We start from the raw sequence: 115,343 nt of genomic DNA, 5'->3' as shown, positions 1-115,343 counted from the left end.
TCCGTGCGCAGCACGCGCGGGCCGAGGCGTGCGGCGTGGAAGCCGGCGTCTTGCGCCTGATCGACTTCCGCATCGTTCAGACCGCCTTCCGGACCAATCAGAAAGGCCAGGCTGGCGGGCTTGTCATGACTGGTCAGAGGTTCAGCCACCGGATGCAGGACCAGTTTCAGGTCGGCCTCGGTGTGCTTGATCCACTCGGCCAGCGGCATCGGCGCATGAATCACCGGCACCACGGAGCGGCCACATTGCTCGCAGGCGCTGATTGCGATCTGCTGCCAATGCGCCTGACGCTTCTCGGCACGTTCGTCCTTCAGGCGCACTTCGCAGCGTTCGCTGACAATCGGCGTAATTTCGCTGACGCCCAGTTCGGTGGCCTTTTGAATGGCCCAGTCCATCCGCTCGCCGCGCGACAGGCCCTGACCGAGGTGAATGCGCAGGCCTGACTCTTGCTGCCCGGCAAAGCTCTCGGTGAGCTGTACATGCACGCGCTTCTTGCCGACTTCCAGCAAGGTGCCGCGAAACTCCTGGCCCGAACCGTCGAACAGTTGCAGCGCGTCACCTTCGGTCATGCGCAGCACGCGGCTGATGTAATGCGCCTGGGCCTCAGGCAGTTCATGCTCGCCCAGACTCAGCGGCGTTTCAGTAAAAAAGCGGGACAGTCTCATGGTGTGTCTCGGTTCTGGTGTTCGTTTTGTGATGACGCATTCGCGAGCAAATGAAGGTCGCCCGGACAGGCCCCCGCCAGTGGGAGCGAGCTTGCTCGCGAAGGCGCCAGTCCGGCTGCATTTAATTCCAGCCTTTAACCCGGATCCCTGAAGTCCGGATGAAAGTTCTCGCGCACGGCAACGCTGACGCAGCTACGTGTCGCGATATCAATGCCTTCGCTGGCCACTTCGGCGAGGAAGTCGATTTGCTCCGGCGTAATCACATACGGCGGCAGGAAATACACCACGCTGCCCAGTGGCCGCAGCAGTGCGCCACGCTCCAGCGCATGCTGGAAGACTTTCATGCCGCGGCGTTCCTGCCACGGGTAGGCGGTTTTGCTCGCCTTGTCCTGGACCATTTCGATGGCGATGGCCATGCCGGTCTGACGCACTTCCGCGACATGCGGATGATCGGCCAGGTGCGCGGTGGCCGTCGCCATGCGTTGCGCCAGGGCCTTGTTGTTTTCGATGACGTTGTCCTCCTCGAAGATATCCAGGGTCGCCAGCGCCGCCGCACAGGCCAGCGGGTTGCCGGTGTAGCTGTGCGAGTGCAGGAACGCACGCAGGGTCGGATAGTCGTCGTAGAACGCGTCGTACACATCATCGGTGGTCAGGCAGGCCGCCAGCGGCAGGTAGCCACCGGTCAGTGCCTTGGACAGGCACAGGAAATCTGGACGGATGCCGGCCTGTTCGCAGGCGAACATGGTCCCGGTACGGCCGAAACCGACAGCGATTTCATCGTGGATCAGGTGCACGCCATAGCGGTCGCAGGCGTCGCGCAGCAGCTTGAGGTAGATCGGGTGATACATGCGCATACCGCCCGCGCCTTGGATCAGCGGTTCGACGATCACCGCCGCAACGCTGGCGTGGTGTTCGGCAAGGGTCTGCTCCATGGCGACGAACATGTTGCGCGAATGCTCTTCCCAGCTCATGCCGTCCGGGCGGTGGTAGCAATCGGGGCTCGGCACTTTGATGGTATCGAGCAGCAACGCCTTGTAGGTTTCGGTGAACAGCGGTACGTCACCGACCGACATCGCCGCCATGGTCTCGCCGTGGTAGCTGTTGGTCAGGGTGACGAAGCGTTTCTTGTCCGGCTGGCCGCGATTGAGCCAGTAATGAAAGCTCATTTTCAGCGCGACTTCGATGCAAGACGAGCCGTTATCGGCGTAGAAGCAGCGGGTCAGGCCCTCGGGCGTGAGTTTGACCAGCCGTTCGGACAGTTCGATCACTGGCTGATGGCTGAAACCGGCGAGGATCACATGCTCCAGCTGGTCGACCTGATCCTTGATGCGCTGATTGATGCGCGGGTTGGCGTGTCCGAAAACGTTGACCCACCAAGAGCTGACAGCGTCCAGATAACGCTTGCCCTCGAAGTCTTCAAGCCATACGCCTTCACCACGCTTGATCGGTATCAACGGCAGATTTTCGTGGTCTTTCATCTGGGTGCAGGGGTGCCACAGGACCTTCAGGTCACGCTGCATCCACTGGTCATTGAGGCCCATTTTCAATCTCCGGGTAGCGACTCGCCTGATGCGAGGACGAACAATCGCGCAAGCCTATGCAATGCCCGGCTGCGGAACAACCTTTGATGCAGTTTTAACGGGCGATGGACATTGCTGGCGGCTATTTGATGGCTCGCGTATCCTGCGCAGCGAGTCGATGTGTCGGGCTGACTTGCCCTATCTTCCCTATGTTTTCTGGAGTTCGCCGAATGCTTTCTGGTTGGCTGCGCGCCTGTGCGCTGATAGTGGCAGGGTTGGTCAGCGTTTCGACGCTCGCCGATGAAAAACAACGAACCGCCATTGTCGTCGGTGGTGGTCTGGCAGGTTTGACTGCCGCCTATGAACTGCAGGCCAAAGGCTGGCAGGTGACGGTGCTGGAAGCCAAGCCGAGTCTGGGTGGACGCTCCGGTCTGGCGACCAGCGAGTGGATCGGCAACACCAAGGCTCAGCCTGTGCTGAACCGCTACCTGGACAGCTTCAAGCTGACGACCGTGCCCGCGCCTGAATTCGTGCGCACGCCCAGCTACCTGATCGACGGCGTGTACTTCACCCAGGCTGACCTGGCCGTCAAACAGCCGGCGACCGCCGAAGCCATCAAGCGCTACAACGACACGCTGGACAACCTCGCGCGTTCGGTTGACGACCCGGAAAACCCGGCGTCCAACAGCACGCTGTTTGCGCTGGACCAGATCAACGTCGCCAACTGGCTGGACCGTCTGAACCTGCCTGCTACGGCGCGTCAGTTGATCAATCAGCAGATCCGTACCCGCTACGACGAGCCTTCGCGCCTGTCGTTGCTGTACCTCGCCCAGCAATCGCGGGTTTATCGCTCGGTCGACGAGCGTGACTTGCGTGCTGCGCGCCTGCCCGGAGGCAGTGCGGTGCTGACCCAGGCGTTCGTCAAGCAACTCAAGACCGTCAAGACCAACTCGCCGGTGACGGCAGTCGTCCAGGAGAAGGACAAGGTCACCGTCAAGGCTGGCGCGACCAGCTACACGGCGGATTACGTGGTCATGGCCGTGCCGTTGCGTTCGCTGGGCAAGATCCAGATGACGCCTGCGCTGGACGCTCAGCACATGGGCGCGATCAAGAGCACCAACTACGGCTGGCGCGACCAGATCATGCTCAAGTTCAAGACCCCGGTCTGGGACAGCAAGGCGCGCATGTCCGGTGAAGTGTTCAGTAACACCGGTCTGGGCATGTTGTGGGTAGAGCCGGCGCTTAAAGGTGGCGCCAACGTGGTGATCAACCTGTCGGGCGACAACGCGCGCATCATGCAGGCCTTCGGCGACAAGCAGATGGTCGATCAGGTGCTGATCCGTCTGCATGCGTTCTACCCTGAAGCACGCGGTGCGTACACCGGCTATGAAATCCGCCGCTACAGCGTCGATCCGTCCACTGGCGGTTCTTACCTGGCGTTCGGCCCCGGTCAGATCAGCAAATACTGGCGTCTGTGGGAACGGCCGATTCTGCGTGTAGCTTTTGCTGGCGAGCACACCGACACCTTGTACCCCGGCACTCTGGAAGGCGCCCTGCGCAGTGGTCAGCGTGCCGCCGGTCAGGTGCAGGATCTGGCCGCTGGCAAGTCGTTCGAACCGGTCAAGGTTGCACCGCCGAAAGCACCGGCCCCGGCTTCGCAGAAGTCCGAAGGCAATTTCTTCAGCAATCTGTTCGGTGGTTCCTCTGACAAGCCGGCCGAACCTGCCAAGCCGCAGGCTGACAAGCCAGGCTTCTTCTCGCGCCTGTTCGGTGGTGATGAAGCACCGGCCCCGGCCCCTGCTCCGGTAGAGAAGGCTGTAGAGCCTGCTCCAGCGCCTGCACCGGCTGCTGCTCCGGCACCCGTGGTTGCGCCGGTTGTCCAGCCTGCCAAGCCACCGGTAAAAGCCGAGCCAGCGAAGAAGCCGGCGACCAAGGCCGAGCCTGCGAAGAAAGTGCAGAGCAAGGAAGCGGCCAGGAAAGAAGCGGCTAAAAAAGAGGCTGCGAAGAAGGAAGCGGCCAAAAAAGAGGCCGCGAAAAAGGCTCAGAGCAAACCGGCTCCCGCCAAGACCCCTGCTGAAGCAGCGCCTGCAGACGCCAATAACTGACCGTCCGATGGCTGACTGAAAGGGATGCGGTTCATACCGCATCCCTTTTTTTATGCGTGCTCGATTCGTTATATCCCTGTGCTCAAGCCTGATCGTGCCGTTCATCGGCATCGAAAGGCCGATGGTCATTGCAAAGTGTTACTGACGGCAAATTATCGGGATGCTGCTGCAGCGCGGACAGCCTGACACTGCTGAACAGTGGTTCAGGTGTTGAGGGAAGCAACAGAATCGAGGTACGAACTGCCCACCAGACCTATCGTATTGTTCGATACGTCCGAGCGAAATTTTGCGCTTTCATTCGATAGATAAAAAGCTAGTCTGGTAACACTTCTGACAAGGTACTGGTAATGCAGCTACGTAATTCATCCTCTCGCTACGGTCTGGTCAGCATGGTGCTGCACTGGGGTGTGGCTGCTGTCGTGTTTGGAATGTTTGCGCTGGGGCTGTGGATGGTCGGGCTGGATTACTACGATACGTGGCGCAAGGCGGGCCCTGATCTGCACAAGAGCATCGGCATCACGCTGTTTGCGATCATGCTGATCCGCGTGGTCTGGCGTCTGCTCAGTCCGCCACCGCCGCCGTTGACCAGCTACAGTAAGTTGACGCGCATCGGTGCTGCATTCGGCCATCTATTTTTGTACGTCGCACTGTTTGCCGTGATGTTCGCCGGGTATCTCATTTCCACCGCCGACGGCGTGGGAATTCCGGTATTCGGCCTGTTCGATGTGCCCGCGCTGGTGTCGGGCCTTCCTGATCAGGCAGAAACGGCGGGCTGGATTCACCTGTATCTGGCCTGGGTCATCGTGATATTCGCGGGGCTCCATGGTCTTGCTGCATTGAAACACCACTTCATCGATCGCGATGTGACCCTCAAGCGCATGCTGGGTCGTAATTGATTGTTCAACCAAAACGGGAATAAAAGCATGTTGAAGAAGTCTCTCGCCGCTCTGGCTCTGGGTACCGCACTGTTGTCTGCTGGCCAGGCCATGGCCGCCGACTACGTTATCGACAAGGAAGGTCAACACGCATTCGTTGACTTCAAGATCAGCCACCTGGGCTACAGCTTCATTCACGGTACCTTCAAGGACTGGGACGGCACGTTCAGCTTCGACGCTGCCAAGCCTGAAGCCAGCAAAATCAATGTCGAGCTGAAAACCGCCAGCCTGTTCACCAACCACGCCGAGCGCGACAAGCACATCTCCAGCAAGGATTTCCTGGACGTTGCCAAATACCCGGAAGCCAAATTCGTTTCCACCGCAGTCAAATCGACTGGCGAGAAAACGGCTGACGTCACTGGCGACCTGACCCTGCACGGCGTGACCAAGCCAATCGTCATCAAGGCAACCTTCAACGGCGAAGGCAAGGATCCGTGGGGCGGCTACCGTGCCGGCTTCAACGGTACTTCGACGCTGAACCTGAACGACTTCGGCATCAAGGGCCCAGGCCCGACGTCGCAGACGCTGGATCTGGACATCAGCTTCGAAGGCGTACAGAAGAAGTAATTGCACGCTTGATCGACAGAACGCCGACCCTTGGGTCGGCGTTTTTGTGGGTGCGATGAAACTTCCTGAGATGACTATCGTGCCAATGCTCCGCGTTGGCATGCATTTCGTGACGCTCTGCGTCACAGATCGGCGCTGCGCCACCCGCTTAAGATGGGACGCGGAGCGTCCAGGGCTGCGCTACCACGCGGAGCGTGGGAGCGATGATCAACATCCTCCGGGCCCACAAACAAAAACGCCCCGAACAGGTCGGGGCGTTTTTAGTATTGCGTGGCTGTCAGCTGTCGCGGTTGCGGGTCAGCAGGGCCGGTTTTTCACCGCGTGGGCGGCTAGGCAACTGGTCCAGTTGCTCGGCAGACGGGAAACGGTCGATCTTGGATTCCTTGTGCACGATCTTCGGCTGAGGCTGGCCGTCGCGTGGTGCGCGTGCGGCTGGCTCCTGACCTTCACGTGGCAAAGGCTGGTCTTCACGTGCCGGACGACGGCCACGTGGCTGACCATCACGCGAGCGTGGTGCCGATGAACCCGAGCCGTTGCGCTTTGGTGCGCCGCTGCCGGAGCCGTTACGAGCGCCTCCGGCAGGACGACCCTGGTTGGCCGGGCGAGCTGCGCCGCCAGCGGCCGGTGCGGCTGCACCAGGCGCGGCAGCAGGGCGACGACCACGGTTCTGACCTTTGCCCTGATAAGGACTGACGTAGTCAGCGCGATTGCCGAAGTTGTCTACTTCGTCGTCGCGAAACTCGTCTGGCGCACGATCGGCTGCCGGACGCGGTATGGCGGGTTGCGATGCACGCTGTTCGCTGCGAGGCGTGCCCTCACGAGGTTTTTTTTCGCGTGGCTGCCTTGCAGGGCGTTCGCCAGTAGCGGATGCAGCGGCAGGTTTTTCCTTGCCTTTATCCTTGCCCTTGTCGCGACGACCACCGTTGTTCTTGTCACCATCGCCACGTGCAGGGCGTGCGCCACGCGAGTTTCGAACATCCGGACGCTCACGCACTTCCGGCTTCTCAGCCTCGACTGCTGTGATGTCGAAGCCCATCAGGTCGCCGTCGGCGATCTTCTGCTTGGTCATGCGCTCGATGCTTTTGAGCAGCTTCTCTTCGTCCGGCGCAACCAGCGAAATGGCTTCACCGGAGCGACCGGCACGGCCGGTACGACCGATACGGTGAACGTAGTCTTCGTCGACGTTGGGCAGCTCGAAGTTGACGACATGCGGCAACTGATCGATATCCAGGCCGCGTGCGGCGATATCGGTCGCGACCATGATGCGTACATCACCCGCCTTGAAGTCGGCCAGTGCCTTGGTACGGGCGTTCTGGCTCTTGTTGCCGTGGATCGCGACAGCCGCGAGGCCGTGCTTGTCCAGGTACTCGGCCAGACGGTTGGCACCGTGCTTGGTGCGGGTGAAGACCAGCACCTGTTCCCAGGCGCCGACAGTGATCAAATGCGCGAGCAGCGAACGCTTGTGGTTGGCTGCCAGGCGGAAAACCCGTTGCTCGATACGCTCGACCGTGGTGTTCGGCGGCGTGACTTCGATGCGCTCTGGGTTGTGCAGCAGCTTGCCGGCCAACGACGTGATGTCATTGGAGAAGGTAGCCGAGAACAGCAGGTTCTGGCGCTTGGCCGGCAGCCGCGCGAGGACCTTCTTGACGTCATGCACGAAGCCCATGTCGAGCATCCGGTCTGCTTCATCGAGCACCAGGATTTCGACGTGGGACAGGTCGACACTGCCTTGACCGGCCAGGTCGAGCAGGCGGCCAGGACAGGCCACCAGGACGTCCACACCACGGGACATGGCCTGAACCTGAGGGTTCATGCCGACGCCGCCGAAGATGCAGGCGCTGACGAATTTCAGGTCGCGGGCATAGAGCTTGAAGCTCTCGTGCACCTGTGCGGCCAGTTCGCGGGTCGGGGTCAGGACCAGAACTCGTGGTTGACGCGGGCCGTGACGCTGGGATTTGTCCGGAACACCATTGGGAAACAGCCGCTCCAGAATAGGGAGGGCGAAACCACCGGTTTTACCAGTACCGGTCTGTGCCGCAACCATCAGGTCGCGACCTTGCAACACGGCGGGAATGGCCCGCTGTTGCACGGGGGTAGGCTGGGTATAGCCCGCTGCCTCGATGGCGCGGACTAAAGCCTCGGAGAGACCGAGGGAAGCAAAGGACATGAGTAATCCTGTTCTGTTGGAGCTTAAGCTCAAGGGATGTCTTGCCTGGCGCGAATGGCGTGTAAAGACAACGCGATCCCGTCCGGTCCTGCCGGGTCTTCAGTGCATTCCGTGACGTCTGCGCTTGATGAAAATTGCGCTGTTGGCGTGAACGGATGACGATTGCAAGACCGGGCGTCCGGGCGTAAGCCTGGCGGGAAGGCTGGAGTATAACAGAGCGAGCGCAATACGCCGCTTTCCTGCTGCCCAACGGTGTATGAGGCCGCGATCCCCCGGAAATCACCGGTCGGACCGCGGTGCCGCAGCCGTTTTCAGCGTGGCAGTTGCAGGTTGTTCCACACCGCCAGGCTCGGCTCTGCCTGGTTCAGCGTGTAGAAATGCAGGCCGGGGGCGCCGCCTTGCAGCAGTCGTTCGCACATCTGCGTGATGACTTCTTCGCCAAACGCCTGGATGCTTTGCACGTCATCGCCGTAGGCTTCCAGCTGTTTGCGGATCCAGCGCGGGATTTCCGCACCGCAGGCATCCGAGAAACGCGCCAGCTTGCTGTAGTTGGTGATCGGCATGATGCCCGGCACGATCGGAATGCTGACGCCCATCTTCTCGACCCGCTCGACGAAGTTGAAATAGCTGTCGGCGTTGAAGAAGTACTGCGTGATCGCACTGTCGGCGCCGGCGTTGGCCTTGTTGATGAAGTGCTTGAGGTCGTCTTCGAAATTGCGCGCCTGTGGATGCATTTCCGGGTAGGCGGCGACTTCGATGTGGAAATGGCTGCCGCTTTCCTGGCGAATGAAGCTCACCAGGTCATTGGCGTGACGCAGCTCACCGCTGGCCATGCCCATGCCGGAAGGCAGGTCGCCGCGCAGTGCCACGATGCGTTTGATGCCCGCATCCTTGTACTGCGCCAACAGGTTGCGCAGGTCGTCCTTGCTGTCGCCCACGCAGGACAAATGCGGTGCAGCAGGGACTTTGATCTCGTTTTCCAGCTGCAGCACGGTATTGAGCGTGCGGTCGCGGGTCGAGCCACCGGCACCATAGGTGCAGGAGAAAAAATCGGGGTTGTACGTAGCGAGCTGACGAGCAACGGTCAGCAGCTTTTCATGTCCAGCGTCGGTCTTGGTAGGAAAGAACTCGAAGCTGAAGCGGCGTTCTTGAGACATGGAGCCGATCTCGTCGTAGGAGCGAACTTGTTCGCGAAAAGGCCGGAACGGCCTTCAGATACTGAGCGTCACCGGGGTAGCGAGTGCTGCCGGTGATGGCTGATCACGCTCGATCCGCTTCTGCGTAAGAAGCGGACCGAGCCTGCTCAATCAGTAGCGATACGCGTGCGGCTTGAACGGACCTTCGACGGTCACGCCGATGTAATCGGCCTGTGTCTTGGTCAGCTTGGTCACAACGCCGCCGAAGCCGCGGACCATTTCCAGGGCCACTTCTTCGTCGAGTTTCTTCGGCAGCACTTCAACGGTCAGGCGCTCGGCTTTCTTGGCCGGTGCCAGGTCGGCGTACTTCTGCTCGAAGAGGAAGATCTGCGCCAGAACCTGGTTGGCGAACGAGCCATCCATGATGCGGCTTGGGTGGCCAGTGGCGTTACCCAGGTTTACCAGACGGCCTTCGGCCAGCAGGATCAGGTAGTCGTCGTTCTGTGCGTCGAACGAGCCTGGGCCGGTACGATGGATCTTGTGAACCTGTGGCTTCACTTCTTCCCATGCCCAGTTCTTGCGCATGAAAGCGGTGTCGATTTCGTTGTCGAAGTGACCGATGTTGCACACCACAGCGCGCTTTTTCAGCGCCTTGAGCATGTTGGAGTCGCAAACGTTGACGTTACCGGTGGTGGTCACGATCAGGTCGATCTTGCCCAACAGTGCCTTGTCGATGCTCGCTTCGGTGCCGTCGTTCTCACCGTCGATGAACGGCGAAACCAGCTCGAAACCGTCCATGCAGGCCTGCATGGCGCAGATCGGGTCGACTTCGGTCACTTTGACGATCATGCCTTCCTGACGCAGGGACTGGGCCGAGCCCTTGCCCACGTCACCGTAGCCGATCACCAGCGCCTGCTTGCCGGACAGCAAGTGGTCGGTGCCGCGCTTGATGGCGTCGTTCAGGCTGTGACGGCAGCCGTACTTGTTGTCGTTCTTGCTCTTGGTCACCGAGTCATTGACGTTGATGGCCGGGATTTTCAACTCGCCCTTGGCCAGCATGTCCAGCAGGCGGTGAACGCCAGTGGTGGTTTCTTCGGTGACGCCGTGGATCTTGTCCAGCATCGCCGGGTATTTCTTGTGGATGATCTCGGTCAGGTCGCCGCCGTCGTCGAGGATCATGTTGGCGTCCCATGGCTGGCCATCCTTGAGGATGGTCTGCTCGATGCACCACTCGTATTCTTCTTCGGTTTCGCCTTTCCAGGCGAACACAGGAATGCCGGCAGCAGCGATGGCCGCAGCAGCCTGGTCCTGAGTGGAGAAAATGTTGCACGACGACCAGCGAACTTCGGCACCCAGGGCAACCAGGGTTTCGATCAGTACGGCGGTCTGAATGGTCATGTGGATGCAGCCGAGAATCTTCGCGCCTTTGAGCGGCTGATCACCAGCGTATTTGCGACGCAGACCCATCAGGGCAGGCATTTCGGATTCGGCGATGATGGTTTCGCGGCGACCCCAGGCGGCCAGTGAAATATCGGCAACCTTGTAGTCATTGAATTCTGCGGGCGTCATTACAGCACTCATTGAGAGTCTCCATTCCATAAAAATGCGAATGGGCGCCGTTGTGCGTTTAAGGTTTGCCGGTCGAGGATCGTCCTGGCAAACAACGCCCCATCCGAGCCTGACAGGGAAAACCTGCTGCAGCGCCCCTCGGACAGGTGGCGGGAACGGTATCAAGCGTAGATGACCGTTTTGAAACGTTTGGCAGTATAGCGGTGCTCGCGATTCTACCCAAGGCTTTCTGTCGGTTTAAAGGCCATCCAATTGCCATCTGTCTGTAATAGGGTCGATGCACAGTCGCTATCACGCAGGCATGGGCGCGGGTCGCCGGCTCTGCCATCATGCAGCTATCCATCGGCCAGACGCTCAGGAGTGACCATGAATTTCCACACCCGCAAGTGGGTAAAGCCCGAAGACCTCAACCCCAACGGCACGTTGTTCGGCGGCAGCCTGCTGCGCTGGATCGATGAAGAGGCGGCGATCTACGCGATCGTTCAACTGGGTAATCAGCGGGTGGTCACCAAGTACATCTCTGAAATCAACTTCGTCAGTGCCTCGCGTCAGGGCGACATCATCGAACTGGGCATCACCGCCACGGATTTCGGTCGCACCTCGATCACCCTCAAATGCCAGGTGCGCAACAAGATCACCCGCAAGAGCATTCTGACCGTCGACAAGATTGTCTTCGTCAACCTCGACGAAGACGGTCAGCCTGCGCCGCATGGGCGGACTGAAATCCGCTACATCAAGGACCAGTTCGACGTAGAGGACTGAGGCTAAGGTCGCTGAACACGCGGAGCATCGGCACGATAGTTACAGAATGATCGCTCCTCACGCTCTGCGTGGGAATGCCGTTCATGACGCTCCGCGTCGTCCATCCCGCTGGTTTCAGCCCTTGGCCTGCAACTCGCGCAACCACGCCAGACCCACGCTGGTGTCGCCTTTCGGACGGTATTCGCAGCCGATCCAGCCGCTGTAGCCCAGTTCGTCGATGACGTTGAACAGGTGCTCGTAGTTCAGTTCGCCCAGGTCCGGCTCATGGCGATCCGGTACCCCGGCGATCTGAATATGACCAATGCCTGCAAAGTCGCGACGCAGCTTGCTGGTCAGGTCACCTTCGACGATCTGGCAGTGGTAGCAGTCGAACTGCACCTTCAGGTTGTCGGCACCCACCAGCTTGCAGATGTCCTGTGCCTGATCCTGACGGTTGAGGAAGAAGCCCGGCATGTCGCGGGTGTTGATCGGCTCGATCAGAATCGTGACCCCTGCGCCCTTGGCTTGCTCAGCCGCGAACGCGAGGTTTTCCAGATAGACCGCCTGATGACGCTCACGCAAGCTTTCATCGGCCAGCAAGCCAGCCATGACATGCACTCGGTCATTGCCCAGCACCTGCGCATATTCCAAGGCCTGCTCGATACCGCTGCGAAATTCCGCTTCACGGCCCGGCAGCGTTGCAATGCCTCGCTCGCCTGCCTCCCAGTCGCCCGGCGGAGCGTTGAACAGCGCCTGCACCAGACCGTTGTCGCTCAGGCGCTGCTTGAGTTCCTGAGTGCCGTAGGCGTAAGGGAACAGGTACTCGACCGCGCCGAAACCATCGGCAGCGGCTGCGGCGAAGCGCTCAAGAAAATCATGCTGCGGGTACAGCATGCTGAGGTTGGCGGCAAAACGAGGCATGTTAACTCCAGTCTTCAAAGGGTCAGACGAATGGCCAAAGCAGCAGGGTGATCACGAAGCCCAGTGTGCCGAGCAGCGTGACCAGTACGGTCCAGGTGCGCAAGCCGTCGGCGACGTTGAGGCCCGCCAGCTTGGTGAACATCCAGTAACCGGCATCGTTGATGTGCGACATGGCCAGACCGCCACCGCCCATGGCCAGACACAGCAGGGCCAGGTGGTTGGCGCTCAAGTCCAGCGTGGCGATCAGCGGGCTGAGAATGCCTGCAGTAGTGACCAGTGCAACGGTGGTCGAGCCCTGGACGGCGCGCAGCAGGAGGGTCAGCAGGAAGCCCAGCGCGAGTACCGGCAGACCGGTGTTGCGCAGCGCCTCGGAGACCACGGCACCAATGCCGGTGTCGACCAGCACCTTGCCGAACACGCCACCGGCGCCGGCAATCAGGATCACCATCGCCACACCCGGCAAGGCCGAGCCGATCACATCGGACACCTGAGTACGGCTCCAGCCGCGACGCGAGCCCAGCAGCCAGGCGCACAGCAGGGTATCGATCAGCAGCGCAACCAAGGGGGCACCCAGTACGGTCAGCACTGCGCGCAGCGTGGACGTGGCTGGCAGCATGGTGGTGGCCAGTGTGCCCATCAGAATCAGCACGATCGGCAGCAGGATCAGCGCGATGATCAGTCCGAAACCCGGTGCGGGCGCAGGCGGCAGCTTGCTTGCCAGGCTGCTGGCGCTTTCTTCGATGCCCATTGTTCGGGTTTCGGTCGCTTCGCGCGCAGCGGAATAATCGTTACGGGCCCAGGCTTCCAGGTCTTCGTTGGTGACGTGCGGGCCATAGACTTCGGCGCGGATGTCATCGGTCATCGGGTAGGTCTTGCGGGTCATGCGGCCCGCGACGAAGTAGCCGATCATGCACAGCACGGCAACGATCGGAATACCCAGCATCAGCACCCGGCCCAGGTCAGCGCCCAACTGGCTGGCGGCGGCAACAGCGCCAGGGTGCGGCGGCAGAAACGCATGCACGGCGAGCAGTGCGGCGCACATCGGCAGCGCGAAAATCAGCAGCGGCTTGCGTGCCGCACGCGCCACACCGTAAGCCAGCGGCATGAGGATGATCACGCCGACCTCGAAGAACACCGGAATACCGACCATGAAACCCGCAACGGTCAGCGCCAGAGGCGTGCGCTTGTTGCCGAAGCGGTTGATCAGGGTCTTGGCCAGTGCTTCGGCCCCGCCGGACAGCTCGATGATGCGCCCGATCATCGCGCCCAGCGCGATGATGATCGCGATATGGCCGAGCGTCTTGCCCATGCCGCCTTCGATGGTGGCAACCAGATCGGCCGGTTTAACACCGGCGACCAGCGCCACGATAATGCTGACCAGCATCAGGGCGACGAAGGGCTGGAATTTGTACTTGAGCACCAGAAACAACAGCAGTGCGATGCCCGCACCGGCCACGACCATCAACATGAGCGGCGTCATGCCCGTGCACTCCGGTCAATGGTGGTAAAGACTGACAACGAAACAGCGGGGTAGGGGTGAGTCATGCTCTCGATTCCTGTTGTTATTGTTTTTCGACCGGGAGGCGCAATGCGCTCCCCGATCACCGTGTGCTCGTTACCACCTGGCGCCGAACACCTGACGCAGCTCTTCAAGCGCCGCCGGGTCCAGCGGCGCAGGTTTGGGGTTGCTCATCAGCCACAGACGGGCAGTCTCTTCCAGCTCCTCCAGGGCATAGCAGGCCTTGGCCACCGAGCTTTCCCAGACCACTGGACCGAGGCGCTCCAGCATCACGCCGCGCACGCTGTTGGCCAGTTCCGCCACGCGCTCGGCGACTTTCGGTGAGCCGGGACGTTCGTAAGGGATCAAGGGGATATGCCCGACCTTCATGACCTGATACGGCGTCAGCGGCGGCAGAATGTCGTCCTCCTGCCACACTCCGGCCAGGGTCAGGGCGACCAGATGCGTCGAGTGCGTATGCACCACGCCGCCGACCTGCGGGTTGCGGTCGTAGACTTCGCGGTGCAGGGCCAGGGTCTTGGACGGCTTACTGCCGGACACCCATTCACCGGCCAGATTGACCTTGGCGATATCGGCCGGGTCCATGCGGCCCAGGCAGGCGTCGGTCGGGGTAATCAGCCAGCCGTCGTCGAGTCGTGCGCTGATGTTGCCGGCGCTGCCCACCGTATAGCCACGGCCATACAGCAGACGGCCGACGTCGCAGATTTCCTGACGCAGTGCGTTTTCGTCGATCATCAGGCCGCCCCCGCCAGTTGCTTGAGCGCCTTGGCGAAGAAGTCGCGCGCACCGAAATTGCCGGATTTGAGGGCCAGAGCCAGCGGTTGTGCGCCGCTGCTCACCGTGGCCGGAACGCCCGGATCGATCTGTGCGCCGATCTGCAGCAACTGCACGCCCAGTGCCTGAACCACGGCACCGGAAGTTTCGCCACCGGCAACCACGAAACGCCGTACGCCTGCGTCCAGCAGCCCTTTGGCGATTTCGCCGAGTGCGGCTTCGACCATGGCTCCGGAGCGTTCGACGCCCAGTTCTTTCTGCACGGCTTTGACTTCATCCGGTGTGCTGGTGGCGTAGATCAATACGGTCTGCCCGGCATCTCTGGCAAAGGCCAGCGCCTGCTCGACCACTGGCTTGCCAGCGGCCAGATCCAGCGGATTGATGCGCAGCGCAGGGCGATCGGCTTCCAGCCAGGCCGCAACCTGACCGTTGGTAGCGACCGATGCGCTACCCGCCAGTACCACTTCGCCGCCACTGATGGCGACCTGCTTGGCGGCATCGATATCGCGCAGCTTGCCTGCCTTGCGGAAGTTACCCGGCAGGCCCAGCGCCAGACCCGAGCCACCGGTCAGCAGCGGCAAGTCGGCGCAGGCTTCGCCCAAGGTGTACAAATCGGCATCCGACACGGCATCGGCGATCGCCATGCTCACACCTTCGGCGCGCAGCTCGGCAATTCTGTTGCGCACGCCTTCGACGCCCTGGGCAATGCTGTCATAGCGCAACAGGCCGACCTTGTGGCGGGTCTGCGCTTGCAGCACACGCACCAGATTGGCGTCGGTCATGGGCGTCAGCGGGTGGTTCTGCATGCCCGATTCACTGAGTAACAGGTCCTGTACGAACAGATGACCACGGAAAATCGTGCGGCCGTTTTCCGGGAAGGCCGGGCAGGCGAGGGTGAAATCGCTGCCCAGTTGCTCCAGCAGTGCTTCGCTGACCTGGCCGATGTTACCCGCGGCGGTGGAATCGAAGGTCGAGCAGTATTTGAAGAAGATCTGCTCGCAGCCGCGCTCGCGCAGCCACTCCAGAGCCGCCAGGGATTCAGCCACCGCGTCGGCGCTGGGCGTGGTACGCGATTTCAGCGCGATGACAATCGCGTCGGCGTCGAGACCGGCAGCCATCTCGGCGCTGGGGATGCCAATGCTCTGCACGGTGCGCATGCCGCCCCGCACCAGCATGTTGGCCAGGTCGGTGGCGCCGGTGAAGTCATCGGCAATGCAGCCCAGCAGCGGGCGAGCGTTATTCAGGCTCATCAGTCGCTCCTCAGGCTTTTTCTGGCTTGGCTTTCGGCAACTCGATGCCCGGGAAAATCTTGATCACGGCCGAGTCATCCTCGCGACCGAAGCCGGCGCTGGATGCCTGCATGAACATCTGGTGCGCGGTGGCCGAGAGCGGCAGCGGGAATTTGCTGCTGCGTGCGGTATCCAGCACCAGACCCAGGTCCTTGACGAAGATGTCCACGGCCGACAGCGGCGTGTAATCGGCATTGAGGATGTGCGGCACGCGGTTTTCGAACATCCACGAGTTACCGGCACTGTTGGTGATCACTTCATACAGCGCATCAGCATCGACACCTTCGCGCAGGCCGAGGGCCATGGCTTCGGCACTGGCGGCGATGTGTACACCCGCGAGCAACTGATTGATGATTTTGACTTTCGAACCCAGACCGTGGACGTCGCCCAGGCGATAGACCTTGCCGGCCATGCCGTTGAGGATGGCTTCTGCCTTGGCGTAGGACTCGGCAGGGCCGGAGGTCATCATGGTCATCTGACCTGCGGCAGCCTTGGCGGCACCGCCGGAGATAGGCGCATCGAGGTACAGCAGGTTCTGTGCGGCCAGACGCTCGCCCAGTTCGAAGGCGAAGGTGGGCGCGACGGTGGCGCAACCGATGACCAGGCAGCCTGGGCGCAGGGCGGCAATGGCGCCGTTTTCGCCAAACAACACGGTTTCGGTCTGCTCGGCGTTGACTACGACTGTGATGATCACATCGCAGGCAGCGGCCATGCTGGCCGGAGAATCACAGGCAACCCCGCCTTCCTGGGCGAATGCTTCGGTCACGCTGGTGCGCACATCACAGGCATGCACAGTGAAGCCGCTACGCAGTAACGAGCGGGCAATGCCCAGACCCATCGCACCCAGGCCGATAACGCCAACGTTTTTGCCAGTCATGCAGTAATCCTCGAAGTCAGTGCCGATGCCTGTGAAGCCGACATTCGGACGTTATTGTTCTGATCTGTGAATCTGATAGTGAATCAATGAGTAAATAATGTGAAGTATTTTTATTTTTCACAAAAATTAACATCGATAGGCTTTTTCCATCGCGCACAAAAAAGCCCCTGTGCGGGGCTTGATTGATAACGATGATGTCCGGCGTGCTGCGCCGCCTTTCACGAATCAGAATTTTGGCACTGGCGCGCTGGTGGCGTTTCTCAGTGAGCCGCTTTCCTGACGCACGACTTCTTTGGGCTTGTACGCGCAATAACCGGGACGCGGCCCGACTTTCGGGTGGTTGCGGCAGGTGTCCGGGCGCTTGTCATAGATGGTGCACAGGCGGCTTTTGCGGTCCAGGTACAGGCAGTCGTTGTTGCTCATGCGCTGCAAGGTGAAGATCTCGGACTTCTGGTTGTAGCGCTCGACGATGCCTTCTTTCTGCAGACGCTTGGCGATGTTCTTGGCCGGGTCGCCGCGTTCGAACTCATCGACGATGCCGATGCGGATCAGGTCCTTGATCTTCACTTCTACCGGCAACGTGCAGCAACTGGACACGCAGCCCCCGCACATGTGGCTGGAGTATTTGGCCCAGGTGTTGATGCGATCGAGTTCTGCGGCGGCGATCAAGGTGGGTTTCATTTCAGGTCAGGCTTCCGGGTGTATCGGGGCGCGCGATCATACCGGTCTGCGGCGATTTGCAGAAATCAAAAATTGCCGAGGCGACTGTCGGTCAGGTGTGGAGAGACGGTTGGTTGCAGCGTCCACGCCTGCCGAGCGCAGTCGGTCAGCAGGCGCGGTGTCTCAGAAGGAACTCAGGACTTGAGCTTGTCGTCGGCCCTGAACATGCTGCGGATGCCACGAACGGCCTGGCGGATGCGGTCCTGGTTCTCGATCAGGGCGAAGCGCACATGATCGTCGCCGTACTCACCGAAACCGATGCCCGGCGAGACACACACCTTGGCCTCGGCCAGCAGCTTCTTGGCGAACTCCAGCGAACCCAGGTGCGCATAAGCCTGTGGAATCTTCGCCCAGACGTACATAGAGGCCTTGGGGTTCTCGACCATCCAGCCCAGCTCGTGCAAGCCCTTGACCAGCACGTTGCGGCGCTGGCGATATTGCTCGGCAATGTCGAGCACGCACTGCTGATCGCCTTCCAGCGCGGCAATCGCCGCCACCTGCAGTGGCGTGAAGGTACCGTAGTCGTGGTAACTCTTGATCCGCGCCAGTGCATTCACCAGTTCGGGGTTGCCGACCATGAAGCCAATCCGCCAGCCTGCCATGTTGTAGCTCTTGGACAAGGTGAAGAACTCCACGGCAATGTCCTTGGCGCCCGGCACCTGCATGATCGACGGGGCTTTCCAGCCATCGTAGACGATGTCGGCGTACGCCAGGTCATGCACCACCAGAACGTCGTACTGTTTGGCCAGGGCCACCACGCGCTCGAAGAAATCCAGCTCCACACATTGCGCAGTCGGGTTGGACGGAAAGCCCAGAATCATCATCTTCGGCTTGGGAATCGAGCCGCGAATGGCTTTTTCCAGCTCGTCGAAGAAGTCCACGCCTGGCACCAGCGGCACCGATCGCACCTGGGCGCCGGCAATCACGGCACCGTAGATGTGGATCGGGTAACTGGGGTTGGGCACCAGCACCGTGTCGCCCTGATCCAGCGTGGCGAGCATCAGGTGGGCCAGGCCTTCCTTGGAACCAATGGTCACGATCGCTTCGCTTTCAGGGTCGATGTCGACCTCGTAGCGCTTCTTGTACCAGTTGGAAATCGCCCGACGCAGGCGTGGAATGCCGCGCGAGGTGGAGTAGCCGTGGGTGTCTTCGCGCTGGGCGACGGTGATCAGTTTTTCGACAATGTGCGGTGGTGTGGCCCCGTCGGGGTTGCCCATGCTCAGGTCGATAATGTCCTCACCGCGACGACGAGCAGCCATTTTCAGCTCGGCGGTGATGTTGAACACGTAAGGGGGGAGTCGATCGATGCGCGCAAAGCGGCGCGGCGAACCTTGGTCTGCCATGAGTATCTCGCGTACGTAAGCGCCCGGAACCGTCCGAGCGACGTGGCCACATGAGGCGGCCTGCGGAGGAAGATAGATGGGCTGACAGCCTTTTGTCCATCGGGATTTGCAACGCCGTGCCAAGACCGATATTCGGACCCCACCAAACCACCCGGCGGTGTAGAATCGGCGCTATTCATCGCCAGTCATCCCCGGCGGGTTTATGAGCTCAGGCCGAATACACGGTGATCCCGTGGTGTTCGGTTTCTTCGCTGCCTGCGGTCACTGCCGCTCGTTCGCGACGTCAATAGAAGCTCACTCCCTTCCTGATCAGCCTTATTTTTGCCGGAGTGTTTCAATGCCTGATTACCGCTCGAAAACGTCCACCCACGGCCGTAACATGGCCGGCGCCCGTGCCCTGTGGCGCGCCACGGGCATGAAGGACGAAGACTTCAAGAAACCGATCATTGCCATCGCCAACTCCTTCACCCAGTTCGTACCCGGCCACGTCCACCTCAAGGACATGGGCCAGCTGGTCGCGCGTGAAGTCGAGCGCGCCGGTGGCGTGGCCAAGGAATTCAACACCATTGCGGTCGACGATGGCATCGCCATGGGCCACGACGGCATGCTCTATTCGCTGCCGAGCCGCGAGATCATTGCCGATTCGGTCGAGTACATGGTCAATGCGCATTGCGCCGACGCCATCGTGTGCATTTCCAACTGCGACAAGATCACCCCGGGCATGCTGATGGCGTCGTTGCGCCTGAACATTCCGGTGATCTTCGTCTCCGGCGGGCCAATGGAAGCGGGCAAGACCAAACTGGCCAGCCATGGCCTGGATCTGGTCGATGCGATGGTCATCGCCGCCGACTCGACAGCCAGTGACGAAAAAGTCGCCGAGTACGAGCGCAGCGCCTGTCCGACCTGCGGGTCGTGTTCCGGCATGTTCACCGCCAACTCGATGAACTGCCTGACCGAAGCACTGGGTCTGGCCCTGCCGGGCAACGGTTCCGCACTCGCCACCCACAGCGACCGCGAGCAGCTCTTCCTGCAGGCCGGCCGCACCATCGTTGACCTGTGCCGTCAGTACTACAAGGAAAACGATGACTCGGTGTTGCCGCGCAACATCGCCAACTTCAAGGCGTTCGAGAACGCCATGACGCTGGACATCGCCATGGGCGGTTCGACCAACACCATCCTGCACTTGCTGGCCGCTGCTCAGGAAGCCGAGATCGACTTCGACCTGCGCCACATCGACCGCCTGTCGCGCAAGGTTCCGCAGCTGTGCAAGGTCGCGCCGAACATCCAGAAGTACCACATGGAAGACGTGCACCGCGCGGGCGGGATCTTCAGCATCCTCGGCGAGCTGGCTCGTGGCGGCCTGCTGCACACCGACCTACCGACCGTACACAGCAAGACCCTGGCTGAAGGCATCGCCAAATGGGACATCACCCAGACTGACGACGAGGCCGTGCACACCTTCTTCAAGGCAGGCCCGGCGGGCATCCCGACGCAGACCGCGTTCAGCCAGTCGACCCGCTGGGACAGCCTGGATGCTGACCGTGAAAACGGCTGCATCCGTAGCGTCCAGCACGCCTATTCGCAAGAAGGTGGCCTGGCCGTGCTGTACGGCAACATCGCACTGGACGGCTGCGTGGTGAAAACCGCTGGCGTCGACGAGTCGATCCACGTCTTCGAAGGCAACGCGAAGATCTTCGAAAGCCAGGACAGCGCGGTGCGCGGGATTCTCGCTGACGAAGTCAAAGCGGGCGACATTGTCATCATCCGCTACGAAGGCCCGAAAGGCGGCCCGGGCATGCAGGAAATGCTCTACCCGACGTCCTACCTGAAGTCCAAGGGGCTGGGCAAGGATTGCGCACTGCTGACTGATGGTCGCTTCTCGGGCGGTACGTCCGGCCTGTCCATCGGCCACGCCTCACCGGAAGCTGCGGCAGGCGGAGCGATCGGTCTGGTGCGCGACGGTGACAAGGTGCTGATCGACATCCCCAATCGCTCGATCAACCTGCTGATCGACGATGCTGAGATGGCCGAGCGTCGCACCGAACAGGACAAGAAAGGCTGGAAACCTGTCGAGTCGCGTCCACGCAAAGTGACCACCGCCCTCAAGGCCTACGCCCTGCTGGCGACCAGCGCTGACAAGGGCGCGGTGCGTGACAAGGCGTTGCTGGACAAACTGGTGCCTTGATCTGCATCGGCAACACTAAAAAGCCCGGCAGAGATGCCGGGCTTTTTGCTGCGTTTGAAAAAGCAGCGCTTACTTCCTGTCCGCAATTACCCCGATCAGCACCAGCACCACCAACAGCACCGGCGCCAGGCTGTAGTTGTTGAACTGGCTGAGGCCGCGCACTACCCAAGGCGTGGCATAGATCAGCGCCGCGCCGCTGCCCACGGCGCACAGCAGGGCGATGAGCGGGATGCGCAGAGCACCTGTGATGCCGCTGATTCGCTGTTCCAGCCAGCCTTTGATGTCCGAGCCAAACAGCACCAGCAGACAGCCCACCAGCGCGAGCGCGATTTCCGAGAGATTGCTGCGGCTCCAGCGCGAGACGGTGGCGAGCAAATCGAGTACGAAATCCATGCAGGGTCCTTAGATCAGAAAGTATTGCAGCAGGTCGTTGAGGAACAGCTGGCCTTGTGGCGTGGCGATCAGGCGTGTCGGGTCCTGGTGCAGCAACCCCTTTTGTTCAGCCTGTCGACGCGCCTCGGCCAGCGAATCGAGGCTTAGACCGGTTCTTTCGCGAAATAACGCAGCGTCCACACCATTTGTCAGTCGCAGTGCGTTCATCAGGAATTCGAATGGCAATTCATCCAGCGGCAACAGCTTGGAACCGGCCTGAAACGGCTTGTCCGGGTTCAGGTAATCCTTGGGCAGCCGGGTTTTCCAGGTGCGCATGATGCGCCCGTCCGGGTGGCTCAGCTTGCCGTGTGCGCCTGCGCCGATGCCGATGAAATCACCGAACGCCCAATAGTTGAGGTTATGCCGCGCCGGTTTTCCGGGCTGTGCATAAGCCGACACTTCGTATTGCGCGTAGCCATGAGTGGCCAGCAACTGCTGTCCGGTTTCCTGAATGTCCCAAAGAATGTCGTCTTCGGGCAGCACCGGTGGCTGATTCCAGAACACCGTGTTGGGCTCCAGGGTCAGTTGATACCAGGACAGGTGGGTCGGCGCGAGGGCAATGGCCTGGCGCAGATCGGCCAGCGCCTCGTCCTGGGACTGATCCGGCAGGCCGTGCATCAGGTCCAGGTTGAAGTTGTCGAAACCGGCCTGACGCGCCATATCGGCGGCACGAATTGCTTCGTCGCCGTTGTGAATGCGGCCCAGCGCCTTGAGTTTGGATTCCTGAAAGCTCTGAATGCCGATCGACAGTCGATTGATGCCCAGGCCGCGATAGGCGCTGAACTTGACCTGCTCGAAGGTGCCCGGGTTGGCTTCCAGCGTGATCTCGATATCGCTGGCAAAGCGGATGCGCTGTTCGACGCCTTGCAGCAGGCGCCCCAGCGCATCGGCGCTGAACAGGCTCGGCGTACCGCCACCAAAGAAGATCGATTGCAGCTCGCGGCCGTAGACGTACGGCAGGTCCAGGTCCAGGTCGGCGAGCAGGGCGTCGACGTATTCCTGTTCCGGCAGCACCGGGCTGGCAGTGTGCGAGTTGAAGTCGCAGTACGGGCATTTGCGCACGCACCACGGAATATGGATGTACAGCGACAACGGCGGCAGGTGCGGCAGTGCAGGGCGCGGGCTCTCTGACGAGAAGCCGCTCTCGCCGAGAAACAGCGGCTGCGCAGGCGAATCGTGGGTCATTGCAGACCCAGGCGTTGCCGCAACAGGACCATCGCGCGGGCGCGGTGGCTGAGTTGGTTCTTCTCGGTCGGGCCCAGTTCGGCACTCGAGCAGTTGCGCTCCGGCACCCAGAACAGCGGGTCATAGCCGAAGCCGTGTTCACCGCTGGCGGCGTGCAGGATGCGCCCGTGCCACAGCCCTTCACAGAGGATCGGCAATGGATCGTCGGCGTGGCGTACCAGCGCCAATACGCAGACGAACTGTGCACCACGCTGGTCGTCCGGCACGTCTTTGAGCGCTTCCAGCAGCTTGGCGTTGTTGGCGGCATCGCCCTGGCCATCGGCGTAGCGTGCGGAATAGATACCCGGCGCACCGCCGAGAAAGTCCACCGCCAGCCCCGAGTCGTCGGCCAGCGCAGGCAGGCCGGACAGACGCGCGGCGTTGCGTGCCTTGAGGATTGCATTCTCGACGAATGACAGGCCGGTTTCTTCCGGCTCCACCAGACTGAACTCGCTGACCGAGCGCAGCGTTACACTGCCGCCGAGCATGGCTTGGAGTTCCTTGAGTTTGCCGCCATTGTGGCTGGCCAGTACGAGTTGTGTGAGGTTCATGGTTGGCCTGTCGTGGTGCTTGGAAACGGTCGGTTAAACGGCAATCCTGTGGTCCGTCAGCCCAGGGCTGGTGACGCGGTAGATGCCGATCTCGCCGAGCAGATTGGGCCAGAGTTTGCTGGCCCAGCCATGACGATGCTGCTGATCGACCGCCAGCCTGTCGAGCACCTGCGCATCGCGCTCGCGGCACAGCTCTTCGAAGTCGCCGAAGGTGCAGAAGTGAATGTTCGGCGTGTTGTACCAGGTATACGGCAGGAATTCGGACACCGGCATGCGGCCCTTGCTCGCCAGGTACCAGCGGCAGCGCCAGTGACCGAAGTTCGGGAAGGTGATGATGCACTGGCGACCGACGCGCAGCATCTCGTCGAGGATTCGGTCCGGGTAATGTACCGCTTGCAGGGCCTGGGTCATGACCACGACGTCAAAGCTGTTGCTGGCAAAGTTGCCCAGCCCCTTGTCGAGGTCCTGCTCGATGACGTTGATGCCCTTGGCGACACACTCGGCAATGTTGGCGGCGTCGTTTTCCAGCCCGTAGCCGGTGACCTGCTTGTGGTCACGCAGCCAGGTCAGCAATTCGCCGTCGCCACAACCCAGGTCGAGCACGCGGCTGCCCGCGGGAATCCATTCCTGAATGATTTCCAGATCGGCTCTCATGGCGTCCTCACAACGAAATTCGGTTCATGTAATTACCGAAAGCCTGCAAGTAGCGCGGAATCGGGATCAGAAAGGCGTCGTGGCCTTGAGGTGCGTCGATTTCCAGGTAGCAGACGTCCTTGCGCGCGGCCATCAGCGCGTCCACCAGTTCCCGCGAGCGGGCTGGCGAGAAGCGCCAGTCGGTGGTGAACGACATCACGCAGAATTTGGCGGTGGCGTTGGCGAAGGTCTTGGCCAGGTCGTCGTTGAAGTTCGCCGCAGGATCGAAGTAATCCAGTGCCTTGGTCATCAACAGGTAGGTATTGGCGTCGAAACGCCCGGAAAATTCTTCACCCTGATAACGCAGGTAGCTCTCGACCTGAAACTCGACGCTGTGGAAGTCGTAGTTGAGTTTTTCGCTCTTCAGACCACGGCCGAATTTCTCGCCCATCGAGTCATCCGACAGATAAGTGATGTGCCCGACCATCCGCGCCAGCATCAGGCCGCGTTTGGGAATCACTCCGCGTTCCTGGAACGAACCACCGTGGAATTCGGGGTCGGTGAGAATAGCCTGACGCGCCACCTCGTTGAACGCGATGTTCTGTGCCGACAGCTTGGGGGCAGAGGCGATCGCCAGGCAATGGCGCACGCGATCCGGGTAGCTGATGGTCCATTGCAGCGCCTGCATGCCGCCCAGGCTGCCGCCAATCACCGCAGCCCAGGTGTCGATACCGAGCAGATCGGCCAGTCGGGCCTGGCTGTTGACCCAGTCTTCCACGGTCACCACCGGGAAATTGGCACCGAACGGCTTGCCGGTGTCCGGGTCAATGCTGCTCGGCCCGGTGGAGCCATTGCAGCCGCCCAGATTGTTAAGGCTGACGACGAAGAACTTGTTGGTGTCGATAGGCTTGCCGGGACCGATACAGCTGTCCCACCAACCGGGTTTGCGGTCATCGGCACTGTGGAAGCCTGCGGCATGGTGGTGCCCGGACAGCGCATGACAGATCAGCACGGCATTGCTGCGTGCGGCGTTGAGTTGACCGTAGGTTTCGTAAATCAGGTCATAGGCTGGCAACGAACGACCACAGGCCAGCGCCAGAGGCTCGCTGAAATGCGCCGTTTGCGGTGTGACCAGTCCGACAGAATCGTGAGGGAATACCGTGGGCATCGACCCTGCTCTCGCATAAATGAGGCGTAAGTCTAAAGACCGCGGGGTGCAGCGGCAATAAGGGATATTGTGAGACGTAAATCAACGGCACGATAGTTACGAGGTGATCGTTCCTCACGCTCCAGCGCGGGAATGCCTAGGGTGACGCTCCGCGTCACAGATCTGCGCCGCGCCGCATGCTCCGGATAGGACGCGGAGCGTCCAGAACGGCATGCCCACGCGGAGCATGGGCACGATAGGCGTTCTTTCGAACGTCACGCTCCAGCGCGGGAACCTCCAGCGCGGGAACAAGGTGGCTTACATCAACAGCCGCAGCACATCCGGCATGTCGCTCATGGCGGCGAGGTTGTTGATGACCAGCATGTCCAGCAGCTTGAGCACCAGGAATGCGAGGATCGGCGAGATGTCCAGGCCGCCCAGGTTCGGGACGATCCTGCGAAACGGTGCCAGTGCCGGTTCGCAGATCTGGTTGACCAGTTCCGCGCCAGGGTTGTGGCTGCCCGGTGCGACCCACGACAGAATCACGCTGATGATCAGAGCAAAGAAGAAGATCTTCAGGAACAGCGCGGTCACGCCGATGATCGACCACAGCAGCAGGTGCAGCGGGTCGCCCGTGGTGCCGAACATCAGCAGCAGGGTCAGGGCCATCAGGATCATCTGCACGATGATCGCCAGCACCAGCGACGACATGTCCAGCCCGAACAGGCTGGGGATGATGCGTCGCAGCGGCTTGAGCAGCGGCTGGGTGGCGCGCACGATGAACTGGCACAGCGGGTTGTAGAAGTTGGCCCGTACCAGTTGCAGGACGAAGCGCAACAGCACGATCAGCAGGTAAAGACTGCCAAGCGTCTGCAGGACGTAAATTGCAGCGGTGTTCAATCCGATCATCGATCTGCTCCAGAAAACCCGAAAATTATTTGCCCAGTTGTTCAGCCAGCTCGGCTGCACGATGGTCTGCGGCGGTCAGTGCCGTTGCCACCAGTGCCTCAAAGCCGCCCGCCTGAAATGCCTTGATGGCCGCCTCGGTGGTCCCGCCCGGCGATGTAACGCGACGACGCAGCTCGCCAGCGCCTGCATCACTGCCAGTCGCGATCAAGGCCGAGCCCAGCGCTGTCTGCAGGGTCAGCTTTTTAGCGATGTCCTCTGGCAGACCCAGTTTCACGCCTGCTGCGGTCATCGCTTCCATCATCAGAAAGAAATACGCCGGGCCACTGCCGGACACTGCCGTGACAGCGTCCATGTGTTTTTCCTGCTCGACCCAGACCGCGATGCCGACCGCGGCCAGCAACGCCTCGGCCTGCTCACGCTGCTCTGGCGTGACGTTGTCGGTCGCGTACAACCCGCTGGCACCCTGACGCAGCAGTGAGGGCGTATTGGGCATGCAGCGCACCACCGGCTGCTCGCCCAGCCATTGCGTCAGGCTGGCGCAGGTGATGCCGGCCGCGACCGAAACAATCAGCTGGTGAGGCTGGAGACTGGGCTTCAAGGCCTGGCAGACGTTTTTCATCATCTGCGGCTTGACCGCCAGTACCACCACGTCGGCGCCATTGATCGCGTCGGCGTTGTCGGCGAACACCTGGATGCCGTGATCGTTGGCGATGCGCTCGCGGGTTTCGGCACCCGGCGCACTGGCACTGATCAGTGCCGCCTCCACGCCCTGGGCGCGCAGGCCGCCGATCAGGCTGGCGGCCATGTTTCCGGCACCAACGAAGGCAATACGGGTCTTGCTCATGAAGGGGTCCTTGTGAAGAGGTTATGGCTGGCCATAGTCGCGGGCGCCAAAAAGAGCGGTGCCGATGCGCACCCAGGTCGCGCCTTGTGCAACGGCGGCTTCCAGGTCGTGGCTCATGCCCATGGAAAGTGTGTCGAGCGGCAGGTGCAATTGCTCCTGCAGCGTGCGCACTGCGGCGAAGGATGCGTTCTGCGCCGCAGGATCGTCCGTGGGCTCGGGGATGGCCATCAGGCCGCGCAACCTGAGTCGCGGCAGGGCGCTGATGGCAGCGGCCAGCGCAGGCAGGTCCTGAGGCGTACAGCCCGATTTGCTGGCTTCGCCACTGACGTTCACCTGAATGCAGATGTTCAGCGGTTCAAGCGCTTCGGGGCGTTGCTCGGACAGGCGTTGAGCGATTTTCAGGCGGTCCACGGAATGTACCCAGTCGAAGTTCTCGGCGATAGCTCGCGTCTTGTTCGATTGAATGGGGCCAATGAAGTGCCAGCACAAGGGCAGGTCGCTCAGTTCGAGCTGTTTGCCCAGTGCTTCCTGTAAATAATTTTCGCCAAAATCGCGCAAACCTGCGGTGTAAGCTTCACGCAGGTCACTGGCGGGCTTGGTTTTACTCACCGCCAGCAGGCCGACGGACGCTGGATCGCGCTCAGCAGCAAGCGCTGCGTCGCGAATTCGCTGTTCGAGCGTTGAAATGTTCGCTGCTATCATGGACATTGATTTGCGCCAGCAGGACTAAAGTCTGCGGCATTCTATGTGATTGAGGAGCTGTATGGATATTACCGAGCTGCTGGCCTTCAGTGCCAAACAGGGCGCGTCGGACTTGCACCTCTCTGCAGGTCTGCCGCCGATGATCCGCGTCGACGGCGATGTACGGCGTATCAACCTGCCTCCGCTGGACGCGAAGGAGGTCAAGGCGCTGATCTACGACATCATGAACGACAAGCAACGGCAGGACTTCGAAGAACGGCTGGAAACCGACTTTTCCTTCGAAGTGCCGGGCGTGGCGCGGTTTCGGGTCAACGCTTTCAACCAGAACCGCGGTGCTGGCGCGGTCTTCCGGACCATCCCTTCGAAAATCCTGAGCATGGAAGACTTGGGCATGGGCAGTGTGTTTCGGAAGATTACCGACGTGGCGCGTGGCCTGATTCTGGTCACCGGTCCGACCGGCTCAGGCAAGTCGACCACCCTGGCGGCGATGATCGACTACCTGAATAACAACAAGCATCACCACATTCTGACCATCGAGGACCCGATCGAATTCGTCCACGAGTCGAAGAAGTGCCTGGTCAACCAGCGCGAGGTGCACCGCGACACACTGGGCTTCTCGGAGGCGCTGCGCTCGGCGTTGCGTGAAGACCCGGACGTGATTCTGGTCGGTGAGATGCGTGACCTGGAGACCATCCGCCTGGCGCTGACCGCGGCTGAAACCGGCCACCTGGTATTCGGTACGCTGCACACCACGTCAGCAGCCAAGACCATCGACCGGATCGTCGATGTGTTTCCGGCTCAGGAAAAATCGATGATTCGCTCGATGCTCTCCGAATCGCTGCACGCCGTGGTTTCGCAGGCGTTGCTCAAGAAGGTCGGCGGCGGACGCGTGGCGGCGCACGAAATCATGATGGGCACCCCGGCGATCCGTAACCTGATCCGCGAGGACAAGGTGGCGCAGATGTATTCGTCGATCCAGACGGGCGGCTCGATGGGCATGCAGACGCTGGACATGTGCCTGGCCGATCTGGTGAAGAAGGGGCTGATCACCCGCGAAAGCGCGCGCGAACGTGCCAAGGTGCCGGATAACTTCTGATCGCAGGGAGGCTGCAGGAACGAAAAAGGGGTCTTGAACGCGTTCAAGACCCCTTTTTTCAGATGCGGCTTGCGGACCGCGGATTCACACCAGGATCAGCGCTGAACCACACGCATCTGTCCGGGTTGCTTGGGCAGCACGCGCTTGGCGATCTTGTAGTGACTGTTCCAATACGGTTTGTTCAGCGTATCGACAGTTACGGCCTTGCCACGGCGCGGCGCATGAACGAACTTGTTGTCGCCCAGGTAGATGGCGACGTGGTTGATGTTGCGGCTCTTGATATTGAAGAACAGCAGGTCACCGGGTTTCAGATCCTTGCGATCCACCGTCTGACCATGACCCTGGGCCATGGCATTGGAGGTGCGTGGCAGGTCGACCTCACGGACATCCGTGTAGGCGTATTTGACCAGTCCGCTGCAGTCCAGGCCTTTGCCGGGCGTGGTGCCGCCCCAGCGATAAGGCGTGCCCACAGCCTGCAAGGCGCGTTTTACAACGGCGCTGCCTTGCTTGGCAGGGGCAGAAGCCTGCAAGGCCGCGATTTTTTTGGCGTTCTTGCGTGAAAGCGGCTTCTGGACGGCGCTGGTAGCGCCGTACTGAGTTCGGGTGGTGGTGGCTTCCTTGGGTGCATTGCGAGTCGCGAGTGCCGGTGAAGAGTGGCTTTTGGCGGTGTAGCCCGTGAAGCTCGCAGGAAGTTGTTGCTCACGATTGGTGGCGTGGGCGGCCAGTGGCATAAATAGGCAAATGGTTAGCCATGTCTTGAAAAAAGGACGCATTCGGCAGGGCTCATGGTGGTCAGCGCGCAACTTTATAACAGCTTTTTCAAAAAAACTGACCCCATTTGTCGAGCGCATCACAGTGGCATCATTGCGTTTTATGCGACAGACTCTTTCTTTTTTCGGGCTAATCCCTTTAGCGACAAGGGCTTGGCGGCATTAAACCGCCTCATGTGCCATACGTCGGAATAGGGAAACCAAGTCACAATTTTGTTATGTATTTTTTTCTATCAGCGCAAAGAGGGCAAAAATGAACGCCTATCGTTCAGACACACATAGCAAGGTCATGGGTTACCTGATGTGGATTTTCGGCTTCCTGGGAGCGCATCGCTTCTACTACGGCAAACCGGTCACCGGGACCATCTGGTTCTTCACGTTCGGTCTGTTTGGCATTGGCTGGCTGATCGACCTGTTCCTGATCCCGTCGATGGACCGTGACGCCGACCTGCGCTTTACCCCCGGCTCCACCGACTACAGCGTGGCGTGGGTGCTGCTGACCTTCCTCGGCCTGTTCGGTGTGCACCGCATGTACCAGGGCAAGTGGATTACCGGGATTATCTACCTGTTTACCGGCGGGCTGTTTCTGGTGGGCGTCCTCTATGACTTCTGGACATTGAATGACCAGATCTCGATGAAGAACGCCCGACGCGGGTAAAGCTTGGGCAGAGGGGCTGACGCAGAGCGTCGCCCGGCTCGCTCCCACAGTGATGCAACGAGGAACGTGGGAGCGAGAGCCCGGAGCGGGCTCAACGGCTGTAGCTGATCCGTCCATCCACCAGTGTGTAGCGTACCGAGCCCGGCAGACAGTGGCCGATGAAGGGGCAGTTTTCGCCTTTTGACAGCCAGGTCTCGCCGGCAACCGTCGAGGCGGCAGGATCGAACAGGACGATGTCGGCCGGCGCTCCTGCGCTCAGCTTGCCGGCCGGCAGGCGCAGCGCGGCGGCAGGGCCGCTGCTCAGGCGGGCAATCAGGGTCGGCAGGTCCAGCAGGCCGTCATCCACCAGCGTCATGGCCAGCGGCAGCAGCAGTTCGACGCTGCTGATGCCTGGCTCCGTAGCGCCAAACGGTGCCAGCTTGGCATCGCGTTCGTGCGGCTGGTGATGGCTGGAAATCGCCTGAATGACACCGCTCTTCACCGCTTCACGCAGGCCATCGCGGTCAGCGCGGGTGCGCAGCGGCGGCTGGACGTGATAGAGGCTGGAGAAGTCGATCAGCGCCTCGTCAGTCAGAATCAACTGATACAACGCCACATCCGCCGTCACCGGCAGACCGCGCGCCTGTGCCTGGGCGATCAGCGCCGCGCCACGGGCACTGGTCAGCTGGCTGAAGTGCGCACGTACACCGCTCTGTTCGACCAGCAACAGGTCGCGAGCCAGCGCCACGGTTTCGGCCGTCTCGGGAATGCCCGCCAGACCCAGGAAACTGGCCGTCGGACCATCGTGTGCCAGACCGCCTTCGGCCAGATCACGATCCTGCGAGTTGAAAATCACCGTCAGGTCGAAGGTCGCCGCATATTCCAGTGCCCGGCACAGCGTGCGGGTGTTGCTGAAGCTGCTCAGACCATTGCCGAAGGCCACGCAACCTGCGTCGCGCAGGGCGATCAGTTCTGCCAGCTGTTCGCCTTCCAGGCCCTTGCTCAGCGCCCCGATGGGGAACACCTTGCTGAACCCGGCCTCACGGGCGCGGTCGAGGATCAGCTCGGCCACTGCCGAGGTGTCGAGCACCGGTTTGGTACGTGGCGGGCAGCACAGGCTGGTCACGCCGCCTGCCACCGCTGCGCGGGTTTCGCTGGCGATGCTGCCCTTGCGACTGTAGCCAGGTTCGCGCAAGGACACATTGAGGTCGACCAGGCCCGGTGCTGCGACCAGCCCGGTAGCGTCGATGGTCTGAGTGGGCTCGAAACCCGCCGGGGCCGAACCGATGGCGCTGAGTTTGCCTGCTTCAAGGTGCAGGTCAGTGATTTGATCCAGCCCGCTGACCGGGTCGATGACGCGAGCGCCGAGGATGCTGAGCTTCACTGGGCGTTCTCCTGTTCGAATTGGCGTTGTGCGTTTTGTCCGCTCATGGCCATGGACAGCACCGCCATGCGGATCGCGATACCGTAAGTCACTTGATTGAGAATCACCGAATGCGCGCCGTCGGCCACTGCCGATTCGATTTCCACGCCGCGGTTGATCGGGCCGGGGTGCATGACAATCGCATCCGGCTTCGCAGCCGCCAGGCGCGCGGTGGTCAGGCCGAACAGGCGGTAGAACTCGCCTTCGCTGGGCAGCAGGCCGCCGGTCATGCGTTCACGCTGCAGGCGCAGCATGATGACCACGTCCACGTCCTTCAAACCTTCGTTGAGGTCGGTGTAGACCTTGACCCCGTATTGCTCGACGCCTACCGGCAGCAGGGTTTTCGGCCCGATCACGCGGATATCCGGGCAGCCCAGCGCCTTGAGCGCAAGCATATTGGAGCGTGCGACCCGTGAATGCAGGATGTCACCGACGATGGCCACCGACAGGTTCTCGAAACCGCCCTTGTGACGGCGGATGGTCAGCATGTCGAGCATGCCCTGGGTCGGGTGGGCATGGCGTCCGTCGCCGCCGTTGATGATCGCGACGTCCGGGCATACGTGCTCGGCAATGAAGTGCGCCGCACCCGAGTCGGCGTGGCGCACGACGAACATGTCGGCGGCCATCGCTTCGAGGTTGCGCAAGGTGTCGAACAGCGTTTCCCCCTTGCTGGTAGACGAGGTCGAGACGTTCAGCGTGATCACGTCGGCTGACAGGCGCTGGGCTGCCAGCTCAAAGGTGGTGCGGGTGCGCGTGGAGTTCTCGAAGAACACGTTGCACACCGTCTTGCCGCGCAACAACGGGACTTTCTTGACCGCCCGGGCGCCGACTTCAAGGAACGAGTCGGCCGTGTCGAGAATTTCGGTAAGCAGCTCGCGGGGCAAGCCGTCCAGAGACAGGAAATGGCGCAGCTGGCCCAAGTGGTTGAGCTGCAGCGGGCGCTTGGCGTCGAGAGGCGTCATCGCAATGGACTCTTAAAGGGCGGTGGAGAGGTCTTGAAGTTCGAGCGCCAGCGGCTCGGGGCCGGACAGCTTGATGCGTTCATTCGGTGCCAGCGACAGGGTGGCGCCGACCACGTTCGGACGCACCGGCAGTTCACCGGCGTCCAGGTCCAGCAGGCAGACCAGCGTGACACTGGCCGGGCGGCCGTAATCGAACAGTTCGTTGAGCGCGGCGCGGACGGTGCGGCCGCTCATCAGCACGTCATCGATCAGCACCAGGTGCTGGCCTTCGATCTCGAACGGCAGTTCAGAAGGGCGCACCTGAGGGTGCAGGCCGTTCTGGCTGAAATCATCGCGATAGAACGAAACGTCCAGCGTGCCCAGCGGAGCGGGGTTGTTCAGTGCCTTGAGCAGCGCCTGGGCAACCCAGACACCGCCAGTGCGGATGCCGATGAAACGAGGGTCGCTGATGCCGCGCTTGCTCAGGTGAGCGTTCAGGTCAGTGGCCATCTGACGAATCAGTTCGGCGGGGTCGGGCAGGCTCATGGTTGCTCCTTTGAGGCTCGGGCAGCGTCCTTTCCTGACTGTGTAAAAACTACTGCGCTTGGCAATACTGCGTTAAAAACAGGCGAAAAATGCTCATTTAGAACACCTAAGGTCGGTCGCGACCCCGGCCGTTTTCGCCTGTTTTTGCCTAGTCTTGCCTTCGCTCGTAACGTTTTTACACAGTCTGGTCCGTGGCGCGATGCTCAAGCGATAACGTGGAATCCGGGTATCTCGAAGCGATAAAGGCAGAAAAAGTCACACATTCAACAGTTCGGGGTGCTCGTCCAGCCAGCCTTGCAGCAATAGCGCAGCGGCAATGGCATCCACCGGATTGTCGCGATAGCTGCCCTTCTGGCCGCCGCGCGCCATGCGCTCGCCCTTGGCTTCGAAGGTGGTCAGGCGTTCATCATGGGTGTAGACCGTTACACCAAAGCGTCCGTTGAGCTTGCGCGAGAATTTTTCCGCGCGCGCGCTCATGTCGCTGGGCGTGCCGTCCATGTTCAACGGCAGACCCACCACGATCGCATCAGGTTTCCACTCGTTGATCAGCGCCTGGACCTTGTCCCAGTCCGGCACGCCATTCTGCGCCTTGAGCGTGCAGAGTTCACGTGCCTGGCCGGTAATCGCCTGGCCGACCGCAACGCCGATCTGTTTAGTGCCGTAATCAATGCCCAGCAGCAGCCGTAAGGCGGCCATCAAGCGTGCCCTGCCTGGGTCGAGATCAGGTTGAGATTGATGCCCAGACGTCTGGCGGCGGCGTCCAGACGCTGCTCGCTGTCCACATCGAACAGGATGGCCGGGTCGAACGAACAGGTCAGCCAGGCATTGTCGGCCATTTCAGCATCCAGTTGACCGGCATCCCATCCCGCATAACCCAGGGTGATCACATTTTGATCAGGTCCGTAGCCATCGGCGATGGAGAACAGCACATCCTGAGAAGTCGACAAGGAAATTCCGCCCGGAAGATTGACCGTCGCCTGAAAGGTCTGGCCGCTGGGATGCAGGACAAAGCCGCGATCGGTCTGCACCGGCCCGCCGGTATGAATGACGATGTCCTGGCAGTGTCTCGGTGCCGGAAGCTCCGGTCGCAGTTGTTCGAGTACATCGGCCAAGGTCAGGCTTTGCGGGCGGTTGATCACCAGCCCCATGGCGCCATTGGCGTTGTGCTCGACAATGTAGGTCAAGGTCTGAGCAAAGTTCTCATCGTGCATGTGAGGCATGGCGATGAGGAACTGATGCTTGAGATAACTCGGAGAGACTTTTTTCATGAGCCCTAGTTTGGCGTTGCCTTGCGCGGCTGACAACTGACACGTGTGGGTGTCGAGCGTCAGCTGGCAAAAAGTTCAGTTGCTTGACAGCTTGTCTCCGCGTGCAAATTTCCAGGTGCGGATGATCTCCAGTCGATCGATATCCGCCAGATCGCCGGTGAACGGCGCAAAAGGCGCCGCCAGACGCACGATTCGTTGTGCGGCCTGATCCAGCAAAGGCTGCCCTGAAGATTCAAGCACCAGCACTTCATACAACGAGCCGTCCCGATTGATTGACACAAGAAGTCGCAAATTACCGTAGATCTGCTTGCGTCGTGCTTCCTCAGGATAGTTCAGGTTTCCGACCCGCTCGACCTTCTTGCGCCAGTCATCCTTGTACCAGGCGCCTTTGTCGCGCATGGTCGACGCCGCATTGAGGCGGTGGATCTTCGGGCGCTTGGCGTAAAGCTGCTGTTCGGTCGACAGTTCGGCTTCCAGGCTGGCGATTTCGTTGCTCAGTTCCGAGCTGTCGAAGGTCGGTGCAGCCTTGGTGGCGGGCTCGGGCTTGACCTCATCGCGTTTGGCAACGGTTTTCTGCTGGCTGGGCGCGGTAGTCGCGACGGCGGTCTTCGGCGCTTCCTGTTTGACCACCGGCTTGCTGGCCGGGGGCGGCGTGACCTTGTTGACCTTGGTGTCCTGATAGGGCGCCAGTTCAGTGGTCTTGAGCGTTTCGGCCTTGTCCAGGGTGCCGCTGCCCTGCTGATCGTCTTGCGCCAGAAAGTCAGCCTGCTTGGGCTTTTCTTCGCTTTTGAAGGTGGCCAGGGTGATTTCCAGCGTCTGCGAGATCTGCTCCGGCTTTACATAGGTGAACCCCACGCCAAGGATCACCGCGAGGTGAATCAGCGCCGCGATCATCATGGTAAAGCCCAGGCGATCGGCAGGACGCACACCGGCGTTGGCGAGTTCCAGGGGGAGGTCGTTTTTGGCCATGGATGTCATTGGCGGTTCAGCATCTCGTCAGCCTGCATGTCAAAATCCGTGTCGTGTTACAGGTGGCGCATGATAACGCAATGTGCCGCGCCGCTCTGCTGCGGATCGGACGAAGGGAATCGATCTGACGCCGTGGCGCACGGTGTTGACCGTGGCCGGCGGCGTCAGTGGCTGATCAGCCCTTGCGTGCTTGCAGCTTCTTCTCGATCGCGTCCATCAGCAGGCCACCAATGTTGGTGCCGAAGGCGTTGTCGATCTCGCGGATGCAGGTCGGGCTGGTGACGTTGATTTCGGTCAGGTGCTCACCGATCACGTCGAGGCCGACGAACAGCAGGCCTTTTTCACGCAGGGTCGGGCCGATCTGTTCGGCGATCCAGCGGTCCTTGTCGCTCAACGGACGGGCCTCGCCACGCCCGCCTGCCGCCAGGTTGCCACGCGTTTCGCCGGCTGCCGGGATGCGTGCCAGGCAATACGGGACCGGTTCGCCATCGACCATCAGAATGCGTTTGTCGCCGTCCTTGATGGCGGGCAGGTAGCCCTGCGCCATGATTTGCTGCGTGCCGTGGGCGGTCAGGGTTTCGAGGATCACTGACAGGTTCGGATCGCCCGCACGATGGCGGAAGATCGACGCACCGCCCATGCCGTCCAGCGGCTTGAGGATCACGTCGCCGTGCTGTTCGGCGAATTCACGGATGATGTCCGCGCGGCGGCTGACCAGTGTCGGCGGTGTGCACTGCGGGAACAGCGTGGCGAACAGCTTCTCGTTGCAGTCACGCAGACTCTGCGGCTTGTTGACCACCAGGACGCCGGCACGCTCGGCCTGCTCCAGCAGGTAGGTGGCGTAGACGAACTCCATGTCGAACGGCGGATCCTTGCGCATCAGGATCACGTCCAGATCGTCAAGACCTGCGTCGACTTCGGCTTCGAACTCGAACCACTTGGCCGGATCGGCAAACACCTTGAGCGGCTTCATGCGTGCGCGGGCCTGGCCGGCGTTCTGATACAGGTCTTTCTGTTCCATATAGAACAGTGACCAGCCGCGTTCCTGGGCGGCAAGCAGCATGGCCAGCGAGCTGTCCTTTTTATAGGAAATGCGCTCAATGGGGTCCATGACAATCCCTAGGCGAACGCTCATGGGCAATATCCTCTGATCGGTAAGGGCCGCAACGGCCGTAAAATTGGCATCAGGGTGGCGCTCCGATTGCTCCCGGTCAAGGGGCAGGCCTGCCGCGATGCGCCAAGGTGCACTTTATGGATTGCGTCTGGAGAGTGTGCTAAAAAGGCTCGGCATCCGGTCTTCGGTCCCAGTGGATCAACGAAGCGATACCGTCAGGCTCCCAGTGCCTCGCAGAATGCGCAAAAATTCGCTGCGGCGATGGAAGAGCAGCTATGGAACAACACGCCTCCGCCCTGAAAGTCATGGTCATCGATGATTCGAAGACCATCCGCCGCACCGCCGAAACACTGCTCAAGAACGCAGGCTGTGAAGTCATCACTGCGATAGACGGTTTCGACGCGCTGGCCAAGATTGCCGATAACCACCCGCGAATCATATTCGTCGATATCATGATGCCGCGTCTGGACGGTTATCAGACCTGCGCGCTGATCAAGAACAACCGGGCATTCAAGTCGACGCCGGTCATCATGCTGTCCTCCAAGGACGGCCTGTTCGACAAGGCCAAGGGGCGGATTGTCGGTTCCGATCAGTTTTTGACCAAGCCTTTCAGCAAGGAAGAACTGCTCAGCGCGATCAAGGCTCATGTGCCGGGCTTCGTTGCAGCAGAACAACACATACCATGACGCCCGCGCCTGATGTAGCGCGCTCGTAATCTGACGGGGAACACCCATGGCTCGAATATTGATCGTCGATGACTCGCCGACTGAAATGTACAAACTCACCGGCATGCTGGAAAAGCACGGTCATGAAGTGCTCAAGGCCGAAAACGGCGCTGATGGCGTGGCCCTGGCCCGTCAGGAAAAGCCCGATGCCGTGCTGATGGACATCGTCATGCCGGGGCTCAACGGCTTTCAGGCCACGCGTCAGCTGACCAAGGATGCCGACACCAGCATGATCCCGGTGATCATGATTACCACCAAGGATCAGGAGACCGACAAGGTCTGGGGCAAACGTCAGGGCGCACGCGATTACCTGACCAAGCCGGTGGACGAAGAAACCCTGATGAAAACCCTGAATGCGGTGCTGGCCGGCTGATTGCCGGAATCGCCATGGCCGAGCCGCGCACCGCTTTTGAACTGCTTCTGGATATGGATCGACGCTGTCGTTCGCTGGCGGCGGGCCTGCCGCTGCAGGAAGCCCATCAGCAGGACTGGGTCGGTATCGGCTTTCGCATGGGCGAGCAACGGTTTGTAGCGCCGATCGGCGAGATCGCCGAAATCCTTCACGAACCCCATCATGCGGTAATGCCCGGTGTGAAGTTCTGGGTGGCGGGTATCGCCAACCTGCGCGGTCGCTTGTTGCCACTCATGGATCTGTGCGGGTTTTTCGGCCACGAACTGGTGCCGGTGCGCAAACAGCGACGGGTGCTGGTGGTCGAGCACCATGATGTATTTGCCGGTCTGCTGGTCGATGAAGTGTTCGGCATGCAACGTTTCAGTCAGTTGAGCCTCATACCCCAGACCCCGCATGACATGGATCAGCGTATGGTGCCGTTCCTGCGCGGGCAGTTTATCCGCGAACAGGCGTGGCAGATCTTCAGCCCGTGGGCGCTGGTGCAGTCTGCGGAGTTCATGGACCTGGCTTCCTAGCATGTCGGGCCTGGTGTGTTTCACAATTGATCCAGGCGGGGGCCTGATTAATGAGTAGTACAGACCGGTCAAGGGAAGGCGCAAGAAGCCGGACGCAGATTATTCTGCTGTTCGTGGCGCTTATCGTTTTCATCATGTTGCTGTTCGCCAACTTCGCTTACCTCAACACTCAGTCCAACTACGACAAACAGTACATCGGGCATGCCGGTGAGCTGCGCGTCCTGTCGCAACGCATCGCGAAAAACGCCACCGAAGCGGCTGCCGGCAAAACCCAGGCGTTCAAGTTGCTGGCCGATGCGCGCAATGATTTCGACGTGCGCTGGGGCTATCTGAGAAAAGGCGACCCGGCCACCGGCCTGCCTGCGGCCCCCGACCTGATACGCGACGAATTGCGCACCGTGCAACGTGACTGGGAAGGGCTGCGCAAGAGCACCGACGTGATTCTGGCCAGCGAACAGACCGTTCTGTCGCTGCATCAGGTGGCGGCAACGCTGGCCGAAACCATTCCGCAATTGCAGGCCGAATACGAGAAAGTCGTCGAGAGTCTGCTGCAAAGCCGTGCGCCCGCCGCACAGGTGGTGGTTGCGCAACGCCAGGCGCTGCTCGCAGAACGAATTCTCGGCTCGGTCAACACCGTGCTGGCCGGTGATGAAACGGCTGTGCAGGCCGCCGACGCCTTTGGCCGCGATGCCAGCCAGTTTGGTCGTGTGCTCAACGGCATGCTGGAGGGCAACGCCACGCTGCGCATATCCCAGGTCGAGGACCGCGATGCGCGCGCGCGGCTGGCGGAGATCGCCGAGCTGTTCGAATTCGTCTCCGGCTCGGTGGACGAGATTCTCGAAACCTCGCCCGAGCTGTATCAGGTGCGCGAGGCCTCGGGCAACATCTTTAACACATCACAGACCTTGCTGGATGAAACCTCGGTACTCGCCAACAGCCTGGAAAACCTTGCCAAGCGCCGCACTATGAACACCGTCGGCGGCTATGTGCTGGGCTTGCTGGCGCTGGCGTCGATCATCCTCATCGGTCTGGTCATGGTGCGCGAGACCAATCGCCAGTTGCGCGAAACTGCGCAGAAGAGCGAACGCAACCAGACGGCGATCATGCGTCTGCTGGACGAGATCGAGAACCTCGCCGATGGCGACCTGACGGTCACGGCCTCGGTGACCGAGGACTTCACCGGGGCGATTGCCGACTCCATCAATTACTCCATCGACCAGTTGCGCGAGCTGGTGGTGACCATCAACCTGACTGCCGAGCAGGTAGCGGCTGCGGTGACCGAAACCCAGGCGACGGCCATGCAATTGTCGGCTGCTTCAGAGCACCAGGCGTTGCAGATCAGTGCGGCGTCGACAGCGATCAACGACATGGCGGCGTCCATCGATCAGGTTTCGACCAACGCCTCGGAGTCCTCGGCCGTGGCGGAGCGCTCCGTGACGATAGCCAATAAAGGCAACGAGGTGGTGCAAAACACCATTCATGGCATGGACAACATTCGCGAGCAGATTCAGGACACCTCCAAGCGCATCAAGCGTCTGGGCGAGTCGTCACAGGAGATTGGCGACATCGTCAGCCTGATTGACGACATTGCCGACCAGACCAATATTCTGGCCCTCAATGCCGCCATTCAGGCGTCGATGGCCGGTGATGCCGGACGAGGGTTTGCTGTGGTAGCCGACGAAGTACAACGGCTGGCCGAGCGTTCGTCGTCTGCGACCAAGCAGATCGAAACGCTGGTCCGGGCCATCCAGAACGACACCAACGAGGCGGTTATCTCCATGGAGCAGACCACCAGCGAAGTGGTGCGCGGTGCCCGGCTGGCGCAGGACGCCGGGGTGGCGCTGGGCGAAATCGAAGGGGTGTCCAGAGTGCTGGCCGAGCTGATCGAAAGTATCACCGATGCCGCCCACCAACAGGCCGAGTCTGCCGGGCAGATTTCGCAGATCATGACCGTCATTCAGCAGACCACTTCGCAGACCACCTCGGGCACATCGGCCACCGCCGAAAGCATCGGCAACCTGGCGAAAATGGCCAGCGAAATGCGGCGCTCGGTATCGGGCTTTGCCCTGCCGTCATCGAAGAAAGCCGGATGATGTACCGCACATGAACAACCTTGATTGGGTAACGGACGGTACTCGTCATGGCTGATCGTCACGATTACGTAGCTCTTGAGTGGCTGAAGGGCGAGATCGCCGAAACGCTGCGCCAGGCCCGACAGGCGCTGGACCCGTTCATCGAAGACCCGACCAACGCTGCAGCGATGGCCGAGTGCCTGAACCTGGTGCATCAGGTTCACGGCAGCCTGCAGATGATCGAGTTCTACGGCGCCGCGTTGCTGGCCGAGGAAATCGAGCAACTGGCGCTGGCGGTCCAGCAGAACCGCGTCAGCCATCCGATCGAGTCCGAGCAACTGTTGATCCAGGCCATGAGTCAGTTGCCGGTTTACCTGGAACGCATTCATTCCGCGCGCCGCGACCTGCCGCTGGTGGTCTTGCCATTGCTCAATGACCTGCGCAGTGCGCGGGGCGAAAGTCTGCTCTCGGAAACCAGCCTGTTCGCCCCGCAACTGGTCGTCGTGCCGCCGCTTGATGAAGAGGAGCTGGCGCGGCGCAATACCCCGGAATTGCCCAACCTGCTGCGCAAGCTGCGCCAGACCCTGCAGGCGGCGCTGGCCGGCCTGATGCGTGAGCAGGGCGTGCAGACCCAGCTCGGCTACATGGCCAAGGTGTTTGCCCGGCTTGAACAGTTGTGCGAAGACGCGCCGCTCGGTGCGCTCTGGCGGATCGCCTCGGCACTGGTCGAAACCATGCTCAACGGCAACTTCACCAACAGCCCGGCGCTGCGCAGTCTGCTGAAGGACGCCGACAAGGAACTCAAGCGTCTGGCCGAGCAGGGCGTCACCGGCATCAACCAGCCCGCCCCCGAAGAGCTGTTGAAAAGCCTGCTGTTCTATATCGCCAAGTCCGACAGCCTGGCGCCGAAGATGCTCGACCTCAAGGACCAGTACGCGCTGGCCGATGCCTTGCCCGGCAACGATGTGGTCAATGAAGAGCGCGCCCGCATGGCCGGTCCGGACCGTGACGCCATGCGTTCGGTGATCGTGGCCTTGTGTGAAGGGCTGGTCAGGGTCAAGGAGCGGCTCGACGTGTTCGTGCGCGGCGACCGTCAGCATGTCAGCGAGCTCAACGCGTTGCTGCCGCCGTTGCGGCAGATTGCCGATACCCTGGCGGTGCTGGGTTTCGGCCAGCCGCGCAAGGTGATCATCGATCAGTTGTCTGTGGTGCTCGGTCTGGCGCAGGGGCAGCGCGAGCCCAGCGACGCTGCGCTGATGGATGTCGCGGGTGCCTTGCTCTACGTCGAATCGACCCTTGCCGGCATGGCCGGCAGTCACGAGCAGGTCAGCCGCGAGGAAAGCCGCCTGCCGACTACCGACCTGACGCAGATTCATCAACTGGTGATTCGCGAAGCCCGCACGGTGTTGCAGCAGGCCAAGGACGTGATCCTCGATTACATCGACGGCGAGTGGGACCGGCAGCGGCTCGATCCGCTGTGCGCGCTGATCGTGCAGGTACGGGGTGCGCTGGCGATGATCCCGCTGGCCCGTGCTGCCAGCCTGCTGGCCGCTTGTAACGAATACATTCAGGAACACCTGCTGGTGGACGAAACCCGTCCCACCTGGGTTCAGCTCGATTGCCTGGCCGACACCATCACCGGCATCGAGTATTACCTGGAGCGCATGCTCGAAGACCATCAGGCGCCTGGCGACCAGGTGCTCGACATGGCCCAGCAAAGCCTGGCACGGCTGGGCTATACGCCCGCTGCGGACACTCTCGAAGTACCGTTGCTCGAAGAGATCATCACTCAGGACGAGTTGCTGGAGCTGGATGACCGCAAGGCGCTGGTCAGCCCCACGCAGACCATTGCCCAGGTCCTCGCCAGCCCGGTCTCGGCCGTCAACCCTCCCGCCCGTAACGTACCCACCAGCCTGTTGCCGCCCGCGGCCGGAGAAGAGGCGGTGGACGACGAGTTGCGCGATGTGTTTCTCGAAGAGGCCGACGAGGTGCTCGACGCGCTGCGCGAGTACCTGCCGCGCTGGTTCACCTCGCTTGGCAGCGACGGCCGTTGGGACAGCACGGCGCTGACCGAGGTACGCCGTGCGTTTCATACGCTCAAGGGCAGCGGCCGGATGGTGCGTGCACTGATCCTCAGCGAACTGGCCTGGGCGGTGGAAAACCTGCTCAACCGGGTGCTGGAAGGCGACGTACTGCCGGGCCTCGAAGTGCAGCAATTGATGAGCGAAGTGCAGGCGCTGCTGCCGTCGGTCATCCGCGACTTTGCCGAAGATGCACAGTGCCAGCGTAACGATGTCGACCTGTTGGCGGCCCGTGCCCATGCGTTGGCCAATGGGCTGGAGCTGCCGACGCTGCCGGTCGCGGATGATCCTGAGGCAGGCGAGCCTGTTGCCGCCGAAGCGCTCGATCCACAGTTGCTGGAGATTTTCCGTCAGGAAGCGCTCGGCCATCTGAACACCCTCGGTCGCTTCCTCGACAACGCCGAACAATCAGCGTCGCCGGCGATCAGCGACGCGGTGCTGCGTGCGCTGCATACGCTCAAGGGCAGCGCGCACATGGCCGGAGTGCTGCCGATTGCCGAACTGGCCAGCCCGCTCGATCAACTGGTGCGTGAATACAAGGCCAACCTCATCGATATCGGCTCACCGGAACTCGTCCTGCTGCGCCGCGCCGAGCCGTTGCTGCACAAGGGCCTCGAACAACTCGACAGCACGCCGCTGGCCGATATTCCGGGTGCCGCGCCGCTGATCGAGGCCGCCCTGGCAATGCTCAACGAGCGCCTCACCGTGGTGCTGCGCGAGTCGGACAGCGGCCTGCGGATCAAGCGCAACCCCACGCTGCTCGCCAGTTTTCTGGCCGAAGGCATGGACATCGTGCTGGATGCGGAAAACCTCCTGCGGCGCTGGCGGCAGCACCCCGGCGAACGTCAGGAACTGAGCGCGCTGCTCGATGAGCTGACCACCCTCGGTCACGGCGCGCATCTGGCCGACCTGCCGCAGGTCGATGAACTGTGCGAAGCCTTACTCGACCTCTACGGAGCGGTCGAGGAAAGCAGTCTGGCGGTCAGCGAACGGTTTTTCGATGTGGCAGAAAATGCTCACGAAGCGCTGATCAACATGCTTGATCAGGTGGCTGCCGGCCAGGATGTCGAGCCGCGTCCCGAATGCGTGCGTGCCTTGAACCAGTTGCTGGATCAGGCGCTTGACCCGTCGGCGACCGGGCTGGTCAAGAGCGACGGCCATCGCACGTTGAGCATCACCGAGCTCAACGCCGCCACCGAGCAACTGGCAAACGAGGCCGGGCACACTGACACTGACGTTGCCGGTCCGGACGACGAAATCGTCGAGATATTTCTGGAGGAAGCCGTCGATATCCTCGACAGTGCCGGTCAAGCGTTGCAGCGCTGGCTGGCCGATCCAGAAAACCCTGCGCCGCTGGCCTCGTTGCAGCGTGACCTGCACACCCTCAAGGGCGGTGCGCGGATGGCTGAGGTGGGCGAGGTGGGCGATCTGGCCCACGAACTGGAAAACCTCTACGAAGGCTTGATCGACCGGCGCTTCAACCATTCGCCGACGCTGGCCGAGCTGCTGCACGAGAGCCACGACCATCTGGCGATTCTGCTCGAGCAACTGTATCGGCAGGAAGCGCTCAGCGACCCTTCGGCCTTGATCGAAGCACTGCGCAGCTGCCGCACGCTCGAGAGCACCGGGCCCGAGGTGCAGGCCTCGCCGGTGGCCAATGAAGATCTTCCCGAACATGACACCGAGCTGCGTGAAGTCTTCCTTGAGGAAGGCTTCGACATCATGGAAAGCTCCGGCGCGGCATTGGCCCGCTGGCAGGCCGATCCGCATAACATGCTGGAAGTCGAAAACCTGCTGCGCGACCTGCACACCCTCAAGGGCGGCGCGCGGATGGTGGAAATCGCTCCGATAGGCGACCTCGCTCACGAACTGGAGACGCTTTACGAGGGGCTTTCCACCGGAAGTCTGCAGCCCGCGCCGTTGATGATCGGCCTGTTGCAGAGCGGTCAGGATGTGCTGGCCGACATGCTCGATGCCGTGCGCAATGAAAAACCGTTGCCTGATGCCACCTTGCTGATTGAGAGCATTCGCAGGCTGGCCACCGATGAGCCGGTGGGCGCACCGCTGGCTGCGCAGGACCCGGAAGTCAGTCCGGAGTCAGTCGTCGCCGTGGCCCCGGTGGCCGAAGGGGAGGCCGAGCGCAGCGGCCCGGAAATGGTCAAGGTGCCTGCCGAGCAACTGGAAGACCTGGTCAACCTGGCCGGCGAAACATCCATCTTCCGTGGACGCATCGAACAGCAGATCATTGATTCGCAGATCGCTCTGGTCGAGATGGAAACCACCATCGAGCGGATGCGCGACCAATTGCGTCGTCTCGATATGGAAACCCAGGGGCGCATCCTTAGCCGGGAGCAGGTCCAGGCCGAGCGGCTGGGTTACGAAGAGTTCGACCCGCTGGAAATGGACCGTCATTCGCAGTTACAGCAACTGTCGCGCGCCTTGTTCGAATCGGCGTCCGACCTGATGGACCTCAAGGAAACCCTCGGTGCGCGCGCCCGCGACGCAGAAACGCTGCTGTCGCAACAGGCCAGGGTCAACACCCAGCTCCAGGAAGGCCTGATGCGTACGCGCATGGTGCCGTTCGAGCGATTGGTGCCACGCCTGCGTCGTGTGGTACGCCAAGTGGCGTCGGAACTGCACAAGAAAGTCCATTTCGAAGTGGGCAATGCCGACGGTGAAATGGACCGCAACGTGCTGGAGCGAATGGTCGCGCCACTGGAGCACATGCTGCGCAACGCCGTCGATCACGGGCTTGAAAGCACCGAAAAACGCATCGCCGCCGGCAAGCCGGAGCAGGGCCATATCAGTCTGGAACTGATGTACGAAGGCGGCGATATGGTCATCGAACTGAGCGATGATGGCTCTGGCGTTGACCTCGCTGCAGTACGTCGCAAGGCCATCAAGCGCGGCATGATCCACCCGGATGCCGATCTGTCCGACCATGAAGTGTTGCCGTTCATTCTGCAGGCGGGGTTTTCCACCAGCGAGATCATCACCCAGATTTCCGGCCGTGGTGTGGGCATGGATGTGGTGCACGCCGAGGTCAAGCAACTGGGCGGTTCCATGGTCATCGACTCGGTGCCGGGCAAGGGCACGCGCTTCCGTATCCGGCTGCCGATTTCGGTGTCGGTCAACCGGGCGTTGATGGTGACGTGCGGCGAAGAACAGTATGCAGTACCGCTCAATACCGTCGATGGCATCGTGCGTGTCATGGCCAATGAGCTGGACGGCTATTACCAGACCACCCCGCCGCGCTATCAATATGGCGGACGCAGTTACGAGTTGCGCTATCTGGGCGAATTGCTGGGTAGCAGCCCGCCCAGACTGGCCGGGCAATTGCAGCCGCTGCCGGTGTTGCTGGTGCATCTGCAGGATCAGTGGGTGGCGGTGCAGGTCGATGCGCTGGCAGGCTCGCGCGAGATCGTGGTCAAGAGCCTTGGTACGCAGTTCTCAAGGGTGCAGGGCATTTCCGGTGCGACCATTCTGGGTGACGGCCGCGTGGTGCTGATTCTCGATCTGATGGCGCAGATCCGTACCTTGCAGGGCTTGCCTTTCAGAGGGTTGGCGCCTGCCTACCACGAAGCCGAGCACGCCAGACCGTTGCTGGTGATGGTGGTCGACGATTCGGTGACGGTGCGCAAAGTCACCAGCCGCTTGCTGGAGCGCCACGGCATGCACGTACTGACTGCCAAGGACGGTGTCGATGCCATGACCCTGTTGCAGGAGCACACGCCTGACATCATGCTGCTCGATATCGAAATGCCGCGTATGGACGGCTTTGAAGTGGCCAGCCAGATCCGCCAGGACGAACAGCTCAAGGAACTGCCTATCATCATGATCACCTCTCGCTCGGGCCAGAAGCATCGCGATCGGGCGATGGCGGTGGGCGTCAACGAGTACCTGAGCAAGCCCTATCAGGAAACCGTGTTGCTGGAGAGCATCGCTTACTGGAGCCAGGCGCATGTCTGAAGGCACGTTCCAGACCAGCCGGCTGACCAGTCTGACCGGCCTGCTGCTGCCGTTGAGTGACCGGCATCTGCTGCTGCCTAACGTCGCGGTCGCCGAGTTGATCGATTACCAGGATTGCAGCGCAGAGCCGGGCGCCCCCGAGTGGTACCTGGGACCGATCAGCTGGCGCGAACTGACCTTGCCACTGCTCAGCTTCGAAGCCGCCTGCGGAGGCCGCACCCGTGTCGGCGGTCGAGCCCGGATCGTGGTGCTCAATGCGTTGGGCGGACGCAACGATGTCAGGTTCATCGCCCTGCTGACCCAGGGCATCCCGCGCTCGTGCAAGGTCGACAGCCAGTTGAGCTACGTCGACGTTCCGCTGGCCGAACTGGAGCTGGCCGCCGTACAGATCGGCGAAACCGTAGCCCGCATTCCCGACCTCGAAGGCCTGGAGCAATGGCTGGTGGATGCAGGGCTGTCATAGGTAAAGAGGACGCGGAGCGTCCAGAACGGCATGCGACGCGGAGCGCCGCACGATAGTGTGATGATCGTTCCTCACGCTCCAGCATGGGCACGATAGAGGACAAACGCCTCACGACGAACAGCTGATTTCCAGGTGCTTGCCCCAGTCCGGCGGGCGTTGGGCGTAGCCTTGCATGCCGGGCTGTTCGGTGAAGGGTGTGCAGAGCACCTGATGCAGGCGGCGGACTTCTTCGTAGTCGCCTTTTTCCGCTGCGGCGATGGCGTTCTGCGCCAGGTAGTTGCGCAGGATGTAAAGCGGATTGACCGCATGCATGCGGGTTTGACGCTCCTGCTCGGTGCCGTTGTCTTCGACGGCAATACGCGTCTGATACGCTTCTGCCCAGGCATCGAAGCCCTTGATATCGACAAAGTCGTCACGCAACGTGCGCAACGCCTCGGCGGCTGGCTGGTCACCCAGGCGGCGGAAGAACAGGGTGTAATCCACGCCACTGTTCTGCATCAGCTTCAGCAACTGACTGACCAGTTGTTCGTCCTGCTCCTTGGCAACGGTCAGGCCCAGTCGGCGGCGCATCAGGTCCAGGTAGTGCGCCTGATACAGCGGCAGGAACAAACCGATGGCCTCGCGCAACGCTTCCACGCTGATGAACGGGGTCAGCGCCTGTGCCAGCGCGCTGAGGTTCCATTGCGCGATAGGCACCTGATTGCTGAAGGAGTAGCGGCCTTCGTGATCGGAATGGTTGCAGATGAAGTGCTCATCGAAATCGTCCAGAAACGCGAACGGTCCGAAATCGAAGGTAATGCCCAGAATCGACATGTTGTCGGTGTTCATCACGCCATGACAGAAGCCGTAGGCCTGCCACTTGGCAATCAGCTCGGCGTTGCGCTCGACGATTTCCCGGAACATCGCCAGATACGGCTCAGGCTGCTCCTGGCAGTGCGGGTAATGCATCGTCAGCACATGCTCGGCGAGGGTCTTCAACTGCTCTGGCTGTTTGGTGTAGAAAAAGTATTCCAGACTGCCGAAGCGCACATGGCTCTGCGCCAGACGCAGCACCATGGCTGCATGTTCCTGGGTTTCGCGCCACACCGGCGTGCTGGAGCTGACCACACACCCCGCGCGGCTGCTGGGGATGCCCAGCGCGTGCAGGGCTTCGGAGGCCAGAAACTCGCGGATCGACGAGCGCAGTACGGCGCGCCCGTCACCCATCCGTGAATACGGTGTGCGGCCTGCGCCCTTGAGGTGCAGGTCCCAGTGCTCGCCGGCGTCGTTGTACACCTCGCCTAGCAACAGCCCGCGACCGTCGCCCAGGCGCGGGTTGTAGGAGCCAAACTGATGCCCGGAATACACCATTGCCCGCGGCTCTGCCTCGGACCACAGCTTGTGGCCGCTGAAGATTTCCGCGAACAGCGGCAGATCGGCCTGTTCAGGCGCCAGGTCCAGCAGTGCCAGCGCTGACTGGCTGGCAACCACAAGCTGCGGCGCATCGATGGGTTCAGGCAGCACGGAAGTGGAGAACGCATCGCCCAGACGGGCAAAGCGGTTGTCGAAAGTGAGTTCGTCGAGTGCTTTCAAAGCGTATCGCCTCCAGAGGGGAATTTCAGGCTTTCAACGAAGCGGCGGCCTGCCTGGCTCGTCGGGCGTGTTGCAACGGTCAGAACCCGTAGACCGGGTCCCTGGGTGGTAGTTCTGGTGATCGGGCCTGCGCCCGGACTACCGGTTCCGGCTTCGCTCGAAGGCGGCCAGAATCGTTCGTTCCGATTGCACCAGATAATCCTCGAGCATGCGCGTCGCCTCATCGGTCTTGCCCGCGTCAAGGCGCCCGAGTACCGCTGCATTCATGTCCAGATAGGGCGAATGCAGAAGCTCCGGGTCGTTGAGCAGCCCGAAGGCCAGGCGCAACTCTGCTGATATCTGCGCATAAAACGCCGCCAGTCGCGGGCTGTCGGACAGCTCGACGATGGCCTTGTGAAACATCATGTTGGCGGTGCCCACGGCAATCCAGTCCTTGGCCTCACGCGCCTGCACGCCGGCCTCGACCGCATTGCGCATGTGCAGCACACCGGGATGCTGTGGATAAGCCTGGGCAATCGCCCCGCATTCGATGAAGCGCCGAATTCGGTAGATATCGATGATTGAAGCCATATCAGGCTTGGCCACGGTGACCCCTCGATTGGGTTCGTGGGTCAGCAGTCCTTCGCGAGTCAGCACTCTGAAAGCTTCTCTGAGGGTGTTACGGGAAATATCCAGACTCTCGGCCAGCGCGGCTTCCGAGAGGCGCTGACCGGGTACCAGCTCGCCCTCGACCAGCATTCTGCGAAGCTCAGTGGTGATCGATTCTCCGAGGGTGCGAGGGAGGGCAGAAGCAGCGTCGTTCATAAAGGGTCCAGAGAAAGAAAAGCCAGGTCGATATTCCACGACAGCTCATTTGCTGGCAAGGACGAAGGTCAGCAGATGCTTCATCAGGTAGCACATCTGAGTCCCCGCGTAACAACATGGTGCACATGGTTGATCCATATCGCCTACATTGTTCAACAATATTATCTTTATGGATCTACAACTTGGCGCGTTTGAATGACCTTTGGCATGGTCATTGCTCTGGCAGAATACCCCTCATCTCAGGAATGCCGCCGTGACACAGACTGCCAATGAGTTCACCAAGGCGCGCCGCGCCTCTTTGATCGCCGCGATCTTCATGATGGCGACGTCTGCCATCGGTCCTGGTTTTCTGACCCAGACAGCCACGTTCACCGCGACTCTGGGAGCGGCGTTCGCCTTCGGCATTCTGGCCTCGATCCTGATCGACTTCGTGGTGCAGTTGAATGTCTGGCGCATCGTGACGCTGACCAGAATGCGCGCGGCCGATCTGGCCAATGCAGCGATTCCGGGCAGCGGTTATCTGCTCGCGGTACTGGTCATCTTCGGCGGCCTGGTGTTCAGTCTGGGCAACATCGCCGGTGCGGGCCTGGGCTTGAATGCGTTGACCGGTCTTGACCCCAAATGGGGGGGCGCCTTGAGCGCGCTGATCGCCATCGCGATTTTCTCATCGCACCGCGCCGGCATTGCCATGGACCGTATCATGATGGTGCTGGGCACCCTGAAGGTCTGCCTGATCCTCTTCGCCGCCTTTGCCTCGCATCCGCCGCTGGGCGAGGCTCTGCGCCAGACGATCCTGCCGGACATGGTCGATTTCGCGGCCATCACCACCATTGTCGGCGGCACGGTCGGTGGCTATATCACTTACGCCGGTGCTCACCGCTTGCTGGATCGCGGCACCGTCGGGGTCGAGAACATCGATGTCGTGTCCAAGGCGGCGCTGACCGGTATTCTGGTCACCGGGGTTGTCCGTTACATACTGTTTCTGGCGATCCTCGGCGTGGTCGCCAGCGGCGTCGTCATCGATGTATCCGGCCAGGGCGCAAACCCTGCGGCCCAGGCGTTCACCGCTGCCGCTGGCAACTTCGGCCTGATCATGTTCGGCCTGGTGCTCTGGGCGGCCGGCATCAGCAGCGTGATCGGCGCGTCCTATACTTCGATGTCGTTCATCACGGTATTTTCCAAACGCATCACCGAGCGCGTGCGCAACCTGGCAACTGTCGGCTTTATCCTGATCACCGTGGTCGTATACGTCATGTGGGGCAAACCACCGGCCGCGCTGCTGGTCTTTGCCGGGGGCTTCAACGGTTTGATCCTGCCACTGGGCCTGAGCATTTTCATGTACGTCGGCTGGCGCCGGTCCGACATGATGGACGGCTACCACTACCCGCGCTGGCTATTGGTGCTGGGCGTGCTGACCTGTCTGCTGTCGTGGTACATGGCGTTCAAATCGGCGGGAGCCATCTTTGCCTTCATCAATGCAGCCTGATTTCGGAGAATAAAAATGCCTGCAATAGACCTCAATAGTGATCTCGGTGAAAGCTTCGGCGCCTGGAGCATGGGCGACGACGAGGCGATTCTCGATGTGGTCAGCAGCGCCAATGTGGCCTGCGGCTTCCATGCCGGTGACCCGGCCGGGATCCTGCGCACCCTCGAGGCCGCTGCGGCCCGGGGCGTTGCCATCGGCGCACATGTGGCCTACCCGGACCTGGTAGGGTTTGGCCGCCGCAACATGGACATCCCGAGCGACCAACTGACCGCCGACGTCATTTATCAGATCGGCGCGCTTCAGGGCCTGGCCCGCAGCGCCGGGACCCGCGTGAGCTACGTCAAGCCTCACGGCGCGCTGTACAACACCATTGCCGGTGATCAGCGTCAGGCCGCGGCAGTCATTCAGGCGCTGCTGCGCATTGACCCCGCGTTGAAGCTGGTGTGCCTGGCTAATTCCCCGCTGCTCGACTGGGCACGCGACGCCGGGCTTTCCTGCGTCGCCGAAGCGTTCGCCGACCGCGCCTATACCGCTGAAGGCACGCTGGTCTCGCGCTCGCGGCCCGGTGCCGTGCTGCACGACGCCGAACTGATCGCCGAACGCATGCTGCGCCTGGTGCGCGAAGGCATCATCGAGGCTGAAGACGGCCGCGAAATCAGCCTGCAGGCCGATTCGATCTGCGTGCATGGCGACAGCCCGGGCGCGGTGAACATCGCCCGCATCCTGAAAAACCGTTTGCACGATGCAGGCGTCACTGTCCGCGCATTCAATCGAGGTTGATCATGAATTCACTGCAACTCGCCCGCGAGGCAGCCAGCGCCGCCCGTGCCCGTTATCGCCAGGGATTCGTCGCGCCGACCGCTGGCGAAGCGCCCGGTCTGACCCAGTGCAACATGATCACGCTGCCGCGTGAATGGGCGTATGACTTTCTGCTGTTCGCGCAGCGCAACCCGCAAGCCTGCCCGGTGCTGGATGTGACCGAGCCCGGCAGCCACACCACGCTGTTGGCTGAACAGGCTGATCTGCGCACCGACCTGCCACTGTACCGGGTCTGGCGCGATGGGCAACTGGCCGAAGAGCTGAGTGATGTGAGCCACATCTGGGCGCAGCACACTGATCTGGTCAGCTTTCTGATCGGCTGCAGTTTCACCTTCGAAACCGACCTGATGCACGCCGGCATCGATGTGCGCCACATCAGCGAAGGCTGCAATGTGCCGATGTACCGCAGCAACCGGATCTGCCGCCCGGCCGGCCGCTTGCAGGGCAACATGGTGGTGTCGATGCGCCCGATCGCGGCGGACCGGGTGGCCGAAGCGGCGCGCATCACCGGGCGCTATCCCGGTGTGCACGGCGCGCCGGTACACGTCGGCGAGCCTGGACTGCTCGGCATCGACGACCTGGCGAACCCTGATTTTGGTGATGCGGTGACGATCAGGCCCGGCGAGATTCCGGTGTTCTGGGCCTGCGGTGTGACCCCGCAGGCGGTGGTCATGGCGTCCCGTGTGCCGTTTGCGATTTCTCATGCTCCGGGCCACATGTTCATTACCGATATTCCGGACAGCTACTACTACGTATAGGAGAGGCTCATGCGTTTCTACCCGGCCAACCTGGATGCACTCCTGGTTGAACTGTCGAATCTGGACGAGACCCTGGCCCTGTTCGAATCGTTACAGCAGATGCCCATCGCTGGCGTGGAGGAAATCGTTCCGGCTGCCCGGACGTTGCTGGTGCATTTTCGACCAGCCGCCATCGGCTTCGAAGCCCTCGCCACACAGATCGCCTCGCGCGACATTCGTGGCAAGGCACGCGAGGCGGGCAAACTGATCGAAATACCTGTGCATTACAACGGCGAAGACCTGGCCGATGTCGCCCGCGAGCTGGGCATCAGCATCGAGGAAGTGATCAAGCGCCACACCGGCAGCGACTACAACGTTGCGTTCTGCGGCTTTGCGCCCGGTTTTGCCTACCTCAGCGGCGGCGCCGGCTTCGTGGTGCCACGACGCAGCACGCCGCGCACGCGTATTCCGGCTGGCGCAGTGGCGCTGGCCGGTGGTTTCAGTGGCATTTATCCACAGGCCAGCCCCGGCGGCTGGCAGATCATCGGGGTGACCCCCTCAACCATGTGGGATCTGGGCCGCGACGAACCCGCCTTGCTCCAGCCCGGCTATCGCGTGCGTTTCCAGGATGCCGGTCCGCTCCCGGAGACCCGTGTGCAGGTTGCCGCACCTGTCCGGCCGCAGGCGACGACGGTCAACGAGGACTATCTGCAGATCGTAACGCCAGGTCTGCAGACCCTGTTTCAGGACCTGGGGCGTCCAGGTCGGGCAGGGCAGGGTGTGTCCGCATCGGGCGCGCTGGATCGCGGCGCCTCGCGTGCTGCCAACCGCGCGGTGGGCAACGATCCGGCGACGGCGTGCCTGGAAATTCTCATGGGCGGGCTGACCTTCACCTGTCAGGGGCAGACTGTTGTGGCGATTACCGGGGCCCAGGTCAGCGTCGAGGTGCTGACCGCCGGAGGACAAAAGCTGCAGGCGCCGTTGTATGCACCGCTGGCCTTGCAGAGCGGCGATCAGGTGAGCATCGGTTCGCCCAGCGCCGGTCTGCGCAATTATCTGGCGGTTCGTGGCGGTTTCATTCATGAGCCGGTGCTTGGCAGCCTGTCCACTGATACGCTGGCCCAGGTTGGGCCCGCCGCGCTGGCAGCGGGTGACCGGCTGGGCTTCACGCGCAGAACTGGCGGCCTTTCAGTATCGACTGCCGAACAACCGGCCTTCGAGATGCCGCGTAGCGATGAGGTCATCACCCTGGATGTGGTCATGGGCCCGCGCAGTGACTGGTTCAGCGCCGAAGCCCAGCAACTGCTGGCGCAACAGACCTGGCGGGTCACGCCGCAATCCAACCGTATCGGTATTCGCCTGGCGGGCGAGCAATCGCTGCAACGTGCCGTCGATGGCGAGTTGCCCAGTGAGGGCACCACGGTCGGCGCCATTCAGGTGCCGCCCAGTGGCCAGCCGGTGCTGTTTCTGGCCGATCACCCGTTGACCGGCGGTTACCCGGTCATCGGCGCAGTCGCCACTTACCACCTCGACAAGGCCGGGCAGATTCCGGTCAATGCCCGCATTCGCTTCAATCCGCTGAGCGCCTTCGAGCCAGTGCGCCCCGCCACTTCAGACGAGACCAAGAACATATGAAAAAGGTTCTGATTGCCAATCGTGGCGAAATTGCCGTTCGTATTGCCCGTGCCTGCCGTGACTATGGAGTCGCCTCGGTGGCGGTGTACGCCGATGCCGATATCGACGCGCTGCACGTGCGTCAGGCCGATGAAGCCTATGGGTTGCAGGGCGAGCGCCCGACCGACACCTACCTGAATATCGAAAAGCTGCTGGCGGTTGCCGCTCGTGCCGGTGCCGACGCGGTTCACCCCGGCTACGGCTTTCTCTCGGAGCGCGCCGAATTCGCCCGCGCTGTGATCGATGCCGGTCTGATCTGGATCGGCCCCGATCCTGCGACCATCGACGCACTGGGTGACAAGGTCCAGGCCCGGCGTATAGCCCTGAAAGTCGGCGCACCGCTGGTGGCCGGTACTGAAGACCCGGTGAACGATGCCTCCGAGGTGGTCGCGTTTGCCGAGCAGCACGGCCTGCCGATTGCCATCAAGGCAGCCTTTGGCGGCGGTGGTCGCGGCCTGAAAGTCGCCTGGAAGCTCGATGAAGTCAGCGAGCTGTACGAGTCTGCGGTGCGTGAAGCGGTGACCGCGTTCGGTCGTGGCGAGTGCTTCGTCGAACGCTTTCTGGATCGCCCGAGGCACATTGAAGCGCAGATCATCGCCGACCGGCATGGCCGGGTGGTTGTGGTCGGCACCCGGGATTGCTCGTTGCAGCGTCGCAACCAGAAGCTGATCGAGGAAGCCCCGGCCCCTTACCTGACCGACGAGCTGCGCCAGCGCATTCACGAGTCGGCCCGCGCGGTCTGCGCCGAAGCGGGCTATGTCGGTGCCGGTACAGTGGAGTTCCTGCTCAGCGGTGATGGAACCCTGTCGTTCCTGGAGGTCAACACGCGCTTGCAGGTCGAACACCCGGTGACGGAAGAAACCAGCGGTGTGGATCTGGTCATCGAACAACTTCGCGTCGCTGACGGCCTGCCGCTGTCGTTCGACGGTACACCTGTGCCGCGCGGCCACAGCTTTGAATTCCGCATCAATGCCGAAGACGCGGGCAACGGCTTTCTGCCGACACCGGGGTCTATCGCGGTATTCCAGCCGCCATCCGGCCCGGGCGTGCGCCTGGACACCGGCGTGACGGAAGGCTCACGGGTCTCACCGAACTTCGACTCGATGATCGCCAAGCTGATCGTCACCGGCGCAACCCGCGAACAGGCCATCAGCCGCGCCCGCCGTGCGTTGGCCGAGTTCAAGGTGGAAGGCGTGGCTACCGTGTTGCCGTTCCATCGGGCGGTCATGGACCATGACGACTTCACGGCGGCCAATACCTTTGCCGTCCACACCCGCTGGATCGAAACCGACTTCGCCGAGCACGTCACCATCGCCCTGCGCAACGCAGAACCGGCCGACCCGGGCGTGCTGCGTACCTTCGTTGAAATCGACGGCAAACGCCACGAACTGGGCCTGCCTGCTGCGCTGCTGGCCGGCATGAGCCTGAACACTGCCGCACCGGCTGACGCCAGCCAGCCAGCTGCCGACGCCCCGGACCCGCACGCAGTACTGACGCCGGTCGCGGGCAACCTGCATGCCTGGGCGGTTGAAGACGGTGCGACGGTAGAAAAGGGACAGGTGATCGCCATCATGGAGGCGATGAAGATGGAAACATCGATACTGGCACCGTGTGCCGGAACTGTGCAGATCAGCAAGGAGCCTGGGGGGTATCTGGAGGCGAAGGTGGTGATTGGGCGGGTTGAGGCCTGATTTGATTGCTGGTGGGTGTCTTCTCAATCCAGCCGCAACTCCGGCGGCTCGGGCGCATCCTTGGTCGCCGGGGTTACGGTAGTGTTCACCGGCTGCAGGGTGGTTTTTCCGGTCGGCGCATTGCCCTTGTCGCTTGGCTCTGCGGGCACCAGTTTGTATTCCAGGCCTTGAGTGTTCTTGAGGTAGATCTCCATCTGGCGGAACGAGATGTTGATGTGCTGCTTCTTGAACTCGCGATTGATGAAGCGGTTGATCTCGTCGAGTACCGGGTTGCGGTCGCCCAGGTCGCGTACGTGCATGCGCAGTTCGTGGTCGAGGGTACTTTCGCCGAAGTTCAGGAAGTAGACGATCGGCTCTGGTTCCTTGAGCACCCGAGGGTTTTCCCGGGCGGCTTGCAGCAGCAGGGAGCGTACCAGGTCCAGGTCCGAGCCGTAATCCACGCCCAGCTTGAGGGTTACGCGGGTAACGGTGTCGGTCAGCGACCAGTTGATGAGCTGGCCGGTGATGAAAGTCTTGTTCGGGACGATGATGTCCTTGCGGTCGAAGTCGGTGATGGTCGTGGCACGGATGCGGATCTTGCTGACCGTCCCCGACAGGGCGCCAATGGTGATGGTGTCGCCGATCCGCACCGGACGTTCGAAGAGGATCATGATGCCGGAGATGAAGTTGGCGAAGATTTCCTGCATGCCGAAACCCAGACCCACCGACAGCGCTGCGACCAGCCACTGCAATTTGTCCCAGCTCACGCCCAGCGTCGACAGCGTGGTGACGAAGCCGACACCGGCGATGGTGTACGACAGCAGCGTGGTCGTCGCGTAGGCACTGCCCTGCGCGAGGTTCATGCGTGACAGCACCAGCACTTCCAGCAGGCCGGGCAGGTTGCCGGCGAGCACGAAGGTGATGACGATGATCACCCCAGCGCCGAGGAAGTCGCTCAGGCTGATCGGCACCATGCTCATGTTGGCACCGGTGCCGCTGGTGTATTCGTAGAGAATGATGTTATCGAGATAGGCGAACACAGTGATCAGCTCGGCCCAGACCAGGTAAAGCGCGCCGACGAATCCGGCCAGCAGGGCCAGGCGAATCAGGCGCAGCGACTGCTGGTTGACCTGTTCGATGTCCAGCTTGGGTTCTTCGACCGGAATGTCGCTGTCGCCGTTTTCTCTGGCTGCCTGACGCTTGGCCAGCGCGCGCTGATAGGCCAGACGCCGGGCGGCCACGCTCAGGCCGCGGACGAACGTCGCCTCGACCATCAGCCAGATCATCATCAGGTACAGAGTGTCGATCAGACGGTCGCTGAGCTTGAGCGCGGTGTAGTAGTAGCCAAAGCAAACCGCCAGGAAGAGCGCGACCGGCAATGCTGTGAACACCACGCCGACGGTTTTGCGGAACAGTGAGGCATTGTGATGCGTGGGGCTTGAGATCAGCAGGCGACCGAGCAGCCAGGTCATCAGGGCGTAACAGGTCAGCACCACGCCGATCCCCAGCACGTCGTCAGCCAGTGCGGCAGGCTGGTGTTCAGCAACGGCCACCACCGCCACCAGGGCCAGAACGACCAGCCCCAGGCGTCGCACCCAGCCACGCAGGAATTCGACCTGCGCCGTTTCCCAGCGGAAGTGCAGTTGTGCAACGCCAGATGGGGCGAGTACGCGGTAGGCGGTGTAGAACACCAGCCAGGCGAGGGCGATCTGTAGCAAGGCCTCGCCGAGGTTGGCGTTTTGACCGCGGGCGTCGATCTGCAGCGCGTAGCCGCACAGCGCCAGCCCCAGCGCGACGGGCATCGCCAGCAGCACGTTGATCAGCAGCGCCAGTGGCGTCTTCCATTGGCTGTCACGTTTGAAGTGGCCGATGTCGGCATGCAGGCGATTAAGCTTCTGGTACAGCGCCTTGCGCCTCCAGGTCAGTATGCCGATCAACAGCAGCAAGGGGAGGAACAGCAGCGGCCGCTGGGTCAAGCCGTCTGACAGTTCGCTGAGGCTGGACGTCCACGGCAGGGTGGCGACCTGCTTTTGCAGGCGCGGCCAGATATTCTGAAACCATTCCACGTCCAGCGGCTTGTTGCTGGGGATCCAGAACATCTGCTCGTCGAGTGTGGCGCGCAGCCCCTGAGCGGTACTGGTCAGCTGCTTCTGGTTCAGCTGTAGCGTGATGGACTCGTTGAGCAACGCGCTCAGCTCGCGATTGAGGCGCTCAAGCAAGTCACTGCGAGTGATGGCCAGGTCCAGCAGCGTCCGGCGCAGTTGCGGGGTGACGTTTTCAGGCGGCTGGGTAGCGAGGAGCTTTTCGACGTAGGCGGTCGGCGTGCTCATCTGTTCGCGTTGCTGGTTGATGTCGAACTGATACAGACGAATGTTGGCGATTTCGTCGGCCAGCCCCTTGTCCAGCTCCAGATGCGGCAACGCCTGCTTCTGCTTGTAGAGAATCTTGGACAGCAGCAGGCTGCCGCTCAGCACGTTGATCTGCTCGCTGAGGGCTTGATCGGTCTGGGTCAGGTTGTCCAGTTGCTGCTTGGTCTTGAGGTTCTGCTGGGTCAGCTCGTTGAGGCGATCGGTGCCGCGCAACAGGTAGTCCGACAGCTTGAGGTTGGCGGCGCTTTCGGTCGCCAGCAGGCTGCTGCCACCGGACTTTTGCGCTTCCAGAGACAGATCGGCGACCGTTTTTTGCGACTGGGCACGACGCTTGTCGTTGATCAGGGTCTGCAGGTCCTGAATTTCCTGCTCCTGACGCGCCACCTTCTCGGTCAGCAAGTCGTGCTGGCTGTTGCCCAGGTCCTGCAACTGGCTGTTGCCGGCCAGTTCCTGACGGCGCAGCAGGTTGAGGGCGTTGATCGAGGCCAGTTCTGCATTGAGCAGGTTGCGCTGGTCGGCGCTCAGGGTCTTGCCGTTGTCCTTGCCATTCTTGAGGATGGCGTTGATCTGCTGAATGCGCGTCTGATTGGCGCTGATTTCAGTCTGGGCGCGCTCAGGCCGGGTCTGCGCGGTAATGGCCAGACTGTTGGCGTCGTTGAGTTCGCTCTGCAGATCACTCTGCTGGGTGCTGCGCTGACTGAGCAGTTGCTCCAGCTGCGGCACGTCGAGGCCGCCATAGCGCTGGGCCACGGGCACCACTTTGCTTTCTTTCAGGCGGGCCAGTTCACGCTGGTTTTCCGAAGTCTGTTTTGGCGCCTGGGCGAGCTGCTGTTTGAGCGCTTCGAGCTTCTGCTCGCTGTCCTGCTTGCTGTTCAGAAACGCCAGTGTCTGCTCGAGGACCTGCTGCAGTGCCTTTTGCTCGGCGTCAGGCAGCTTGCGGTCGGCAATCTTGTCGAGGCTTTGCTGAACAGCGTCGCTGCTGGGCGGGTCGGCGGCGAGCGCCGGGAAAGAAGACAGGCAGAGCGCAAACAGTGCGGCAGCACAAAAGGAACGCAGGGAAAACATAGACACCGGTCGCATGATGATACGTGTGGGTTGGCAGTTTAAAGGAACAGTCCGGGGCCCGGGCGGGTTCCTTCGGGGAATTTGACGCCCACTTTCTGGATCTTGTTCCCGTCCATGACGGCAACGGTCCAAATAGTTCCATTCCATTCAACCTGGTCGCCCACCACCGGCTCGCCACGGTTCTTCTGCACGATGAACTGGCTCAGCGGCATTCCTGGGTCGATGCCGTCGAGTTTCAGGCCATAAAGGGCCGCCACTTCACCCAACCTTGCGTCGCCTTCGAGCACGAAGTCGCCGAAGAAACGCAGGTCCAGCCCACGCTGCGGTGCCTGGCTGAACAATTTGCCCAGCGCCGGAAGGTCGTGTTCGTGGCCGATCACACACAGCAGATCACCCACTTCCAGTGTCGTACTGCCGGACGGATGGAGCAGTTGCTGGCCGCGGAACAGTGCCGCGATACGCGTGCCTTCCGGCATCTTCAGTTCGCGCAGTGCTGCACCGATGCACCACTTTTCGGCGCCCAGGCGGTAGACGAACAGCTCCCATTCGCTGGTGACGTGTACCTCCAGCGCGGCCCGGGAAATCGGTGCGGGATCAGGCGGAACCGTCACTTTCAGCAATTTGGCCATCCACGGCAGGCTGGTGCCTTGCAGCAACAGCGAAACCAGTACGATAAAGAACGCCAGGTTGAAGTACAGCTGCGCATTGGGCAGGCCGGCCATCAGCGGGAACACCGCGAGGATGATCGGTACCGCGCCGCGCAGGCCGACCCAGGCGATAAAGGCTTTTTCGCGGCCATGGAAGGCCTTGAACGGCAGCAGGCCGACCATCACCGACAGCGGGCGTGCCACCAGAATCATCCACAGCGCCAGGCCCAGCGCCGGAATCGCAATCGGCAGCAGATCGTGTGGCGTGACCAGCAGGCCCAGCACCAGAAACATGCCGATCTGCGCCAGCCAGGCCATGCCGTCGAGCATATGCAGGATGCCGTGGCGGCTGCGAATCGGCCGGTTGCCGAGCACCAGACCGCACAGGTAGACCGCGAGAAAACCGCTGCCGTGGATGGCGTTGGTCAGGGCGAAGATCGCCAGGCCGCCGGCAATCACCAGAATCGGGTAGAGGCCGGCCGCCAGATTGATGCGGTTGACCAGTTGCAGCAGGATCCAGCCGCCGCCCAGGCCGATGAAGCTGCCGATACCGAATTCCTGGATCAGGTGCCCCAGCAGCCCCCAGTGCAACCCGGTCTGCCCGCTGGCGAGCATGCCGATCAGGGTAACGGTCAGGAACACCGCCATGGGGTCGTTGCTGCCCGACTCGATTTCGAGGCTGGCGGTAACACGCTCGTTCAAGCCTTTGCCGCCCAGCAGGGAGAACACCGCCGCGGCGTCTGTGGAGCCGACGATCGCGCCGATCAACAGGCCCTGAATGACGCTGAGATTGAAGAGCCAGGCAGCCACCATGCCGGTCAGTACGGTGGTGATCAGCACGCCCACCGTTGCCAGCGACAAGGCAGGCCACAGCGCAACCCGGAAACTGGCCACCCGCGTTCGCAGCCCGCCATCGAGCAGGATCACCGCCAGCGCAAGGTTGCCGACCAGGTAAGCGGTCGCGTAGTTGTCGAAGATGATCCCGCCGCCATCCACGCCTGCCACCATGCCCACGGCGAGGATGATGACCAGAATAGGAATGCCGAGGCGCGACGAAAGAGAACTGACCAGGATGCTTGCGGCTACCAGCAACGCGCCGATCAGGAACAGGCTGTTGATGGTGGTGGCGTCCAAGGGCGGTACTCCGTAGAAACTGAATTGAAGCGAGAGGGGCGAAAACTGACCATGCAGTCCGCGTGCCAAGGGATTTAACCTGTTGAATTGCTTGGCTGTCAAAGAGCAATTTCGAGCGATTGACCCAGACCGGCATTCCCGGGCTCACGATTGGTTGCAGTCCAGCGGCTGACATATACCTATATACCGCAGACCAGGCCTTCTTGCTCCCTACTGTAGGCGCTCCAACCATCAAGCAGGTTTTTCATCATGGACGATGAGTTTGCAGCACATTACGACTTCGACGATGACAATAGGGATGGCGGTGATGACCCTGACGCAGAGTTCTGGGCGCGGGTGCGCGATGACTATTCGGTCAGCGATTACTTCCGCCTCAACCCGATCGCCCTGCAGTCACCTGCCGCCCTTGCTGCGCGGGATGTGGCCCAGGAATGCCAGTCGAGATGGGGTGTCGAGATTGATCCGGACGACACCCTGATCGTCACGCTGTATATCGAAGACCCGAAGCTCTATCCCGCCCCTCATCGCGCCAATGTCGCTCACTCGATGACGCTGACCGAGGCGCTGCTGCGCAACTGGCAGCAAAAGGGCAATGGCGACTGGTTTGATCACCTCGGGCATTTGCAGCCCCATCATGATGACGGTCTCGACTGTCAGATAGTGGATAAAAAACTGCCGCCCTATGACTGCGTCGCTTATGAAGCGGTGTACCGCAAATCCGATCCGCAGCATTACGATTCGACGACGCAACTTCGCCTGACTGCCGAGGCGTTCAAGCAGTACATCTGGGATCACAACCTGCAAGCCGGTTATCTCGCCTACCTGAATCAGTTCTGGCAGGCGCATGCCAAAGACTACAACCTGATGCTCAAGGCCGGTCTGTTCAGGGCGGCCTGGCTGCAAGCTGAGGAAAACACGCTCAAGGCCGAGCACAAGGACATGGTGCTGGAGGCGCTCGGGCTGCCCGCCGATCAGGGTTGGAAAGAGCTGAGCTTCGACGCTTTTGTCGCCGCGCCGATTTCCACTCGCGTGACGATTTCCGAATTGCAGGTGCATGGCTACAGCGCCGTGAACATCATGGTCATCCGCAGTGCCGATTCGCCAACCGTGCTGCTCTACATCCCCGGCAACTCGTCACCCATTCATACCTTCGCCAACGCCGATGCGCTCAAGGACTGGGTCGCGCTGATGTGCAAGGATCCAGGCAAGCGCCGGTCTTTAGAGGGGCATTTCAGTGCCACGGATGACGTCGATGGCTTTTTCTACAGTGGTGTTGCCACCGCCCTCCGAGGCTTCGCTGTCTACCCGAAGCTGCTGGACGCCGCGACCGGTGCGTGGAACCCGCGCAGACTGGTGCAGTTTGGCGAACCGCTGCAGCCCTGGCCGTTCTCGCACTTCAAGGATCGGGTCAAGGCAAAGTCCGAAACCGATGCGCTGCAAAAAATCCGCAACCACGACGACTACTGGAAAGAGGAAGTCAGCAGTGGCTTGAGCGAGTGTGTGTCTGTTCTGGGCGGCGTCGCCATCGTCTTTCCCGAGCTTATGCCCGTGATTGCGGGACTGTCTCTCGCGCTGGTGGGGCTTGGCGTCGATGCGGCAGTCAATGGTCGCACGCTCGAAGAGCGCCAGGCCGGGCTTGGGCGGATTGCCTTTGGCGTTTTGAACGCGTTGCCGATCCTTGCCGAGGAGGGCACTGCGGTCGAGGCTGGCGCTGAAACCGGACTGATTGATGAGGCGCGAGGCGATTATGAGGTTTTCGACCCCTCAACAACCGACCCGGCTATAGAAGTCGGGCCGCTTCCGGTATTCAGGGAAGAGCCGCCTGCCTTGCGTTCGCTCAATGCCAAAATGCGCCGCCTGTTGCGCGCGCTGGAAGTGACTCAAGACCTGCCGGGACTGGCGTCGGGCGAAGTGACAGGTATCTATCCGCTGCAAGGCAAAAGTTACATCGAACTGCATGATCAGGCTTTTCGGGTCGAGTGGGTGCCACAGGAAAAACAGTACCGGATTCGCTCTGATTCTGATCCGCGTGTCTGGGGACCCTACGTGAAGACTATCGACACCGGCTATTGGGATCTTGACCTCAAGCTCGGGTTGCGTGGCGGGGAAAGCTTTGACGGCTCGCGATTGCCGCCGGCCAGTGAGGCAGAGAGCGCCGTGGTGGCGGTCGTGCCTGAAGAACCAGCCGTCGAGATTCAGCGCTGGGGCCCCAAGGTGCAGGTCGAGGTGCCACTGGATCAGATCATGGTCGAGGAAGTACTGAGCCAGGCAAAAGGGACGGTCGTAGAGAAGTACTTCATTCAGATCGGGGGGATCAGGAAGAACGTGTATTACGATGCCGATATTCCATGCTGGCGCACTGATCCGTCTTCAAACGGCCTGGTCTGGCTGGACCGCAACGGAGTCTGGAACAGCGGGTCGGAGGATGCATTCAGGAAGGTGGAGGCAAAACTGCCACAGAGCCGCCGCTTCGAGATCTTTTCTTTCCCCCGCGTGCCCAGGTTGCCTGCAGATGCCGAGCCCATCAGCCGTGTGATTCATCATATATGGCTGGGCGAACGCATGCCGGGCGATAACCTGCTGGAACGGATGCTCGACAACATGCGCACCAGCCCGGACTTGCGCTTCGAACTGCACATCGATATCAACCACCCGACGGCGCATCAGCAATTGCTGGATTACTTCAGCGCACATCCACAGATGCGGATTTCCAGGCTCAAGGAAGAAGCGTTCTTTCCCACGTTCCTGAGTGGTGAAAATGGCGAAGCCTTCAACTATTTCATGCACTCGGATAATCGTAATTATGCGGCCGCTTCGGACATTCTGCGTTATCGACTGATCAACGAATACGGCGGCATTTATCTTGATTGCGATGACACCATTGATGTCCCTTTTGCAGGCATTCCGTTGAAGGCCGGGCCCAATGATGTATTGCTGGGCAGGCGTCTGGATGCGCCGCAATTAAGTTACAACGGGCCGGGTAACAGCCATTTCGCCAGCCACCCGGACAACCCGGTCCTGAAGAGGATCCTGAAAGAAATAAATACGCGTTTCCAGAATGAAAAACAGACCAACAAGGCGTTTTTCAGTACACGCAGACCCTTCATCGACCACAGCAGCGAAGCCTTGCGTAGCGCCTCTAGAGACCGAATGACACCGTACATGACGCGCATTTCCGACCTGACCGGTCCCAAACTTATGTCAGACGTCTTGAGAAAGCTGCGACCTGACTATTTTGATCTGCTGGAGCGTTCCTATTTGCCGGTCGATGAGGTCTTGTCCGTGTTGTACATCGAACACCTGAACGAGGCCGTGGACTTTTATTTTCCATTCAAGGGCAGGGCGAAAATTTCCCCGGGCTCCGAGAGTGGTTGGTAAGGCTTCAGTGTTTGCAGCGTCAGGTGAGGGTGATAGATAGTTAGCGCCACCAACACGCTTATGAATGATTACGTGCATGACTTCTCTCTTACAGGAAGACGTCATGGCACCTAACCCCCTGGAAACATCCAAAACCGACCAGCAACTGCTGCGTGCACGTGCGCAGCAGTTCGTTCTCGATTATCCCGATCTTTACGATCTGGCCCATAGCGCCGCCAGCAGGATCATTCTCCAGCACACCCAGCGCGTGTTCGCCCCGGAGCAGGTGTATTGGCATCGTTTCAGCAGTGCCAGCAGCAGTCCGCGCACGTTTACCGGCTGGCAGCATTCCGGAACGCCGGAGCAGTCGATGACCTTTATCGAGCTGCTCATGCGGCACTTCAGCGCCCACGATCAGGAAGCCAGCGACGAGCTTTCCTTGTATGGCGGTTTCTATACCGATGGCCCGGATCACGGGGTTTTCGACGAGCGCAATGAGGTGCCCATGCTCCCTCAGGACGTGCTCAAAGACATGTGGACGCTTGATTTCAGCGCGCAGTACACCCGCCGTATGGAGCGTTTCTGGAGCCTGCACAGCGAGAACTTTTGCACCCTGGTCAAGGCACGCTATCTGGTTGCCGCCAGTCACTGTCTGCGCAAGGGCCATCTTTCAGCCGACGATTTCAAGCACGTTACGTGCGTTATCACCGCAGACCCTTTGCAGACCCCTACGCTTAAGGCGTTGCAGAGCCCGCTTCCCTCAACCCCCGGTGTCACGGTACACACGCTGGATATCGATGGCATCAAGGCCCATGACATGTTGCGTATTGTTACCGCCGCTGGCCGAGAGATCATCTACTGGCCTGATGCCGAGCAGCCTTTCATGGCGTTCGACAGTGAGCGTTCGGTGTACCGCTGGCTCAAGACCCGGTTTATGGACGAGCACGCAGACAAGGCGATAACCCGCCAGTTTCTGCGTGGGGAGGCGTCGCGGACAAAGGACGGTGAGCGGTTCTTTCGTGCGGTGAGCCAGTTGCTCACGCACGATTGGCGTGCCGACGTTCGACTCGTCAATCTGGTGCAGGCGCCTATTGCGGGCGACCCCTTCGTGTATCTGCGAGACGTCGCCCGTCAGGGAATGGCCGCCGATGCGCGTGAACTGCTGACCTCCAATGCTGATCTGCGCAAGCAGATGTGGATCGGCTACCTGGGTGCGTTCATGCAGGCGTTTGGCGGGCTCGCGCCGCTGGGTTGGCCGATCGCCTTGACGCTGGTTGGCGCAAGCCTCGCCAATACCGGTTTGAACATCGATCAGGCGCTCAATGGCAAAACCGTAGCACAGCGCAAGGCGGGCGTGCTGGGCGCGATCATCAACATCATTTATCTGCTGTTCAATCTGCCTCTTTTAATGTCCATACGTGCGGTCCCTCAGCCTGTGCCGGTGGCCGCAACCGAAGGCCAGCCGGTCTCCAGCGAGGTAATTGAAGGCGGCAGCGCGCCGGCCCATGCGCTGGACAATATGGAGGGTAACCTGCTGCTCGACAGCCTTACGCCTTCAGTCGCAGAGGGCCGGTTTCGTGGCATCTACACACTGGGTAATGGCGAAACCTGGATCAAGCTTGCACAACTGCCTTATCGCGTGATGTTCAACGAATTGCAGCAGTGCTGGTTTATCGTCAACCCGGACAATCCTTTTGCGTTCGCAGGCAGCAAGCCGGTGCGCCTGAGTACCAGCGGGGAGTGGACGTTACTTGACTCGCCTGGTCTGCAGGGCGGAGCCCCGATGGATGTGCAGGTGCCGTCAAGCAGTACATCCGCCGCGACGGGCAAACCTTATGTGACCGTGCACTCGGCGTTTTGGGACACGTACCTGCAAACGGACCTGTTCAATGAGCAACACTATGCCGAAATGGCCTTGGCCCGGCAGAAAGACGTGATGACGATTTGGGAGCCAGGCCCTGAAGATGCGGCCATGTCGGATTCTTCACCCGAAGGCGATGAGGTGTACAAGGACCCTTGGCATGGCAAACATCGGGTTTTCAAGCTTGGTGAGGACGACTACTGCGGCAGAAATATCATGCTTTATACCCAGGACGATTCTGAATTCAATCGGTTCCTGCGTACGGGCGAGAGCAATAAGGCCAATCAGGTGCGACTCATCGAACGACTGGCCGAGGACATTCAGGTGGTGGGGTACAACAATGATGTCGAGTTGTACCGAGGCGGCAGCGGTGCTCGCGGGACTTCGGGTGCCGTGTTCCGTAGCGGTCAGATCAAGGTCGGTGATGTGCTGGTGAATACTGATGTCACCTCGTTCAGCGAAAATCCCTACGTGGTCAGCGCCTTCGCCAGCAGTCGGGCCGGTGCACCCGCTAACGCCATGATCGGGCCTGTAACCTTCGATGACACCTCGGTGGTCTTCGTTTTGCCCAAGGGCCGATACCTGCGGGCGACACCGATTGCGCCGTTTTCAGCCTCTCCCGAAGAGGCCGAATCGATCTTTTTGCCCGGCTGCTACTTTCAGATCGACAGCATCGAAGAGGTGAGCGGCGAGTTTTACCGCATTATGAAAATCCAGATGCAGGAGGTCGATCGCCCTCATCCGGGGCGCGGGCTTTACGACATGCGCACGGGCGAGCCCTTCAGTCGGGAGCAGTACGCGCGCAAGCTGGGTGCAGACGCCAGGGTACTGGTCGATCGTTTTTTTCCGCAAAACCCGCTGACTGACCTGTTTAGCCTTCATTGATCAAGCGTGCGCCCGGGTTTATTTAAAACCAGTCGTCGCGCATTGCCAGGCAAGTGTCATCGCGGTTTTCCAGAATGGCCAATTCATGATGGCAGCCCGGTACTTCCCACGTCAGGAAGTATCGGGCGGCTTGCAGCTTGCCTCGGTAAAAGTCGTTGTCGGCCTGATTGCCGCTAATCAAGCCTTCTTCTGCACGGATCGCCTGTTCGAGCCATCGCCAACCTACTACCGTGTGGCCGAATGCCTTGAGGTACAGCGCCGAATTGGCCAGTGTGCTGGTGATTCTGCCCTGGGCCAGATCGGTCAACAGCCCGAGGGTGACGGCCTGCACGCGTGCGACCAGTTGCTGCAGGGGCTGGCGCAATTCGTCGAGTGCTTGATGGGTCTGGGCACGTTCGCAGGTCGCCGAGATCAGGCGCAGCAGTTGCTTGAGGCCGGTGCCGCCATTCTGCGCCAGCTTGCGGCCAAGCAGGTCGAGCGACTGGATGCCGTGAGTGCCTTCATGGATCGCATTGAGGCGGTTATCCCGGTAATACTGCTCGACCGGGTATTCGCGGGTGTAGCCGTGGCCGCCCAGGACTTGAATCGCCAGTTCGTTGGCCTTCAGACAGAACTCCGACGGCCACGACTTGACCACCGGGGTCAGCAGGTCCAGCAGTTCGTGCGCGTGCTTGCGATCGTCTTCGGTTTCGCCGGTCTGCGTGTCATCGAACAGTCGCGAGGCGTAGAGGCACAGGTCAAACGCGCCTTCCACGTAGGCTTTCTGGGTCAGCAGCATGCGCCGCACGTCTGCATGTTCAATGATGGATACCGGCTTGCTGTCCGGGCTTTTACTGTCCGGCAAGCGTCCTTGCGGCCGCTCGCGGGCATACTCCAGTGAGTACAGGTAGCCGGAATAACCCAGCATTGCCGCACCGAGCCCGACGCCAATACGCGCTTCGTTCATCATCTGGAACATGTAATTCAGGCCATGATGAGGTTTGCCCACCAGATAGCCGACACACTCACCGTTATCGCCGAAATTCAGCGCGGTTGAGGTAGTACCTTTCCAGCCCATCTTGTGAAACAGGCCCGCCAGCAGCACATCGTTGCGCTTGCCGAGGCTGCCGTCATCGTTGACCAGAAACTTGGGCACGATGAACAGCGAGATACCTTTGACCCCGCCCGGCGCGTCCGGCAGTTTCGCCAGGACCATGTGCACAATGTTCTCCGACAGCGAATGATCCCCGCAGGAAATGAATATCTTGTTGCCACGCAGCCGATAAGTGCCGTCGCCTGCCGGCTCGGCGCGTGTACGGATATCTGACAGCGACGAGCCGGCATGTGGCTCGGTGAGCGCCATGGTGCCGAAGAAGCGTCCTTCGATCATCGGTTGCAGAAAACGCTGCTTCTGCTCGTCGTCGGCAAAGCTCTCGATCAGATTGGCGGCGCCCATCGTCAGAAACGGATACGACGTGGTGCCGACATTGGCCGCCTGAAAGTGGGCAAAACAGGCTTGCGACAGCAGGGTAGGCAACTGCATGCCGCCTGCGTCGAAATCGCGTGATGCATTGAGAAAGCCGGCCTCGAGAAACGCGTTTATCGCGGGCTTGACCTCAGGAATCAGGATCGCTTCGCCATTTTCATAGCGCGGCTCGTTTTCGTCAGCCTTGCGGTTGTGCGGTGCAAAGTACTTTTCTGCAATGGCGCGCGCCGTTCCCAGCGCCGCATCAAAGGTTTCCCGCGAGTGCTCGGCAAAGCGCTCGCGACGCGTCAGACCTTCGGCGTCCAGCACTTCATACAGCTCGAAAGCCAGATTTCGGGAACTGAGCAGCGACTCGGACATGATGACGTACCTGTTCTTGGAATGGCTCAAGTCTAGGTCGGGTTGAGGGGGGAGGGTAGCAAGATTGATTCGGGTGATGGTCGAGCGTGTGCAGTGGGTATCGAGAGCGGACGCGGAGCGTCCAGAGCATGGGAACGGTCGGTGTCTTTCCGACACCTCTCGTTCCGCACGCTCCGGCATGGGAATGCCGTTCTTGACGCGCTGCGTCATCTGTTACCGAGCGGCATCAGCCGATCGTCATCAGGCTCGCATTGCCACCCGCCGCCGCGGTGTTGACGCTCAATGCCCGCTCGATCACCAGACGTTCCAGCGGCACGTTGGTTTCGCCGTGGGACAGGCCATTGACGCCGACGATGGCACCACTGCGTTGTGCGATCTGCTGGCAGACGGCACGTAGCTGGTCGGAGTCGCCGTGGTGCAGGACGGCGTCGAAGTTGACGTCGTCCTTGGCCCAGTCAGGTACCAGTTTGATGCGCGCCTGAACGTCCTTCGGCAGGCGAGCGCGTAGTGACTTGCTGATGTCGGTCTCCGGCCACACGGCAGAGCTGCCGACCGCCAGTACGGCCGCCAGTTGAATCATCAGGTCGTTCTCGTCGTCAGCCAGGCAAAGCACGTGCTCACGCGGCAGGATCGCGTAGCTGTTGCGTTCGCCGGTCGGGCCAGCCAACTGGCGGGTGATGCCGCTTTGTGATTGCTCGGCGTATTGACTGCACAGGGCATCCAGATCGCTTTGCTGGTTGCTGGCAGCCCAGGCTTTCAGTGCCTGCAACGGCTTGCCGAAGACTTCACGCAGACGGGTATCCGGTGCAGACAGCGCGTCGCTGCGGACGAACGATTTCTCGATAGCATCCTGCGGGCGCGTCGACAGCAGGCGATACAGGTACAACGGGCCACCTGCTTTGGGACCGGTGCCGGACAGACCTTCGCCGCCGAATGGCTGAACACCCACCACTGCGCCGACGATGTTGCGGTTGACATAGACGTTGCCGGCATTGACGTTGTCGATGACCTTGGCAATGGTTTCGTCGATACGGGTGTGCACGCCCAGGGTCAGGCCATAACCGGAGGCATTGATCTGATCGATCAGCAGGCCAAGCTCCTTGCGCTTGTAGCGCACCACGTGCAGCACCGGACCGAAGATTTCACGTTGCAGCTCATCGAAGCTTTCCAGCTCGATCAGGGTCGGCATCACATAAGTGCCGCGCTTGAGTTCGGCGCTGTCGGCGATGGCCACCTGGTAAACCGTGCGGCCCTTGTCGCGCATGGCCTGGATGTGTTTTTCGATACCTGCCTTGGCCTCTGCGTCGATGACCGGGCCGATGTCCACGGACAGGCGCTCCGGATTACCGAGGCGGTTCTCGGCCATCGCGCCCTTGAGCATTTCAATGACGCGGTCGGCAGAGTCTTCCTGCAGGCACAGCACGCGCAGTGCCGAGCAGCGTTGACCGGCGCTGTCGAATGCCGAAGACACCACGTCGATCACCACCTGTTCGGTCAGCGCCGAAGAGTCGACAATCATTGCGTTCTGGCCACCGGTTTCGGCGATCAGCGGAATGGGGCGACCCTGCGAGTCGAGGCGACCTGCCACGTTGCGCTGCAGCAGGCGGGCGACCTCGGTCGAGCCGGTGAACATGACACCTTTTACGCGTTCGTCGCCGACCAGCCCTGCGCCTACGGTTTCGCCACGACCGGGCAGCAATTGCACCACGCCTTCCGGGATGCCCGCTTCAAGCAGCAGACGTACGGCCTGCGCGGCGATCAGTGGTGTCTGCTCGGCAGGTTTGGCCAGCACCGGGTTACCTGCGGCCAATGCAGCCGCCACCTGACCACTGAAAATCGCCAGCGGGAAGTTCCACGGGCTGATACAGACCACCGGCCCCAGCGGACGGTGACCGTCGTTGGTGAAGTCGTTGCGCGCCTGCACGGCGTAGTAACGCAGGAAGTCCACGGCTTCGCGCACTTCGGCGATGGCGTTGGCGAAGGTCTTGCCCGCTTCACGGACCAACAGGCCCATCAACGGCTGGATTTCAGCCTCCATCAAGTCAGCGGCACGCTCCAGAATCGCGGCGCGCTCGACAGGCGGGGTGGCCTGCCAGATCGGACCGGCGCTCAAGGCGCACTGGATGGCGTTATCGACATCTTGCAGGGACGCTTCCTGCACATGACCGACCACGTCACGCAGATCCGATGGATTCAACGCAGCACTCAACGTGCCTGCGCTGGCCGGACAGCCCAGCATCGGGGCGGCTTTCCAGTCGTTGTGCGCGGTAGCCAGCAGGGCCGAAGACAGCGACGCCAGACGATGCTCGTTGGCCATGTCGATGCCGCTGGAATTGGCGCGTTCGGTTCCGTAGAGGTCTCGCGGCAGCGGAATGCGTGGATGCGGCAGGCCGAAACCGCCTTCCTGGGTGGCCATGCGTTCGATCTGGCTGACCGGATCGGCGACCAGTTCCTGTATGGAGATCGAGTGGTCGGCAATCCGGTTGACAAACGACGTATTGGCGCCGTTTTCCAGCAGACGACGCACCAGATAGGCCAGCAGCGTTTCATGAGTGCCAACCGGGGCGTACACGCGGCATGGTCGATTCAGTTTGCCGTCGGCGACTTTGCCTACAACCTGTTCATACAACGGCTCGCCCATGCCGTGCAGGCACTGGAATTCATACTGGCCGGGGTAATAATTCTGACCGGCGATCTGGTAGATGGCCGCCAGGGTATGGGCGTTGTGCGTGGCGAATTGCGGATAGATGACTTCCGGTGCCGCGAGCAGCTTGCGCGCGCAGGCGATGTAGGACACGTCGGTGTACACCTTGCGCGTGTACACCGGATAGCCTTCCAGGCCTTCGACCTGGGCGCGCTTGATCTCGCTGTCCCAGTAAGCGCCCTTGACCAGACGGATCATCAGGCGATGGCGGCTGCGGCGCGCCAGATCGATCACGTAATCGATCACATAAGGGCAGCGCTTCTGGTATGCCTGAATCACGAAACCGATACCGTTCCAGCCGGTGAGCTGTGGTTCGAAACACAGGCGCTCGAGCAGATCCAGCGACAGCTCCAGGCGATCCGCTTCTTCGGCGTCGATGTTCAGGCCGATGTCGTATTGCTTGGCCAGCAGGGTCAGCGACAGCAGGCGCGGGTACAGCTCATCCATCACTCGCTCGTACTGGGCGCGGCTATAGCGTGGATGCAGTGCCGACAGCTTGATGGAAATCCCCGGACCTTCGTAGATGCCGCGGCCGTGGGAGGCTTTGCCGATGGAGTGGATGGCCTGCTCGTAGGACGCGAGGTACTTCTGCGCGTCATGTTCGGTCAGCGCCGCTTCACCCAGCATGTCGTAGGAATAGCGGAAGCCCTTGGCTTCGAAGCGGCTGGCATTGGCGAGGGCTTCACCGATGGTTTCGCCGGTCACGAACTGCTCGCCCATCAGGCGCATGGCCATGTCGACGCCCTTGCGGATCATCGGTTCGCCACTTTTGCCGATAATGCGGCTCAACGAGGACGTGAGGCCCGCCTCATTGTGAGTGGCAACCAGCCTGCCGGTGAGCAGCAGGCCCCAGGTGGCGGCGTTGACGAACAGCGATGGGCTGTTGCCCAGGTGCGGCTGCCAGTTGCCGTTGCTGATCTTGTCGCGAATCAACGCATCGCGGGTGCCCTTATCAGGAATACGCAGCAGTGCTTCGGCCAGGCACATCAGCGCAACGCCCTCCTGAGAGGACAGTGAAAACTCCTGCAACAGGCCTTGAACGATGCCCGCGCGACCGCCAGCGCTTTTCTGGTTACGCAGTTTTTCCGCGATCGACGCGGCCATCTTGTTGGTGGCTTCGGCAACCGGGGCGCTCAGGCGGGCCTGCTCGAGCAGCATCGGCACCACTTCCTGCTCGGGGCGGCGGTAGGCGGAGGTGATGGCCGCTCGTAATACAGACTGCGGCTGGATGCTTTCGGCAAAATCCAGAAAGCATTGCAGCCCGGCATCTTCTGCCAGCTCACCGCGGTCTTCGTTGTCCTTTGCGCCGGCGGCACTGTTGAGTTCCAACAGGGTTGCACCACTCTCGAGCTTTTCCAGGTAATTGAAAATCGCCTGCTTGATCAACCAGTGCGGCGTGCGGTCGATGGAGTGGGCTGCGGCTTTCAATCGCTCGCGGGTAGGGTCGTCAAGTTTGACGCCAAGAGTGGTGGTGGCCATGTGTTGTCCTCTTTATAGCCACGCAGAAGTGGCATCGGCTTTGGCGCAGATTAGCGTCGGGACGGGGTGAGGTGCAACCGGGTGCAACCCGATTTGGAGAATATTTTGTGATGTGCCCGGCGAGCGGCTCATAAAAACAGCGCTATGCGCAATGCTGGTGCGCGTTTTTTTGTAAATAGTATTTAAAACGCCCTAAAATGGCGCGTAAATGCACCTGCGTCAGGTTTTTTGTAACAGGTGCAACTTGCGCGATGAAATGGGTTGCACCTTGTTTGGTTTGTTTAATAGGATTCGTTTCCGCGGTGCAACCGCCAGTCATTGATTGCCGATCCTTGCGGAGCGATCAGTCAACGCGGTGTCGGGTGCAAAAGCAGGGATGTGCCGAATATCGGGCGCTATTCCCTTTGGCATCGGGTGCCAACATAAAAACAATGCCAAGGCAGAACTCATGAGTGTCAGCAACCCTACCTTGATCACGTTCGTGATCTATATAGCGGCAATGGTATTGATTGGCCTGATGGCCTATCGCTCTACCAACAACCTTTCGGATTACATCCTCGGCGGACGCAGCCTGGGCAGCGTGGTGACCGCTCTTTCAGCGGGTGCCTCTGACATGAGCGGCTGGCTGTTGATGGGGTTGCCCGGTGCCATCTATATGTCCGGCCTGTCGGAAAGCTGGATCGCCATCGGTCTTATCATCGGTGCCTACCTGAACTGGCTGTTCGTGGCCGGCCGTCTGCGTGTGCAGACAGAGCACAATGGCGACGCACTGACCCTGCCGGATTACTTCAGCAGCCGTTTCGAAGACAACAGTGGCCTGCTGCGCATCATTTCGGCCATCGTGATTCTGGTGTTTTTCACCATCTATTGCGCCTCGGGCATCGTTGCGGGGGCGCGTCTGTTTGAAAGCACCTTCGGCATGTCCTACGAAACCGCCCTGTGGGCCGGTGCTGCGGCGACCATTGCCTACACTTTCGTCGGTGGTTTCCTCGCAGTGAGCTGGACAGACACCGTGCAGGCCACGCTGATGATTTTCGCGCTGATCCTCACGCCGATCATCGTCCTGCTGGCAACGGGCGGCGTCGACACCACCTTTCTGGCGATTGAAGCGAAAGATCCGACCAGCTTCGACATGTTCAAGAACACGACTTTCATCGGCATCATTTCCCTGCTCGGCTGGGGCCTGGGTTATTTCGGTCAGCCACACATCCTGGCGCGCTTCATGGCGGCCGACTCGGTCAAGTCGATTGCCAGCGCCCGACGCATCTCCATGGCCTGGATGATCCTGTGCCTGGGCGGCACCGTGGCGGTCGGGTTCTTCGGCATTGCCTATTTCTCGGCGCATCCGGATGTTGCCGGGCCGGTGACTGAAAACCCGGAGCGGGTGTTCATCGAGCTGGCCAAGCTGCTGTTCAACCCCTGGATTGCCGGTGTGCTGCTATCGGCCATTCTGGCTGCGGTCATGAGTACGCTGAGCTGCCAGTTGCTGGTGTGCTCCAGTGCGTTGACCGAGGACTTCTACAAGGCTTATCTGCGCAAGGGTGCTTCGCAGATCGAGCTGGTCTGGGTCGGTCGGGCAATGGTGCTGCTGATCGCGATCATTGCCATTCTGCTGGCGGCCAATCCTGAAAATCGCGTGCTGGGCCTGGTGAGTTACGCCTGGGCCGGTTTCGGCGCAGCCTTCGGCCCTGTGGTGCTGATTTCGGTGCTGTGGAAGGGCATGACTCGTAACGGCGCACTTGCCGGAGTCATTGTTGGTGCGGCCACCGTGGTGCTCTGGAAGCAATTCAGTACGATGGGGCTGTATGAAATCATCCCCGGGTTCATCTTCGCCAGCCTCGCCATCGTGGTGTTCAGCCTGATCGGCAAGCCTGCTTCTGCGTCCATGCAGACCCGTTTCCTGGCAGCCGAGCAGGACTTCAAAGCCAATCGCTGACAGTGTCTGACTGAAACAGAAACGGCCCGTTCTTCTTCGTGAAGCACGGGCCGTTTTGTATGTGGGCTTAAGGCGCGTGCCGCTCAGCTCTGGTTGTGATCGATATCCAGGTTGTAGAACGTCGCCTTGCCGCCCTCCGAGGTGTACCCGGTGTTGTCCTGGGTATACACCCCCGCCTTGAAGTACAGAGGCTTGTCCCGCCAGGTCTCACTGATGCGCGTGCTCCAGTCCTGATCCTTGGCGCTGACCGACAGTTTGCCGCCCTTGCTCAGGTGAATGACGTAATTGAATGTCTCATTCAGCTTCACACCTTCTACGATGGTGTAAACCTTGCTTTCATCGTCGTCATAGCGATTGCGGACTTTTGCAACGATATCGCCAGTTTTGGTGTCTTCCTTGTATTGAAACTCGACTTTCAGGAGCGGCTCCGTGCTCTCGTATGCGTGTATTTGTCCGATGACAACCTTGCCAGTGGAAGGTACTTGGTCGACTTCCAGTTTGGCATTCAGATAGTTGTCGGCATCCGGGTATACCCAATTATGCAACGAGCCATCGGACCACGTTTCTCGAAGTTCGCTGCGGGCATATTTTGCGTTCTCGGTTTTACTTCCGGTGACGGGCGACCAGAACACAATGGAGTCGGTTTTTGATTTGAAATATTTACCGTCATAGCCTTTTACTAACTGAGCGGTTTCGATGGTCTTGGGGGGCGACCCCACAGGGATGCTGAGATTCCACGATCCAAGATCTACCATTTTGTCTCCGTCCGTAAATGTCTTTATATCGCTCATAGAAAAAGCCTCTGGCGCGAGACTTCAGGCGGGTTTTATACGGCTCGTAGGACAATTTGTTAATAAAAAAATGTCGAACGGATGGCGTCAAAGTGCTGTCACTTCTTCTGCAGGGCAGAGTCTGTAAGGGGTGTAGCGAATGACCGTTAGTCGGGTAGATCGAACTTTGACAGTAGGGAACAGGCGCCTTGCTTCTGCTTTTGGCGAGACGAGGCTAGAGTTATTCCAAAGTATGACGGTCGTCCTGAGTCTCAGGCGTCATGCCCACATAGAGAAGCAGCATGGAACGCGTGCCAACCCAGCCAGATGATGGCTCTTCAGTTTTACTCGTTGTAGACGATTACCCGGAAAATCTGGTGACGATGTGTGCTGTTCTGCAAAGAACGGACTGGCACATTGTGACTGCAAGTTCCGGAATCGAAGCATTGACCGTACTGCTCGAGCAGGAAGTCGACCTGGTTTTGCTGGATGTGCAAATGCCGGGCATGGACGGCTTCGAGGTCGCGCGACTGATGCGCGGCAGTCAGCGTACCCGCCTTACGCCGATTATTTTTCTCACCGCCAATGAGCAGACTCAGGATGCGGTGCAGAAGGGTTATGCGAATGGTGCGACGGATTATCTGTTCAAACCGTTCGACCCGAATGTGCTCAAGCCCAAGGTACAGACTTTGCTCGAACAGCAGCGCAATCGCCGTGCGCTGCAACAGCTGTCGCTGGAGCTGGAATCGGCTCGTGCGTTCAATGCATCGGTGCTGGCCAATGTCGCCGAAGGCATTCTGGTCGTTGACGAAGCAGGCACCATCAGCTTTGCCAATCCGGCCATCTGTCAGTTGTTGAACACCTCCGTCGATCACCTTCGCGGCACTCAGGTGCTGGACTACATCATCGAGCCGAAGGAGGGGCACTGGCTGGACTCGGGCTTTTATCAGCACTATCGCAAGTCCGATACCTATCGGGTGCATGACGCCATTCTGCGCACTGCGCAAGGCACACAACTGCCCGTGGCGTTGTCCTGCGCGGCGCTGCCTGCCGAACAGAAGGCAATGGTACTGACGGTTCTCGATATGTCGGTGGTCCGTGATCTTTATCAGCAGCTTGAAAAACAGGCCGTCACCGATGCATTGACTGGCCTGCTCAATCGCCGCGGGCTTTATCAGGCGGTTGAAAGCATGCTGTTGCGTAACGAGCGGGCTGATAAATACCTGGTCGTGCTGTTCATGGATCTGGATGGCTTCAAGCAGATCAATGATGCGCTTGGCCATGAAGCAGGGGATCAGGTACTGCTCTGGGTCGCCGAGCAGTTCAAGGACAGCATGCGCCCCTATGATGTGCTGGCGCGCATCGGCGGCGACGAATTCACTGTGGTGATCAACGGGCTCGATTACCCCGAGCAGGCGGCCAAGATCGCCGAAAAGCTCATCGAGCGGGTATCCGGAAGACGTCAGGTCGACGGTGTCGAGATCACGCTGGGTGCCAGTGTCGGCATTGCAACCTTCCCGGACTGCGGCTCGAATCTGGACGGTCTGCTGCGCGCGGCAGATATTGCCATGTACGAGGCCAAGCGTGCCGGGCGGCAGCAATACCGGTTCTATGATCAGAACATGAACGGGCGCGCCCGCTCGCGACTGATGCTTGAGGAAAGCGTGCGCACGGCCATCGACGGCCGGGATTTTTCAGTGGTGTACCAGCCTCAGATTCACATGGCGGATGGTCGCTTGCGTGGTTTCGAGGCCTTGCTGCGCTGGCAGCATCCTGCGGTCGGAGAGGTCCCGCCTGCGCTGTTCATTCCGCTGCTGGAAGAGACCAGGCTGATCAATCGGCTCGGCGGCTGGATCTTTGATCAGGGCGCCGAGCAGCGTCAGGCATGGAGCCGTATCTTTGCGCCCGACATGGTACTGAGTGTCTGCGTCAGCCCCACGCAATTCTGTCTGCCCAATCTGGCTTCGGAATTGAAGCGCGCCATGGATCGATTCGAGCTGAAGCCGGGGCAGATCGAAGTGGAAATCACTGAAACCGCTCTGGTGAATAACCTCACGCACAGCCATAAACAGCTGAAGTTGTTGCATGACGTCGGTGTGCGCATTGCGCTCGACGACTTTGGTACGGGCGAATGCTCGCTGTCGCATCTGCGCAATCTTCAGCTCGACACTTTGAAGCTGGACAGGCGTTTTGTGGCCAGCATCGCAGGATCAAAGCGCGAAGCGGCAATGGCCAGCAGTATCATCGACCTGAGCCGCAACCTCGATATGCTGGTCATCGCCGAAGGCGTCGAGACGGCTGAGCAATATCAATGGCTGGCCGACAACGGTTGTCAGGTCATTCAGGGCTTTTTGATCGCTCACCCGATGGTCCCGGAAGAGGCGTTGCGCTTTCCCGGGCACTTTGACGTGGCAGGCTTGAGGCAGAAGAGATTGTTGTAGAATGGCGTTTTTCGATCTCATGCAAAGGCCCCATGACTGCATCCAGCCATGCTCCGCTCAAATACCTGCAGGCCTATCCGCAGGCCCTGCAGGACCAGGTGCAGCAGTTGATTGCCGACGATCGCCTGGCGGATTACCTGCAGCAGCGCTACCCCGCGCGGCATCAGATTCAGAGCGACAAGGCCCTCTACGCCTATGCGCTGGCGCTCAAGCAGGATCACCTGCGCAATGCGCCAGCCATCAAGAAGGTTCTGTTCGATAATCGCCTTGACCTGACTCATCGCGCACTGGGCCTGCACACCAAGATATCCAGAGTGCAGGGTGGCAAGCTCAAGGCCAGCAACGAGATTCGCGTAGCAGCGCTGTTCAAGGAAGCGCCGCCGGAGTTTCTGAAAATGATCGTGGTGCACGAGCTGGCCCACTTTCGTGAGTCGGACCATAACAAGGCGTTCTACCAGTTGTGCGAGCACATGTTGCCTGGTTATCACCAGCTGGAGTTCGATTTGCGCGTGTACCTGACGTACCGCGATCTGCAGGCCGCACATGCGCCATGCTGAACCCGGCACTGAAAAAGGATTCGACGATGCAGGTCAGCAAGACCAAAAGCAGTTTCTATCGCCGCCTGTACGTGGCGTATCTGATCGATTCACGGATCGCCAGCAGTGTCCCTGAGCTGATGACGGCAACCGGCATGCCTCGTCGTACCGCTCAGGACACCATCAGTGCGCTTGCCGATCTGGACATTGTGTGCGACTTCGAGCAGCTCGAAGGTGGCCGCAATCACGCCGGCAGCTACCGGATCCGTGACTGGGGCGCCGTTGACAAGGGCTGGATTGCCGACAATCTGCTACGCATCAAGGCTGTGCTGGAGTATCCCTGAGCGGTTTTCAGTCCAGATCGCGACGCATGCCGATATGCGGGATGTCGTCTTCCAGGTAGATCTCGCCCACCGGATTGAAGCCATAGCGGCTGTAATAGCCCTGCAAATGGGCCTGGGCCGATAGGTAGATGGGCTGGTCGGGCCATTTGCGTTCGGCGTTTTCCAGGGCCTGCTCCATCAGTTCATGGCCGATACCCCGACTGCGAATCGACGGCGCAGTCACCACCCGGCCGATGGTCACGTCGCCGCCTTGCTGGATGGGGTCGAGCAAACGCAGGTAGGCGACCAGCTTGTCTTCCTGCCAGGCCATCAGGTGGCAGGTGTCGCCCGTCAGGTCCTGTCCGTCGACGTCCAGATACACGCATTGCTGCTCGACCACAAACACCTCGGCACGCAGTTGCAGCACGGCATAGAGCTGCTGGATGCTCAGCTCGGTGTGATGTTTGCAGATCCATTTGATAGACATGTTGCAGACTCGCAGGGAAACCAGAAGCGAAGTCTAAACGTATCCGGCGACATTCCCAATAAACGCCGTCAACGATATGAATGCTGCGTCGTGTGAGCATGTTGCTCCCCCGGCTTGTCTACTGCCTGCTTCAGGTCTTCAATTAAAAACGGCAGGTGCTCTAGGCTCTGTACGAAAAGTGGAACAGGCTCGCCTGACCTTCGCTCGCCGACTTTTCGTACAGAGCCTAACGCGCGAGCGTTTTCCTGCCGATAGGATTAAATCGGGCACGCCGCCCCTTTCAGGAACCTGAGCATGTCGCAGTTGCTTCGAGCGGTGGGGTTGCTGGTCTTCATGCTGATGGCACCCGCCAATGCAGCTGAAAAGTTGCGTCTTGTCGCTGACCCCTGGCCGCCTTTTACCGACGCGCTGCTGCTCAACGGCGGGTTGGCAACCGACATCGTCAATACGGCGCTGCGCCGTGCCGGGTACACCACATTGTATGAGCAAGTGACCTGGGCGCGGGCGATGCTCGGCTTGAGCCAGGGGCGTCATGACGTGCTGATCAATGCCTGGTTCAGCGAGGAGCGCACGAAAATTGGCCAGTTTTCTGCGGAGTACCTGCTCAATCGGGTGCGTTTCATCAAGCGCAAGGAGTCGCCCATTGGCACCCTGACCCATGAGCAATTGCACAAGTACATGATCGCGGTGGTGCGCGGTTATGCTTATGCCCCTGCGTTTGACGACGACACCGAGTTGCAGAAAGTCCCTGTGCAAAACTTCTCCACCGCCATACGCATGCTTGCTGCCGAGCGTGTCGACCTGACCCTGGAAGACGAATACGTCGCTCGCTACAACCTGGCGATGGAACCGGACGAGGTGCGTGACCGGGTCGAGTTTCTACCGGGTTCGTTAAGCGATAACAGCCTGCATATTCTGGTCAGTCTGAAAAATCCGCATCACGAAAAGATCGTCGCTGACTTCGATCGCGAAATTGCCGCCATGAAAGCGGACGGCACCTACGATGAATTGCTCAGACTGCATGGGTTGCAGCAGTCTCCGGAGCTTTGATCAGGTGCGCGGCGAGGGTGCGCAGCGGTGCCAGTTGGCGGCAGATCAGTGCCAGTTGGGCCTGCACCAGCCGCTGGCTCTCGTCCATGTCCTCGGGCAGTTGCTCCAGTTGCGCGGCCAGCCCTTCCTCGACATCGCTCTGTACCGCAACCGGCCTCTTCTCGGCCAGCCCTGCGGCGATTTCGTCGATGCTGGCGGCCAGCGTGGCGCCGACGTTATCGATCAGGTGTTCGCGGACATCGCTCGGCAACTGCGTATCACGGTGCGCGCCGAGACCTGAAAGGTAGCTCAGCAGCGTGTGCGACAGCACCAGAAAGCGGAAGCCGACGTCGGCCTCCTTGCGGAAGTGGCCGGGCTCCATGAGCATGTTCGCCAGCGTGGTCGACAGCGCCGCGTCGGCGTTGTGGGCATTGCGCCGCGCCAGTCGGTAGGCCAGGTCGTCACTCTTGCCCTTGGCATACTGTTGCATGATCTGCCGCAGGTAGATGCTGTTGCAGGTCAGGGTATTGGCCAGCACCTTGTTCAGGCGCCGCCCCTGCCAGTCCGGCAGAAACAGGAACACTGCGAGGCCGGCGATAAGGCTGCCCAGCAGGGTATCGAACAGCCGGGGCAGGAACAGGCCGTAACCGTCGCCGACCTGATTGAAGCAGAACAGCACCATCACTGTGATGGCGGCGGTCGACAGGGTGTAGCGCGTGGTCCGGTTGACGAAGAACACCACCCCGGCCAGCACCGCGCACATCGATTGCAGAATCGGACTGGTAACCAGATCGAACAGCACCCAGCCGACAGTCAGGCCAATCGCGGTGCCGATGATCCGCTGGCCGAGCTTGAGCCGGGTGGCGCCGTAGCTGGGCTGGCAGACGAACACCGTGGTGAGGATGATCCAGTAGCCCTGTGACGGGTGAATCAGGTGCACCATCGCGTAACCGATGGTTAATGCCAGCGGCAGGCGCAGGGCGTGACGAAACAGCAGCGAGGTCGGGGTCATCTGCAGGCGCAGGCGTGTCCAGACATCCTTGAGGTTGCGCGGCGAGCGGTCCAGCAGGCTGCTGTCGGTGGCATCGGCTACGGCGTCCGGGTTGCTGGCGTCGCTGATCAGACGATCCAGGGTGCCGAGGTTGGCAGCCAGCGCGCGCAGCGAACGCAGCAGGCCGCGCCAGGCAGGGTTGCTCTGGATGCGCAGATGCTCAAGGGATGCGTGCAGGTCTTCCATGGCCTCGGCGAAGCTGGGGTCATACACGAACGGCTGCCGCAGCTGGATGGATTCTGACAGCGCCTGGCAGGCAACGCCCTGTTGACGCAGCAGGCGCTGACAGCGGAACAGCACGTCGCTGTGGAAAAACGCATCGGCCAGTGAGTTGTAGGGGTAATGCGACGAGCTGGCGCGCTCGTGGATGTCCTGGGCGATGAAGTACAGCTTCAGGTAGCGGCTGACTTTGGAGCCGGGCCGGCCGCTGCCGACGCGGTGCAGGATGATTTCCTTGGTGGAGTTCAGCGCAGCGACCACTTTGCCGTTCTGCTGCGCCAGTTCCAGACGACGTGCCTCCACGTTGAGCTTGCGAATCGGTTCAAACAGGGTCGACTTGAGTTTCAGGTACTGGCCCAGCTCACGAAACAGTCGCGCCAGCGCCTGTTGCACCGGCTGGTTGGAAAACAGCATCTGCCACAGCACTGACAGCAGTCCGTACCAGGCCGCGCCCGCCACCAGCAGCATCGGTTCATGCCAGAAGTCCAGCACTTCACCGCCACGTTGATCGACGCCGATCATGGTGTAGACCGAAAGGATCAACGTGCCGTAGGCGATTGCGCCATACCGCTCACCCAGCGCGCCCAGCATGGTCAGGCAGAAGCTGGCCAGCGCCAGCGAGCAGACAAACAGGATGGGGTAGGGGAAGAGCAATTCGACGGCGAGGGCGGCGATGCTGAAACACACAAGTGTCACGGCCAGGGCATTGAGTCGGCCCTGCCAGCTGTCGTCAGTCTCGGCCAGGGCGCAGGCAATAATCCCCAGAAACAGCGGGATCAGTAATGCCATTTCGTTTTGATACCAGCACAGCGCCATGCTGCCGGTCAGTGCGATAAAGACTCGAACGCTATAGCTGAATTTATCCAGCGCCCACAATCGACGGAATGTATGACGGAGAGATTTCGATGCCATGGGTTAGCTTGACGGCCCTGTTCGCAATTGATCGATCGTGCAGGAGGATATGTACAGACCAAATGACTGGCTGTACATCCGCCTCGCAAAATTTATACCGGTTTGTCGTGTCGTGATGTTGCGTATCAGCGACTACGTCACACGTAGTGTGCGGCAGCATAGGCCGACGCCCAGGCCCACTGAAAGTTGAAACCGCCCAGATGACCGCTCACGTCCAGCACTTCGCCCACAAAATAAAGACCGGGGGATTTCAGCGATTCCATGGTCTTGGACGACACTTCGCGGGTGTCTATACCGCCCAGCGTCACTTCGGCCGTGCGATAACCCTCGGTGCCCGCCGGCACCACCTGCCAGCTCGCCAGCTTTTCGGCGATATCGGCCAGCTCGGCGTGGGTGTACTGCTTCATCGGTTTGGAAACGAACCAGTGTTCGGCGATCAGGTTGGCCATCTTCTTGGTGAACATCTCGCCCAGCAGGGTTTTCAGCTCACTGTTGGGGCGCTCGGCCTGCTGCTGGTTGAGCCAGGCGGGCACGTCGTGATCGGGCAGCAGGTTGATTTCCACCGTGTCACCGGGCTGCCAGAACGAGGAAATCTGCAGGATCGCCGGGCCACTGAGGCCGCGGTGGGTGAACAGCATGTTTTCGCGGAAGCTGGTGTCGTTGCAGCTCACCAGACAATCCACCGAGGTGCCTGACAACTCGGTGCACAGCTCCTTGAGCTGATCGGTGATGGTGAACGGCACCAGCCCGGCGCGGGTCGGCAGCAGCGTGTGGCCGAACTGCTTGCCAATCTGATAGCCAAAACCCGTAGCGCCCAGCGTCGGAATCGACAGCCCGCCTGTGGCAATCACCAGCGACTGGCAGTTCAGGGGGCCCAGCGTGGTCTGCAGGCTGTAGCCGGCGTCGGTCTTTTCGATCTGCTGCACGGAGGTGTCCATGTGCAGGCTGACACCGGCCTCGCGGCACTCTTCCAGAAGCATTTCCAGAATGTCGCTGGACTTGTTGTCGCAAAACAGCTGGCCGAGCTTCTTCTCGTGATAAGGCACGCCATGCTTGGCGACCATCGCGATGAAATCCCATTGGGTGTAGCGGGCCAGGGCCGATTTGCAGAAATGCGGGTTCTGCGACAGGAAGTTGGCCGGCTCGGTGTACATATTGGTGAAGTTGCACCGCCCGCCACCGGACATCAGGATCTTCTTGCCGGGTTTGTTGGCGTGGTCGATCAACATCACCTTGCGCCCGCGAGCGGCAGCGGTGAACGCACACATCAGACCGGCGGCGCCGGCGCCAATGATTACAACGTCAGTAACGGGCACAGCGTGGTTCCTCGATCTTCAGGTCACGATCGTTCCCATGCTCCGCGTGGGAATGCCTCTCGTGACGCTCTGCGTCACATACCTGCGCCGCAGTGCCTATTCAAAATCGGACGCAGAGCGTCCAGAACTGCGTTCCCACGCGGAGCGGGGGGACGATAATCCAGCCGACGACTATTTCAGAGAATCCGCACGCGCAGCGACTTGCCCTTGATCTTGCCGTTGTTCAAACGTTCCAGGGCCTGTTTGGCCATGCTGCGCTCGACGGCAACGTAGGCCTGGAAGTCGAAAATCGCGATCTTGCCGACCTGAGTGCCCGGAATGCCTGCCTCGCCGGTCAGTGCGCCGAGGATGTCGCCCGGACGCAGCTTGTCCTTGCGACCCGAGCCGATGCACAGGGTGGTCATGGCGGGCAGCAGCTTGCCGCCTTCCTTGATGCTCAGTCTGTCGTATTGCTGCCAGTTCAACGGCGCTTTCTGCAACTCTTCGATGGCACGCGCGCGTTGGCTTTCCGACGGAGCCACCAGGCTGACCGCGATGCCTTTCTCGCCTGCGCGACCGGTACGGCCGACGCGGTGAATGTGGATTTCCGAATCACGCGCCAGCTCGACGTTGATCACCATGTCCAGCGCGTCGATGTCCAGACCGCGCGCGGCCACGTCAGTGGCGACCAGTACCGAGGTGCTGCGGTTGGCAAACATCGCCAGTACCTGATCACGGTCACGCTGTTCGAGATCGCCATGCAGGCCGACGGCAGACATGCCCTTGGCGGTCAGGTGATCGACCACTTCCTGCACCTGCTGCTTGGTGAAGCAGAACGCCACGCAGGACGTCGGACGGAAATGGCCGAGTACCTTGACCACTGCTTCCAGGCGCTGCTCCGGAGAGATCTCGTAGAAAATCTGCTCGATCTGGCTGTCGGCGTGCAGTGCTTCGACTTTCACGGTCTGTGGATCACGCATGAATTTCGAGGACAACTGCTTGATACCGACCGGGTAGGTCGCCGAGAACAGCAACGTCTGGCGGCGCTGCGGGGTCTGCTCGATGATGTCGGCGATGGCGTCGTAGAAACCCATGTCCAGCATGCGGTCGGCTTCATCGAGAATCAGCGTGTTCAGGCCGTCCAGGACCAGCGAGCCCTTGCGCAAGTGCTGCTGTATGCGACCCGGAGTACCGACGATGATGTGCGCGCCATGCTCCAGCGAGCCGATCTGCGGGCCGAATGAAACGCCGCCACACAGGGTCAGGACCTTGATGTTGTCCTCGGAACGCGCCAGACGGCGGATTTCCTTGGCCACCTGATCCGCCAGTTCGCGGGTCGGGCACATGACCAATGCCTGGCAACCGAAGAAACGCGGGTTGATAGGGTTGAGCAGGCCGATGCCGAATGCAGCGGTCTTGCCGCTGCCGGTCTTGGCTTGCGCGATCAGGTCCATGCCCTTGAGGATCACCGGCAGGCTCTGCGCCTGAATCGGTGTCATTTCGGCATAACCAAGCGACTCCAGGTTAGCCAGCATGGCAGCAGACAGGGGCAGAGAATTGAAAGCGGTGTTAGTCACGACGGTGAACCTGCAAAACAAAAATGTCGCGTAGTGTATCACCCGCCAGTCAGACCTGGCACCGCGATAAAGGTCGTGGGAGCGAGCTTGCTCGCGAAGGGGCCCGTACAACCCCCGAAGATGGGTCGTGAGCAATGCGGGTCGCCGCCCCGGTCACTCCCACAGGATCCAGCAATCAGCGCGGAGCATGGGCGCGATAGCCAGACAAAAAAATCCCCGCTGGAGGGCGGGGTTGAGGTTCGAGCGTGGCAGCTCGCAAAGGTGTACAGCAAGGCCCGTCCGGGAACGGGCCTGCAGGGCTTACAGCAGAATTGTACGGATGTCCGCCAGCAATTCGCTCAAGCGCTTGGTGAAGCGGGCAGCAGCTGCGCCGTTGATCACGCGGTGATCGTAGGACAGCGACAGCGGCAGCATCAGTTTCGGCTGGAAGGCTTTACCGTCCCAGACGGGCTGGATGGTTGCCTTGGAAACACCGAGGATCGCCACTTCCGGCGCGTTGACGATCGGCGTGAAGCCGGTGCCGCCAATGTGGCCGAGGCTGGAGATGGTGAAGCACGCGCCCTGCATGTCGTTCGCAGTCAGTTTCTTGTTGCGCGCCTTTTCCGCCAGTGCGGCGGCTTCGGCAGCCAGTTGCAACAGGCTCTTCTGGTCGACGTCGCGGATGACCGGGACCAGCAGGCCGTCCGGGGTGTCCACGGCAAAGCCGATGTGCACGTACTTCTTGCGAATCACGGCCTTGCCGCTAGGTGCCAGCGAAGCGTTGAAGTCCGGCAGCTCCTTGAGCAGGTGGGCGCAGGATTTGAGCAGCAGTGGCAGAACGGTCAGCTTGACGCCAGCTTTCTCGGCAGCGCCTTTCTGCGCCACACGGAAAGCTTCCAGGTCGGTAATGTCGGCCTGGTCGAATTGCGTGACGTGCGGGATGTTCAGCCAACTGCGGTGCAGACCGGAAGCGCCGAGTTGCATCAGACGCGTCATCGGCACTTCTTCGATCTCGCCGAAACGGCTGAAATCGACTTCCGGAATTGGCGGGATGCCCGAGCCGCCGCTTGCGCCGCCAGCTGGCGCTTCCTTGGCCTTCTGCATCATGGTTTTGACGTAAGCCTGAACGTCTTCTTTCAGCACACGGCCGTGCGGGCCGGTGGAACTGACCGCGCTCAGCTCGACGCCGAATTCGCGGGCCAGCTGACGAACGGCCGGGCCTGCATGAACCTTGGCGCCGTCTTTGGCCGGAGCCGCTGGAGCAGCCGGCGCAGGTGCCGTCTCTGCCTTGGGAGCAGGGGCGGCAGGAGCCGCGGCTTCAGCCTTGGCAGGGGCAGCAGCGGGTGCGCTGGCGGCAGGCGCCGGAGCAGCGGCAGGCGCGGCACCTTCGACTTTCAGTTTCAGGATCAGGTCGCCGGTACCGACTTCCTGGTCCAGTTTGACTTCGATGCTATCGACAACGCCTGCGGCCGGAGAAGGGATCTCCATGCTGGCCTTGTCGGATTCCAGGGTAATCAGCGACTGATCGGCCTGGATGCTGTCACCGACCTTGACCATCAGTTCGATGATCTTGGCCTTGCCCGACGAACCGATGTCCGGCACGTGGATGTCCTGAACGCTGGCGCTGGCTGCCGGAGCAGGCGCAGCGGCTGCGGGTGCGGCTTCAGCCGGCTTTTCGGCGGCGGCCGGGGCCGCGGCAGGTTCGGCAGCAGGTGCCGGGGCCGCAGCCGCTTCGCCTTCCACTTCCAGTTCGAACAGCTCGTCGCCTTCTTTCAGGCGGTCGCCCAGCTTGACCTTCATGGTCTTGATGACGCCAGCCTTGGGAGCAGGGATTTCCATACTCGCCTTGTCCGACTCAAGCGTCAGAATGCTCTGGTCGGCCTCGATGCGATCACCGACCTTGACCATCAATTCAATGACTTCGCCTTCACCGTTGCCGATGTCGGGTACACGAATTAACTCACTCACTATGTCTCTCCTTAGGAGAACCTGTTCACTCACGAATACGCTGGTTCAGTTACAACGAAACAGCGTTGGATGCTCATTTACGGCAAGTAAATTCCGCATCCTCGGCTGTTCACGCTCTGATCAGCGCTCTTGAAGCAGACTCTTAGCAGTCCAGTGGATTGCGTTTTTCAGGATCGATGCCGAACTTGGCGATGGCTTCAGCCACGACCTTGGGTTCGATATCGCCACGATCAGCCAAGGCTTCCAGGGCCGCCAGCACCACGAAGTGACGATCGACTTCAAAGAAGTGACGCAGCTTCTTGCGGCTGTCGCTACGGCCGAAACCGTCGGTGCCCAGGACTTTGTATTCCTTGGTTGGAACCCACTGACGAATCTGATCAGCGAACAGCTTCATGTAATCCGTCGATGCGATGACCGGACCTTTGCGGCCGTTGAGGCACTCCTCGACATAGCTCAGCTGCGGCTTCTGGCCAGGGTGCAGGCGGTTGTTGCGCTCTGCAGCCAGACCGTCGCGACGCAGCTCGTTGAAGCTGGTGACACTCCAGACGTCGGCGCCGATATTGAACTCGTCACGGAGAATCTTCGCCGCTTCGCGAACTTCACGCAGGATGGTGCCCGAGCCCAGCAACTGGACGTGGTGCGCCGCTTCCTTGGTGTCTTCTTCGAGCAGGTACATGCCTTTGACGATGCCTTCTTCCACACCGGCCGGCATGGCTGGCTGGGTGTAGGACTCGTTCATCACGGTCAGGTAGTAGAAAACGTCCTGCTGCTCTTCGAACATCCGGCGCATGCCGTCCTGGATGATCACTGCCAGTTCGTAACCGTAAGTCGGGTCGAAGGTGCGGCAGTTCGGGATGGTCGACGCCAGGATGTGGCTGTGACCGTCTTCGTGCTGCAGGCCTTCGCCGTTCAGCGTGGTACGGCCGGCGGTGCCACCGATCAGGAAGCCACGGGTGCGGCTGTCGCCAGCGGCCCATGCCAGGTCGCCGATGCGCTGGAAACCGAACATCGAGTAGAAGATGTAGAACGGAATCATCGGCTGGTTGTGGCTGGAGTACGAAGTACCGGCAGCGATGAAGGAGGACATGGCGCCCGCTTCGTTGATGCCTTCTTCGAGGATCTGGCCTTTCTTGTCTTCGCGATAGAACATTACTTGTTCTTTATCGACTGGCTCGTAGAGCTGGCCGACCGACGAGTAGATGCCCAACTGGCGGAACATGCCTTCCATACCGAAGGTACGCGCTTCGTCCGGGATGATCGGCACGATGCGCTGACCGACTTCCTTGTCCTTGACCAGCTGCGCCAGGATGCGCACGAAAGCCATGGTGGTGGAAATTTCACGGTCGCCCGAACCGTCAAGGATGGCCTTGAGGGTGTCGAGTGGCGGCGTCGGCAGGTTGAAGCTCTGCGCGCGACGCTGAGGCACGAAGCCACCCAGCGCAGCACGACGCTCGCTCAGGTAACGGGCTTCGGCGCTGCCTTCTTCCGGCTTGTAGAACGGCAGGGCTTCGAGTTCGGAGTCCTTGACCGGGATGTCGAAACGGTCACGGAAGTGACGCAGGCTGTCGACATCGACCTTCTTGGTGTTGTGCGCAGTGTTTTTTGCTTCGCCAGCGCCGGTGCCATAACCCTTGATGGTCTTGGCCAGAACCACGGTCGGTTGACCCTTGTGGTTGACGGCTTCGTGGTAGGCCGCATAAACCTTGTACGGGTCGTGGCCGCCACGGTTGAGTTTCCAGATCTCGTCGTCGGACAGATCGGCAACCATCGCCTTGAGTTCAGGCGAGTTGAAGAAGTGCTCGCGGACGAAGGCGCCGTCCTTGGCCTTGTAGTTCTGGTATTCGCCGTCGATGACTTCGTCCATGCGACGTTGCAGGATACCGTCGACGTCCTTGGCCAGCAGTGGGTCCCAGAAACGGCCCCAGATGACTTTGGTGACGTTCCATTGGGCGCCGCGGAACACGCCTTCGAGTTCCTGGATGATCTTGGCGTTGCCGCGAACCGGGCCGTCGAGGCGCTGCAGGTTGCAGTTGACGACGAAAATCAGGTTGTCGAGCTTCTCGCGACCGGCCAGGGCGATGGCGCCCAGCGATTCCGGCTCGTCGGTCTCGCCGTCACCCAGGAAGCACCAGACTTTCTGCTTGCCTTCCGGAATGTAACCGCGGTGCTCCAGGTACTTCATGAAGCGCGCCTGGTAGATCGCCTGGATCGGGCCAAGGCCCATCGATACAGTCGGGAACTGCCAGAAATCCTTCATCAGCCACGGGTGTGGATAAGAGGACAGGCCATTGCCGTCGACTTCCTGACGGAAGTTGTTCATCTGGTCTTCGGTAATGCGGCCTTCGAGGAACGCACGGGCGTAGACGCCTGGCGATGCGTGACCCTGGAAGTAGATCAGGTCGCCGCCGTGTTCGTCGGTCGGGGCCTGGAAGAAATAGTTGAAGCCGATGTCGTACAGCGTGGCGCTGGAGGCGAAGCTGGAGATGTGGCCGCCCAGATCCGGGTCATTCAGGTTGGTTTTGACGACCATGGCCAACGCGTTCCAGCGCACCAGCGAGCGAATGCGGCGTTCCATGAACAGGTCGCCAGGCATGCGTGCTTCGTGGGTGACAGGAATGGTGTTGCGATATGGCGTGGTGATGGCGTACGGCAGCTGCGAACCACTACGGGTGGCCAGCTCGCCCAAACGGGTCATCAGGTAGTGAGCGCGGTCTTCGCCTTCTTTGTCGAGAACCGATTCCAGGGCGTCCAGCCATTCCTGGGTTTCGACGGGATCGAGGTCTTGCATGGCTTGCTCCAGGGCGGAAAGGCTTCCAGAATCGGTTGCCTGAGTTTGCGACTGGCCTTGTGGGCAGACGACATAAATTCTTGGATTACCGGAGGGTGGGATCCGGCGGCGTGTAGTTTTACTACAAATCGACGACGATTTCAGCCCTCCGAGTATCGGACCCAGTAGTAAAACTACAGAGAAGCGTCTTAATCGCTCCTGTTGTCGTGTAGCTTAAAACGTTACTGTTGATCGCTATTGAATATCTTGCAGGGAAAAAGCGGATTTTTATGCTTCTAATTTGATTTTTCCAGCAATTTATAACCTTTGTTCGACAAGCGGTGCTGGCAGACGCGTCTCGCCATAACGACGGACGGGCGTCTGCACGCCGATCAAGGATAGACCATGAGCCTGCCTTTACTGGCCGAATTTCCGGCCATTCTGCTGCCATCGATTACCCGCGCTCGCCAGATGTTTCAGGCCGCGCTCACTGTCCTGTCCGAGGACGCGCAGGCCTCATTCAAGGCCTGGCCCGAGGCGCGGCAGGCAGCATTCGACCGGGTCTGCGCTGCCAGTGATTTTGTAAACGAACAAGTCTGCCGTGATCCGCAGATGCTCCTGCAGCTGGCCGATTCGGGCGAGCTGGAGCGTAGCTTCTCTGCCGGCCAATTGCGCGGGCAGATTGCCGACGCGCTGTCGAGCGCTGCCAGCGATGATGAATTGGGGCGTAATCTACGTCGACAGCGCGCACGCCAGCAAGTACGGATTATCTGGCGCGACCTGACCCGTCAGGCAAACCTGATCGAAACCTGCCGTGACCTGTCGGACATGGCCGATGCGTCGATCGATCTGGCTTACCAGTGGTTGTACCCCCGGCACTGCCAGCAGTTCGGCACCCCGACCGGTCGTCATTCCGGGCAGCCGCAGCACATGGTCATTCTGGGCATGGGCAAGCTCGGTGCGGTCGAACTGAACCTGTCCTCGGACATTGACCTGATCTTCGGCTACCCCGAGGGCGGCGAGACCGTCGGCACCAAGCGTGCGCTGGACAATCAGGAGTTCTTTATTCGTCTGGGCCAGCGGCTGATCAAGGCGCTCGACCCGGTGACCGTCGACGGTTTCGTATTCCGGGTCGACATGCGTCTGCGCCCCTACGGTTCGTCCGGCGCCCTGGTGCTCAGCTTCAATGCGCTGGAACAGTATTACCAGGACCAGGGCCGGGATTGGGAACGTTACGCGATGATCAAGGCGCGCGTGGTCGGGGGCGATCAGGCTGCCGGTGCCGAATTGCTGGCGATGCTGCGTCCGTTCGTGTACCGCCGCTATCTGGATTTCTCGGCCATCGAAGCGCTGCGCACCATGAAGCAGCTCATTCAGCAGGAAGTGAAGCGCAAGGGCATGGCGGAAAACATCAAGCTGGGCGCCGGCGGTATTCGTGAGGTGGAGTTCATCGCCCAGGCCTTTCAACTGATTCACGGCGGCCGCGACCTGAGTCTGCAGCAGCGGCCGTTGTTCAAGGTGCTGAAAACTCTTGAGGGGCAGGGCTATCTGCCCTCGGCGGTGACCGAAGAGCTGCGCGAGGGCTACGAGTTTCTGCGTTATACCGAGCACGCCATTCAGGCGATTGCCGACCGTCAGACGCAGATGCTCCCGGACAACGAACAGGATCAGGCGCGCGTTGCGCTGATCATGGGCTTCGCTGACTGGGCTGCCTTTCACGAACGACTGATGCACTGGCGTGGCCGTGTGGCCTGGCACTTCCGCCAGGTCATTGCGGACCCCGACGCCGACCCGGATGATGAGCAGGAAGAAGATGGTGAAGTGGTGGTGGGAGGCGAATGGCTGCCGTTGTGGGAAGAGTCCCAGGACGAAGAGGCCGCAGGTCGCCAACTGTTGCAGGCCGGCTTTGTTGACGCCGAGAAGGCGCTGAAAAATCTGGCCAGCCTGCGCAGCAGCCCCAACCTGCGTTCGATGCAGCGTCTGAGCCGTGAGCGGCTGGACGCGTTCATCCCCCGTCTGCTGGCTCAGGCGGTGGAACATGAGAAGCCCGACCTGGTACTCGAGCGCGTGCTGCCCCTGGTAGAAGCGGTCGCCCGGCGCTCGGCGTACCTGGTGCTGCTCACGGAAAACCCCGACGCGCTGCGACAGCTGCTGACCCTGTGCGCCGCGAGCCCGTGGATTGCCGAGCAGATCGCGCGTTTCCCGTTGTTGCTCGATGAGTTGCTCAATGAGGGACGCCTGTTCAATCCGCCGCTGGCCCCGGAACTGGCGGCCGAGCTGCGCGAGCGGCTGATTCGTATCCCCGAGGACGACCTTGAGCAGCAGATGGAAGCCTTGCGGCATTTCAAGCTGGCGCACAGTCTGCGCGTTGCGGCCTCCGAGATATCCGGCAGCCTGCCGTTGATGAAAGTCAGTGATTACCTGACCTGGCTGGCCGAGGCGATTCTCGATCAGGTGCTCGCGCTGGCCTGGCGCTACAGCGTGGCCCGGCACGGTACGCCTTTACGTCCGGACGGCACGTTGTGCGATCCGGGTTTCGTGATCGTCGGCTACGGCAAGGTCGGCGGCATCGAGCTGGGGCATGGCTCCGATCTGGATCTGGTGTTCATTCATGATGGCGATCTGGAGGCCGAGACCGACGGTGCCAAGCCGATCGACACCGCGCAGTTCTTCACCCGGCTGGGGCAGCGGGTGATCCATTTGCTGACCACGCAAACCAACTCCGGTCAGCTGTATGACGTCGACATGCGCCTGCGGCCTTCGGGGGCATCCGGCCTGCTGGTCAGCTCTGTGGGGGCTTTCGCCCGTTATCAGGCCAATGAAGCCTGGACCTGGGAGCATCAGGCGCTGGTTCGTGCGCGGGTCATGACCGGCAGCCGGGATGTGGGCGAGCAATTCGAGAAAGTCCGTGCCGATGTGCTGGGGCGCGAACGTGATCTGGACAAGCTGCGCGCCGAAGTCAGCGAAATGCGCGCCAAGATGCGTGACAACCTCGGTACCCGCGTGACAGCGGCCGGCAGGGCGGCCAATGCCTTCGAGGCGGCGGTGCCATTCGACCTCAAGCAGGACGCCGGAGGTATCGTCGATATCGAATTTATGGTGCAATACGCCGCCTTGGCGTGGTCCAGAGAGCATCCCGCGCTGCTGCAATACACCGACAACATCCGGATTCTCGAAGGGCTTGAAGAAGCCGGACTGCTACCGGATACGGATGCCGGCCTGTTGCGCGAAGCCTATAAGGCGTATCGCTCGGCGGCACATCGCCAGGCCTTGCAGAAGCAGGCGGGCGTGGTCAGCGGCGATCAGTTTCACGCCCAGCGGCGTGAGGTGATGCGGATCTGGACGCAGATGGGGTTGAGCTGAGCCTCACGGCACGCCACATTCCACTGCAACACTCTATAAAGCTATGACAGGGAGGCGACAGGTTGTGTGGGAATGTCACGCAGTCTGATCGGCCTCCCTGATCGTTTCTGGTCGTTTTTGGATAGAACATGAAAATTCTGATCGTTGGGCCTAGCTGGGTCGGTGACATGGTGATGGCACAAACGCTGTTCCAGTGTCTGAAACAGCGTCATCCCGAGTGCGAAATCGACGTGCTGGCCCCTGAATGGAGCCGTCCGATACTGGAACGCATGCCGGAGGTTCGCGCTGCGCTGAGTTTTCCGCTGGGGCACGGTGCCCTGGAACTGGCGACCCGTCGCCGGATCGGCAAGTCTCTGGCCGGCCAATACGATCAGGCTATCCTGCTGCCCAATTCGCTGAAATCCGCGCTGGTGCCGTTTTTCGCCGGCATTCCGAAACGTACCGGTTGGCGCGGCGAGTTTCGCTACGGCCTGCTCAACGACGTGCGGACCCTCGACAAGCAGCGCTACCCGCTGATGATCGAACGTTTCATGGCCCTGGCCTTCGACAAGGGCACCGAGTTGCCGCGTCCTTACCCGCGGCCGAGCCTGCGTATCGACCCGACCACGCGTGATGCCGCACTGAGCAAATTCGGTCTGACCCTGGATCGCCCGGTATTGGCGCTATGCCCCGGCGCGGAGTTCGGTGAGTCCAAGCGCTGGCCCGCCGAGCATTACGCACAGGTCGCCGACGCGAGCATTCGCGAAGGCTGGCAGGTCTGGCTGTTCGGCTCGAAAAAAGATCACCCGGTCGGTGAGAGCATTCGTCAGGAGCTGATTCCCGGCCTGCGCGAGGAGTCCGTCAACCTCAGTGGCGAGACCTCGCTGGCCGAAGCCATTGACCTGCTGTCGTGCGCCGATGCCGTGGTGTCCAACGATTCCGGCCTGATGCACGTGGCCGCAGCGCTGAACCGTCCGCTGGTGGCTGTCTACGGTTCGACCTCGCCGGGCTTCACGCCGCCGCTGGCCGACGCAGTCGAGGTGGTGCGTCTGGGCATCGAGTGCAGCCCGTGCTTTGAGCGCACCTGCCGTTTCGGCCATTACAACTGCATGCGTCTGCTTGAGCCGGACGCCGTGACTCAGGCGCTGAGCCGCCTGAGTAGCACGCCGGTGGAGGTTGCCTGATTTTGCGGGTACTGCTGATCAAGACGTCTTCACTGGGTGATGTGATTCATGCCTTGCCCGCGCTGACCGATGCGGCGCGTGCGCTGCCCGGCATTCGCTTCGACTGGGTGGTCGAGGAGGGCTTCGCGGAGATTCCCGCCTGGCATCCGGCGGTCGACAGGGTGATCCCGGTGGCGATTCGCCGCTGGCGCAAGCACCTCTTGCAAACCTTCAGGTCCGGGGAATGGCGGCGCTTCAAACAGCAGGTGCGCGAACAGCGCTATGATCTGGTGATCGATGCGCAGGGCCTGTTCAAAAGTGCCTGGCTGACACGCTATGTCGATGCACCGGTGGCCGGTCTGGACCGCGATTCGGCACGCGAGCCGGTCGCCAGTCGCTTTTATGATCGCGCTTTTCCAGTGGCACGCGGGCAACATGCGGTCGAACGGTTGCGCCAGTTGTTCGCTCAGGCACTGGGTTATTCACAGCCGTCCGGCATGGGCGATTACGGTCTCAAGCCCCTGGCGACTCTGGACGACAATTTGCAGGCCCCGTTCGTGCTGTTCCTGCATGGCACGACCTGGGACACCAAGCACTGGCCTGAGCTGTACTGGCGACAGCTGGCCGAATTGATGGCAGCACGCGGCCTGCAAGTGCAGTTGCCGTGGGGCAACCCGGCAGAAAAGGCCCGCGCCGAGCGCATTGCCGAGGGTCTGAGCAGTGCTCACGTGCTGCCAAAGCTCAATCTGGCAGGCGTTGCGCGGGTGCTGGCCAGCGCGCAGGCGTGCGTCGCGGTAGACACCGGCATCGGGCACCTGGCCGCTGCACTGGATGTGCCGACCATTTCCCTGTTTGGCCCGACCAATCCGGGCCTGACCGGGGCCTACGGCAAGTCGCAGGTGCATCTGGCCAGCGATTATCCGGGCTGCACGCCGTGCCTGCAAAAGAAATGCACGTACCAACCGACCGCCGACGATCAGCGCCGGTTCGACCTTAAGCGCGAGTGGCCGATGTGCTTCACTCGCTTGAATCCCGAGCGAGTAGCGAGCCAATTGGGCGCGCTGTTGCTGGCAAAGGAACCTGGCTGATGCAACTGGCTTTTGTACTCTACAAATACTTCCCGTTCGGCGGCCTGCAACGCGACTTCATGCGCATCGCGCTGGAGTGCCAGCAGCGCGGCCATCAGATCCGTGTGTATACCCTGATCTGGGAAGGCGATGTGCCGCCCGGTTTCGAGGTGCTGGTGGCGCCGGTCAAGGCGTTCTTCAATCATCGGCGCAACGAAAAGCTCAGCGCCTGGATGGAAGCGGACCTGGCCAAACGCCCGGTGGACCGCCTGATCGGTTTCAACAAGATGCCCGGTCTGGATGTGTATTACGCCGCCGACGGCTGCTTCGAGGACAAGGCGCAGAACCTGCGCAGCCCGCTGTATCGCAAGTGGGGCCGTTATCGCCACTTTGCTGACTACGAGCGCGCGGTGTTCGGCAAAGACTCGAAAACTCAGGTGTTGATGATTTCCGAAGTGCAGCAGCCGCTGTTCATCAAGCATTACGACACCCCGCCGTCGCGCTTCCATTTGCTGCCGCCGGGGATTTCCCAGGATCGCCGCGCGCCGCCGGATGCCCCTGACATTCGTGCAGGCTTTCGCAAGGAATTCGGCCTGGCCGACGATGACCTGCTATTGGTGCAGATCGGCTCCGGTTTCAAGACCAAGGGCGTGGATCGCAGCCTGAAGGCACTCGCGGCTCTGCCCGCCGAACTCAAGAAACGCACGCGGCTATTTGTAATCGGTCAGGACGACCCCAAAGTATTCCAATTGCAGAGCGCGGCGCTCGGCCTGGGTGATCAGGTGACCTTCATGAAAGGGCGCAGCGACATTCCGCGTTTTCTGCTGGGCGCCGACCTGCTGATTCATCCGGCCTACAACGAAAACACCGGGACCGTGCTGCTCGAAGCGCTGGTTGCCGGTTTGCCGGTCCTGGTCAGCGCGGTCTGTGGTTACGCTCACTATATAGCCGAGGCCGATTGCGGGCGGGTGCTGGACGAGCCGTTCGAGCAGGCGCAGCTCAATCGCTACCTGTCGGACATGCTTGAGGACGATGCCGCACGCAGCGCGTGGTCGCGCAATGGCCTGACCTTTGCCGACACGGCGGACCTTTACAGCATGCCGCAACACGCTGCGGATGTGATTCTGGCGGAGCACTATTGATGAAGCTGTTCCTTGCTGAGCCGTTCAAGAGCCTGTGGGCGGGGCGCGATGCGTTCGTCGAGGTCGAAGGCCTGAGCGGCGAGGTCTACCGTGAACTGGAAGGGCGCCGCACGCTGCGCACCGAGGTCGACGGGCGCGGTTACTTCGTCAAGATCCACCGTGGCATTGGCTGGGGCGAGATCGCCAAGAACCTGGCAACCGCCAAGCTGCCGGTACTTGGCGCGGGCAAGGAGTGGGACGCCATCGAGCGTCTGCATGAAGTCGGCGTCCCGACCATGACGGCCGTGGCCTATGGTGAACGTGGCAGCAACCCCGCCGCGCAGCACTCGTTCATCGTCACCGAAGAACTGGCACCGACCACCAGCCTCGAAGATGTCAGCCTCAACTGGCGCAACGAGCCGCCCGAGCCGCGTCTGAAGAGAGCCTTCATTACCGAAGTCGCCCGCATGGTCGGCATGATGCACCGCGCAGGCGTCAATCATCGCGACTGCTACATCTGCCATTTTCTGTTGCACACCGACAAGCCGGTGACCGCTGACGATTTCAAACTGTCGGTCATCGACCTGCACCGTGCCCAGACCCGCCGTGCGATCACGCCGCGCTGGCGTAACAAGGACCTGGCCGCGCTGTACTTTTCGGCGCTGGACATTGGCCTCACCCGCCGCGACAAACTGCGTTTTCTCCAGGGCTATTTCCAGAAGCCGTTGCGCGAAATCCTGCTCAAGGAAGCGGCATTGCTGACCTGGCTGGATAAAAAAGCCGACAAGTTGTATCAGCGCAAAGTGCGCTACGGAGATGCACTCTGATGGCGGGCTGGAAGCTCGAGCCCGAGTACGCTTTCCTGGAGCCGGAATTCGGTAGCCTGGACGCCGTGTTTGCCCTGCAGGGCCAGCAGTTGACCCGCGACCCGCTGTCCGACGTCATCCGCGTCGAGCGCGCCGGTGTCTACTACTACGTCAAGCGCTACGTGGGTGCGGGCAAGGGTCTGCGCCGCTATATGGGCAGGCCGAGGGTCAAGTCCGAATGGCAGAACCTCAAGCGTTTCGCCAAATGGGGCATTCCGACCGCGGAGGTGGTGGCCTGGGGGCTGGAGCGCAACGGCGCGGCGTATGATCGCGGCGCACTGATCACGCGTGGCTTGCCGAACACCGAAGACTTGTCGGCACTGGCGCAACGCAAGGATCCGCGACTGACCGACCGCCATTGGGTCGACGCGATCAGCCGCCAGCTGGCTGCCTTCACCCGGATCATGCACGACAACCATTTCACACATAATGATTTGAAATGGCGCAACCTGTTGGTCGATAACGAAGGCAAGCTGTTTTTCATCGATTGCCCCAACGGCGCATTCTGGTGGAGCTTCATGCTGCGCTATCGGATCACCAAGGATCTGGCCTGCCTGGACAAGGTCGCCAAGTATCACTTGTCGGCCACCCAGCGCCTGCGCTTCTACCTGCAATACCGCCAGCGAACGCGTTTGAACGCCTCCGACAAAAAACGTATCCGACATATCGTCAGCTTTTTCGAGGGCCGTGAATGAGCGTTTTTATTGCCAGTGCCGACCAGCCTTTACTGGCGCGTCACAACCTGGCTGATTTTGAATCGCTTTGGAACATCAGACTCGATGCGGTCGATGAGCCCAATACCGGGCGCGGCGGCTGGAGCAGCGTGTTCCGCCTCGATCTGGACGGTCAGGGTTTTTACCTCAAGCGTCAGAGCAATTACCTGACTCACACGTTGCATCATCCGTTTGGCGAACCGTCGTTCTCGCGCGAGTTTCGTAACATCAGTCGCTATCGCAAGCTGGGGATTCCGGCACTGCAAGCGGTGTTCTATGGCGAGCGCAAGGTCGACGGCGAGCGCCGGGCGATCCTGATGACGCGTGCGCTGGACGGCTGGACCGATCTCGACGAACTGTTGCAGCAGTGGAACCAGATGGAGGCCGCTCAGCGTCTGGCAATACTGCACGCCTGCGGTCAGCTGGCGCGCACGCTGCACGGCGCCGGACAGGTGCATGGCTGCTTCTATCCCAAGCATATTTTTCTTCAGGCAGCCGGTACGGGGTATCAGGCGCAATTGATCGACCTGGAAAAAACCCGCCCGGTGATCTTCGGCAAGCGTGACCTTGCCCGCGACCTCGAACCGCTGATGCGCCGCGCGCCGATGTGGAATGAGGCGGATCGGCGTGAGCTGCTGGCGGCTTATCTGCAAGCTACGCCGAACAGCCTGCTGGTTGACGCCTGGAGTGCGCGTCTGGGCAAGCGCGGCGCTCACAAACGAGACATCCAACACCGCGATGATAAAGAGACCCGTTGATGCGTTTGTCTGAACTCAAGACCGCTGGACGTACCCCCGAGTTGCCGATGAGCCTGACGCTGGCCGATGCTGCCGGACCGGCTGAACTGCAATTGCTGACCCTGCTGCGCGTATTGCCGGGGCAGCGCTATGTCGGGGCCGGTGTCTGGCGAGGCCGAACGGTGCTGGCAAAATTGCTGGTGGGCGACAAGGCGGCCCGACACTTTCAGCGTGAGCTGGCCGGGGTACGGCTGCTTGCCGAACAGGGCCTGACCACACCACTGCTGCTGGCCGACGGTTTGCAGGACGGCGAGGGTGGCTGGCTGTTGTTCGAGTTTCTGGAACAGGCACCGAGCCTGGGCGATGCCTGGAACGCTGTTCAGCACCTGCCACCGCTGGCAGACGAGCAGCAAGCGGTGCTCGGCGACGCGCTGTCGGCCATTGCCCGGCAGCACGCTAAAGGCCTGTGGCAGGAAGACCTGCACCTGGACAACCTGCTGCGCCACAACGGGCAGCTGTATTTGATCGATGGCGCCGGGATTCGTGCTGAACAGGCTGGCACGCCGTTGTCCCGGCAAAAAGTGCTGGAAAATCTCGGTGTGTTCTTTGCCCAGCTGCCCAGGTCTTTCGAACCTTTCACCGAAGAGCTGCTGGTGCATTACCTGTTGAGCAATGCCGAGCATGGTTTGCCGATGGAAGCGCTGCAAAAGCAGATCGACAAGGTGCGCAGCTGGCGGCTCAAGGACTTCATGAGCAAGACCGTGCGCGACTGCAGTCTGTTCAGTGTCGAGGACAGCGCTTCGGTGTTCCGCGCCATTCGCCGCGAGGAAGAGCCTGCGATGCTACCGGTGCTGAGTCAGGCGGATGCCTTGCTCGACAAGGGGCATCTGTACAAGACCGGCGGCGCGGCGAGTGTCGGGCGGGTTGAGGTCAATGGTCGTCAACTGGTCATCAAACGCTACAACATCAAGAATTTCAGCCACTGGCTCAAGCGCTTCTGGCGCCCCAGCCGAGCCTGGCATTCATGGCGCGAAGGTAACCGGTTGATGTTCCTTGGCATTGCCACACCCAAACCGCTGGCAGTGCAGGAAAAGCGCTTTCTCGGCTTACGCAGCAAGGCCTGGCTGGTGACCGAGTTCATCGATGGGCCGGACATCATCGAACGCTTCGCTCCCTATGTGGAAAACGGGGATGCGCCAGAGGTCGAACTGTTGGCGCTGGACCGGCTTTTCGCGCAGCTTATCCAGGAGCGTATCAGCCATGGCGATTTCAAGGGGCATAACCTGTTCTGGCACATCGATCGCTGGGCGATGATTGATCTTGACGCCATGCAGCAGCACAGCTCGCAATCGTCATTCGCCGCGGCCTACGCCCGAGACCGGGCTCGCTTCATGCGCAACTGGCCGACGCAGAGCGCGCTGCACCAGTTGCTGGAACAGCGCTTGCCGAAGCTTGTGACAGACTGAGCCCAGCTGACTCTCGTGCCAGCGCAGAGCGCTCACCGGTAAGTGCAGATTATCGTGCCAATGCTCCGGCGTTGGCATGCAGTTCCGGACGCTCCGCGTCCTCTGTGTGACGCGGAGCATCGGCATCCTCAGGTGATGCGTGTGAGGTTCATTGCTTCGAGTGCTGCCACCAGTGCATCGATGTCGTCGAAGGGTTTGAGGTGGATGCGCGGCCAGCGCAGACGTTCGATGTACAGTTTGCCTTCGGCATTGCGCAGTACCGGTGTGTGGTGAATCCAGGTGTCGCGGGCGCGATGGACGATGGTTTGCAGATTGCCTTCACCCTCCTGTATCAGAAACATTCCAGGCCTGGAAAGGCGTTTCTCGATGCTTGGCAGCCTGACCGGCTGTGAGCGCAGTACTTCCATCTCCACCCGATAATCAGCTTTGATGTAGACCTTTTCATCCGCTATGCCACCCGAGACGAGCTCCCCCGGATCCAGCGTTATTCCCCTCGAATGCCCCGGAGCCACATCGACGACCCGCAGGCCGATCCCGCCTTCCAGTTCGGCAATGCCAGGCACGACGCCCTGATAGGTATTGGAGTGGCTGTTGCCCACCAGCGCGATCCATTTGTGCGAGCCCATCACGTCCTGATGCCTGCGGATCGTGCGCGAGGCAAAGTAATTCATCATTTGCTGGCGGGTAATGGACTCTTGATAGGCGATGCCTTTGAGGTGGTAACTGCTTGCGCAATCGATGGCGCGAATCTCCAGACCTTGCTGCCGTGCCCTGATGATCAGCCGTTCGAAGGTGTAGATCCCGGCCGGATCGGTGTGATACCCGCGGTCCAGGGTTTTCAGGTCATGCAGCAAGGTTTTACTCATCTGCCCCGTTTCAAGGAAATGATCCAGATCCGCCTGATGCAGATCGCTCAGCAGGTGCTCCATGTACAGCGTTTTGACGTTCTGCTGCGACAGCAGCGGCAGGTTGTCGATAATCAGCTTTTTGCTGGCGAGCGAAGAGTGTGACTCGCCAATAACCAGGCCTTCGGTATGGCGATACAGGGTTTCAAGCAGTCCGGCAGTGCTTGTCTGCGCTTCGATCGCCGGTAACGTCGGGCGAGGCGGCAGTTGAGCCGCGCTGATCCGGGCGGCGTCCTGTCGTAGCGTCGTGCGCCGCAGGTCGAATGTATTGCGCACAGTGTCGAGTTCGATGTCTTCAAAAAAATACTCCATATCAAGGCCCTTCTTTTCGAAGTTCGCCAGGCCATGCAGCGTTGTTCTGGTCTCCATCGGCATTTCGTAGGTGGCATCGGTCAGCGATTGCTGGATGGCGGTCATCGGCCTGTCAACGCTCCAGTCATCGGGCTCCACGCGTAGCCAGGTATCGTTTTCGTCCAGAACAAACCCGTAATCACCCGTCCAGCGCTCAACCCCGGCAATCGCGGCCGGGTCGCCCAGCTCGCGGATCAGCACGTCATCCAGCGCAGTGGCAGGCGGTAGCGGTTGGGCGGGCAGCGTCGGGTCGGCAAACGCTATGCTGAAGTCATAGTGAGTCGGCGTGTTTTCATGCATCAGGTCCGCGCTTTGCCTGATGCGTGTCGGTCGTCCGGCAGGGAGGTCCTGGACATGCACGCTGACGGCCCCTTGCATTTCAGCGATGCCGGGCACTTGATCGTGGGTCGTGGCAAGCTTCTGGTCGAGCAGTGCTACCCAGCGTCTGGCAGAGGCCGGCTCGATGTCGTGGCTGATAACCTTGTGGCCGAAGAAATTGCTCATTTTCATGGCGGCTGCCGGGTCATCGGAAGCGCTCAGCACCGTATGGCCGAGAAACGGATAGCTGATCGACGAACTGAATGGGCGCACCTCGATCCCGTAACGGTGGGCTGCCTTGATCAGGTGGTAGTAATCGAATTCGGTGCTTGTGTTGTTCAGGGCGCCGCGATTGGTCTCTTGCAGGTAATACTTGAGTTCATGAGAGCCGGAGCGACTCTTTTTACCCAGTTGGCGATACCTGGCCAGCTTGCGAAGGTGTTTGTCGATCAGCAGGTGCTCGATGTACAGCACCTCGACACGCTGCTCTGCGAGCAAGGGCATGTTGAGCAGGAGCAGACGCTTGCTGGCCACCGACTTCGGGGCTTCGCTGAACACCAGCCCGTTAGTGTGACTGAAGATGTGCTTGATGAGTGTGTCGACACTGCCGGGCAGTTCATAGGTGGGCAGGGTCGGCCTGGGTGGAGGCGTGAATCGGGCAAAAAAGGCCTGGGCGTCCTGATAGAGCTTTTCCCGGCGTGCCGCGAAGGTCTGGCGCACCTCGGTGAAATACGTTTCGAAATAGACTTCCAGGCCTGCGCCGGTCGGATCGAAGGCTTCCTTGCTGATGACGACATCCAGATGCGCGCGCATGCCGCCAGGCATCTGATAGTCGCTCAGGATATTCAGCGAGCTTGAGCTTGCGCTGGCGTCCTCAGGCAGCGGGCGATAAGTGCCCGGACCGTCCAGCCCGCCGCCGCCCAGGCGCTGCCGTTGGACGACTTGCCACAGGCCCTGGTCATTCAGACGAACCGGCTGTTTGCCGAAGAAGGCGAACGGATTGGCCGGGTCGATGATCTGCCAGTACCGCCCGTGTGCGTCGTATTGAACCTCAAAGGCCCGGTCTGACAGCTGGATATAGTGTTTTCCATTGATCGCATGCACGCCTTTTGCGTGACCATCAGCGATACGTGGCACGTTATCCAGCGAAATGTCGACGGCCAGGTCGAGGCGCAAACCGGATGGTGCGCGCTGCGCTGCTGGGGGCGGGGGGAGAAGTGGCTGCCAGGCGCCACCGAGTTCGCGTGCAGCGAACTGACCGGTTGCCCGCGGGGGTGCCGAGGCGACAGGGGACGCTTGGAAAACCGCAGCATGCCCGTGGACGTTGGGCGTGCCGAGCAGCAATACATGCTCTTGCAGCTCTACCGGGTACAGATCCTCGTAACGCGGCAGAGAAGGCTGGCGCTGGAACGAACGTAGCACCGGGGTCGAATGCTGACCGCTCTCAAGTTGATGCAACACACCGCCAAGTCCTTTCAGGCCCACCAGCAAATCGCTGCCTGCACCGAGGCCGTTGAGCAGTGCCGACAGCATGTAGCTCGTGGCGCGCTCCCGGTCGCCCGCGCTCAGCGCAACCAGCGCCTGCCCGCTGTCATGCAATGAAATCAGGCTGCCCACCGCAAAGCTTGCCGGCGGAAAGGGCAGGGTCAGGGCCGTGGCAATGATTTCGACACTGACCCAGATCAGCTTCGCCAGCATGTCGTTGCGACCCGTGGTGGTTTCTTCCACATCACGCAACCTGCGCTCCAGCGGCCGGTTGAAACAGGTATCGGCAACGTCTGAGATAAATGCCTTGGGGATGACCGGAGGCTTGTTGGCGTTGCCCTTCTGCATGTCCCGCAGGAAGAACGACAGGGTCCGGCGTGCCTTGATGCGGCAGCGATCCTTGTAGTAATCGATCATCCCTTCGCTATCCAGCGAGCTCACGAAGTCGCTGAACAGGCGGAATTCGATACCGTCAGGTGCCTGCGGCGTATAAAGCAGCGCGGCGTGTCGGATCTGCGTCGGCAAAATGACCAGGCAGCCCTGAACGGTTTCGATGTGGGTCAGCAGCGGGCCGGGGATAACCAGTTGATCGACATCGGTCAGGCCCGAGGCGATCAGCGGTTTATCCACATGTATTTGCAGGGGATACAGCGGGTATCGCTCGCGTGAAGCCGAGTCGCTCAGGTGCGCGTTATCCAGTGATTGCTTGAGCCAGACATACTGCGTGGGCTCGATATGACCTTTCAGAAGGCTGCGCAGTGCAGCGGCCTTCATCTGCAGTTGGGTGATCATCACGCTGCATTGGCGGCGGTAGGCGTAGCCATCGTTTTCGCTGTTCAGCAGGGTGTTTCTGATCAGCGCAATGTACTCGTCGGCCAGCCACTGGCCACGCACCGAGCCTGCGACCGCCGCAGGTGACAGTGCGCTCAGGTCGATACCCGGCGGGCCGCTGAACGTGGCGTCGGTGGCTGCTGACGTGCGTAAGGGGTCGATGCTGTCGTTGTAGCCGTTGAGCAGCATGTCGGTGTAGGTCAGCGTTTCGCGCTCGCTGGTGATCACGATCAGGTCAGGGTCTACCGTACCTGCAGGGACGCCCAGCAGTTTGCCGATCTGCTGGCTGGCTCGCTGGTGTACGTAATCCTGGAACGACTGAACCCTGGTGTGCGGCTGGGCCTGATAGTTGCCGAGCGCGCCATCGATGGCGTGTTCAAGGGCCAGTAATTCCCGGCGCTGGGCATGGCTGGCACGCAGGTACCAGTCCGGGGTATGGCGGGCCTGCTCTGAGAGCAATACGCGGGTCTGCTCGTCGGTAAAACTGCGCAGTGCGGTCTCGCAGTCGGGGTGCTCGATGAATTGCAGAAAGTCCTTTGCGGGCTGGGGTTTTTCGCTGAGGGCCGTCAGTTGCGCGGCCAGTTCCGGACGCGCTGCGACCGCTACCTGATCGAGCAGCCAGGCCATCATTGCGGGCGATGCGGTCCAGCCGACCACCTCATGCAACAGCTGGGTGTCGGTGTCGAAGGCCTTGAAATACTGCTGCCCGGGTGCCTCGCTGGCGAACATGATCAGCCGTTGCGTCTGGCCTTGGGCATCCTGCTTGCGGAACACCAGTAATCTGGCCATCACGTTACGGTCGTTCAGTTTGATCTGCTGCACGCGCACCGTGGGATCAGGCGCACTCGCCGCCGTGCTGGTCAGCGCTGCGACAATGGCAAAATCATCGGGCTGGATATGCCCCTGCATCTTCGCCGCCCAGCCGAGCGTGGTCATTCGGACCCGCGCCAGTGCGCGCAGCATCCGTTGGTTGTGTTCCTGCTGACAGGCCTCGCGCTGGAAATTGCCAAACACCGCGCGCAGGTCGAGTTCATCAATCACCCCGGCAAGGTAGGTCGGGCTCAATGTCGAGTACGCAGCGTCCAGCGGCTGGCCATCGAGGGTAATAACCGTCTGGTCGAGGAAGTCCGAGCCTGCTGTCTCGTCGCCCGGATGCAGGCCATAGAGCGCCAGTTCGGTCAGTGGCAGCGTCACGTGGTAGGTCTCGCTCGTCGCTGGCAGCGTGCGACGGGTGTCGATGATCAAGGCCCGAGGGTCCAGATCATGGCCCAGGTCATTGGCCAGGCGCGCGCGCAACTGCATTTCGGCAAACCGCTCCGGCGACGCTGCGCTGCCCAGCACACTCAGCATTGCGGCATGCGCCGCGTCGTAGCGTTGCAGGTGCCGGGCATAGGTCTGCAGGTCAGCCTCGCTGGCGATCTTCATCCATTCGGGCAAGTTGCGCTGGTACTGACGTTGTCTGTTGGTCAGTTCCCGCAGCTCGAGCATGGCGGCGGGGCCTAGCAGGCCTGGCATGTCGATGGCCTGCTGGATTTGCGACTGACGCGTGAGCCGATCCGCCGTGCCGTGCTGTTCGCATGCATAACGGATGTCGTTGCGCTGTTTGTTCAGCAGCCTGTCGAACGCGTGAAGGAACGGTGCCGTGGTAACGGGCTGCAATTGCACATCGGCAGCCGTGAACGGTTCCAGGTACAGGTCTGCGTCCTGAGCCATCTCGGCCAGCCGGTCCTGATGCTGTCGTTCCGCGTTGCTGAACAGCGCATCGCGCAGTGTTGGCGTGTTGAGCCACTGCGCAAGGGTTTCGGCCATCATGGCCGGCGTGGCAAAAGCGGTGATACCAAGCCCTGGCAGCATCAATAGTGTGCGCCCCTGACCTTGGGAAATCACCAGCACGCCGGCCATTTCAATCTGTTCGTCATCGTGCAGCTGCACCCACACGGTCGAACAGGAGAGCGCCGGGCCTTGCGCCTGCTCGGGCGCCTCGGGCAGGCAGGCCAGGTAGCCACTGTCGAAATCGCGCTCGTGAATCCTGACGTGGACTTCGTCATACACAGCCCTTTGCAGGGCTGGCAAGAGGCGATCACGGCGGCTTTCACCGGTTTCGCCCGGGGCCGTCCAGTAGTCGTCGATCTGCTGCAACAGGCTGACGATCTCCGGTTCGCGTTCGGACACGTCATCGTTGTCGAGGACGCTCGGCAAGGCCTCGCCGGCCCTGGGCAGCGCGTCCAGTTCCCTGGCCAGAAGGGTGCGCAGTTCGTCGAGCCTTTTCAGCGCTGCGGACGCTTCGGGCCAGGTATCGCCGGGCGTCGTCGGTACAGGGCTCGGCGTTGAAAGGTTGAAATCCAGAGAGGGTGGTGTTTGTGTCATGACAGGCTTTCCATTGCGCAAGGCGCTGAGGTTTGATCGGCGGCCTCGGGGGCTGCGACTAAAGGCCTCAATTAATCAGATGCAACGGGCAGCAACGTCGTAGATAAATATGCAGCGTGGCGAAAGAGACGTTTCGCACACCGTCTGGCGGGCCGCCTTCAGTGACATTTCAGCGCGTCGAGCCAATCGTTGGTCATTACGCTATAATCCCGCCCTTTAGCTGCCCTCAGCCCGCTGTGCGGGGGCACACCTTTTCTCGGGCGCCCTGCGCCTGCATGCAGACTAAAGAGGCTAGACACTAGTGGCATTGACGATCCTTGGCCTGTCCGGCGCCCTTAGCCATGATCCTTCCGCAGCGCTTTACATCGACGGCAAGCTGATAGCAGCGGCCGAAGAAGAGCGCTTCGTTCGTGACAAGCACGCAAAGAACCGCATGCCCTACGAGTCGGCGAAGTTCTGTCTGGAACAGGCAGGCATCAAGCCTTCGGATGTCGACGTGGTCGCGATTCCGTTCGCCCCGATCAGCCTGTTCGGCAAGGCCCGCTGGCACTACGCCAAGCGTTACTGGTACGCGCCGGATCGCGCCCTCGATGCGCTGCTGATGGGTAATCGCCGTTACAAGCGCTATCGCAACAAGATTGTCTGGTGCCTCGAGCAACTGGGCTTCGATCCGAAAAAGATCAAGATCGAGCCGGTCGAGCACCATCTGGCCCATGCTTCCAGTGCCTACCATTGTTCCGGTTTCACCGAGAAAACCGCGATCATGGGCATCGACGGCAAGGGCGAGTACGCCACGACCTTCTTCGGCTACGGTGAAAACGGCAAGATCCACAAGATCAAGGAATTCTTCGATCCGGACTCGCTGGGCGGCCTGTACGGCGCGATTACCGAGTTCCTCGGTTTCGAGATGCTCGACGGCGAATTCAAGGTCATGGGCATGGCACCGTACGGCGATGCCAGCAAGTATGATTTTTCGCGTCTGGCGACCTTCGAGAATGGCGAGCTGGTCATCAATACCGAGCTGGCCAACGTCATCGGCCTGCGTCGCTACAAAGAGAACGGCAAGGGCTTCTACTTCTCGCCGAAGCTGATCGAATGGCTCGGCCCGAAACGCGTGGGTGACGTGGCCGACGAACCTTACATTCACTACGCCGCGAGCATGCAGGCGCTGTTCGAAAAGCTCGCGCTGCAGATGATGGATCACTACCTGGGTGACATCCTCAAGGAAACCGGCAAGATCGCCTTCGCCGGTGGCTGTGCGCTGAACGTCAAATTGAACCAGCGCATCATCGCCCGCCCTGAAGTCAAAGAGCTGTTCGTGCAGCCTGCGTCCGGCGATGCCGGTACGGCGGTGGGCGCGGCGGCTTACGTATCGCACGCCCGCGGTGTGCCGGTCGAGAAGATGGAACACGTCTACCTCGGCCCTGCGTACAGCAACGAAGATGTAATCGCGGCCTGTGCCCGTCACCCGAGCAAGCCGGTCTGGCGCCAGATCGACAACACGCCGGAGCGGATTGCCGAGATCATGGTCAAGGGCAACCCGGTTGCCTGGTTCCAGGGGCGCATGGAGTTCGGTCCGCGCGCACTGGGCGGTCGTTCCATCATCGGTTGCCCGAGCGTCACCGGCGTGGCCGACCGCATCAACCATCAGATCAAGTTCCGTGAGCGCTGGAGGCCTTTCTGCCCGTCGATGCTCGACACCGTCGCCCCGCAGATGATCAAGATCGATCACCCGGCACCGTTCATGACCTTCACCTTCGAAGTGGCCGAAGAGTGGAAAACCCGCGTTCCGGAAGTCGTCCATGAAGACGGCACCTCCCGAGCCCAGGTGCTCAAGCGCGAATACAACCCGCGCTATTACGACATGATGAAAGCGCTGGAAAACCTGACCGGCAATGGCGTGTCCCTGAACACCTCGCTGAACCGCCGTGGCGAACCGATGATCTGCTCGCCGACCGATGCGCTGAACATGTTCTTCGGCTCGGACCTTGAGTACCTGATCATGGAAGACATCCTGGTGGTAAAAGAGGGCGTCGAGGCTTATGACACGCTCGGTTGAACGTCACGTACTGCAGTTCTGTCACGGCTATGACGGGCCGTTTCTGGACTGCGCGCGGCAATACGCCAGCCTGTTCGCCGGCAAGGGCTATCGGGTGACGACGGTGTTTCTGACCGGTGCCGCCGATCCGGATGTCGTCGCTGACTGCGGTTCGGACGAAGTGCTGTTCATGGAATACAGCTCCAGCGCCATTCGTGGCCTGAAGCTGGGCGCCATTCGGGACCTGCGCAAGATTGCCGCGACGCGCTCGTTCAGCTTTTGCATCGCGCACCGCTTCAAGCCGGTGTACATCGCACTGTTGGCGACGAAGTTGCCGGTGATCGGTGTACATCATGCGTTCGGCGATTACCACCGGCGCAGTCGCAAGCTGTTCGCCAACCTGTTTCGCAAGCGCCTGAGCCTGCTCGGTGTTTCCGATGCGGTCCGCGACGACATGCGCAGCAGCCTCCCCAAGTGGCCGGCCGAGCGCATTCAGACGTTGTACAACCGGATCGATGTCGAGCAACTGCAGGGCAGTCAGTTTTCCGCTGAAGATGCCCGCGCAGAGCTGGGTCTGTCGGCATCGGCCTGGATTGTCGCCAATGTCGGTCGCCTGCATCCCGACAAGGATCAGGCCACGCTGTTGCGCGGTTTTGCCGAGGCGCTGCCCGATCTTCCCGAGAACAGCCAACTGGTGATTCTCGGCAAGGGTCGCCTGGAAGAAAGCCTCAAGGCCCTGGCGCTGGAGCTGGGCATCGGCCCGCAGGTGCTTTTCCTCGGCCAAGTGCCTGATGCGCGCCGCTACTTCAAGGCATTCGACGTGTTCGCCCTGAGCTCGGACCACGAACCGTTCGGCATGGTCCTGCTGGAAGCGATGGTCGCCGGTGTCCCGCTGGTTGCAACCTCATGCGGCGGTGCCAGGGAAGTGGTCGAAGACGTCGGCCTGCTGTTCCCGCTGGGTGATGTACATAGCCTGGCAAACGGCCTGGTGCATATGGCCGGCCTCGACGCCGAACAACGTCAGGACTGTGCCGAGCGCATGCTGTTGCGCTTGCGCGAGCGGTTTTCCGACCATGCTGTGCGTAATGTTTTCTGGCGTCTGCCACAAGTCTCCAGCCTGACAGCGGGGGCCTGATGCTCAATCGATTCAAAGGCTGGCGCGAGCGTGGCTGGGTGCAGATCGATGCGGCTGCCTACGAGCAGGCCTGGCAGCGGTTTGGCGGAAGCGTCGCCACTCATCCGTTGGTGGTTGCGCGCCTGTCGGCCTTTTCCGGCATCGCTGTGCGTTATCTGGCCTGGGAGCAGGGCGGTGAAGTAAAGGCCGCGATCGCCACTTGGGATCGCTCGCTGGCGCTGTCCAAGGACGAACTCAAGCGCCATGGCAAAAAAGGGCTGTTCGACCTGGGGAATGCCGAGCTGATTCTGCCGGTGGCCGATGATATCCAGGTGCCGGTCCGCCATCGGGCCCGTTATGTGTCTTCGCTCAACGAAGGCCGCATCAGTACCTTCAAGCCACAGGCCGAATCCCTGGCGATGGCGCGCACGCCTGAAGAGCTGTCCAAGAAATTTCGTTACAACCAGCGTCGTGAGCTTCGCCTGCTCGAAGAAGCTGGCGGTACGGTAAGGCCTGTCAGCGAGTTCAGCAGCACCGAACTGGCGAGTATGTACTGCGATCTGTTTCAGCGTCGCTGGGGCTTCGAAGCGACCGGTGCCCGGCACAAGGCCGAGGTCATCGAGCTGTTGCGCGAACTGCTGATCGGTTCGGTGGTGTTTCTCAACGATGCGCCGATTGCCATTCAACTGGTGTATCGCGTCGAAGCGCCGCAGTGGGTCAGCATCGAGTACGTCAACGGCGGTGTCGATCCCGAAACCCGGGACTTCAGCCCGGGCAGCGTGCTGAGCTTCGTCAATACCCAGTCCGCCTGGGAGAACGCCCGCGCACTGGGCAAATCACTGCGTTTTTCCTTCGGTCGTGCCGACCGTGAGTACAAGGACCGATGGTGCAACCCCGTTCCGGTGTTCCAGATTTGAGTCGCAAGCAGCAACTACTCAAACGCCATCGCCGTAACAAGCGGCTGGCGTTGCTGGGTGGTCTGTTCCTGTTGATTGCGGTCGGCGTGCTGGTGGCCTGGTGGCTGGCGCCGCTGCTGGCTGTGTGTGCCTGGGTCGCTCATGAGGCCTGGTTTGCCGATCATCTGTTCTATTCGCCGTCTGACGACTATCAGTACACCTTTGCTGCCGACAGCGAAGTGCCGGGCGTCCGCCTGGACGGCGGCACGTTGCTGATGGAACCCGCCGTGCAACTGAATGGCGACGAGACGCTGGTACTGGCGCTGACGGTCAAAAGCACCTGGCTCGGACGTTTTCTCGATCCGGTGGTCGAGTTGCAAGGTCAGGGCCTGAGCGACCGGCAGGCGTTCGAGCGCGGCGTCAGTGGTGTGCGTTATCTGAACCTGACCGGGCTGGGCGAGCCGCTGGCCGCAGGTGTGCTGAAACTGCGCGGGCGTTGCTGCCGTCTGGCCGGCACGCCGCGACTCTGGCTGTTTCGCCAGCCGGATGCGCGAAAACAGCGTGTCATGGTCATCGCACCGCACGCCGATGATGCCGAACTGGCCGCGTTCGGACTGTACAGCCAGGCCGAGGAGGCGTGGATCATCACGCTGACCGCCGGTGAGATCGAGGCCGAGCATTACCGGCAGATGGGCATGGAGCGCGCCGAAGCTGCGCGCATGAAGGGCCGCTTGCGGGCCTGGGACAGTATCGCCGTGGCGCGCTGGGGCGGGGTGCCCGAGTCGCAGTGTGTGCAGTTGGGCTATTTCTGCCTGCAACTGCCCGCCATGCAGGCTTCGCCGGATATGCCGATTGGCTCGCGGGAGGCGGATCTGACCGATACCCGCCTGTTCCGTCAATTCAATACCCTGCCACTGCCCGGCGACGACGGCCAGCCGACCTGGAACAACCTGCTCGCCGACCTGCGCGCGCTGATTCTCAAGGCCCGGCCGCAGGTTGTGGTGATGCCGCATCCTGCCATCGACCCCCATCCCGATCACATCTGCGCCCAGGCTGCGGTGCGTGAAGCCCTGCTCGGGCTCGAATGGCAGCCGGACGTAGTGCTCGGTTATGCCAATCACCTGCACGACAACGACCGTTGGCCGATGGGCGATGCCTACAGCGGCATCAGCCTGCCACCGGTATTCGATGCCGCGCTGCCGCTGGTGCCGTACAGCCTGCAATTGTCGGTCGCCGCGCAACGCGACAAGGCCATGGCGTTGGGCATGATGCATGACCTGCTGCCGCCGATGCCGTTCAAGCGCCGTGTGCGCCGTCTGCTGCAGCGCGTTCTGGCCGGTCGCCACTGGCCGGCCGAGGGCGAAAACGAATTCTTCCGCAAGGCGGTGCGACGACACGAGTTGTTCTGGTGCAGCCGTGATCTCTGATTCAGCAGGCGCAGTACTGCAAGGAAAACCATGAAAGTTCTACTGCTGGTCCAGAAAGAGCAGCGTGCGATTCTGGACCGTCTCTATGACGGCATCGCCGCACACTGTGAATGCGAAGTGCGCTGGCTGAGCTCTGCGGAGCAACGCAACCTGCGTGGCTATTTCCGCCGTGAGGTGGACGTCAGCCGCTATGACCGGATCGTGTTTTTCCTGCGTTTCAAGCAGGAAGTGCGTCAGGTCGGGTTTATCCGCACGATTCCCAATCTAGTCATCCTCGAACACGATGCCTACCAGAACTACATTCCGTGCAAATACACCGGCAAGTTCAGCGCGCACTACCGCAAGCTGCCCTGGGCGCGGGTGATCTGTTCGGGGTTCATGGTCAGCGAGCGTCTGCGCCAGGAAGGCTTCGATGCGGTGTTCGTGCCCAAGGGCTATGACCAGAGCCTGCTGCAGTTGCAGGCACGCGAGCGTGACATTGAGCTGGCCTTCGTGGGCAGCACCAACAGTGTCGCTTACAGCGGCCGCAAGGCGTTGCTGGACGAATTGGGCCAGGTCGAGAACCTGCTCGTCACGCGGACCAAGTCCGGCGAAGAATATTGCGACACCCTGAACCGCATCCGTTTTTTCGTCAGTGCCGACGTGGGCATGGGCGAATACATGATCAAGAACTTCGAGGCCATGGCATGCGGCTGTGTGCTGCTTGCCTTCGATCAGGGCGCTGAAGAAAACCACGCGCTGGGCTTTGTCGACATGCACAACATCGTGCTCTATCGCGACATTCCCGAACTTCGCGAAAAGCTGGCGAAATTGCGCGATAACGTCACACTGGCCAGTGAAATATCCCGTAATGGGCAGACTTTGGTCGAGGAACGCTTTACATTCCATGCCCTTGGAAAAGCCATCGTGGACGCCATGCATGCGCCACTGCGCAGCATGCCGGCGGCGAATTGGGTCGATCGCCTGCGGTCACGATTGGGATGGTAGGGAATTATGAATATTCAATGATTGGGAACGAATGATGGTATTCAGCGAAAACAGCGACATTACGCTGGTTGTCACCAGTTGTGGTCGATTCGACCTGTTGAAGCGCACTCTGGAAACGTTCGACCATTTCAACGCTGCGCCCATACGCCATGTGCTGATTACCGAAGACTCCGGCGATGCCCGGGTCCAGGCGTGCATTCCCGAGCACTGGCACCCGCATACGCGCTTCATCATCAACAACCCCAAGCTGGGGCAGATGCGCTCTGTCGATGCGGCCTATTCGCTGATCGAAACGTCCTGGGTGTTCCATTGCGAAGACGACTGGGATTTCTACCGTCCGCACTTCATCGAAGAGTCGATGACGCTGCTGGAACACGACCCTCAGGCCTTGCAGGTCTGGTTGCGCAGCTACAATCATGATCTGCGTATCCACAGCCCTTACGTTTACCTGAACGAGCGTGAAGTGGTCGAGGGTATCCCGTTTTACAAACTGGGCTCGCACAAGCCGGAATGGCAGGGTTTTTCCTTCAATCCGGGGCTGCGCCGCCTGGCTGATTACCTGCAGCATGCGCCTTATGCCGAACACGGTGGCGAGAAGAAACTTTCACAATTATTCGCCGCGCAAAACCGTTACGCTCTGATTCTGGAAAATGATGCCGTGTTGCACACCGGGTTTGGTGAGCACGTGGAGGTGCCGCAGGAGCGGCTTGACAAACAGCGTCGCAAACTTCGGGATCGCATCAAGCTGATCGTCGCAGTGCTCGCTGGCCTAGTAGCAGGTTGGTTGCTTAATAATGTCAGTTGACCCGATAAGAGTACCCGGCAACAAAGTGCAGCAGTACTTTACGGCTGCCATCGTCATCTTCCTGCTGAGTTTCATCCTCAACCCCTCAGCCAAGATCACCAACAATCTGTTTTATGCATTCACGGCGCTGCCGGGCTTGTTCTTCCTGATCAAGTACCGCGGCGCTGGCGTGTTTGCCAAGCCCCTGGGCATCGCCTGGGCGGTGTTCATGGCCTGTTTTCTGGTCCCCGCGCTGCAGGCGCAGGAGTTCCAGTATTACAAGCACATCATTTACGTCAGCCTGTTTGTCTTCATCGTGGCCGGGATCACCGACAACGGTTTCTTCAGGCGCGGTGTATTCGTGCGCAGCATGTTCTGGGCGCTGTGCCTGTACATCCTGCTCAGCAGCATTCACAGCTGGGTGACCGGGCAGTTCGAGTTCGGCCAGCGTGTGGCGATTCTGCCGGGGCGAATGGAGAACGTGATCTACGCCAGTGCCTGGCTGGTCTGCAGCCTGGCGTTGGCCATGCCGCTGTGGGCAAGAGAGCGGCGCTGGGTCGAGGCCGTCTGCGCCGTTCTTGTCACGCTGGTGATAACCGCCTTTGTCGTGCAGACGCGCACTGCGCTGGTGGGTTGCGCGGTTCTGTTCGCCGTCTGCACCGCCTATGCGCTGTACCGTTTTCCACTGCGCACGATAGTCGCCTTGTTGGCGCTGGGCGTCGTGGCGGCGGCAGCCTTCTGGTTCGTCAAGGATGAACAGTGGGTCGCCCTGTTGATGGTCAGAGGGGATTCCTACCGCATCGAGCTGTTTGAAATCATGACCGGTGAATGGCGTCGCTGCGGCTGGGTGCTCGGCTGTGGTGTCGATTTCTACACGACCCAGACCCTGACGGGCGGCATACCGATCCAGCACCCGCACAATATTTTCGTGTCGCTGGGGCTGTATACCGGTGCCGCTTCGCTGGTGATGTTTCTGGTCGTGATGGCGATGACACTGTGGGACGCAGTGCGCAACGGCGATGCCTGGGGTCTCTACCTGGTGTGTGCGCTGGTCATGCTTAACTTCGATGGCGGCCAGTTGGTCGGCAACCCAGACGAGCTTTGGGTGCTGGTGCTGCTACCGGCGACCATGGTGCTCGGGCGAGTGGTGCAGACGCATCGGCTCAGGCAGCAGCAGTAGCATCAAAAAATGGCCGCTTCGAAAGCGGCCATTTTTCATGGGGCAGGTTTATTGAACAGCCTGGGCCAGTTCAGAGGTGTCGCACAGGGTCTGCGCGCTCATGTAGCCATCGAGGAAAGCCGGGTTGCCGTTGTCCAGCAGCCATTGGCGGTCTTCCTGATAACGCAGCATGTGTTTGAAGTTGCGCAAGCGAAGGCTTTTGCGCAAGGCGCGGCGATAGGTTTTCATGTCGGCAATGTCAATCAGGCCGAGGCTGCCTTCGGGCGTGAGGATAACGTTGCCAAGATGGGCCGAGCGAAAGTAGATACCCTTTTCATGCAGCCCGGCAATG

83 protein-coding genes, 1 pseudogene and 1 riboswitch (2 of these 85 cut by a window edge) are annotated in these 115,343 nt (G+C 60.9%); of the genes and pseudogenes, 41 read left to right on the top strand and 43 right to left on the bottom strand.

Translation table 11 applies throughout. The features are described 5' to 3' along the window. Positions 1-665, bottom strand: the 5' portion of a protein-coding gene (locus tag ACW55A_RS13785; protein WP_003366101.1) for a 16S rRNA (uracil(1498)-N(3))-methyltransferase. 55 nt of this gene lie to the left of the window's left edge; 665 of the gene's 720 nt are visible here — the first part of the coding sequence; the start codon lies at positions 663-665; the stop codon falls past the left edge of the window. Positions 666-799: 134 nt separating this feature from the next. After that, positions 800-2,206 carry an adenosylmethionine--8-amino-7-oxononanoate transaminase gene (locus ACW55A_RS13780; protein ID WP_455808265.1) on the bottom strand — a complete coding sequence of 469 codons (1,407 nt, stop codon included), beginning with the start codon at positions 2,204-2,206 and terminating at the stop codon, positions 800-802. Between the two features lie 209 nt (positions 2,207-2,415). Here ACW55A_RS13780 and ACW55A_RS13775 point away from each other — a divergent pair, with 209 nt between their 5' ends. From ACW55A_RS13775 to ACW55A_RS13765, 3 genes are all read left to right on the top strand, one after another. After that, entirely contained in the window at positions 2,416-4,290 is a 1,875-nt protein-coding gene (locus ACW55A_RS13775; protein WP_003432088.1) for a flavin monoamine oxidase family protein, read from the top strand. A 347-nt stretch (positions 4,291-4,637) separates the two neighbouring features. Then, positions 4,638-5,186 (top strand): cytochrome b, encoded by a 549-nt coding sequence (locus ACW55A_RS13770; RefSeq protein ID WP_002551706.1) that lies wholly within the window; start codon positions 4,638-4,640, stop codon positions 5,184-5,186. A gap of 27 nt (positions 5,187-5,213) precedes the next feature. Beyond that, positions 5,214-5,792 carry a YceI family protein gene (locus ACW55A_RS13765; RefSeq protein ID WP_002551707.1) on the top strand — a complete coding sequence of 193 codons (579 nt, stop codon included), beginning with the start codon at positions 5,214-5,216 and terminating at the stop codon, positions 5,790-5,792. Between the two features lie 277 nt (positions 5,793-6,069). On the opposite strand, the gene rhlE2 is transcribed toward ACW55A_RS13765, so the two are convergent. The 3 genes from rhlE2 to ahcY all read right to left on the bottom strand — a co-directional run bounded on the left by rhlE2 (position 6,070) and on the right by ahcY (position 10,676). Beyond that, positions 6,070-7,959 (bottom strand): RNA helicase RhlE2, encoded by a 1,890-nt coding sequence (gene rhlE2, locus ACW55A_RS13760; protein WP_003366109.1) that lies wholly within the window; start codon positions 7,957-7,959, stop codon positions 6,070-6,072. Positions 7,960-8,270: 311 nt separating this feature from the next. Beyond that, positions 8,271-9,116, bottom strand: coding sequence for a methylenetetrahydrofolate reductase [NAD(P)H] (gene metF, locus ACW55A_RS13755; protein ID WP_455808264.1), 846 nt, complete (start codon positions 9,114-9,116; stop codon positions 8,271-8,273). 150 nt (positions 9,117-9,266) lie between these two features. Further along, positions 9,267-10,676 carry an adenosylhomocysteinase gene (gene ahcY, locus ACW55A_RS13750; RefSeq protein WP_003366112.1) on the bottom strand — a complete coding sequence of 470 codons (1,410 nt, stop codon included), beginning with the start codon at positions 10,674-10,676 and terminating at the stop codon, positions 9,267-9,269. A gap of 23 nt (positions 10,677-10,699) precedes the next feature. Beyond that, positions 10,700-10,810, bottom strand: a riboswitch (S-adenosyl-L-homocysteine riboswitch). 220 nt (positions 10,811-11,030) lie between these two features. Between ahcY and ACW55A_RS13745 the strand changes: the two genes are divergently transcribed. Next, positions 11,031-11,426: an acyl-CoA thioesterase gene (locus tag ACW55A_RS13745; RefSeq protein WP_003316713.1), complete on the top strand. Its 396-nt coding sequence runs from the start codon at positions 11,031-11,033 to the stop codon at positions 11,424-11,426. Positions 11,427-11,540: 114 nt separating this feature from the next. Here ACW55A_RS13745 and otnI read toward each other — a convergent pair whose 3' ends face one another. The 7 genes from otnI to alaC form a co-directional block, all read right to left on the bottom strand. Then, positions 11,541-12,326, bottom strand: a complete 786-nt coding sequence (gene otnI / locus ACW55A_RS13740; protein WP_060708574.1) for a 2-oxo-tetronate isomerase — start codon at positions 12,324-12,326, stop codon at positions 11,541-11,543. Between the two features lie 22 nt (positions 12,327-12,348). After that, the gene (locus tag ACW55A_RS13735) at positions 12,349-13,806 is read right to left on the bottom strand and encodes a GntT/GntP/DsdX family permease (RefSeq protein WP_044308694.1); all 1,458 of its coding nucleotides are present in this window, start codon (positions 13,804-13,806) and stop codon (positions 12,349-12,351) included. 135 nt (positions 13,807-13,941) lie between these two features. Beyond that, complete coding sequence (gene otnC, locus ACW55A_RS13730) at positions 13,942-14,580, bottom strand: 3-oxo-tetronate 4-phosphate decarboxylase (RefSeq protein WP_003392253.1); 639 nt, start codon at positions 14,578-14,580, stop codon at positions 13,942-13,944. Beyond that, a complete protein-coding gene (otnK, locus tag ACW55A_RS13725; protein WP_498811341.1) occupies positions 14,580-15,869 on the bottom strand; it encodes a 3-oxo-tetronate kinase in 1,290 nt (429 codons plus the stop codon). The genes otnC and otnK overlap by 1 nt, the downstream gene beginning before the upstream one ends. Positions 15,870-15,879: 10 nt before the next feature. Then, complete coding sequence (ltnD, locus tag ACW55A_RS13720; protein ID WP_498811340.1) at positions 15,880-16,785, bottom strand: L-threonate dehydrogenase; 906 nt, start codon at positions 16,783-16,785, stop codon at positions 15,880-15,882. Between the two features lie 225 nt (positions 16,786-17,010). Further along, on the bottom strand, positions 17,011-17,466 hold the full coding sequence (locus ACW55A_RS13715; protein WP_498811339.1) for a YkgJ family cysteine cluster protein: 456 nt from the start codon (positions 17,464-17,466) through the stop codon (positions 17,011-17,013). Between the two features lie 173 nt (positions 17,467-17,639). Beyond that, positions 17,640-18,848 (bottom strand): alanine transaminase, encoded by a 1,209-nt coding sequence (alaC, locus tag ACW55A_RS13710; RefSeq protein WP_003346356.1) that lies wholly within the window; start codon positions 18,846-18,848, stop codon positions 17,640-17,642. A 337-nt stretch (positions 18,849-19,185) separates the two neighbouring features. On the opposite strand from alaC, the gene ilvD reads away from it, so the two are divergent. Continuing rightward, complete coding sequence (gene ilvD / locus ACW55A_RS13705) at positions 19,186-21,033, top strand: dihydroxy-acid dehydratase (protein ID WP_044308688.1); 1,848 nt, start codon at positions 19,186-19,188, stop codon at positions 21,031-21,033. A 69-nt stretch (positions 21,034-21,102) separates the two neighbouring features. On the opposite strand, the gene ACW55A_RS13700 is transcribed toward ilvD, so the two are convergent. The 8 genes from ACW55A_RS13700 to ACW55A_RS13665 form a co-directional block, all read right to left on the bottom strand. Further along, entirely contained in the window at positions 21,103-21,426 is a 324-nt protein-coding gene (locus ACW55A_RS13700) for a DUF3392 domain-containing protein (protein WP_002551720.1), read from the bottom strand. Between the two features lie 9 nt (positions 21,427-21,435). Further along, positions 21,436-22,650 (bottom strand): radical SAM family heme chaperone HemW, encoded by a 1,215-nt coding sequence (gene hemW / locus ACW55A_RS13695; protein WP_499140377.1) that lies wholly within the window; start codon positions 22,648-22,650, stop codon positions 21,436-21,438. After that, entirely contained in the window at positions 22,647-23,240 is a 594-nt protein-coding gene (gene rdgB / locus ACW55A_RS13690; RefSeq protein ID WP_003366128.1) for an RdgB/HAM1 family non-canonical purine NTP pyrophosphatase, read from the bottom strand. The genes hemW and rdgB overlap by 4 nt, the downstream gene beginning before the upstream one ends. 33 nt (positions 23,241-23,273) lie before the next feature. After that, positions 23,274-23,894, bottom strand: coding sequence for a methionine biosynthesis protein MetW (gene metW, locus ACW55A_RS13685; RefSeq protein ID WP_003316724.1), 621 nt, complete (start codon positions 23,892-23,894; stop codon positions 23,274-23,276). A 7-nt stretch (positions 23,895-23,901) separates the two neighbouring features. Next, positions 23,902-25,041, bottom strand: a complete 1,140-nt coding sequence (gene metX, locus ACW55A_RS13680) for a homoserine O-succinyltransferase MetX (RefSeq protein ID WP_003432070.1) — start codon at positions 25,039-25,041, stop codon at positions 23,902-23,904. A 297-nt stretch (positions 25,042-25,338) separates the two neighbouring features. Continuing rightward, positions 25,339-25,929, bottom strand: coding sequence for a YggT family protein (locus ACW55A_RS13675; protein ID WP_058397749.1), 591 nt, complete (start codon positions 25,927-25,929; stop codon positions 25,339-25,341). Positions 25,930-25,954: 25 nt separating this feature from the next. Further along, positions 25,955-26,773: a pyrroline-5-carboxylate reductase gene (proC, locus tag ACW55A_RS13670; protein ID WP_455808259.1), complete on the bottom strand. Its 819-nt coding sequence runs from the start codon at positions 26,771-26,773 to the stop codon at positions 25,955-25,957. Between the two features lie 21 nt (positions 26,774-26,794). After that, complete coding sequence (locus ACW55A_RS13665) at positions 26,795-27,481, bottom strand: YggS family pyridoxal phosphate-dependent enzyme (RefSeq protein ID WP_498811338.1); 687 nt, start codon at positions 27,479-27,481, stop codon at positions 26,795-26,797. Between the two features lie 55 nt (positions 27,482-27,536). Between ACW55A_RS13665 and ACW55A_RS13660 the strand changes: the two genes are divergently transcribed. Further along, the gene (locus tag ACW55A_RS13660; RefSeq protein ID WP_003366137.1) at positions 27,537-28,571 is read left to right on the top strand and encodes a type IV pilus twitching motility protein PilT; all 1,035 of its coding nucleotides are present in this window, start codon (positions 27,537-27,539) and stop codon (positions 28,569-28,571) included. Positions 28,572-28,666: 95 nt separating this feature from the next. Here the strand turns inward: ACW55A_RS13660 and ACW55A_RS13655 are convergent, their stop codons facing one another. Then, entirely contained in the window at positions 28,667-29,302 is a 636-nt protein-coding gene (locus ACW55A_RS13655) for a C40 family peptidase (protein ID WP_003366138.1), read from the bottom strand. Positions 29,303-29,594: 292 nt separating this feature from the next. Between ACW55A_RS13655 and ACW55A_RS13650 the strand changes: the two genes are divergently transcribed. Beyond that, positions 29,595-29,999: an NINE protein gene (locus ACW55A_RS13650; RefSeq protein WP_455808258.1), complete on the top strand. Its 405-nt coding sequence runs from the start codon at positions 29,595-29,597 to the stop codon at positions 29,997-29,999. Positions 30,000-30,090: 91 nt separating this feature from the next. Here ACW55A_RS13650 and ACW55A_RS13645 read toward each other — a convergent pair whose 3' ends face one another. From ACW55A_RS13645 to gshB, 7 genes are all read right to left on the bottom strand, one after another. After that, positions 30,091-31,362: a dihydroorotase gene (locus ACW55A_RS13645; protein WP_003366140.1), complete on the bottom strand. Its 1,272-nt coding sequence runs from the start codon at positions 31,360-31,362 to the stop codon at positions 30,091-30,093. Then, a complete protein-coding gene (locus tag ACW55A_RS13640) occupies positions 31,359-32,363 on the bottom strand; it encodes an aspartate carbamoyltransferase catalytic subunit (protein WP_003366142.1) in 1,005 nt (334 codons plus the stop codon). Before ACW55A_RS13640 ends, ACW55A_RS13645 begins: the two co-directional genes overlap by 4 nt. 12 nt (positions 32,364-32,375) lie before the next feature. Next, on the bottom strand, positions 32,376-32,888 hold the full coding sequence (gene pyrR, locus ACW55A_RS13635) for a bifunctional pyr operon transcriptional regulator/uracil phosphoribosyltransferase PyrR (protein WP_003366144.1): 513 nt from the start codon (positions 32,886-32,888) through the stop codon (positions 32,376-32,378). Between the two features lie 255 nt (positions 32,889-33,143). Then, positions 33,144-33,584 (bottom strand): Holliday junction resolvase RuvX, encoded by a 441-nt coding sequence (gene ruvX / locus ACW55A_RS13630; RefSeq protein WP_002551734.1) that lies wholly within the window; start codon positions 33,582-33,584, stop codon positions 33,144-33,146. Beyond that, on the bottom strand, positions 33,584-34,156 hold the full coding sequence (locus ACW55A_RS13625; RefSeq protein ID WP_003366147.1) for a YqgE/AlgH family protein: 573 nt from the start codon (positions 34,154-34,156) through the stop codon (positions 33,584-33,586). Before ACW55A_RS13625 ends, ruvX begins: the two co-directional genes overlap by 1 nt. A 75-nt stretch (positions 34,157-34,231) precedes the next feature. Continuing rightward, positions 34,232-35,125: an energy transducer TonB gene (locus ACW55A_RS13620; RefSeq protein WP_003366148.1), complete on the bottom strand. Its 894-nt coding sequence runs from the start codon at positions 35,123-35,125 to the stop codon at positions 34,232-34,234. Positions 35,126-35,300: 175 nt separating this feature from the next. Then, positions 35,301-36,260 carry a glutathione synthase gene (gshB, locus tag ACW55A_RS13615; protein ID WP_003316740.1) on the bottom strand — a complete coding sequence of 320 codons (960 nt, stop codon included), beginning with the start codon at positions 36,258-36,260 and terminating at the stop codon, positions 35,301-35,303. 254 nt (positions 36,261-36,514) lie between these two features. Between gshB and pilG the strand changes: the two genes are divergently transcribed. Genes pilG through ACW55A_RS13585 form a run of 6 tightly spaced genes read left to right on the top strand, consistent with a single transcriptional unit; the run spans position 36,515 to position 46,476 of the window. Then, positions 36,515-36,925 carry a twitching motility response regulator PilG gene (pilG, locus tag ACW55A_RS13610; RefSeq protein WP_003366149.1) on the top strand — a complete coding sequence of 137 codons (411 nt, stop codon included), beginning with the start codon at positions 36,515-36,517 and terminating at the stop codon, positions 36,923-36,925. Positions 36,926-36,971: 46 nt separating this feature from the next. Continuing rightward, positions 36,972-37,337: a twitching motility response regulator PilH gene (pilH, locus tag ACW55A_RS13605; RefSeq protein WP_003316741.1), complete on the top strand. Its 366-nt coding sequence runs from the start codon at positions 36,972-36,974 to the stop codon at positions 37,335-37,337. Positions 37,338-37,351: 14 nt separating this feature from the next. After that, on the top strand, positions 37,352-37,891 hold the full coding sequence (locus ACW55A_RS13600; protein WP_498811337.1) for a chemotaxis protein CheW: 540 nt from the start codon (positions 37,352-37,354) through the stop codon (positions 37,889-37,891). Positions 37,892-37,941: 50 nt separating this feature from the next. After that, positions 37,942-39,984 carry a methyl-accepting chemotaxis protein gene (locus tag ACW55A_RS13595; protein WP_032609251.1) on the top strand — a complete coding sequence of 681 codons (2,043 nt, stop codon included), beginning with the start codon at positions 37,942-37,944 and terminating at the stop codon, positions 39,982-39,984. Positions 39,985-40,031: 47 nt separating this feature from the next. After that, on the top strand, positions 40,032-46,013 hold the full coding sequence (locus ACW55A_RS13590; protein WP_498811336.1) for a hybrid sensor histidine kinase/response regulator: 5,982 nt from the start codon (positions 40,032-40,034) through the stop codon (positions 46,011-46,013). After that, a complete protein-coding gene (locus ACW55A_RS13585) occupies positions 46,006-46,476 on the top strand; it encodes a chemotaxis protein CheW (RefSeq protein WP_002551743.1) in 471 nt (156 codons plus the stop codon). Before ACW55A_RS13590 ends, ACW55A_RS13585 begins: the two co-directional genes overlap by 8 nt. A 108-nt stretch (positions 46,477-46,584) precedes the next feature. Here the strand turns inward: ACW55A_RS13585 and selO are convergent, their stop codons facing one another. Together selO and ACW55A_RS13575 are read right to left on the bottom strand one after the other, a co-directional pair. Continuing rightward, positions 46,585-48,048 (bottom strand): protein adenylyltransferase SelO, encoded by a 1,464-nt coding sequence (selO, locus tag ACW55A_RS13580; RefSeq protein ID WP_455808256.1) that lies wholly within the window; start codon positions 48,046-48,048, stop codon positions 46,585-46,587. A 138-nt stretch (positions 48,049-48,186) separates the two neighbouring features. Beyond that, positions 48,187-48,852, bottom strand: coding sequence for a GntR family transcriptional regulator (locus ACW55A_RS13575; protein WP_005778794.1), 666 nt, complete (start codon positions 48,850-48,852; stop codon positions 48,187-48,189). A 253-nt stretch (positions 48,853-49,105) separates the two neighbouring features. Between ACW55A_RS13575 and ACW55A_RS13570 the strand changes: the two genes are divergently transcribed. From ACW55A_RS13570 to ACW55A_RS13550, 5 genes are read left to right on the top strand one after another with little or no spacing between them, the layout of a single operon-like run. Then, positions 49,106-50,338 (top strand): NRAMP family divalent metal transporter, encoded by a 1,233-nt coding sequence (locus ACW55A_RS13570; protein WP_002551747.1) that lies wholly within the window; start codon positions 49,106-49,108, stop codon positions 50,336-50,338. Positions 50,339-50,353: 15 nt separating this feature from the next. Continuing rightward, a complete protein-coding gene (locus ACW55A_RS13565; RefSeq protein ID WP_003366163.1) occupies positions 50,354-51,118 on the top strand; it encodes a LamB/YcsF family protein in 765 nt (254 codons plus the stop codon). Between the two features lie 2 nt (positions 51,119-51,120). After that, complete coding sequence (locus tag ACW55A_RS13560) at positions 51,121-51,915, top strand: putative hydro-lyase (protein WP_455808254.1); 795 nt, start codon at positions 51,121-51,123, stop codon at positions 51,913-51,915. 9 nt (positions 51,916-51,924) lie between these two features. Beyond that, on the top strand, positions 51,925-53,529 hold the full coding sequence (locus tag ACW55A_RS13555) for a 5-oxoprolinase subunit B/C family protein (protein ID WP_498811335.1): 1,605 nt from the start codon (positions 51,925-51,927) through the stop codon (positions 53,527-53,529). After that, entirely contained in the window at positions 53,526-55,259 is a 1,734-nt protein-coding gene (locus ACW55A_RS13550) for an acetyl/propionyl/methylcrotonyl-CoA carboxylase subunit alpha (RefSeq protein WP_455808252.1), read from the top strand. Before ACW55A_RS13555 ends, ACW55A_RS13550 begins: the two co-directional genes overlap by 4 nt. Positions 55,260-55,282: 23 nt before the next feature. Here the strand turns inward: ACW55A_RS13550 and mscK are convergent, their stop codons facing one another. Then, complete coding sequence (gene mscK, locus ACW55A_RS13545; RefSeq protein WP_072365052.1) at positions 55,283-58,687, bottom strand: mechanosensitive channel MscK; 3,405 nt, start codon at positions 58,685-58,687, stop codon at positions 55,283-55,285. A gap of 23 nt (positions 58,688-58,710) precedes the next feature. Next, the gene (locus tag ACW55A_RS13540) at positions 58,711-60,453 is read right to left on the bottom strand and encodes a potassium/proton antiporter (protein WP_003432036.1); all 1,743 of its coding nucleotides are present in this window, start codon (positions 60,451-60,453) and stop codon (positions 58,711-58,713) included. A gap of 249 nt (positions 60,454-60,702) precedes the next feature. Between ACW55A_RS13540 and ACW55A_RS13535 the strand changes: the two genes are divergently transcribed. Further along, a complete protein-coding gene (locus ACW55A_RS13535) occupies positions 60,703-63,831 on the top strand; it encodes a dermonecrotic toxin domain-containing protein (protein WP_455808251.1) in 3,129 nt (1,042 codons plus the stop codon). Between the two features lie 103 nt (positions 63,832-63,934). Then, positions 63,935-66,556: a dermonecrotic toxin domain-containing protein gene (locus ACW55A_RS13530; protein ID WP_498811334.1), complete on the top strand. Its 2,622-nt coding sequence runs from the start codon at positions 63,935-63,937 to the stop codon at positions 66,554-66,556. A 22-nt stretch (positions 66,557-66,578) separates the two neighbouring features. Here ACW55A_RS13530 and ACW55A_RS13525 read toward each other — a convergent pair whose 3' ends face one another. Both ACW55A_RS13525 and putA read right to left on the bottom strand, forming a co-directional pair. Next, on the bottom strand, positions 66,579-68,381 hold the full coding sequence (locus ACW55A_RS13525) for an acyl-CoA dehydrogenase (protein WP_054081286.1): 1,803 nt from the start codon (positions 68,379-68,381) through the stop codon (positions 66,579-66,581). Between the two features lie 226 nt (positions 68,382-68,607). Then, on the bottom strand, positions 68,608-72,564 hold the full coding sequence (putA, locus tag ACW55A_RS13520) for a trifunctional transcriptional regulator/proline dehydrogenase/L-glutamate gamma-semialdehyde dehydrogenase (RefSeq protein WP_060708587.1): 3,957 nt from the start codon (positions 72,562-72,564) through the stop codon (positions 68,608-68,610). A 448-nt stretch (positions 72,565-73,012) separates the two neighbouring features. Here putA and putP point away from each other — a divergent pair, with 448 nt between their 5' ends. Next, the gene (putP, locus tag ACW55A_RS13515; protein WP_003366196.1) at positions 73,013-74,500 is read left to right on the top strand and encodes a sodium/proline symporter PutP; all 1,488 of its coding nucleotides are present in this window, start codon (positions 73,013-73,015) and stop codon (positions 74,498-74,500) included. Positions 74,501-74,583: 83 nt separating this feature from the next. Here putP and ACW55A_RS13510 read toward each other — a convergent pair whose 3' ends face one another. Beyond that, on the bottom strand, positions 74,584-75,291 hold the full coding sequence (locus tag ACW55A_RS13510) for a polysaccharide lyase family 7 protein (RefSeq protein WP_498811333.1): 708 nt from the start codon (positions 75,289-75,291) through the stop codon (positions 74,584-74,586). A gap of 281 nt (positions 75,292-75,572) precedes the next feature. Between ACW55A_RS13510 and ACW55A_RS13505 the strand changes: the two are divergent. From ACW55A_RS13505 to ACW55A_RS13490, 4 genes and pseudogenes are all read left to right on the top strand, one after another. Beyond that, positions 75,573-76,865, top strand: a pseudogene (locus ACW55A_RS13505) (two-component system response regulator); the annotation flags it as partial. After that, complete coding sequence (locus ACW55A_RS13500) at positions 76,839-77,711, top strand: putative bifunctional diguanylate cyclase/phosphodiesterase (RefSeq protein WP_498811370.1); 873 nt, start codon at positions 76,839-76,841, stop codon at positions 77,709-77,711. The pseudogene ACW55A_RS13505 and the gene ACW55A_RS13500, both read left to right, overlap by 27 nt. A 32-nt stretch (positions 77,712-77,743) precedes the next feature. Then, a complete protein-coding gene (locus tag ACW55A_RS13495) occupies positions 77,744-78,268 on the top strand; it encodes a M48 metallopeptidase family protein (protein ID WP_003366203.1) in 525 nt (174 codons plus the stop codon). Positions 78,269-78,294: 26 nt separating this feature from the next. After that, on the top strand, positions 78,295-78,591 hold the full coding sequence (locus tag ACW55A_RS13490) for a winged helix-turn-helix domain-containing protein (RefSeq protein ID WP_003366205.1): 297 nt from the start codon (positions 78,295-78,297) through the stop codon (positions 78,589-78,591). Positions 78,592-78,598: 7 nt separating this feature from the next. Here the strand turns inward: ACW55A_RS13490 and ACW55A_RS13485 are convergent, their stop codons facing one another. After that, positions 78,599-79,057: a GNAT family N-acetyltransferase gene (locus ACW55A_RS13485; RefSeq protein WP_003366207.1), complete on the bottom strand. Its 459-nt coding sequence runs from the start codon at positions 79,055-79,057 to the stop codon at positions 78,599-78,601. A 294-nt stretch (positions 79,058-79,351) separates the two neighbouring features. Here ACW55A_RS13485 and ACW55A_RS13480 point away from each other — a divergent pair, with 294 nt between their 5' ends. Then, positions 79,352-80,107, top strand: coding sequence for a substrate-binding periplasmic protein (locus ACW55A_RS13480; RefSeq protein ID WP_498811332.1), 756 nt, complete (start codon positions 79,352-79,354; stop codon positions 80,105-80,107). Here the strand turns inward: ACW55A_RS13480 and yccS are convergent. From yccS to aceE, 5 genes are all read right to left on the bottom strand, one after another. After that, complete coding sequence (gene yccS, locus ACW55A_RS13475; RefSeq protein WP_455808247.1) at positions 80,070-82,268, bottom strand: YccS family putative transporter; 2,199 nt, start codon at positions 82,266-82,268, stop codon at positions 80,070-80,072. The two genes, ACW55A_RS13480 and yccS, sit on opposite strands and share 38 nt — an antisense overlap. A 137-nt stretch (positions 82,269-82,405) precedes the next feature. After that, complete coding sequence (locus ACW55A_RS13470) at positions 82,406-83,584, bottom strand: BaiN/RdsA family NAD(P)/FAD-dependent oxidoreductase (RefSeq protein WP_455808246.1); 1,179 nt, start codon at positions 83,582-83,584, stop codon at positions 82,406-82,408. A gap of 176 nt (positions 83,585-83,760) precedes the next feature. Then, positions 83,761-85,140, bottom strand: a complete 1,380-nt coding sequence (dbpA, locus tag ACW55A_RS13465; RefSeq protein WP_003432003.1) for an ATP-dependent RNA helicase DbpA — start codon at positions 85,138-85,140, stop codon at positions 83,761-83,763. Between the two features lie 300 nt (positions 85,141-85,440). Then, positions 85,441-87,087, bottom strand: coding sequence for a dihydrolipoyllysine-residue acetyltransferase (gene aceF / locus ACW55A_RS13460; RefSeq protein WP_248671519.1), 1,647 nt, complete (start codon positions 87,085-87,087; stop codon positions 85,441-85,443). Positions 87,088-87,229: 142 nt separating this feature from the next. After that, positions 87,230-89,875, bottom strand: a complete 2,646-nt coding sequence (gene aceE, locus ACW55A_RS13455; RefSeq protein WP_003431997.1) for a pyruvate dehydrogenase (acetyl-transferring), homodimeric type — start codon at positions 89,873-89,875, stop codon at positions 87,230-87,232. A gap of 384 nt (positions 89,876-90,259) precedes the next feature. On the opposite strand from aceE, the gene glnE reads away from it, so the two are divergent. The 8 genes from glnE to ACW55A_RS13415 all read left to right on the top strand — a co-directional run bounded on the left by glnE (position 90,260) and on the right by ACW55A_RS13415 (position 100,329). Continuing rightward, on the top strand, positions 90,260-93,217 hold the full coding sequence (glnE, locus tag ACW55A_RS13450; protein WP_498811331.1) for a bifunctional [glutamate--ammonia ligase]-adenylyl-L-tyrosine phosphorylase/[glutamate--ammonia-ligase] adenylyltransferase: 2,958 nt from the start codon (positions 90,260-90,262) through the stop codon (positions 93,215-93,217). 128 nt (positions 93,218-93,345) lie between these two features. Continuing rightward, entirely contained in the window at positions 93,346-94,380 is a 1,035-nt protein-coding gene (gene waaF, locus ACW55A_RS13445; RefSeq protein WP_003366215.1) for a lipopolysaccharide heptosyltransferase II, read from the top strand. Positions 94,381-94,382: 2 nt separating this feature from the next. Next, positions 94,383-95,447 carry a lipopolysaccharide heptosyltransferase I gene (gene waaC, locus ACW55A_RS13440; RefSeq protein ID WP_455808245.1) on the top strand — a complete coding sequence of 355 codons (1,065 nt, stop codon included), beginning with the start codon at positions 94,383-94,385 and terminating at the stop codon, positions 95,445-95,447. Beyond that, a complete protein-coding gene (locus ACW55A_RS13435) occupies positions 95,447-96,568 on the top strand; it encodes a glycosyltransferase family 4 protein (protein WP_455808244.1) in 1,122 nt (373 codons plus the stop codon). Before waaC ends, ACW55A_RS13435 begins: the two co-directional genes overlap by 1 nt. Next, entirely contained in the window at positions 96,568-97,374 is an 807-nt protein-coding gene (gene rfaP / locus ACW55A_RS13430; protein ID WP_003431990.1) for a lipopolysaccharide core heptose(I) kinase RfaP, read from the top strand. The genes ACW55A_RS13435 and rfaP overlap by 1 nt, the downstream gene beginning before the upstream one ends. Next, positions 97,374-98,108: a lipopolysaccharide kinase InaA family protein gene (locus ACW55A_RS13425; protein WP_003431987.1), complete on the top strand. Its 735-nt coding sequence runs from the start codon at positions 97,374-97,376 to the stop codon at positions 98,106-98,108. The genes rfaP and ACW55A_RS13425 overlap by 1 nt, the downstream gene beginning before the upstream one ends. Then, positions 98,105-98,884, top strand: coding sequence for a lipopolysaccharide kinase InaA family protein (locus ACW55A_RS13420; protein WP_044309315.1), 780 nt, complete (start codon positions 98,105-98,107; stop codon positions 98,882-98,884). The genes ACW55A_RS13425 and ACW55A_RS13420 overlap by 4 nt, the downstream gene beginning before the upstream one ends. Continuing rightward, positions 98,884-100,329 carry a lipopolysaccharide kinase InaA family protein gene (locus ACW55A_RS13415; protein WP_455808243.1) on the top strand — a complete coding sequence of 482 codons (1,446 nt, stop codon included), beginning with the start codon at positions 98,884-98,886 and terminating at the stop codon, positions 100,327-100,329. Before ACW55A_RS13420 ends, ACW55A_RS13415 begins: the two co-directional genes overlap by 1 nt. 128 nt (positions 100,330-100,457) lie before the next feature. On the opposite strand, the gene ACW55A_RS13410 is transcribed toward ACW55A_RS13415, so the two are convergent. Beyond that, entirely contained in the window at positions 100,458-106,586 is a 6,129-nt protein-coding gene (locus ACW55A_RS13410; protein ID WP_498811330.1) for a membrane-targeted effector domain-containing toxin, read from the bottom strand. Positions 106,587-106,887: 301 nt separating this feature from the next. Between ACW55A_RS13410 and ACW55A_RS13405 the strand changes: the two genes are divergently transcribed. Genes ACW55A_RS13405 through ACW55A_RS13375 form a run of 7 tightly spaced genes read left to right on the top strand, consistent with a single transcriptional unit; the run spans position 106,888 to position 115,012 of the window. Beyond that, positions 106,888-108,645 (top strand): carbamoyltransferase family protein, encoded by a 1,758-nt coding sequence (locus ACW55A_RS13405; RefSeq protein WP_003431977.1) that lies wholly within the window; start codon positions 106,888-106,890, stop codon positions 108,643-108,645. After that, a complete protein-coding gene (locus ACW55A_RS13400) occupies positions 108,629-109,759 on the top strand; it encodes a glycosyltransferase (RefSeq protein WP_003366226.1) in 1,131 nt (376 codons plus the stop codon). The genes ACW55A_RS13405 and ACW55A_RS13400 overlap by 17 nt, the downstream gene beginning before the upstream one ends. Further along, the gene (locus ACW55A_RS13395; protein WP_024663062.1) at positions 109,759-110,655 is read left to right on the top strand and encodes an antimicrobial resistance protein Mig-14; all 897 of its coding nucleotides are present in this window, start codon (positions 109,759-109,761) and stop codon (positions 110,653-110,655) included. Before ACW55A_RS13400 ends, ACW55A_RS13395 begins: the two co-directional genes overlap by 1 nt. Continuing rightward, entirely contained in the window at positions 110,652-112,061 is a 1,410-nt protein-coding gene (locus tag ACW55A_RS13390) for a PIG-L family deacetylase (RefSeq protein WP_455808241.1), read from the top strand. The genes ACW55A_RS13395 and ACW55A_RS13390 overlap by 4 nt, the downstream gene beginning before the upstream one ends. A gap of 30 nt (positions 112,062-112,091) precedes the next feature. Further along, on the top strand, positions 112,092-113,048 hold the full coding sequence (locus ACW55A_RS13385; protein ID WP_129484634.1) for a glycosyltransferase family protein: 957 nt from the start codon (positions 112,092-112,094) through the stop codon (positions 113,046-113,048). Between the two features lie 31 nt (positions 113,049-113,079). Then, positions 113,080-113,853: a glycosyltransferase family 2 protein gene (locus tag ACW55A_RS13380; RefSeq protein WP_498811329.1), complete on the top strand. Its 774-nt coding sequence runs from the start codon at positions 113,080-113,082 to the stop codon at positions 113,851-113,853. Then, on the top strand, positions 113,843-115,012 hold the full coding sequence (locus ACW55A_RS13375) for an O-antigen ligase family protein (protein WP_054081300.1): 1,170 nt from the start codon (positions 113,843-113,845) through the stop codon (positions 115,010-115,012). Before ACW55A_RS13380 ends, ACW55A_RS13375 begins: the two co-directional genes overlap by 11 nt. A 48-nt stretch (positions 115,013-115,060) precedes the next feature. On the opposite strand, the gene ACW55A_RS13370 is transcribed toward ACW55A_RS13375, so the two are convergent. Next, a protein-coding gene (locus ACW55A_RS13370) for a BUD32 family EKC/KEOPS complex subunit (protein WP_003366239.1) crosses the window boundary here: on the bottom strand, positions 115,061-115,343 show its final stretch. It continues 356 nt past the right edge of the window; 283 of the gene's 639 nt are visible here — the last part of the coding sequence; its start codon lies beyond the right edge, outside the window; the stop codon is at positions 115,061-115,063.

Source organism: Plantibacter cousiniae (nom. nud.) (assembly GCF_977070315.1).
This window is presented reverse-complemented; position numbering and strand designations above follow the sequence as displayed.

What these genes read in the sequence shown, in the direction of transcription:
- glnE (WP_498811331.1), top strand. Translation starts at nt 90,260, where the DNA reads ATGAGCCTGCCTTTACTGGCCGAATTTCCGGCCATTCTGCTGCCATCG.
- mscK (WP_072365052.1), bottom strand. Translation starts at nt 58,687, where the DNA reads ATGCGACCGGTGTCTATGTTTTCCCTGCGTTCCTTTTGTGCTGCCGCA.
- proC (WP_455808259.1), bottom strand. Translation starts at nt 26,773, where the DNA reads ATGAGCAAGACCCGTATTGCCTTCGTTGGTGCCGGAAACATGGCCGCC.
- pilG (WP_003366149.1), top strand. Translation starts at nt 36,515, where the DNA reads ATGGAACAACACGCCTCCGCCCTGAAAGTCATGGTCATCGATGATTCG.
- ACW55A_RS13675 (WP_058397749.1), bottom strand. Translation starts at nt 25,929, where the DNA reads ATGATCGGATTGAACACCGCTGCAATTTACGTCCTGCAGACGCTTGGC.
- ACW55A_RS13700 (WP_002551720.1), bottom strand. Translation starts at nt 21,426, where the DNA reads ATGGATTTCGTACTCGATTTGCTCGCCACCGTCTCGCGCTGGAGCCGC.
- ACW55A_RS13530 (WP_498811334.1), top strand. Translation starts at nt 63,935, where the DNA reads ATGGCACCTAACCCCCTGGAAACATCCAAAACCGACCAGCAACTGCTG.
- ACW55A_RS13590 (WP_498811336.1), top strand. Translation starts at nt 40,032, where the DNA reads ATGGCTGATCGTCACGATTACGTAGCTCTTGAGTGGCTGAAGGGCGAG.
- ruvX (WP_002551734.1), bottom strand. Translation starts at nt 33,584, where the DNA reads ATGGCCGCCTTACGGCTGCTGCTGGGCATTGATTACGGCACTAAACAG.
- ACW55A_RS13525 (WP_054081286.1), bottom strand. Translation starts at nt 68,381, where the DNA reads ATGTCCGAGTCGCTGCTCAGTTCCCGAAATCTGGCTTTCGAGCTGTAT.
- ACW55A_RS13435 (WP_455808244.1), top strand. Translation starts at nt 95,447, where the DNA reads ATGCAACTGGCTTTTGTACTCTACAAATACTTCCCGTTCGGCGGCCTG.
- rdgB (WP_003366128.1), bottom strand. Translation starts at nt 23,240, where the DNA reads ATGAACCTCACACAACTCGTACTGGCCAGCCACAATGGCGGCAAACTC.
- ACW55A_RS13745 (WP_003316713.1), top strand. Translation starts at nt 11,031, where the DNA reads ATGAATTTCCACACCCGCAAGTGGGTAAAGCCCGAAGACCTCAACCCC.
- metW (WP_003316724.1), bottom strand. Translation starts at nt 23,894, where the DNA reads ATGAGAGCCGATCTGGAAATCATTCAGGAATGGATTCCCGCGGGCAGC.
- ACW55A_RS13775 (WP_003432088.1), top strand. Translation starts at nt 2,416, where the DNA reads ATGCTTTCTGGTTGGCTGCGCGCCTGTGCGCTGATAGTGGCAGGGTTG.
- ACW55A_RS13380 (WP_498811329.1), top strand. Translation starts at nt 113,080, where the DNA reads ATGATGGTATTCAGCGAAAACAGCGACATTACGCTGGTTGTCACCAGT.
- ACW55A_RS13715 (WP_498811339.1), bottom strand. Translation starts at nt 17,466, where the DNA reads ATGAAACCCACCTTGATCGCCGCCGCAGAACTCGATCGCATCAACACC.
- alaC (WP_003346356.1), bottom strand. Translation starts at nt 18,848, where the DNA reads ATGGCAGACCAAGGTTCGCCGCGCCGCTTTGCGCGCATCGATCGACTC.
- ACW55A_RS13735 (WP_044308694.1), bottom strand. Translation starts at nt 13,806, where the DNA reads ATGACGCCGCTCATGTTGATGGTCGTGGCCGGTGCGGGCATCGCACTG.
- hemW (WP_499140377.1), bottom strand. Translation starts at nt 22,650, where the DNA reads ATGACCCACGATTCGCCTGCGCAGCCGCTGTTTCTCGGCGAGAGCGGC.
- ACW55A_RS13620 (WP_003366148.1), bottom strand. Translation starts at nt 35,125, where the DNA reads ATGGCCAAAAACGACCTCCCCCTGGAACTCGCCAACGCCGGTGTGCGT.
- rhlE2 (WP_003366109.1), bottom strand. Translation starts at nt 7,959, where the DNA reads ATGTCCTTTGCTTCCCTCGGTCTCTCCGAGGCTTTAGTCCGCGCCATC.
- ACW55A_RS13495 (WP_003366203.1), top strand. Translation starts at nt 77,744, where the DNA reads ATGACTGCATCCAGCCATGCTCCGCTCAAATACCTGCAGGCCTATCCG.
- metF (WP_455808264.1), bottom strand. Translation starts at nt 9,116, where the DNA reads ATGTCTCAAGAACGCCGCTTCAGCTTCGAGTTCTTTCCTACCAAGACC.
- ACW55A_RS13500 (WP_498811370.1), top strand. Translation starts at nt 76,839, where the DNA reads ATGTACGAGGCCAAGCGTGCCGGGCGGCAGCAATACCGGTTCTATGAT.
- otnI (WP_060708574.1), bottom strand. Translation starts at nt 12,326, where the DNA reads ATGCCTCGTTTTGCCGCCAACCTCAGCATGCTGTACCCGCAGCATGAT.
- ACW55A_RS13550 (WP_455808252.1), top strand. Translation starts at nt 53,526, where the DNA reads ATGAAAAAGGTTCTGATTGCCAATCGTGGCGAAATTGCCGTTCGTATT.
- putP (WP_003366196.1), top strand. Translation starts at nt 73,013, where the DNA reads ATGAGTGTCAGCAACCCTACCTTGATCACGTTCGTGATCTATATAGCG.
- otnC (WP_003392253.1), bottom strand. Translation starts at nt 14,580, where the DNA reads ATGATCGACGAAAACGCACTGCGTCAGGAAATCTGCGACGTCGGCCGT.
- ACW55A_RS13770 (WP_002551706.1), top strand. Translation starts at nt 4,638, where the DNA reads ATGCAGCTACGTAATTCATCCTCTCGCTACGGTCTGGTCAGCATGGTG.
- ACW55A_RS13565 (WP_003366163.1), top strand. Translation starts at nt 50,354, where the DNA reads ATGCCTGCAATAGACCTCAATAGTGATCTCGGTGAAAGCTTCGGCGCC.
- ACW55A_RS13535 (WP_455808251.1), top strand. Translation starts at nt 60,703, where the DNA reads ATGGACGATGAGTTTGCAGCACATTACGACTTCGACGATGACAATAGG.
- ahcY (WP_003366112.1), bottom strand. Translation starts at nt 10,676, where the DNA reads ATGAGTGCTGTAATGACGCCCGCAGAATTCAATGACTACAAGGTTGCC.
- ACW55A_RS13655 (WP_003366138.1), bottom strand. Translation starts at nt 29,302, where the DNA reads ATGCCACTGGCCGCCCACGCCACCAATCGTGAGCAACAACTTCCTGCG.
- aceE (WP_003431997.1), bottom strand. Translation starts at nt 89,875, where the DNA reads ATGCAAGACCTCGATCCCGTCGAAACCCAGGAATGGCTGGACGCCCTG.
- ltnD (WP_498811340.1), bottom strand. Translation starts at nt 16,785, where the DNA reads ATGACTGGCAAAAACGTTGGCGTTATCGGCCTGGGTGCGATGGGTCTG.
- ACW55A_RS13660 (WP_003366137.1), top strand. Translation starts at nt 27,537, where the DNA reads ATGGATATTACCGAGCTGCTGGCCTTCAGTGCCAAACAGGGCGCGTCG.
- ACW55A_RS13510 (WP_498811333.1), bottom strand. Translation starts at nt 75,291, where the DNA reads ATGAGCGATATAAAGACATTTACGGACGGAGACAAAATGGTAGATCTT.
- ACW55A_RS13385 (WP_129484634.1), top strand. Translation starts at nt 112,092, where the DNA reads ATGAAAGTTCTACTGCTGGTCCAGAAAGAGCAGCGTGCGATTCTGGAC.
- ACW55A_RS13625 (WP_003366147.1), bottom strand. Translation starts at nt 34,156, where the DNA reads ATGAAAAAAGTCTCTCCGAGTTATCTCAAGCATCAGTTCCTCATCGCC.
- ACW55A_RS13415 (WP_455808243.1), top strand. Translation starts at nt 98,884, where the DNA reads ATGCGTTTGTCTGAACTCAAGACCGCTGGACGTACCCCCGAGTTGCCG.
- ilvD (WP_044308688.1), top strand. Translation starts at nt 19,186, where the DNA reads ATGCCTGATTACCGCTCGAAAACGTCCACCCACGGCCGTAACATGGCC.
- ACW55A_RS13410 (WP_498811330.1), bottom strand. Translation starts at nt 106,586, where the DNA reads ATGACACAAACACCACCCTCTCTGGATTTCAACCTTTCAACGCCGAGC.
- ACW55A_RS13780 (WP_455808265.1), bottom strand. Translation starts at nt 2,206, where the DNA reads ATGGGCCTCAATGACCAGTGGATGCAGCGTGACCTGAAGGTCCTGTGG.
- ACW55A_RS13560 (WP_455808254.1), top strand. Translation starts at nt 51,121, where the DNA reads ATGAATTCACTGCAACTCGCCCGCGAGGCAGCCAGCGCCGCCCGTGCC.
- rfaP (WP_003431990.1), top strand. Translation starts at nt 96,568, where the DNA reads ATGAAGCTGTTCCTTGCTGAGCCGTTCAAGAGCCTGTGGGCGGGGCGC.
- metX (WP_003432070.1), bottom strand. Translation starts at nt 25,041, where the DNA reads ATGCCCACGGTATTCCCTCACGATTCTGTCGGACTGGTCACACCGCAA.
- ACW55A_RS13575 (WP_005778794.1), bottom strand. Translation starts at nt 48,852, where the DNA reads ATGAACGACGCTGCTTCTGCCCTCCCTCGCACCCTCGGAGAATCGATC.
- pilH (WP_003316741.1), top strand. Translation starts at nt 36,972, where the DNA reads ATGGCTCGAATATTGATCGTCGATGACTCGCCGACTGAAATGTACAAA.
- ACW55A_RS13665 (WP_498811338.1), bottom strand. Translation starts at nt 27,481, where the DNA reads ATGTCCATGATAGCAGCGAACATTTCAACGCTCGAACAGCGAATTCGC.
- ACW55A_RS13600 (WP_498811337.1), top strand. Translation starts at nt 37,352, where the DNA reads ATGGCCGAGCCGCGCACCGCTTTTGAACTGCTTCTGGATATGGATCGA.
- ACW55A_RS13555 (WP_498811335.1), top strand. Translation starts at nt 51,925, where the DNA reads ATGCGTTTCTACCCGGCCAACCTGGATGCACTCCTGGTTGAACTGTCG.
- gshB (WP_003316740.1), bottom strand. Translation starts at nt 36,260, where the DNA reads ATGAGCGTTCGCCTAGGGATTGTCATGGACCCCATTGAGCGCATTTCC.
- ACW55A_RS13765 (WP_002551707.1), top strand. Translation starts at nt 5,214, where the DNA reads ATGTTGAAGAAGTCTCTCGCCGCTCTGGCTCTGGGTACCGCACTGTTG.
- waaF (WP_003366215.1), top strand. Translation starts at nt 93,346, where the DNA reads ATGAAAATTCTGATCGTTGGGCCTAGCTGGGTCGGTGACATGGTGATG.
- ACW55A_RS13640 (WP_003366142.1), bottom strand. Translation starts at nt 32,363, where the DNA reads ATGACGCCTCTCGACGCCAAGCGCCCGCTGCAGCTCAACCACTTGGGC.
- ACW55A_RS13485 (WP_003366207.1), bottom strand. Translation starts at nt 79,057, where the DNA reads ATGTCTATCAAATGGATCTGCAAACATCACACCGAGCTGAGCATCCAG.
- ACW55A_RS13585 (WP_002551743.1), top strand. Translation starts at nt 46,006, where the DNA reads ATGTCTGAAGGCACGTTCCAGACCAGCCGGCTGACCAGTCTGACCGGC.
- putA (WP_060708587.1), bottom strand. Translation starts at nt 72,564, where the DNA reads ATGGCCACCACCACTCTTGGCGTCAAACTTGACGACCCTACCCGCGAG.
- otnK (WP_498811341.1), bottom strand. Translation starts at nt 15,869, where the DNA reads ATGAGCCTGAATAACGCTCGCCCGCTGCTGGGCTGCATTGCCGATGAC.
- ACW55A_RS13480 (WP_498811332.1), top strand. Translation starts at nt 79,352, where the DNA reads ATGTCGCAGTTGCTTCGAGCGGTGGGGTTGCTGGTCTTCATGCTGATG.
- ACW55A_RS13650 (WP_455808258.1), top strand. Translation starts at nt 29,595, where the DNA reads ATGAACGCCTATCGTTCAGACACACATAGCAAGGTCATGGGTTACCTG.
- ACW55A_RS13420 (WP_044309315.1), top strand. Translation starts at nt 98,105, where the DNA reads ATGAGCGTTTTTATTGCCAGTGCCGACCAGCCTTTACTGGCGCGTCAC.
- ACW55A_RS13425 (WP_003431987.1), top strand. Translation starts at nt 97,374, where the DNA reads ATGGCGGGCTGGAAGCTCGAGCCCGAGTACGCTTTCCTGGAGCCGGAA.
- ACW55A_RS13395 (WP_024663062.1), top strand. Translation starts at nt 109,759, where the DNA reads ATGCTCAATCGATTCAAAGGCTGGCGCGAGCGTGGCTGGGTGCAGATC.
- ACW55A_RS13595 (WP_032609251.1), top strand. Translation starts at nt 37,942, where the DNA reads ATGAGTAGTACAGACCGGTCAAGGGAAGGCGCAAGAAGCCGGACGCAG.
- ACW55A_RS13490 (WP_003366205.1), top strand. Translation starts at nt 78,295, where the DNA reads ATGCAGGTCAGCAAGACCAAAAGCAGTTTCTATCGCCGCCTGTACGTG.
- yccS (WP_455808247.1), bottom strand. Translation starts at nt 82,268, where the DNA reads ATGGCATCGAAATCTCTCCGTCATACATTCCGTCGATTGTGGGCGCTG.
- ACW55A_RS13400 (WP_003366226.1), top strand. Translation starts at nt 108,629, where the DNA reads ATGACACGCTCGGTTGAACGTCACGTACTGCAGTTCTGTCACGGCTAT.
- pyrR (WP_003366144.1), bottom strand. Translation starts at nt 32,888, where the DNA reads ATGAGCCTGCCCGACCCCGCCGAACTGATTCGTCAGATGGCCACTGAC.
- ACW55A_RS13375 (WP_054081300.1), top strand. Translation starts at nt 113,843, where the DNA reads ATGTCAGTTGACCCGATAAGAGTACCCGGCAACAAAGTGCAGCAGTAC.